General features: G+C 71.6%; 106 protein-coding genes, 1 pseudogene and 1 riboswitch (1 of these 108 only partly in view). Of the genes and pseudogenes, 57 read left to right on the top strand and 50 right to left on the bottom strand.

Annotated elements, in window-relative coordinates; translation table 11 throughout:
- Together ASF45_RS07615 and ASF45_RS07610 are read right to left on the bottom strand one after the other, a co-directional pair.
- A protein-coding gene (locus tag ASF45_RS07615) for an ABC transporter permease subunit (RefSeq protein ID WP_056659519.1) crosses the window boundary here: on the bottom strand, positions 1-644 show its start. It extends 1,378 nt beyond the left edge of the window; only the first 644 of its 2,022 coding nucleotides appear in the window; its start codon is at positions 642-644; the stop codon falls past the left edge of the window.
- A gap of 19 nt (positions 645-663) precedes the next feature.
- Positions 664-1,695 carry an amino acid ABC transporter substrate-binding protein gene (locus ASF45_RS07610; protein WP_056659517.1) on the bottom strand — a complete coding sequence of 344 codons (1,032 nt, stop codon included), beginning with the start codon at positions 1,693-1,695 and terminating at the stop codon, positions 664-666.
- 116 nt (positions 1,696-1,811) lie between these two features.
- Between ASF45_RS07610 and ASF45_RS07605 the strand changes: the two genes are divergently transcribed.
- Positions 1,812-3,011, top strand: coding sequence for an aminotransferase class V-fold PLP-dependent enzyme (locus ASF45_RS07605; protein WP_056659515.1), 1,200 nt, complete (start codon positions 1,812-1,814; stop codon positions 3,009-3,011).
- A 9-nt stretch (positions 3,012-3,020) separates the two neighbouring features.
- On the opposite strand, the gene ASF45_RS07600 is transcribed toward ASF45_RS07605, so the two are convergent.
- The 6 genes from ASF45_RS07600 to ASF45_RS07575 all read right to left on the bottom strand — a co-directional run bounded on the left by ASF45_RS07600 (position 3,021) and on the right by ASF45_RS07575 (position 10,194).
- Positions 3,021-4,274, bottom strand: a complete 1,254-nt coding sequence (locus tag ASF45_RS07600) for an acyl-CoA dehydrogenase family protein (RefSeq protein ID WP_082550865.1) — start codon at positions 4,272-4,274, stop codon at positions 3,021-3,023.
- Positions 4,275-4,301: 27 nt separating this feature from the next.
- Positions 4,302-5,525: an acyl-CoA dehydrogenase family protein gene (locus tag ASF45_RS07595; protein ID WP_056659514.1), complete on the bottom strand. Its 1,224-nt coding sequence runs from the start codon at positions 5,523-5,525 to the stop codon at positions 4,302-4,304.
- Positions 5,526-5,628: 103 nt separating this feature from the next.
- Positions 5,629-6,849: an acyl-CoA dehydrogenase family protein gene (locus tag ASF45_RS07590; protein WP_056659512.1), complete on the bottom strand. Its 1,221-nt coding sequence runs from the start codon at positions 6,847-6,849 to the stop codon at positions 5,629-5,631.
- A complete protein-coding gene (locus tag ASF45_RS07585) occupies positions 6,846-7,703 on the bottom strand; it encodes an NADPH-dependent oxidoreductase (protein ID WP_056659506.1) in 858 nt (285 codons plus the stop codon). Before ASF45_RS07585 ends, ASF45_RS07590 begins: the two co-directional genes overlap by 4 nt.
- Before the next feature lie 191 nt (positions 7,704-7,894).
- Entirely contained in the window at positions 7,895-8,974 is a 1,080-nt protein-coding gene (locus tag ASF45_RS07580) for a sigma-54-dependent Fis family transcriptional regulator (RefSeq protein WP_056659502.1), read from the bottom strand.
- The gene (locus tag ASF45_RS07575) at positions 8,971-10,194 is read right to left on the bottom strand and encodes an acyl-CoA dehydrogenase family protein (RefSeq protein WP_082550864.1); all 1,224 of its coding nucleotides are present in this window, start codon (positions 10,192-10,194) and stop codon (positions 8,971-8,973) included. Before ASF45_RS07575 ends, ASF45_RS07580 begins: the two co-directional genes overlap by 4 nt.
- 288 nt (positions 10,195-10,482) lie before the next feature.
- Here ASF45_RS07575 and ASF45_RS07570 point away from each other — a divergent pair, with 288 nt between their 5' ends.
- The 9 genes from ASF45_RS07570 to ssuD all read left to right on the top strand — a co-directional run bounded on the left by ASF45_RS07570 (position 10,483) and on the right by ssuD (position 21,767).
- The gene (locus ASF45_RS07570) at positions 10,483-12,243 is read left to right on the top strand and encodes an ABC transporter ATP-binding protein (RefSeq protein WP_082550863.1); all 1,761 of its coding nucleotides are present in this window, start codon (positions 10,483-10,485) and stop codon (positions 12,241-12,243) included.
- 10 nt (positions 12,244-12,253) lie between these two features.
- Positions 12,254-13,909 (top strand): ABC transporter substrate-binding protein, encoded by a 1,656-nt coding sequence (locus tag ASF45_RS07565; RefSeq protein ID WP_056659500.1) that lies wholly within the window; start codon positions 12,254-12,256, stop codon positions 13,907-13,909.
- Positions 13,910-14,225: 316 nt separating this feature from the next.
- Positions 14,226-15,212, top strand: a complete 987-nt coding sequence (locus tag ASF45_RS07560) for an ABC transporter permease (protein ID WP_056659495.1) — start codon at positions 14,226-14,228, stop codon at positions 15,210-15,212.
- Positions 15,209-16,045, top strand: a complete 837-nt coding sequence (locus tag ASF45_RS07555) for an ABC transporter permease (RefSeq protein ID WP_056659493.1) — start codon at positions 15,209-15,211, stop codon at positions 16,043-16,045. The genes ASF45_RS07560 and ASF45_RS07555 overlap by 4 nt, the downstream gene beginning before the upstream one ends.
- A gap of 13 nt (positions 16,046-16,058) precedes the next feature.
- Positions 16,059-17,186 carry an acyl-CoA dehydrogenase family protein gene (locus tag ASF45_RS07550; protein WP_056659491.1) on the top strand — a complete coding sequence of 376 codons (1,128 nt, stop codon included), beginning with the start codon at positions 16,059-16,061 and terminating at the stop codon, positions 17,184-17,186.
- A complete protein-coding gene (locus tag ASF45_RS07545) occupies positions 17,183-18,394 on the top strand; it encodes an SfnB family sulfur acquisition oxidoreductase (RefSeq protein ID WP_056659489.1) in 1,212 nt (403 codons plus the stop codon). The genes ASF45_RS07550 and ASF45_RS07545 overlap by 4 nt, the downstream gene beginning before the upstream one ends.
- Positions 18,395-18,427: 33 nt before the next feature.
- Positions 18,428-19,273 carry a MetQ/NlpA family ABC transporter substrate-binding protein gene (locus tag ASF45_RS07540; protein ID WP_056659487.1) on the top strand — a complete coding sequence of 282 codons (846 nt, stop codon included), beginning with the start codon at positions 18,428-18,430 and terminating at the stop codon, positions 19,271-19,273.
- A 2-nt stretch (positions 19,274-19,275) separates the two neighbouring features.
- Positions 19,276-20,643, top strand: coding sequence for an LLM class flavin-dependent oxidoreductase (locus ASF45_RS07535; protein ID WP_056659485.1), 1,368 nt, complete (start codon positions 19,276-19,278; stop codon positions 20,641-20,643).
- Positions 20,640-21,767, top strand: a complete 1,128-nt coding sequence (ssuD, locus tag ASF45_RS07530) for an FMNH2-dependent alkanesulfonate monooxygenase (protein ID WP_056659483.1) — start codon at positions 20,640-20,642, stop codon at positions 21,765-21,767. Before ASF45_RS07535 ends, ssuD begins: the two co-directional genes overlap by 4 nt.
- A gap of 13 nt (positions 21,768-21,780) precedes the next feature.
- On the opposite strand, the gene ASF45_RS07525 is transcribed toward ssuD, so the two are convergent.
- The 5 genes from ASF45_RS07525 to ASF45_RS07505 form a co-directional block, all read right to left on the bottom strand.
- The gene (locus tag ASF45_RS07525; protein ID WP_156472888.1) at positions 21,781-22,026 is read right to left on the bottom strand and encodes a hypothetical protein; all 246 of its coding nucleotides are present in this window, start codon (positions 22,024-22,026) and stop codon (positions 21,781-21,783) included.
- Between the two features lie 5 nt (positions 22,027-22,031).
- On the bottom strand, positions 22,032-22,775 hold the full coding sequence (locus ASF45_RS07520) for a Crp/Fnr family transcriptional regulator (RefSeq protein ID WP_056659623.1): 744 nt from the start codon (positions 22,773-22,775) through the stop codon (positions 22,032-22,034).
- A gap of 92 nt (positions 22,776-22,867) precedes the next feature.
- Positions 22,868-23,281 (bottom strand): hypothetical protein, encoded by a 414-nt coding sequence (locus tag ASF45_RS07515; protein WP_156472887.1) that lies wholly within the window; start codon positions 23,279-23,281, stop codon positions 22,868-22,870.
- A complete protein-coding gene (locus tag ASF45_RS07510) occupies positions 23,278-23,484 on the bottom strand; it encodes a hypothetical protein (RefSeq protein WP_056659621.1) in 207 nt (68 codons plus the stop codon). Before ASF45_RS07510 ends, ASF45_RS07515 begins: the two co-directional genes overlap by 4 nt.
- The gene (locus ASF45_RS07505; RefSeq protein WP_063887597.1) at positions 23,450-24,229 is read right to left on the bottom strand and encodes a Crp/Fnr family transcriptional regulator; all 780 of its coding nucleotides are present in this window, start codon (positions 24,227-24,229) and stop codon (positions 23,450-23,452) included. Before ASF45_RS07505 ends, ASF45_RS07510 begins: the two co-directional genes overlap by 35 nt.
- Positions 24,230-24,501: 272 nt before the next feature.
- Between ASF45_RS07505 and ASF45_RS36810 the strand changes: the two genes are divergently transcribed.
- On the top strand, positions 24,502-24,627 hold the full coding sequence (locus tag ASF45_RS36810) for a hypothetical protein (protein WP_255357771.1): 126 nt from the start codon (positions 24,502-24,504) through the stop codon (positions 24,625-24,627).
- 6 nt (positions 24,628-24,633) lie between these two features.
- Here ASF45_RS36810 and ASF45_RS07500 read toward each other — a convergent pair whose 3' ends face one another.
- The 3 genes from ASF45_RS07500 to ASF45_RS07490 form a co-directional block, all read right to left on the bottom strand.
- Positions 24,634-25,050 (bottom strand): thiamine-binding protein, encoded by a 417-nt coding sequence (locus ASF45_RS07500; RefSeq protein WP_200932131.1) that lies wholly within the window; start codon positions 25,048-25,050, stop codon positions 24,634-24,636.
- A gap of 72 nt (positions 25,051-25,122) precedes the next feature.
- Positions 25,123-25,228, bottom strand: a riboswitch (TPP riboswitch).
- Positions 25,229-25,289: 61 nt separating this feature from the next.
- The gene (locus ASF45_RS07495) at positions 25,290-26,309 is read right to left on the bottom strand and encodes a cytochrome-c peroxidase (RefSeq protein WP_200932130.1); all 1,020 of its coding nucleotides are present in this window, start codon (positions 26,307-26,309) and stop codon (positions 25,290-25,292) included.
- Positions 26,310-26,356: 47 nt separating this feature from the next.
- Complete coding sequence (locus ASF45_RS07490; protein ID WP_162243968.1) at positions 26,357-27,187, bottom strand: transporter substrate-binding domain-containing protein; 831 nt, start codon at positions 27,185-27,187, stop codon at positions 26,357-26,359.
- A 157-nt stretch (positions 27,188-27,344) separates the two neighbouring features.
- Between ASF45_RS07490 and ASF45_RS07485 the strand changes: the two genes are divergently transcribed.
- The 5 genes from ASF45_RS07485 (at position 27,345) to yccS (ending at position 32,854) form a co-directional block, all read left to right on the top strand.
- Positions 27,345-28,445: an ABC transporter substrate-binding protein gene (locus ASF45_RS07485; protein ID WP_056659473.1), complete on the top strand. Its 1,101-nt coding sequence runs from the start codon at positions 27,345-27,347 to the stop codon at positions 28,443-28,445.
- Between the two features lie 73 nt (positions 28,446-28,518).
- On the top strand, positions 28,519-29,367 hold the full coding sequence (locus tag ASF45_RS07480) for an ABC transporter permease (RefSeq protein ID WP_056659471.1): 849 nt from the start codon (positions 28,519-28,521) through the stop codon (positions 29,365-29,367).
- Positions 29,364-30,146, top strand: coding sequence for an ABC transporter ATP-binding protein (locus ASF45_RS07475; protein WP_056659468.1), 783 nt, complete (start codon positions 29,364-29,366; stop codon positions 30,144-30,146). The genes ASF45_RS07480 and ASF45_RS07475 overlap by 4 nt, the downstream gene beginning before the upstream one ends.
- Positions 30,143-30,589, top strand: coding sequence for a hypothetical protein (locus ASF45_RS07470; RefSeq protein ID WP_056659466.1), 447 nt, complete (start codon positions 30,143-30,145; stop codon positions 30,587-30,589). The genes ASF45_RS07475 and ASF45_RS07470 overlap by 4 nt, the downstream gene beginning before the upstream one ends.
- Before the next feature lie 144 nt (positions 30,590-30,733).
- A complete protein-coding gene (gene yccS, locus ASF45_RS07465) occupies positions 30,734-32,854 on the top strand; it encodes a YccS family putative transporter (protein ID WP_063887596.1) in 2,121 nt (706 codons plus the stop codon).
- Between the two features lie 36 nt (positions 32,855-32,890).
- Here the strand turns inward: yccS and ASF45_RS07460 are convergent, their stop codons facing one another.
- Both ASF45_RS07460 and ASF45_RS07455 read right to left on the bottom strand, forming a co-directional pair.
- Positions 32,891-33,097 carry a dodecin gene (locus tag ASF45_RS07460; RefSeq protein ID WP_056659464.1) on the bottom strand — a complete coding sequence of 69 codons (207 nt, stop codon included), beginning with the start codon at positions 33,095-33,097 and terminating at the stop codon, positions 32,891-32,893.
- A 208-nt stretch (positions 33,098-33,305) separates the two neighbouring features.
- Positions 33,306-34,247: a LysR family transcriptional regulator gene (locus tag ASF45_RS07455; protein WP_056659462.1), complete on the bottom strand. Its 942-nt coding sequence runs from the start codon at positions 34,245-34,247 to the stop codon at positions 33,306-33,308.
- Positions 34,248-34,374: 127 nt separating this feature from the next.
- Here ASF45_RS07455 and ASF45_RS07450 point away from each other — a divergent pair, with 127 nt between their 5' ends.
- Positions 34,375-34,764 carry a RidA family protein gene (locus tag ASF45_RS07450; RefSeq protein WP_056659460.1) on the top strand — a complete coding sequence of 130 codons (390 nt, stop codon included), beginning with the start codon at positions 34,375-34,377 and terminating at the stop codon, positions 34,762-34,764.
- Here ASF45_RS07450 and ASF45_RS07445 read toward each other — a convergent pair.
- On the bottom strand, positions 34,739-35,662 hold the full coding sequence (locus ASF45_RS07445; RefSeq protein WP_056659457.1) for a LysR family transcriptional regulator: 924 nt from the start codon (positions 35,660-35,662) through the stop codon (positions 34,739-34,741). The two genes, ASF45_RS07450 and ASF45_RS07445, sit on opposite strands and share 26 nt — an antisense overlap.
- A 101-nt stretch (positions 35,663-35,763) precedes the next feature.
- Between ASF45_RS07445 and ASF45_RS07440 the strand changes: the two genes are divergently transcribed.
- Positions 35,764-36,552, top strand: coding sequence for an SDR family NAD(P)-dependent oxidoreductase (locus tag ASF45_RS07440; RefSeq protein WP_056659455.1), 789 nt, complete (start codon positions 35,764-35,766; stop codon positions 36,550-36,552).
- 95 nt (positions 36,553-36,647) lie between these two features.
- Positions 36,648-37,274: a nitroreductase family protein gene (locus ASF45_RS07435; protein WP_056659453.1), complete on the top strand. Its 627-nt coding sequence runs from the start codon at positions 36,648-36,650 to the stop codon at positions 37,272-37,274.
- A 74-nt stretch (positions 37,275-37,348) separates the two neighbouring features.
- On the opposite strand, the gene ASF45_RS07430 is transcribed toward ASF45_RS07435, so the two are convergent.
- From ASF45_RS07430 to mgrA, 7 genes are all read right to left on the bottom strand, one after another.
- On the bottom strand, positions 37,349-38,323 hold the full coding sequence (locus tag ASF45_RS07430; protein ID WP_056659451.1) for an ABC transporter ATP-binding protein: 975 nt from the start codon (positions 38,321-38,323) through the stop codon (positions 37,349-37,351).
- Entirely contained in the window at positions 38,320-39,312 is a 993-nt protein-coding gene (locus tag ASF45_RS07425) for an ABC transporter ATP-binding protein (RefSeq protein ID WP_056659449.1), read from the bottom strand. Before ASF45_RS07425 ends, ASF45_RS07430 begins: the two co-directional genes overlap by 4 nt.
- Positions 39,309-40,190 (bottom strand): ABC transporter permease, encoded by an 882-nt coding sequence (locus ASF45_RS07420; protein WP_082550861.1) that lies wholly within the window; start codon positions 40,188-40,190, stop codon positions 39,309-39,311. Before ASF45_RS07420 ends, ASF45_RS07425 begins: the two co-directional genes overlap by 4 nt.
- Complete coding sequence (locus ASF45_RS07415; protein WP_056659447.1) at positions 40,187-41,197, bottom strand: ABC transporter permease; 1,011 nt, start codon at positions 41,195-41,197, stop codon at positions 40,187-40,189. Before ASF45_RS07415 ends, ASF45_RS07420 begins: the two co-directional genes overlap by 4 nt.
- A 186-nt stretch (positions 41,198-41,383) precedes the next feature.
- Positions 41,384-43,021: an ABC transporter substrate-binding protein gene (locus ASF45_RS07410; protein ID WP_162243967.1), complete on the bottom strand. Its 1,638-nt coding sequence runs from the start codon at positions 43,019-43,021 to the stop codon at positions 41,384-41,386.
- A gap of 17 nt (positions 43,022-43,038) precedes the next feature.
- Entirely contained in the window at positions 43,039-44,652 is a 1,614-nt protein-coding gene (locus tag ASF45_RS07405; RefSeq protein WP_056659442.1) for an ABC transporter substrate-binding protein, read from the bottom strand.
- A gap of 8 nt (positions 44,653-44,660) precedes the next feature.
- Entirely contained in the window at positions 44,661-45,701 is a 1,041-nt protein-coding gene (mgrA, locus tag ASF45_RS07400; protein ID WP_056659613.1) for an L-glyceraldehyde 3-phosphate reductase, read from the bottom strand.
- Between the two features lie 222 nt (positions 45,702-45,923).
- On the opposite strand from mgrA, the gene ASF45_RS07395 reads away from it, so the two are divergent.
- From ASF45_RS07395 to ASF45_RS07375, 5 genes are all read left to right on the top strand, one after another.
- Positions 45,924-47,537 carry an ABC transporter substrate-binding protein gene (locus ASF45_RS07395; RefSeq protein WP_056659440.1) on the top strand — a complete coding sequence of 538 codons (1,614 nt, stop codon included), beginning with the start codon at positions 45,924-45,926 and terminating at the stop codon, positions 47,535-47,537.
- A 177-nt stretch (positions 47,538-47,714) separates the two neighbouring features.
- Positions 47,715-48,665 (top strand): ABC transporter permease, encoded by a 951-nt coding sequence (locus ASF45_RS07390; RefSeq protein ID WP_056659437.1) that lies wholly within the window; start codon positions 47,715-47,717, stop codon positions 48,663-48,665.
- Positions 48,662-49,519, top strand: coding sequence for an ABC transporter permease (locus ASF45_RS07385; protein WP_056659434.1), 858 nt, complete (start codon positions 48,662-48,664; stop codon positions 49,517-49,519). The genes ASF45_RS07390 and ASF45_RS07385 overlap by 4 nt, the downstream gene beginning before the upstream one ends.
- Entirely contained in the window at positions 49,516-51,138 is a 1,623-nt protein-coding gene (locus ASF45_RS07380; protein ID WP_056659431.1) for an ABC transporter ATP-binding protein, read from the top strand. Before ASF45_RS07385 ends, ASF45_RS07380 begins: the two co-directional genes overlap by 4 nt.
- Positions 51,139-51,290: 152 nt before the next feature.
- Positions 51,291-51,749 (top strand): hypothetical protein, encoded by a 459-nt coding sequence (locus ASF45_RS07375; RefSeq protein WP_056659428.1) that lies wholly within the window; start codon positions 51,291-51,293, stop codon positions 51,747-51,749.
- Between the two features lie 68 nt (positions 51,750-51,817).
- Here ASF45_RS07375 and ASF45_RS07370 read toward each other — a convergent pair whose 3' ends face one another.
- Genes ASF45_RS07370 through ASF45_RS07355 form a run of 4 tightly spaced genes read right to left on the bottom strand, consistent with a single transcriptional unit; the run spans position 51,818 to position 55,179 of the window.
- On the bottom strand, positions 51,818-52,474 hold the full coding sequence (locus ASF45_RS07370) for a methionine ABC transporter permease (RefSeq protein ID WP_056659425.1): 657 nt from the start codon (positions 52,472-52,474) through the stop codon (positions 51,818-51,820).
- Entirely contained in the window at positions 52,455-53,522 is a 1,068-nt protein-coding gene (locus ASF45_RS07365) for a methionine ABC transporter ATP-binding protein (RefSeq protein WP_056659422.1), read from the bottom strand. The genes ASF45_RS07370 and ASF45_RS07365 overlap by 20 nt, the downstream gene beginning before the upstream one ends.
- Positions 53,523-53,526: 4 nt before the next feature.
- Positions 53,527-54,351, bottom strand: coding sequence for a MetQ/NlpA family ABC transporter substrate-binding protein (locus ASF45_RS07360; protein ID WP_082550859.1), 825 nt, complete (start codon positions 54,349-54,351; stop codon positions 53,527-53,529).
- A gap of 9 nt (positions 54,352-54,360) precedes the next feature.
- Entirely contained in the window at positions 54,361-55,179 is an 819-nt protein-coding gene (locus ASF45_RS07355; RefSeq protein ID WP_056659419.1) for a MetQ/NlpA family ABC transporter substrate-binding protein, read from the bottom strand.
- A gap of 157 nt (positions 55,180-55,336) precedes the next feature.
- Here ASF45_RS07355 and ASF45_RS07350 point away from each other — a divergent pair, with 157 nt between their 5' ends.
- Together ASF45_RS07350 and ASF45_RS07345 are read left to right on the top strand one after the other, a co-directional pair.
- The gene (locus tag ASF45_RS07350) at positions 55,337-56,617 is read left to right on the top strand and encodes a sigma-70 family RNA polymerase sigma factor (protein ID WP_056659609.1); all 1,281 of its coding nucleotides are present in this window, start codon (positions 55,337-55,339) and stop codon (positions 56,615-56,617) included.
- Positions 56,618-56,701: 84 nt separating this feature from the next.
- Positions 56,702-59,116 carry a TonB-dependent siderophore receptor gene (locus tag ASF45_RS07345; protein WP_056659416.1) on the top strand — a complete coding sequence of 805 codons (2,415 nt, stop codon included), beginning with the start codon at positions 56,702-56,704 and terminating at the stop codon, positions 59,114-59,116.
- Between the two features lie 99 nt (positions 59,117-59,215).
- On the opposite strand, the gene msuE is transcribed toward ASF45_RS07345, so the two are convergent.
- Entirely contained in the window at positions 59,216-59,782 is a 567-nt protein-coding gene (msuE, locus tag ASF45_RS07340; protein ID WP_056659414.1) for an FMN reductase, read from the bottom strand.
- 215 nt (positions 59,783-59,997) lie between these two features.
- Here msuE and ASF45_RS07335 point away from each other — a divergent pair, with 215 nt between their 5' ends.
- The 9 genes from ASF45_RS07335 to ASF45_RS07295 all read left to right on the top strand — a co-directional run bounded on the left by ASF45_RS07335 (position 59,998) and on the right by ASF45_RS07295 (position 69,598).
- Entirely contained in the window at positions 59,998-60,843 is an 846-nt protein-coding gene (locus ASF45_RS07335; protein ID WP_056659411.1) for a methionine ABC transporter ATP-binding protein, read from the top strand.
- Positions 60,836-61,498: a methionine ABC transporter permease gene (locus ASF45_RS07330; protein WP_056659408.1), complete on the top strand. Its 663-nt coding sequence runs from the start codon at positions 60,836-60,838 to the stop codon at positions 61,496-61,498. The genes ASF45_RS07335 and ASF45_RS07330 overlap by 8 nt, the downstream gene beginning before the upstream one ends.
- A gap of 23 nt (positions 61,499-61,521) precedes the next feature.
- Positions 61,522-62,337 carry a MetQ/NlpA family ABC transporter substrate-binding protein gene (locus ASF45_RS07325; RefSeq protein ID WP_056659405.1) on the top strand — a complete coding sequence of 272 codons (816 nt, stop codon included), beginning with the start codon at positions 61,522-61,524 and terminating at the stop codon, positions 62,335-62,337.
- A gap of 16 nt (positions 62,338-62,353) precedes the next feature.
- Complete coding sequence (locus tag ASF45_RS07320) at positions 62,354-62,932, top strand: hypothetical protein (protein ID WP_056659402.1); 579 nt, start codon at positions 62,354-62,356, stop codon at positions 62,930-62,932.
- A gap of 340 nt (positions 62,933-63,272) precedes the next feature.
- Positions 63,273-63,566: a co-chaperone GroES gene (gene groES, locus ASF45_RS07315; RefSeq protein WP_056659399.1), complete on the top strand. Its 294-nt coding sequence runs from the start codon at positions 63,273-63,275 to the stop codon at positions 63,564-63,566.
- Positions 63,567-63,588: 22 nt separating this feature from the next.
- On the top strand, positions 63,589-65,238 hold the full coding sequence (gene groL / locus ASF45_RS07310) for a chaperonin GroEL (protein WP_056659396.1): 1,650 nt from the start codon (positions 63,589-63,591) through the stop codon (positions 65,236-65,238).
- Positions 65,239-65,519: 281 nt separating this feature from the next.
- Positions 65,520-66,503 (top strand): sulfonate ABC transporter substrate-binding protein, encoded by a 984-nt coding sequence (locus ASF45_RS07305; RefSeq protein ID WP_056659393.1) that lies wholly within the window; start codon positions 65,520-65,522, stop codon positions 66,501-66,503.
- Between the two features lies 1 nt (position 66,504).
- A complete protein-coding gene (locus tag ASF45_RS07300) occupies positions 66,505-67,833 on the top strand; it encodes an LLM class flavin-dependent oxidoreductase (RefSeq protein WP_056659390.1) in 1,329 nt (442 codons plus the stop codon).
- A gap of 229 nt (positions 67,834-68,062) precedes the next feature.
- A complete protein-coding gene (locus ASF45_RS07295; RefSeq protein ID WP_056659387.1) occupies positions 68,063-69,598 on the top strand; it encodes an FAD/NAD(P)-binding protein in 1,536 nt (511 codons plus the stop codon).
- Between the two features lie 13 nt (positions 69,599-69,611).
- Here ASF45_RS07295 and ASF45_RS07290 read toward each other — a convergent pair whose 3' ends face one another.
- Positions 69,612-70,805 (bottom strand): L-dopachrome tautomerase-related protein, encoded by a 1,194-nt coding sequence (locus ASF45_RS07290; protein ID WP_056659384.1) that lies wholly within the window; start codon positions 70,803-70,805, stop codon positions 69,612-69,614.
- A 98-nt stretch (positions 70,806-70,903) separates the two neighbouring features.
- Between ASF45_RS07290 and ASF45_RS07285 the strand changes: the two genes are divergently transcribed.
- Complete coding sequence (locus ASF45_RS07285) at positions 70,904-71,893, top strand: LysR family transcriptional regulator (protein WP_082550858.1); 990 nt, start codon at positions 70,904-70,906, stop codon at positions 71,891-71,893.
- Here the strand turns inward: ASF45_RS07285 and ASF45_RS07280 are convergent.
- From ASF45_RS07280 to ASF45_RS07270, 3 genes are read right to left on the bottom strand one after another with little or no spacing between them, the layout of a single operon-like run.
- Positions 71,853-72,500, bottom strand: coding sequence for a response regulator transcription factor (locus ASF45_RS07280; protein ID WP_056659381.1), 648 nt, complete (start codon positions 72,498-72,500; stop codon positions 71,853-71,855). The genes ASF45_RS07285 and ASF45_RS07280 overlap by 41 nt on opposite strands.
- Positions 72,497-73,870 carry a histidine kinase gene (locus ASF45_RS07275; RefSeq protein WP_056659378.1) on the bottom strand — a complete coding sequence of 458 codons (1,374 nt, stop codon included), beginning with the start codon at positions 73,868-73,870 and terminating at the stop codon, positions 72,497-72,499. The genes ASF45_RS07280 and ASF45_RS07275 overlap by 4 nt, the downstream gene beginning before the upstream one ends.
- Complete coding sequence (locus ASF45_RS07270) at positions 73,867-74,835, bottom strand: alpha/beta fold hydrolase (RefSeq protein ID WP_056659375.1); 969 nt, start codon at positions 74,833-74,835, stop codon at positions 73,867-73,869. Before ASF45_RS07270 ends, ASF45_RS07275 begins: the two co-directional genes overlap by 4 nt.
- Before the next feature lie 179 nt (positions 74,836-75,014).
- Between ASF45_RS07270 and pqqA the strand changes: the two genes are divergently transcribed.
- From pqqA to ASF45_RS07245, 6 genes are all read left to right on the top strand, one after another.
- Positions 75,015-75,089: a pyrroloquinoline quinone precursor peptide PqqA gene (gene pqqA / locus ASF45_RS35990; protein ID WP_189686872.1), complete on the top strand. Its 75-nt coding sequence runs from the start codon at positions 75,015-75,017 to the stop codon at positions 75,087-75,089.
- A gap of 61 nt (positions 75,090-75,150) precedes the next feature.
- Positions 75,151-76,074 (top strand): pyrroloquinoline quinone biosynthesis protein PqqB, encoded by a 924-nt coding sequence (pqqB, locus tag ASF45_RS07265; RefSeq protein WP_056659372.1) that lies wholly within the window; start codon positions 75,151-75,153, stop codon positions 76,072-76,074.
- Between the two features lie 6 nt (positions 76,075-76,080).
- Entirely contained in the window at positions 76,081-76,836 is a 756-nt protein-coding gene (gene pqqC / locus ASF45_RS07260) for a pyrroloquinoline-quinone synthase PqqC (RefSeq protein WP_056659369.1), read from the top strand.
- Positions 76,833-77,114: a pyrroloquinoline quinone biosynthesis peptide chaperone PqqD gene (pqqD, locus tag ASF45_RS07255; protein ID WP_056659366.1), complete on the top strand. Its 282-nt coding sequence runs from the start codon at positions 76,833-76,835 to the stop codon at positions 77,112-77,114. The genes pqqC and pqqD overlap by 4 nt, the downstream gene beginning before the upstream one ends.
- Entirely contained in the window at positions 77,111-78,238 is a 1,128-nt protein-coding gene (gene pqqE / locus ASF45_RS07250) for a pyrroloquinoline quinone biosynthesis protein PqqE (protein ID WP_056659363.1), read from the top strand. The genes pqqD and pqqE overlap by 4 nt, the downstream gene beginning before the upstream one ends.
- Positions 78,239-78,295: 57 nt before the next feature.
- The gene (locus ASF45_RS07245; protein ID WP_056659360.1) at positions 78,296-79,999 is read left to right on the top strand and encodes a tetratricopeptide repeat protein; all 1,704 of its coding nucleotides are present in this window, start codon (positions 78,296-78,298) and stop codon (positions 79,997-79,999) included.
- A gap of 63 nt (positions 80,000-80,062) precedes the next feature.
- Here ASF45_RS07245 and ASF45_RS07240 read toward each other — a convergent pair whose 3' ends face one another.
- On the bottom strand, positions 80,063-81,037 hold the full coding sequence (locus ASF45_RS07240) for a LysR family transcriptional regulator (RefSeq protein WP_056659357.1): 975 nt from the start codon (positions 81,035-81,037) through the stop codon (positions 80,063-80,065).
- Between the two features lie 123 nt (positions 81,038-81,160).
- Here ASF45_RS07240 and ASF45_RS07235 point away from each other — a divergent pair, with 123 nt between their 5' ends.
- Together ASF45_RS07235 and ASF45_RS07230 are read left to right on the top strand one after the other, a co-directional pair.
- Entirely contained in the window at positions 81,161-82,360 is a 1,200-nt protein-coding gene (locus tag ASF45_RS07235; RefSeq protein WP_056659354.1) for a serine hydrolase, read from the top strand.
- A complete protein-coding gene (locus ASF45_RS07230) occupies positions 82,357-83,553 on the top strand; it encodes an MFS transporter (protein WP_063887595.1) in 1,197 nt (398 codons plus the stop codon). Before ASF45_RS07235 ends, ASF45_RS07230 begins: the two co-directional genes overlap by 4 nt.
- Before the next feature lie 131 nt (positions 83,554-83,684).
- Here the strand turns inward: ASF45_RS07230 and ASF45_RS34290 are convergent, their stop codons facing one another.
- Complete coding sequence (locus tag ASF45_RS34290) at positions 83,685-84,911, bottom strand: FAD-binding oxidoreductase (protein WP_235580845.1); 1,227 nt, start codon at positions 84,909-84,911, stop codon at positions 83,685-83,687.
- Between the two features lie 199 nt (positions 84,912-85,110).
- Here ASF45_RS34290 and ASF45_RS07220 point away from each other — a divergent pair, with 199 nt between their 5' ends.
- From ASF45_RS07220 to ASF45_RS07195, 6 genes are all read left to right on the top strand, one after another.
- Positions 85,111-85,434 carry a hypothetical protein gene (locus ASF45_RS07220; RefSeq protein ID WP_056659349.1) on the top strand — a complete coding sequence of 108 codons (324 nt, stop codon included), beginning with the start codon at positions 85,111-85,113 and terminating at the stop codon, positions 85,432-85,434.
- Between the two features lie 10 nt (positions 85,435-85,444).
- Positions 85,445-86,449, top strand: coding sequence for an acyl-CoA dehydrogenase (locus ASF45_RS07215; RefSeq protein ID WP_156472883.1), 1,005 nt, complete (start codon positions 85,445-85,447; stop codon positions 86,447-86,449).
- Positions 86,437-87,198, top strand: coding sequence for a PIG-L deacetylase family protein (locus ASF45_RS07210; protein WP_056659346.1), 762 nt, complete (start codon positions 86,437-86,439; stop codon positions 87,196-87,198). Before ASF45_RS07215 ends, ASF45_RS07210 begins: the two co-directional genes overlap by 13 nt.
- A 122-nt stretch (positions 87,199-87,320) precedes the next feature.
- On the top strand, positions 87,321-87,911 hold the full coding sequence (locus ASF45_RS07205; RefSeq protein WP_056659343.1) for a class I SAM-dependent methyltransferase: 591 nt from the start codon (positions 87,321-87,323) through the stop codon (positions 87,909-87,911).
- A 5-nt stretch (positions 87,912-87,916) separates the two neighbouring features.
- Positions 87,917-88,612, top strand: coding sequence for a glycosyltransferase family 2 protein (locus ASF45_RS07200; RefSeq protein WP_369802105.1), 696 nt, complete (start codon positions 87,917-87,919; stop codon positions 88,610-88,612).
- A 102-nt stretch (positions 88,613-88,714) separates the two neighbouring features.
- Complete coding sequence (locus ASF45_RS07195) at positions 88,715-89,020, top strand: hypothetical protein (protein WP_056659337.1); 306 nt, start codon at positions 88,715-88,717, stop codon at positions 89,018-89,020.
- A 36-nt stretch (positions 89,021-89,056) separates the two neighbouring features.
- Here the strand turns inward: ASF45_RS07195 and ASF45_RS07190 are convergent, their stop codons facing one another.
- The 7 genes from ASF45_RS07190 to ASF45_RS07160 all read right to left on the bottom strand — a co-directional run bounded on the left by ASF45_RS07190 (position 89,057) and on the right by ASF45_RS07160 (position 96,563).
- Positions 89,057-90,523: a M81 family metallopeptidase gene (locus ASF45_RS07190; RefSeq protein ID WP_056659334.1), complete on the bottom strand. Its 1,467-nt coding sequence runs from the start codon at positions 90,521-90,523 to the stop codon at positions 89,057-89,059.
- A complete protein-coding gene (locus ASF45_RS07185; RefSeq protein ID WP_056659331.1) occupies positions 90,520-91,791 on the bottom strand; it encodes a Zn-dependent hydrolase in 1,272 nt (423 codons plus the stop codon). The genes ASF45_RS07190 and ASF45_RS07185 overlap by 4 nt, the downstream gene beginning before the upstream one ends.
- Positions 91,792-91,877: 86 nt before the next feature.
- Positions 91,878-92,615 (bottom strand): ABC transporter ATP-binding protein, encoded by a 738-nt coding sequence (locus ASF45_RS07180; protein ID WP_056659328.1) that lies wholly within the window; start codon positions 92,613-92,615, stop codon positions 91,878-91,880.
- Positions 92,612-93,391: an ABC transporter ATP-binding protein gene (locus ASF45_RS07175; protein ID WP_056659325.1), complete on the bottom strand. Its 780-nt coding sequence runs from the start codon at positions 93,389-93,391 to the stop codon at positions 92,612-92,614. Before ASF45_RS07175 ends, ASF45_RS07180 begins: the two co-directional genes overlap by 4 nt.
- Positions 93,388-94,386: a branched-chain amino acid ABC transporter permease gene (locus ASF45_RS07170; protein ID WP_056659322.1), complete on the bottom strand. Its 999-nt coding sequence runs from the start codon at positions 94,384-94,386 to the stop codon at positions 93,388-93,390. Before ASF45_RS07170 ends, ASF45_RS07175 begins: the two co-directional genes overlap by 4 nt.
- A gap of 5 nt (positions 94,387-94,391) precedes the next feature.
- Positions 94,392-95,252, bottom strand: a complete 861-nt coding sequence (locus ASF45_RS07165; RefSeq protein ID WP_056659319.1) for a branched-chain amino acid ABC transporter permease — start codon at positions 95,250-95,252, stop codon at positions 94,392-94,394.
- A gap of 105 nt (positions 95,253-95,357) precedes the next feature.
- The gene (locus ASF45_RS07160; RefSeq protein WP_056659316.1) at positions 95,358-96,563 is read right to left on the bottom strand and encodes an ABC transporter substrate-binding protein; all 1,206 of its coding nucleotides are present in this window, start codon (positions 96,561-96,563) and stop codon (positions 95,358-95,360) included.
- 221 nt (positions 96,564-96,784) lie between these two features.
- Between ASF45_RS07160 and ASF45_RS07155 the strand changes: the two genes are divergently transcribed.
- The 3 genes and pseudogenes from ASF45_RS07155 to ASF45_RS37060 form a co-directional block, all read left to right on the top strand.
- Positions 96,785-97,627 carry a FadR/GntR family transcriptional regulator gene (locus ASF45_RS07155; RefSeq protein WP_056659605.1) on the top strand — a complete coding sequence of 281 codons (843 nt, stop codon included), beginning with the start codon at positions 96,785-96,787 and terminating at the stop codon, positions 97,625-97,627.
- 145 nt (positions 97,628-97,772) lie between these two features.
- A complete protein-coding gene (locus ASF45_RS07150; protein WP_056659313.1) occupies positions 97,773-99,413 on the top strand; it encodes an ATP-dependent DNA helicase RecQ in 1,641 nt (546 codons plus the stop codon).
- Positions 99,414-99,600: 187 nt separating this feature from the next.
- Positions 99,601-99,882, top strand: a pseudogene (locus tag ASF45_RS37060) (acyl-CoA dehydrogenase family protein); the annotation flags it as partial.
- Between the two features lie 102 nt (positions 99,883-99,984).
- Here the strand turns inward: ASF45_RS37060 and ASF45_RS07145 are convergent.
- The gene (locus ASF45_RS07145) at positions 99,985-100,254 is read right to left on the bottom strand and encodes a hypothetical protein (protein ID WP_056659310.1); all 270 of its coding nucleotides are present in this window, start codon (positions 100,252-100,254) and stop codon (positions 99,985-99,987) included.
- Here ASF45_RS07145 and ASF45_RS07140 point away from each other — a divergent pair.
- Positions 100,253-100,486: a hypothetical protein gene (locus tag ASF45_RS07140; RefSeq protein ID WP_056659307.1), complete on the top strand. Its 234-nt coding sequence runs from the start codon at positions 100,253-100,255 to the stop codon at positions 100,484-100,486. The genes ASF45_RS07145 and ASF45_RS07140 overlap by 2 nt on opposite strands.
- Before the next feature lie 411 nt (positions 100,487-100,897).
- Here the strand turns inward: ASF45_RS07140 and ASF45_RS35985 are convergent, their stop codons facing one another.
- The 3 genes from ASF45_RS35985 to ASF45_RS07125 all read right to left on the bottom strand — a co-directional run bounded on the left by ASF45_RS35985 (position 100,898) and on the right by ASF45_RS07125 (position 102,722).
- On the bottom strand, positions 100,898-101,416 hold the full coding sequence (locus ASF45_RS35985; protein WP_235580844.1) for a CsbD family protein: 519 nt from the start codon (positions 101,414-101,416) through the stop codon (positions 100,898-100,900).
- A 200-nt stretch (positions 101,417-101,616) separates the two neighbouring features.
- Positions 101,617-102,153, bottom strand: a complete 537-nt coding sequence (locus ASF45_RS07130) for a PEP-CTERM sorting domain-containing protein (RefSeq protein ID WP_056659304.1) — start codon at positions 102,151-102,153, stop codon at positions 101,617-101,619.
- A gap of 95 nt (positions 102,154-102,248) precedes the next feature.
- The gene (locus tag ASF45_RS07125) at positions 102,249-102,722 is read right to left on the bottom strand and encodes an SPOR domain-containing protein (RefSeq protein ID WP_056659301.1); all 474 of its coding nucleotides are present in this window, start codon (positions 102,720-102,722) and stop codon (positions 102,249-102,251) included.
- Between the two features lie 75 nt (positions 102,723-102,797).
- Here ASF45_RS07125 and ASF45_RS07120 point away from each other — a divergent pair, with 75 nt between their 5' ends.
- Together ASF45_RS07120 and ASF45_RS07115 are read left to right on the top strand one after the other, a co-directional pair.
- Positions 102,798-103,250, top strand: coding sequence for a hypothetical protein (locus ASF45_RS07120; protein WP_056659297.1), 453 nt, complete (start codon positions 102,798-102,800; stop codon positions 103,248-103,250).
- 159 nt (positions 103,251-103,409) lie between these two features.
- Positions 103,410-106,853 (top strand): EAL domain-containing protein, encoded by a 3,444-nt coding sequence (locus ASF45_RS07115; protein WP_156472882.1) that lies wholly within the window; start codon positions 103,410-103,412, stop codon positions 106,851-106,853.
- Here ASF45_RS07115 and ASF45_RS07110 read toward each other — a convergent pair.
- Both ASF45_RS07110 and argE read right to left on the bottom strand, forming a co-directional pair.
- Positions 106,802-108,886: a molybdopterin-dependent oxidoreductase gene (locus ASF45_RS07110; protein ID WP_056659291.1), complete on the bottom strand. Its 2,085-nt coding sequence runs from the start codon at positions 108,884-108,886 to the stop codon at positions 106,802-106,804. The two genes, ASF45_RS07115 and ASF45_RS07110, sit on opposite strands and share 52 nt — an antisense overlap.
- 23 nt (positions 108,887-108,909) lie before the next feature.
- Positions 108,910-110,067 (bottom strand): acetylornithine deacetylase, encoded by a 1,158-nt coding sequence (argE, locus tag ASF45_RS07105; RefSeq protein WP_056659288.1) that lies wholly within the window; start codon positions 110,065-110,067, stop codon positions 108,910-108,912.
- A 425-nt stretch (positions 110,068-110,492) separates the two neighbouring features.
- Here argE and ASF45_RS07100 point away from each other — a divergent pair, with 425 nt between their 5' ends.
- A complete protein-coding gene (locus tag ASF45_RS07100) occupies positions 110,493-110,846 on the top strand; it encodes a hypothetical protein (protein ID WP_056659285.1) in 354 nt (117 codons plus the stop codon).
- Positions 110,847-111,033: the final 187 nt, after the last annotated feature.

The raw sequence follows: 111,033 nt of genomic DNA, 5'->3' as shown, positions 1-111,033 counted from the left end.
GCCAGCACCGCACCGCGCACGATGTCCGCGATGTACGCGCAGTGGAACAGCGTGAGGCCCAGCACCAGCGCTGCGAATTCCGGGCTCAGCGTCCAGCCCCCGCGCAGGCCGAAGCCCGCCGCCTGCGGCAGTTCCAGCTGCAGGGGCTGCATGGCCACCGCGGACACACAGGCGGCCAGCCCGAGGCCCACGACCAGCAGCCGGCGCCGCCACAGCCGCCAGGCCAGTGCCGTCGCGGCCAGGGCCAGCAGCAGCGGGCCGGCGCCATGCAGCGCCGGCAGCGCCAGGCCGCGGTTGGACAGGAACACGCCCGGCAGCGGCTGCCAGGCTTCGCGCACATGGGGCAGGGCCAGCAGCAGCGCGTACCAGACGAACAGCTGCAGCAGCACCGGCGTGTTGCGCACGGGCGCCACGAGCAGCGCGAGCAGCCGGTGCACGAGCGGCTGTCGCGTGAGCCGTGCGAGCCCCAGCGCGGTGCCGGCCAGCGTGGCCAGCGGCAGCGCGAGCGCGGCCACCGCCAGCGTGTCGACGGCGCCGGCCAGCAGCAGCCAGCCGTAGCTGTCGTCCGGCGTGGCGTCCAGGAGGCTCTCGGCCAGCTGGAAGCCGGCGCGCTGCGTGAGGAAGCCGAAGTCCAGGCCCGTCATCGGGCCCGTGACCAAAGCATCACTGGAACGGCGGCGCGTACAGCAGGCCGCCCTGGTTCCACAGCGCGTTCAGGCCGCGGTCCAGCTTGAGGGGGGTCTTGGGGCCCACGTTGCGGTCCCAGATCTCGCCGTAGTTGCCCACGGCCTTGATCACGCGGTAGACCCAGCGCTCGTCGAGCTGGAAGCTCTTGCCGATGCCGGGGTCCACGCCCAGCAGGCGGCGCACCTGCGGGTCCTTGCTGGCGAGGAAGGTGTCGACGTTGGCCGAGGTGATGCCGAGTTCCTCGGCCGCGACCACGGCGTGCACGGTCCAGCGCACGATGCTGGCCCAGTTGGCATCGGCCTCGCGCACCCAAGGCGACAGCGGCGACTTGTTGATGCGCTCGGGCAGGATCACGAAGTCGTCAGGGTTGCCCGCGCGCGCCGAGCGGCTGGCCGCCAGCGTGGAGGCGTCGGACAGGTAGACGTCGCAGCGGCCGGCGTAGAAGGCCTTCTCCAGTTCGACGAGGTTCTCGATCACGACCGGGCGGTACTTGAGCTTGTGCGTGGTGAACCAGTCCACCAGGTTCTGCTCGTTGTTGGTGCCGGGCTGCACGCAGACCTGGGCGCCATCCAGCTCCCTGGCGCTGCGCACGCCGAGCTTCCTGGGCACCAGGAAGCCCTGGCCGTCGTAGAACACGATGGCCGTGGCGCTGATGCCCAGGCCCGCGTCGCGGCCGGAGGTCACGGTGGTGTTGCGGTTCAGCACGTCGATCTCGCCCGAGACCAGGGCCGGGAAGCGCTGCTGCGAACTCAGCGGCACGTAGCGCACCTTGTCGGGCGCACCCAAGGTCGCGGCGGCCAGCGCCTTGCAGAAGTCCACATCCAGCCCGCTCCAGCGGCCCTGGCTGTCGGGCAGCGACAGGCCGGCCGAACCCTGGCTCACGCCGCAGACCAGCTGGCCGCGTGCCTTGATCGCGTCGACCGTGGGGCCGGCCTGTGCGCCAAGCGCTGCGCACAGGCCGAACAGCGCGGCCAGAGCGCGCAGTGTGGGGAAGGGGGTCTTGGTCATGGGGGGGAAATTCTAGGAACGCGCGGCGGCGGCGATGGAAGCAATCCGCGCATGCTCATGCGGCCAACAGATAAGCAGCCTTCCTAGAATTTCGGCCTTTGCGCCAGGAGGCCCGCATGGATTGGCAACAGCGTTTCCGTGACCACTTCCCGATCACGCGCCAGAAGATCTACGCCTGCCAAGCCTACAGCAGCCCGATGGCGCCGGCGGTCAGCGAGGCCGTCAAGCGCTTCTTCGACAACATCACGCATGCGCGCGCCGACAAGCCTGAATGGCTGGCCGCGGCCGAGAGCGTGCGCGGCCAGATCGGCCGGCTCGTCAACGCGCCGGCGCGCAGCATCGCGTTCACCAAGAACACCACCGAGGGCCTGAACATCGTGGCCCAGGGCTTCCCCTGGCGGCCCGGCGACAACCTCGTCATCGACGACCAGGAGCACCCCGTCAACGCCGTGCCCTGGCTGCACCTGCGGCGGCGCGGCGTCGAGGTGCGCGTGGCCGCCGCGCCGGGCGGCAGCGTGACGCTGGACGCGCTGTGGCAGCGCGTGGACGCGCACACGCGGCTCATCGCGGTCTCCTACGTGCAGTACAGCACCGGCGTGCGCGCCGACATCCCCGCGCTGGCCGCGCGCTGCCGCGCCCAGGGCATCCGGCTCGTGGTCGACGGCATCCAGGGCGTGGGCCTGCTGCCGTTCGATGTGCAGGGCTGGGGCGTGGATGCGCTGGCCTGCGGCGGCTACAAGGCGCTGCACGGGCCACTGGGCATCGGCTTCCTGGCCATCGCGCCCGCGCTGCTGGCCGAGCTCGAACCCGGCCACCTCGGGCCGTCGGTCGCCAACCGCATCGACCGCACGGTGCCCGATTGGGAACTGCTGCCGCCGCCAGCGGGCGACGCGCGGCAGCTGGAGGGCGGCAACATCAACTACCCCGGCGTCTACGGCCTGGCGCAGGCGCTGCTGCTGATCGAGGAGGCCGGCGTGGAGCGGCTCGCGCCCTGGGTGCTCGCGCTCGGCGCGCAGCTGGACGCCGGCCTGCGTGCGCAGGGCTACCGGCTGCTGTCGTCCGACCGGCCCGGCGAGAACAGCTTCACGGTCTGCATCCAGCACCCCGAAGGCTTCGCGCTGCGCAAGTACCTCTACGCGCAGGGCGTGGTCAGCAACCTGCTGGACACGGGCGCCGTGCGGCTGTCACTGGGCGCCTACAACACGCCCGAGGAGGTGGCGCGCGTGCTGGAGATCACGGGCCGCTTCGCCAGCGACCCGCGGCTGCGCGCGCAGCTGCTGCGGCCGACCGGCATCCAGGGCTACGCCAGGGCGTAGCCGCCGGCATCAGAACGCGCCGGTCGTCGGCGGCGGCTCGCCCTTGAGGTGCCAGGCGCCGGCCGCGGCGGCCTTCCACTGACGCGGGTTGTGGTTGGCCACGGTGCGCGCGTTGCGCCAGTGGCGGTCCAGGTTGTGGCGCCGGTCGGTGGCCGAGGCGCCGCCCACGTCGAAGGCCAGTTCCGCGGCCTTGAGCGCCGCGGCCACCGCGAAGTGCTGGGCCTGGGCGATCTCCACCGAGGCGCGCGTCAGTGCCTCTTCGCTGAGCTGCTCGGCCCAGGCCGCGTCCAGCGCGCTCGCGGCGCGCAGCACCGTGGCCTCGGCCGCATAGGCCTGGGCCGCGATCTGGCCCACGGCCTCGCGCACGTAGGGGTCGTCCACCGAGACCTGGGCGCTGCTGTGGCGGATCGGTCGCGCATGTTTCTGCGCGAAGTGCACGGCGTCGGTCAGTGCGTTGCGCGCGATGCCGGCCTCCACGGCCGCCAGGATCAGCTGGTACAGCGGCGTGACCGGGTTGCGCTTCTCGCGCGAGAAGTGGCCCGAGCGGACCTCGTCGGCCTGCACCAGCGTGTCGACGAAGCGCGTGGTGCCGCTGGCCGTCAGGCGCTGGCCCGCGGTGTCGAAGTCGTCCACGAGTTCCACGCCGGCGCGGCCGCGCGGCACGAAGAAGGCGGTCTCCTTGCCGTCCGCGTCCAGCGCGAGCGAGGTGATCCAGTCGGCGTAGAGCGCGCCGGTGCTGTAGTACTTGGTGCCGTTGACGCGGTAGTGGTCGCCATCGCGCAGGATGCGTGCGGCCGTGGAACCGTGCGCGCCGCCGCGCTCGAGCCCGCCGTTGCCCAGGATCTGGCCTTTCAAGAGCCGGCCGAACCAGAGCTGGCGCGCCGCCTCGTCCTGGCCGGCCAGCAGGCTCTCGATGAAGCCGTAGTTGGGCCGCAGCGCCTGCGCGGTGTTGGAATCCACCGCCGCGAGGTCGACCAGGAAGCGGATCACGTCGTGGATGGAGCCGCCCGGGCCGCCATAGGCCTTGGGGATGCGGAAGGTCAAGAGGCCGGCTTCGGCAATCTGGCGCACCAGCGCGTAGGGCAGTTCGCGTGCGCTCTCGCGCGCGGCCGCGCCCTCGGCCACCTGCGGCAGCAGGGCCTGGGCGCGCGCGAACAGCAGGGCCACGTCGCCGGCCGCAGGCAAGGCCTGGCGCAGCGGCGCGGGGTGGGGATTGGCGGTGTCGGCCAGCCGGGGGCTGGCGGGTTCTGCGAGGGAGCTCATGCGGGGGACGAGGAAGAGGGAAGGGAATCAGGCCGTGCCGACCCGGTAGTAGGTCGGCGGCGGCGTGCGGTTGACGGCGTAGTCGCCGGCCTGGCGCTCGCGGTACACGCGCGGGTTGTGCGAGGAGATCGTGCGCGCATTTCGCCAGTAGCGGTCCAGCCCGGCCGGGCGCAGCGCGGCCGAGGCGCCCAGCGCGTCGAACAGCTGGGTGCTGGCGTCCAGCACCAGCTGCGTGACCACGGGCACGGCCTGGTCGACCTCCACATGGGCCAGCACGTTGGCCTGCTCGCGCTGGGCCGCGTCCAGCGTGCGCGACTGCCAGGCCAGCTCCAGCGCGCGGGCGGTCTGCTGCACGATGGCGTTGGCCGCATAGGCCGCGCCGTGCACGCGGCCGACGACCTGCAGCACCTGCGGATCCTGCGCGCTGCGCTCGGCGTTGGCGTGGCTGTAGGTGCGCGTGCGTTCGCGCACGCGCTGGGCCAGGTCTTCGGACAGCGCGCGCGCGATCCCGGCCAGCGAGGCCAGGTGCACGAGCTGGTAGTAGGGCGAGGAGTACGGGAAGCGCGCCCTGGCCGGGTTGACCCAGGCCGGCTCGATGGCGACCTGGTCAAAGTGCGCCGTGCCACTGGCCGTGAGCGCCTGGCCGAAGCCGTCCCAGTCGTCGTCGACCTGCACGCCGGAGGCCTTGCGCGGCACCAGCACCAGCGTGGGCTGGCCGTCCTCGTCGTCGGCTGCGGTGTTGATCCAGTCCGCGAACAGCGAGCCCGTGGTGTAGAACTTGCGGCCCGACAGGCGCAGCCGGCCTTGCGCGTCGCGCGTGAGCTTGGTGGAAAAGCTGCCGACCTTGGCTTCGCCCGCTTCGGAGAAGCCCGAGCCGATGGTCTGCCCCTCGGCGATCTTCGCCAGCCAGTGCGTGCGGAAGTCGGCGAACCCGGAGTTCAGCACGTCCTCGGTGAAGCCGAAGTGCGCACGCAGCGCGTTGACCACGTTGGTGTCGGCCGCGCCGAGCTCGACCAGCAGGCCGAAGAACTCGGTCAGCGTGGCACCGGCGCCGCCCTGCTCGACCGGCAGGCGCAGCTTGGCGAAGCCTTCGGCGCGCAGCCAGTGCAGCTCCTCGTGCGGCAGCTTGTGCTGGAGATCGCGCTCCACCGCGGTGCCGCGGATGCGGTCGAACACGGGGCGAAAGCGTTGGGCCAGGGCCTCGTAGCGGGGGCTCGGGGCGGCGCCCCAGGCGAGGTGGTGTTGGGTCATGGTGTAGCTGCGCGATGGGCCGTGGACCGGGCAGTGTGCCGGCGACCGCCGCGTGTCGGTAGAAGCGTTTCGCGCTTGCTAAGACGCGGTGCGCATATGGTTCTCAGGCGGCTTCGCGCGTGCCCACGGCCCAGTAGAAGGTCGGCCGCGTGCCGTTGAGCGCGTGGTCGCCTAGCACGCGGGCCTTGTAGATCACGGGGTTGTGCGAGGCCAGTGCGCGCGCATTGCGCCAGTGGCGGTCCAGCCGGCGGTCTTCCTGCAGCGCCGAAGCGCCGCCCACGTCGAACAGCCGCGTGGCCGCGCCGAGCACGGCGTCGGTCACATGGACCTGGGCGCGCGAGGCGCGCAGCTCCACGTCGATGAGCAGTTCGTCCGGGACGGGCGCGCCGGCCAGGCGCAGGCGGTCCACCGCATCCAGGCCGGCGGCCACGTCGCGCACCGCGAGCTGCGCCGCATAGGCCGTGGCGCCGAGCTGGCCGATGACCTGCTGGATCAGCGGGTCCTCGCGCGGCACGGTGCCGCTGCCATGGCTGAACACGCGCCGGCGCGGCTGCACGAAGCGCACGGCGTCGCGCTCCACGGCGCGCGCGATGCCGGCCAGCGTGGCGATGTGGAACAGCTGGAACAGGGCCGTGAGCGGCGTGGCGATGTTGCGTGCCACATCGACCACGGCGTCGGCTGCCACCTGCACGCCGCGCAGCCGCGTGGTGCCCGAGGCCGTCAGGCGCTGGCCGAAGCCGCGCCAGTCGTCCACGCACTCCACGCCGGGCGCATCGGTGCGCACCAGGGCCAGACTGCGCTGGATGTTGGGGTCGGCGCCATCGCGCTGGGCCGTCACCTGCACCCAGTCGGCGTAGAGCGTGCCGGTGCTGTAGTACTTGTCGCCGTCGAGCACGTAGCCCGTGCCCTGGGCCGTGAGCGTGGTCTGCAGCGCGCCCACCGCACCCTCGCCCAGTTCGGTGGTCGCATTGCCGAAGATCGCGCCCTCGGCCACGCGGCGCAGCCAGGGCGCGCGGCGTTCGGCCGGGAACTCGATCAGCACACGCTCGACGAAGCCGAAGTGCGCGCGCAGCGCCTGCGGCAGGTTGGAGTCGGCCTCGGCCAGCTCCACGAGCAGCGCGAACAGCTGCGAAGGTGTGGCGCCCAGGCCGCCGTGTTCGACGGGCACGCGCAGCGCGCCGAAACCGGCCTCGCGCAGCCAGCCGATGGCGTCGTGGGCGAGTTCGCGGCCGTGCTCGCGTTCGGCGGCACGCTCGGCGATGCGCGCGAAGATGGGTCGGAAACGTGCCGTGAAGGAGGCGTCCTGCTCGGTGGCGAAAGTCATGCGGTGGTGTTGTGGTTTGGGGAAGCGGTGATGTCGTCGAAGCGCAGGCCGGCGCCGAGCAGCGCCTCGAACAGCCGGTGCCGGCCCTTGAGCGCGGCCGGGTCGCGCAGGCGGTCGATGACCTGCTGGCTCCAGTCGATGGCGGGCATGCCCTCGGCCGCCTGGAAACGGCGCAGCTCGGCGTCGTAGCCGCCGGTCTCGGCCTGGGCATCGGCCGGCGCGCGGTAGCGCTCCAGGTGCAGCACCGAGGACTGCGGCAGGCGTGGCTTGACCGCGGCAGGGCGGGCCGGATCGGGCCAGCCGACCACCAGGCCGAACACCGGGAACACATGGGAAGGCGTGCCCAGCAGCGCGGCCACGGGCTCGGGCTGGTTGCGCAGCGCGCCCAGGTAGACCGTTCCGAGGCCCAGCGACTGCGCGGCCAGCACCGCGTTCTGCGCGGCCAGCGCGGCGTCGATCACGGCCATCAGAAAGGTGTCCAGGTAGTCCAGGCCTGCGGCCTCGCGGCCGCTGCGTTCGGCGATGCGCTGGATGCGCGACAGGTCGGCCAGGAAGGCCAGTACCAGCGGTGCGGTGCGCAGGTGGTTCTGCGGCCCGGTCAGCTCGGCCAGGCGGTCGCGGCCGGCCTGCGACTGCACGGCGACCACGCTCCAGGTCTGCAGATTGGAGGAGCTCGGCGCCGACTGGGCGGCCGCGACGAGCCGCTCCAGCGCATGCGGCGGCAGCGCATCGGGCACGAAGTGGCGCACCGAGCGCTGGGTGAGCAGCGCGTCGAGCACGGGGTTGAGTTCCAGCGGGATCGCGGGAGCGGCGGCGCCGTAGCGCGCTTTCAGGGTGTGGTGGATTTCGGGCATGCAGTCCTTTGGCTGTCAGGCGTGATCAGGCCGCTCGCAGCGAACGACGCCGTGCGCAAGCCGCTGTACAGAGGGCCGCGGGGCAGGCCATTCCAGCAGACGCCGCGGAACTGGCTCTGCCAGGCCGCTGGCGGCGCCCCTGGAGGGGGATGGGATGTCTACACGCAGTGAGACATCCAAACGGGGTGGTTTCATTTCAATGCGTCGATGGCGCCGATGCGGATCAGGCGGGCGCGCATCACGTTGCGGCTGATGCCGAGCAGGCGCGCCGCCTGCACCTGGTTGTGGTGGCAAAACTGGAAGGCGGTGCGCACGATGGCTTCTTCGATGGCCTCCATGCGCGCGCCGCCGGGCTGCTGCAGCAGCGCGTGCACGGCCTGCTCGAGCGCGTGCATGGGGGCCGAGCCCGCATCGGCCGGCCGCGGGGCAGGGTCGTCGCGCAACGCCAGGTGCAGGTCGTCGGCCACGATGCGGCCGGCGCGGTGCACGAGCAGCGCGTGGTGGATCACGTTCTCGAGCTCGCGGATGTTGCCGGGCCAGGCGTGGGCCACGAGCTTGTCCTCGGCCGCATCGTCGAGCTGCACTGGCGCATAGCCCAGGCGCTGGCAGTACAGCGCGATGAAATGCCGCGCCAGCGGCAGGATGTCGCCCGGGCGCTCGCGCAGCGTGGGCACCGCCAGGTGCACCACGTTGAGCCGGTAGAACAGGTCTTCGCGGAATTGCCCGGCCGCCACGGCCTGCTGCAGCCGCACGTTGGTGGCGGCCACCACGCGCACGTCGATGGGGATGCTGCGGCGCGCGCCCAGGCGCACCACCTCGCGCTCCTGCAGCACGCGCAGCAGCTTGACCTGGCTGGCCAACGGCAAATCGCCGATCTCGTCCAGGAACAGCGTGCCGCCGTTGGCCGCCTCGAACCAGCCGGCCTTGGCCGAGAAGGCGCCCGTGAACGCGCCCTTTTCGTGACCGAAGAGTTCGCTTTCGACCAGCTGCTCGGAGAAGGCGCCGCAGTTGACGGCCACGAACGGCGCCTGCTTGCGTGCGCTGAGCGCATGCACGTGGCGCGCGATGAGCTCCTTGCCGGTGCCGGTCTCGCCGACGATGAGCACGTTGGCCTCGCTGGGCGCGATCAGGCGGATGCGCTCGCGCAGGGCCAGCGAGCGCGGGTCGACGAAGACCTGCGGCACGGCGCGCGCCGCCAGCGCCTGCGCGCGGGCCGGCGGCTGCCAGGGCGGGGCGGGTGCCTCGGCTTCGACATCTGCGGAGAAGTTCATGTGTAGAAGCTCGCGTGGGGGTGTTGGCGCTTGAGGGCCCATTCGCCGAGTTCGCGCAGCTTGTAGTCGGCCGGATCGTGCAGCGACTGGGTGCGCAGGTTGCGCCAGTGCCGGTCCAGCCGCAGCCCGCCATGGGTGGCGCGCGCGCCGGCCACGTCGAACATGCGCGTGCACAGGTCCAGGCCCACGCGCGTGGCCGCCACCTTGGCCGCGGCGATCGCCACAGCCGCCTCGCCGCGTGTGGCGGCGTCCAGCTGCTCGCCACGGCGCCAGGCCTCATCGAGCCGCCCGGCGGCACGGTCAGCCAGCGCGCGCACGCCCTCCAGGCCGACCCAGAACTCGCCGTAGTGGGCCAGCACATAGGGGTCGTCGCCGGCCTGCGCGGCAGGCGAGGCCGGCCAGGGCCGGGCCTCGTGCAGGGTGTAGCGGCGTGCGTCCTCGAAGGCGTTCTCGGCGATGCCCAGATAGACATTGGCCAGCACGAGCTGGGCCACCAGCGGGCGCAGGCAGGCGAAGGGCGTGGACAGCGGGCCGGGGTCGGTCAGCAGTTCGGCGTCTTCCACGCGCACCTTCTCGAAGGTCACGCTGCCGCTGTCGGTCTGGCGCTGGCCCATGTTGTCCCAGTCGGGCGCGGCCTGGATGCCGCTGCGCGCCGTGGGCACGGCGGCCACCAGCAGCTGGCGCGTCCGCGCGTGCAGGGCCGACGCCACCAGCATCTGCGAATCCAGCGCGCCCGAGCAGAAGCTCTTCTGGCCCGTGAAGGCGTGCCAGCCGTCCTGCGGCGTGGCGACGGTGCGCGCGTCCAGCGGGTTCAGCGCATTGCCCCAGAACCAGGCGTGGCGCGCGGTCTGCGCGAACCAGGGCTCCCATTGCGCGCGCTGGCCGAACAGCCGCACGGTCGCCAGCATCAGGTGGTGGAAGCCGAACACATGGGCCAGCGAACTGTCGGCGGCAGCCAGGATGCGCACCACACGCAGCGTGAGCTGCCAGTCGCCGCCATGGCCGCCGTAGGCACGCGGGATGGACAGCGCGAGCAGGCCGCTGTCGCGCAGCGCATCGCGCTCGGCCTTGGGTGTGCCGCCGCGGCGGTCGCGTTCGGCCGCCGTGGCCGCGAAGCGCGTGGCCAGCGCCTGCGCGCGCTGCAGCGCCGCGGCCGGGTCGCGCGCATGCGCGGGCGCGGCGGCAGGCGCGGGGGCGCTGGCGAAGGCGGTGCTGCTCATCCAGCAGATTGTGGGAAGAGGCCGGCCCGTGCGGGCGAAGCTTTCCGCATATCGATGGTCGAAATGCTTCTGAGGCAGCAGGCCGTCGCGGCTGCGACATGCGCAGACCGAATATCGATCCTCGCCGCGAAGGCGCGCTGCTGCTGCAGCAGCAGCGGGGCAGCAGGCCTGCTGTACGCCGTGCAGCACGGGGCCGAAAACCCCCCGAAAACCGCATGAAACCAGGCTTTTGCGCATGGCATGCCGCCTGCAATGCAGAGCGCCTCGACCACTCGATTGCCGCCCTGCATGTCCGCATCCCTGAGCCTTCGCACCGCGCTGCCGCTGCAGCCGGGCCCCGCCGCGGCGCTGCGGGATAGAGCCGCGCAGGCCGCCGCCGCGACGCTGCTGGACATCCGCGGCCTGGACGTGCGCTTCGGCGGCCACCATGCCGTGCGTGGCCTGGACCTGCAGGTGCAGGCCGGCCAGGCCGTCGCGCTGGTCGGCGAGTCGGGCTGCGGCAAGTCGACCACCGCGCTGGCGCTGATGCGGCTGCTGCCCGCGCATGCGCGGCTGGCCGGCAGCGTGCGCTTCGCCGGCCGCGATCTGCTGGCCCTGCGCGAGCGCGAGATGGCGGCCCTGCGCGGCAGCGCCCTGTCCATGGTGTTCCAGGAGCCCATGAGTTCGCTGAACCCGGTGCTGAGCATCGGCGCACAGGTGGCCGAGGCCCTGCGCCTGCACGAGCCGCTGTCGTCGGCCGCGGCCCGCGCGCGCGCCACCGAGCTGCTGGACCTGGTGCGCCTGCCCGAGCCCGCGCGCCGCTACGGCGACCACCCGCACCAGCTCTCGGGTGGCCAGCGCCAGCGCGTGATGATCGCCATGGCCGTGGCCTGCAAGCCGCGCCTGCTGATCGCCGACGAGCCGACCACGGCCCTGGATGCGACCATCCAAGCCCAGATCCTCGCGCTGCTCGACGAGCTGCGCCGTGCGCTGGGCATGGCCGTTCTGCTGATCACGCACGACCTGGGCGTGGTGGCGCAATGGGCCGACCGCGTGGCCGTCATGCATGGCGGGCGCAAGCTCGAGGAGGGGCCGGTGCCGCGTGTGTTCGGCGCGCCGCAGCACGCCTACACCCAGGGCCTGCTGGGCGCCTCGCTGCACCTGGCGCCCGGCGACCTGCACTACCGCCATGCACGCCTGCCCGAGGTGCGCCACGAAGGCGGTGAGCGCTTCACGCTGCGCCGGCCGGAACCGGTGGCGGCTGCACCCATCGCCGCCGGTGCGCCGCTGCTGCAGGTGCAGGACCTGCGCGTGCGCTATGCCGGCGCGCCGGCCGGGCGCTTCGCCGTCGATGGTGTGTCGCTGCAGATCGCGCGCGGCGAGACCGTGGGCCTGGTCGGCGAATCGGGCTGCGGCAAGTCCAGCCTGTCGCGCGCCATCGTGCAGCTGGTGCCGGCCACGGGCCGGGTGCTGCTGGACGGCGAGGACCTGCTGCCGTTGGCCCCGCGCGCGCTGTTGGCCCGGCGCCGGCGCGTGCAGATGGTGTTCCAGGATCCCTACGGCTCGCTGAACCCGCGCCACCGCGTGGACGACATCCTGGGCCATGCGCTGGCCATCCACGGCGTGCGCGAGCGGGCCGAGCGCGGCCGCCGCATCGCCCAAGTGCTGGACGACGTGGGCCTGGGCCAGGCCGCGGGCCGGCGCTATCCGCACGAGTTCTCGGGCGGCCAGCGCCAGCGCATCGCGATCGCGCGCGCGCTCGTGCTGCGGCCCGATCTCGTGGTCTGCGACGAGCCCGTCTCGGCGCTGGACGTGTCGATCCAGGCGCAGATCCTGAACCTGCTGGCCGACCTGCGCGCGGCCTACGGGCTGTCCTACCTGTTCATCTCGCACGACCTCTCGGTGGTGCGCTACATCGCCGACCGCGTCCTGGTCATGCACGGCGGCCGCATCGTCGAAGAGGGGCCGCGCGCGCAGGTGCTGGCCCATCCCCGCCACGACTACACGCGTGCGCTGCTGGCCGCCGTGCCGCAGCCACGTCCCCATCCAGAACACACACCCATCCACTGAGGAGGATTCCATGCAAGAGCACGACACCACCACGCCGGCCGAGCTGCAGCGCCGCCACCTGCTGGGCCTGACCGGCGCATTGCTGTTCGGCGGCCTGGCTACGCGCGACGCGCTGGCGCTCACGCAGGCCCTGCCGGACACCGAACAGGGCGCGCAGCGCGGCGGTGCCATCAGCGCGCTGGTGCACCCCGAGCCGCCCACGCTGGCCTTCTTCGTCAACACCGCCACGCCCACGCGGCTGGTGGCCTCCAAGATCTTCGACGGGCTGCTCGACTACGGCCCCGACCTCAAGCCGCGCGCGCAGCTGGCCGAGCGCTGGGAGTTGTCAACCGACGGCCTGCAGCTGCGCCTGTGGCTGCGCAAGAACGCCTTCTGGCACGACGGCAAGCCGCTCACCTCGGCCGACGTGAAGTTCTCGGCCGAGGAGGTCTGGAAGAAGCACGCGCCCACGGGCCGCCGCGTGTTCCAGAACCTCACCCGCGTGGAAACGCCCGACGCGACGACCGTGGTGCTGCACCTGTCCAAGCCCGCGCCCGTGGTGCTCAACGCGCTCGACGTGGTGTCCGCGCCCGTGCTGCCGCGCCACCTCTACGAGGGCACGGACATTCCGAACAACCCGTACAACAACAAGCCCGTGGGCTCGGGCCCCTTCGTGTTCAAGGAGTGGTCGCGCGGCAGCCACATCGCGCTGGAACGTTTCGACAAGTACTGGGCGAGCGGCCTGCCCTACCTGGACAAGCTGACCTTCCGCGTGATCCCCGACGTGGCCGGCCGCGCCGCCGCGCTAGAGACCGGCGCCGTGCAGTACGGCGAGCGCAACCCGGTCACCTTCGCCGATGCCGACCGCCTGGCCAAGAGCGACAAGCTGGTGGTCAGCACGGCGGGCTACAACGGCTTCGCGGCCACGCTGTGGCTGATCCCGAACCTGCGCGACCCCATCCTGGGCAAGCTCGAGGTGCGCCAGGCCCTGCTGCACGCGATCAACCGCGACGCGCTGGTCAAGACCGTCTGGGGCGGCTATGCGGCGCCGGCCACGGGCCCGGTGTCCTCGCAGCTCAAGAGCTTCTACACGCCCGACACGCAGCAGTACCCGTTCGACCGCGCCAAGGCCGAGAGGCTGCTCGACGCCGCGGGCTTCCCGAAGAAGGCCGACGGCTTGCGCTTCAAGCTCACGCACGCCTTCATCCCGTTCGGCGACGACTACCGGCGTACGGGCGAGTTCGTGCGCCAATCGCTGCGCGCGGTCGGCATCGACCTGGAACTCAAGGCGCAGGACCTGGCCAGCTGGACCCGCGACGTGTTCGCCGACTACAACTACCAGCTGGTCAGCTCCTGGGGCGTGAACTGGGCCGACCCGCAGCTGGGCCTGGAGCAGCACTACTGGTCCAAGGCCGAAAGCAAGGGCACGCCCTGGCAGAACGCCTCGGGCTATGCCAGCGCCGAGACCGACCGCGTGCTCGAGGCCGCCCAGGTCGAGCGCGATCCGGCACGCCGCGTGCAGCTCTACAACGAGCTGCAAAAGCTCGTGCAGAAAGACCTGCCGCTGCTGCACCTGTTCGAGTACCGCTGGTTCGGCGTCTGGGACAAGCGCCTGCGCAATGTGACGGACACCTACAACAACAGCCAGAACAATTTCGCGAAGGTCTGGCTGGACGGCGCTGCATGACGCAGCCCCCCAGCACAGTGGGCCGAGCGAAGCGATGGCCCGAACCCCAGGCCGAGCGCAGCGATGGCCCGTGTGGGACTTCCCCCTGTGCCCCTGCCGAGGAGCGCAGTGCCATGGGCTGCGCGGGGAACCTCGCGCTTCAACATCTGACTCATTGCGCTTGTCCGAACGCAGTGAACGAAGCGAGTTGCGCAATGCAGCCCATGGCGCGAGCACCGCAGGTTGCCCGGAGCGCCAGCGGAGGGACAGGGGCCCCGGGGAGCGGGGTCATAGACGGGCCATCGCTGCGCTCGGCCAATGGCTTGGGAGTGCTGAGATGACCAAGGCCTTGTTCCGCCGCCTGCTGCAACTGGTGGGCGTGGTGCTCGCCACCGCCGTGCTGAACTTCGCGCTGCTCAAGGCCTTGCCCGGCGACCTCGTCGACGTGATCGCCGGCGAGAGCGGCAGCGTCACGGCCGAGTATGTGGCCGAGCTGCGCCAGGCCTACGGCCTGGACCGCGGCACGGGCGAGCAGCTGATGGCCTACCTGGGCCGCATCGCGCGCGGCGACCTGGGCTTCTCGTTCCGCTTCAACGAGCCCGTGCTGGGCCTGGTGCTGGACCGGCTCGGCCCCACGCTGGCGCTGGTCGGCGCGGCGCTCGCGCTGTCGGTGGTGGTGGGCCTGCTGGTCGGCGTGGCCGCCGCGCGCCGGCCGCACGGCCTCGTCGACACCGTGCTGTCGGCGCTCGCGACGCTGGGCTATTCCGCGCCCATGTTCTGGACGGCGCTGATGCTGATCGTGCTGTTCGGCGTGCAGCTGCAATGGTTGCCGATCGGCGGGCTGCGCAACATCGAGGCCGGCCACCAGGGCCTGCGGCTGTGGGCCGACTACCTGCACCACCTGGTGCTGCCCGTGCTCACGCTGGCCATCTACTACGTGGCTGTCTATGTGCGGCTGGCGCGCGCGTCCATGGTCGAGACGCTGGCCGAGGACTACATCCGCACGGCCCGGGCCAAGGGCGCACGCGAAGGCCGCGTGCTGTTCGGCCATGCGCTGCGCAACGCCGTGCTGCCCGTGCTGACCATGCTGGGCCTGCAGAGCAGCGCGCTGCTGGGCGGCTCCATCGTCGTGGAGACCGTGTTCGCCTGGCCCGGCCTGGGCCAGCTTTCGTTCGAGGCCATCAAGAGCCGCGACATCCCGGTGCTGCTGGCCGTGCTGCTGTTCAGCGGCGTGCTCGTGGTGTCGGGCAACGGCGTGGTGGACCTGCTGCAGGCGCGGCTGGACCCGCGCCTTCGCGCGGCCCCGCGGGGGGCGCCCGCATGAAGCGCTGGTACCTGCAACCGTCCATCCTGCTCGGCGGCGGCCTCGTGCTGGCGGTGCTGGCCGGCGCGCTCGCGGCCGGCTGGCTCTACCCGGGCGACCCACTGGACATGGTGGGCGCGCCCTTCACCTGGCCGGGCCAGGACGCCACGCTGCCGCTGGGCACCGACCTCATGGGCCGCGATCTCGCGGCCGGCCTGCTGCACGGCGCGCGCGTCTCCTTGCTGGTCGGCTTGTCGGCCGCAGCCATCTCGCTCGTGATCGGCATCGCCGTGGGCGCGGCCGCGGGCTTCTACCGCGGCGGGGTCGACGCGGTGCTCACGCGCGCGACCGAGTTCTTCCAGACCATCCCGGCCTTCCTGCTGGCCATCATCCTGGTGGCCGTGCTCAAGCCCACGGTGGGCACCATCGTGTTCGCGCTGGGCGTGACCTCGTGGACCAGCGTGGCGCGGCTGGTGCGCGCCGAGTTCATCAGCCTGCGCGAGCGCGAGTTCGTGCGCGCCAGCGTGGCGCTGGGCGCCAGCGATGCGCACCTGATCCTGCGCGAGATCCTGCCCAACGCCTGGACGCCCGTGGTCGTGTCCACCGGCCTGCTCGTGGCCAACGCCATCCTGTCCGAGGCCGGGCTGTCCTTCCTGGGCCTGGGCGACCCCAACCGCGTGAGCTGGGGCTCGATGGTGGGCCTGGGCCGCGACGCGCTGCGCACGGCCTGGTACATGACCGCCATCCCGGGCCTGGCCATCGTGCTCACGGTGCTGGGCCTGAACCTGCTCAGCGACGCGCTGCACGCTGCGTTGAACCCGCGCCTGCGCCGCCAGCGGCGCGATACCGCCTGAAGGAAACCACCGCATGACCGACCCCTTGTGGCCGCGCGCACCGCGCCTGGCCGACGAACGACAGGCGCTGGAGGCTGCGCGCCGCCTCGCCGATGCCGCCCGCCCGGGCGCTGCCGAACGCGACTGGAGCCGTGCCGCGCCCCAGGCCGAGCGCCGCCTGTGGGCGCAGAGCGGCCTGGCCGGCCTCAGCGTGCCCACCGCGCAGGGTGGCGCCGACCTGCCGCTGTCCGTGCTGGCCGAGGTGTTCGTGCTGCTGGGCGCGGCCGATCCCGCACTGGCCACGCTGCTGCGCGGCCATTACGCGCTGGTGGCCGAACTGCGCGCCGCCGGCGCGCACGCGGCCGCCACGCGCCAGCTGGCCCTGGCGGCCGATGGTGTGCTGCTGGCCGGCGCCGAGGAGAGCGCGGAGCTCACGCAGCCCCCGCCCGTGCACCGCCTGGTCGGACGCCTGCGCGCCGAGCCCGGCGCGCTGCTGGCCGACCGCCTGCGCGTGCCGGCCCGCGATGGCCAGGGCCGGCCGCTGCACGCCTGGATCGCGCATGGCGCAGCCGGCCTGCGCGTGGACGACGCGGCCGCGCTGTTCGGCCTGCGCGCCGCGCCGGCCGGCCAGCTCGTGCTCGACCAGGTGGCCGTGGCCGAGACCGACCTCTACCCCGCACCCGAGCTCGCGTCGGCGGCTCGCGTGGCGCGCCTGCTCGACGCCGCCATCGACGTGGGCCTGGCGCTGGCCGCCACCGAGGACGCCGCCGGCTTCGTGCGTGAACGCGCGCGGCCCTGGATGGATGCGGGGGTGGCGCGCGCGGCCGACGACCCGCTGCTCGTGCACGATTTTGGCCAGCTGCGCATCGCACTGCACGCGGCCCAGGCCCTGCTGCACGAAGCCGCGCAGGCGGAGACGGAGGTGGCCGATGCCGCCGTGGACGCCGCTGCCGCCCAGGCCGCACGCACGGCCCTGCAGGCCGGCGAGAAGCTGCTGGAACTGGCCGGCTCCTCGGCCACGCGCGCTGCGCACCGTTTCGACCGCCACTGGCGCAACGCGCGTGTGCACCAGCTGCGCGCAGCCCCCGCCCACGCGCTGGAACGCCTGGGCCGGCGCCTGCTGGGCCCGGCGCCGGCGATCTCCTTCGGAGCCGGACGATGAGCCTGCTGATCTCCCCCGTACTCCCCGTGGACGCCACGCCGCGTGCCGCGCCGCCGGCCCGCGCACCCGAACGCCTGGCCGACGCCGCCGCGGCCCTGGCCGCCGCACGCCGCCTGGCTGCCCAGTTCGCGCCCGAGGCCGCGCTGCGCGACCGCACGCGCCGCCTGCCCTGGGCCGAACTCGAGGCCTTCACCGCGAGCGGCCTGTGGGCGATCTCGGTGCCGCAGGCCTTCGGCGGCACGGGCGTCTCCAGCGCCACGCTGGCCGAGGTCGTCGCCACCGTCTCGGCGGCCGACGGCTCGCTGGGCCAGATCCCGCAGAACCACTTCTTCGCGCTTGAGGTGCTGCGCCGCCATGGCAGCCCCGCGCAGCAGCGCCTGCTGTTCGGCCGCGTGCTGGCCGGCGAGCGCCTGGGCAACGCGTTGGCCGAGATCGGCCACAAGGACTTCCAGCGCCGCACGCAGCTCGTGCGCGCAGGCGATGGCTGGCAATTGGACGGCCGCAAGTTCTATTGCACGGGCGCGCTCTACGCACACTGGATTCCCACGCTGGCGCTGCGCAGCGAGCAGGGCCAGACGCGCCAGGTGCTGGCCTTCGTGCCGCGCGATGCCCAAGGCGTGACCATCACCGACGACTGGGATGGCTTCGGCCAGCGCGTGACGGGCAGCGGCTCGGTGGCCTTCGAGGGCGTGCAGGTGCGCGAGGAATGGATCGTGCCCTATGCGCCCAGCGCCGAGGAGCCGACCACGGCCGGCCCGCTGGCCCAGCTGCTGCACGCGGCCATCGACCTGGGCCTCGGTCAGGGCGCGCTGGCGGCGGCGCTGGAACTGCCGCGCGACCCGCTGTCACCGGGGCTGGCGCGCCAGGTCGGCGAACTCGACCTGCAGCTGCGCGCGGCACAGGCTCTGGTGCGCCGCGCCGGGGCGTGCGTCGATGCCGCCCGTGCGGCACCCGATGGGGCCAGCGTGGCCGCCGCCTCCACGGCCGTCGCCGAGGCCCGCGCACTGACCACCACGGCCGCGTTGGCCGCTGCCAGCCAGCTGTTCGAACTGGCCGGCCCCGGCAGCGCGCTCGAACACCTGGGCCTGGACCGCTTCTGGCGCAACGTGCGCACGCACACGCTGCACGACCCGCTGCGCTGGCGCGTGCACGCGGTCGGCGACTACCACCTCAACGGCAAGCCGCCACCGCGGCACGGCGCCATCTGAACGCTCTCCCTCTTCTTCAACGGAATCCAAGCCATGCACAACAAGCACTTCCCATCGCGCCGCCAGGTCCTGCAGCTCGCCGGTGCCACCGGTCTGCTCACGGGCCTGCCGGCCCTGGCCGCCCTCAAGGAGCAGCCCGGCACCACCAAGGTCCTCAAGGTCGGCGTGACCACGGGCCCGCACGAACAGGTGTTCGAACAGGTGCGCAAGGTGGCCGAGCGCGACTATGGCCTGAAGATCCAGCTCGTGCCCTTCACCGACTACAGCCGGCCCAATGCCGCGCTGGACGCGGGCGACCTGGACGCTAACAGCTTCCAGCACCGGCCCTTCCTGGCGGCCCAGGTGCGCGCGCGCGGCTACAAGATCGTCGGTTTCGGCCGCACCTGGATCGGCCCCATCGCGATCTACTCCAAGAAGTTCAAGGGCTTCGCCGACCTGCCCGAGGGCGCGCGCATCGCGATCCCGAACGACCCGGCCAACGAGAGCCGCGTGCTGCTGCTGTTGCAGAAGGCCGGCGCGATCACGCTCAAGACCGGCATCGACCCCGTGGCCGGTGTGAACGCCACGCCGCGCGACATCGTCGAGAACCCGAAGAAGTTCCGCTTCGTCGAGATCGAGGCGGCCCAGCTGCCGCGCACGCTGGACGACACCGACGCCTCGGCCATCAACGCCGACTACGCCAACAAGGCCGGCCTGAACCCAGCCAAGGACTCTATCCTGCTGGAGGACAAGGACGGTCCCTACGCCTGCCTGGTCGCCGTGCGCGAGCAGGACAAGGACCAGCCCTGGGTGCAGCAGCTCGTCAAGGCCTACCAGACCGACGAGGTGCGCGAGTACATCGTCAAGACCTTCGCCGGCGGCGTCATCCCAGCGTTCTGAGCATGGCCAAGCAGATCCTGCTCAACGCGTTCAACATGAACTGCGTGGGCCACATCAACCACGGCCTGTGGACGCACCCGCGCGACCGCTCGACCGACTACAACACCCTGGAGCACTGGACCGGCATCGCGCGCACGCTGGAGCGCGGCCTGTTCGACGGCCTGTTCATCGCCGACATCGTGGGCGTGTACGACGTCTACCAGGGTGGCGTGGACCTCACGCTGCGCGAGTCCATCCAGCTTCCCGTCAACGACCCGCTGCTGCTGGTGCCGGCCATGGCCGCGGCCACCAGGCACCTGGGCTTCGGCGTCACGGTCAACCTGGGCTACGAGGAACCCTACCTGCTGGCGCGGCGCTTCTCCACGCTGGACCATCTCACGCGCGGGCGCATCGGCTGGAACATCGTGACGGGCTACCTGGACAGCGCGGCGCGGGCCATGGGCAGGAGCACGCAGCTCGCGCACGACGAGCGCTATGACCGCGCCGACGAGTACCTGGACGTTCTCTACCAGCTCTGGGAAGGCAGCTGGGAGGAGGGGGCCGTGCTGCGTGACAAGGCCGGCCGGCGCTTCGCGGATCCGGCCAAGGTGCACCCGGTGCGCCACAAGGGCAAGTACTACCAGGTCGAGGGCTACCACCTGGCCGAGCCCTCGCCGCAGCGCACGCCCGTGCTCTACCAGGCCGGCAGCTCGGGCCGCGGCCAGCGCTTCGCGGCGCGCCATGCCGAGTGCGTGTTCATCGCGCCGCCGAACCAGGAGGTCGCGCGCAGCGGCGTGCGCGCGCTGCGTGAGCAGCTCGTGCAGGCCGGCCGCCGGGCCGACGACATCAAGGTCTTCGCCGGCATCAACGTGGTCGTGGGCCGCACCGAACGCGAGGCCCGCGAGAAGCACGCCGAATACCTGCGCTACGCGAGCCCCGAGTCGGGCCTGGCGCACTTCGCGGCCGGCACCGGCATCGACTTCGCGCGCTACGGGTTGGACGAGCCCATCCCCTACGGCAACACCAACGGCATCGAGTCGGCCGCGCGCACGGCAGAACAGCAGGGCTGGACGCGGCGCCGCATGCTGGAGCTGTTCGCGCTCGGCGGCAGATTCCCGACCATCGTGGGCGATCCGGGCCAGGTGGCCGACGCGCTGCAGGGCTGGGTCGAGACCACGGGCATCGACGGCTTCAACCTCGCGCGCACCGTGGTCCCCGAGAGCTACGAGGCCTTCGTCGACCTGGTCGTGCCGGAACTGCAGAGCCGCGGGCTCTACAAGACCGCTTACGAAGAAGGCACGCTGCGCTCGCGCTTGTTCGGCGAAGGCCACCACCTGCCGGCGCGGCATGCGGCGCAGGCCTTCCGCCGCGCCGTGGAGGAGATCGCATGAGCCTGGACATCTTCTGGTTCCTGCCCACCTCGGGCGACACACGCTATCTCGGCAAGTCCGACTTCGGCAGGCCCGCCACCAACGCCTACATGCGCCAGATCGCCGAGACGGCCGAGCGGCTGGGCTACGACGGTCTCTTGATCCCGACCGGCGCCTCCTGCCTGGACCCCTGGGTCACGGCCGCGAGCCTGGTGCCGGTCACACAGCGCATCAAGCTGCTCGTGGCGCTGCGCACCTCGCTGGGCAACCCCACGGCCTCGGCGCGCCAGGCGGCATCGCTGGACCAGGCGCTGGGGCCGGGCAGGCTGCTGATGAACGTGGTGGTGGGCGGCGACGCGACCGAACTCGCGGCCGACGGTGTGTTCTACGACCACGACGCGCGCTATGCCGCGGGTGACGAGTTCCTGCAGATCTGGCGCCGCCTGTTGCAGGGCGAGAAGCTGGATTTCGAAGGCGAGCACCTGCAGGTGCGCGGCGCGCAGAATTTCCATGCGCCGGCGACGCGGCCGTACCCGCCGCTGTACTTCGGCGGCTCCTCGGCGGCCGCGCACGACCTGGCGGCCAAACATGTGGACGCCTACCTGAGCTGGGGCGAGCCGCCGGCCGCCGTGGCGCAGAAGATCGCCGACGTGCGCGCGCGTGCCGCGCGGCAGGGCCGCACGGTGCGCTTCGGCGTGCGCCTGCACGTGGTCGTGCGCGAGACCAGTGCCGAGGCCTGGGCCGCGGCCGACCGGCTCATCAGCCACCTGAGCGACGAGGACATCGCCGCCGCGCAGCGCAACCACGCCGGCATGGACTCCGTGGGCCAGGCCCGCATGGCCGCGCTGCACGGTGGCCGGCGCGACCGGCTCGTGGTCGGTCCCAACCTCTGGGCCGGCGTGGGCCTGGTGCGCGGCGGCGCCGGCACGGCGCTGGTGGGCAACCCCGAGGAGGTGGCGGCGCGCCTGCGGGAGTACGTCGACCTGGGCGTCGACAGCTTCGTGCTGTCGGGCTATCCGCACCTGGAGGAGGCGATCACCTTTGCCGAACTCGTGTTCCCGCTGCTGCCGGGCAAGCAGCCCGTCACGCTGCGCGCGCAGTCGATGACGGGCGGGGCCTTCGATGTGCGGGCCGGGCAGCGCTGAGCGGCGGGCGGCGTCAGGCCCCGACCTCGCGCAGGACCGCTGCTCGCAGCGCCTGGACCGAGGCTTCCAGCCCAGGCACCATTTCCAGCGAATCGAGCGCCAGCAGGAAGACCGGCCCGTTGAGCCGCCGCGCATCGTGCATGCCCATGAGCCGGTCCAGCAGCTCGTCGGCCAGTTGGCGCAGTTCTTCGGGCACCTCGGCCTCCGCCAGCGCCTGCCGGCAGCGCACCAACTCCATGCGGGTACGCGGGCTGTGCATGCCGGTCAGGACGCGCCGCTACCGACCGCCCGCGACGCCGTGGGCGGGTTCAGGTACAGGTAGTCGGGCTTGAACTGCCCGGCCTGGGCCAGGCCCTGCGGGTCGAGGATGTGCACCTGTGCGAAGCGGATGCTGCAGAGTTCGCGCTCGCGCAGCTGGCGCACCACGCGGTTCACGTGTACGTTGGTGAGCCCGCAGACATCGCCGATGTCGGCCTGCGTCATGGCCAGTTCGAAGCGCTGGCCGTCGGACCGGCCGATGGCCAGCAGGCGTGCGTTCATCTCGCACAGGAAGTTGGCCACCCGCTGCAGCGCGTTGAGGCTGGCCAGCCGCACCACCCATTGGCGGTGCGTGGCCGCATCGAGCAGGGTGGAGAACCACAGCCGGCGCGTGAGGCGCGGGTGCTGCTTCTCGATGCGGCGCAACGCCTCGTGCGGGAACACGGCCACCGTGCTGTCGGTCAGCGCGCCGACGGCGTGGTCCAGCTGCTTGAGCGCGTAGGCATGCAGGTCGACGAAGTCGCCCGGCACATGGATGGAGACGAGGTGGCGCCGGCCGTCGCTGGCGCCCACATGCCGCGTCATCAGGCCTTCCACCAGCAGGGTGCTGGTGCCCACAGTGGCATCCTGGCGCACGACGATCTGACCGGCCGCGTAGTGGCGGGTGTGCGAAATGGCATTCTCGAGAACGGCACGTTCTGACTCGGTGACATCGGCACTGCGGTTGCGTAAAACGTTCTGGGTCAGCATGGCAAGTCTGGGCGGCGCGATGGTCGGCCAGGAGCCTGCGATGCGCATTAACGTGGGTTAATTTGCACCGGATTTGTTGCGAGTCCGCGCTCTCAGGGGCTGCACGCCGCCTGCACGACCCGGTCGCGCGGGTTGGGCTCGAAGCCACGGAACTCCACGGAGCGCCAGGCCGATTCGGGATAGTCCAGCCGGGCGCCCGGGTCGCGCCACAGCGGCGCGTTGTAGAACTGGCTGCTGAGGAAGCGCGCGACGCGTGCCTCGCAGTCGAACGCGACCAGGCCGTGGAACGCGCGGAAGCGGATGCCGTCCGTGCTGGTGCGCTCCTGGCTGCGGCTGACGCGCACCTCCATCACGCGCCGCGGGCCGTCCTTGCGCACGAACAAGGGGTTCACCTGGATCGTGTCGGCCAGCGGGTCTGCAGGGTCGCCGACCACGGTCAGCCACGGCGTGGTGGCGGCCTCGGCCACGCAAAGACAGGCGCACACCGCCCAGGCGTGCAGCTTCAATCGCGCAGGCCGTCCCGCTGTCGGGAGGCTTCCGCGCGGGCCTGCCTGGCGGCGGCGCGCAGGCTGTCGGCGGTCTGCTCGGCCGCGTCGGCGGTCATCGTGATGGCCACCCCGTCGGGACCGTCGAGGATCACCACGCCGTCTTCGGCACTGGCCTGCCCGGCGGCATCACAGGGTTTGAGGAAGCGGGGTTCGTCGGACATGCGCATCTCCCATGTGGCCGGCCACGCGCAGCGCCATGGCCGGCTTCAGATACAGATAGTCCGGCGCGAACAGGCCTGTGGCGGCCAGCCGCACCGGATCGTGGACCACCACCTGCGCCGTGCGCCAGCTGCACAGGTCCATCTCGCGCAGCTGGCGCAGCACCCGGCTGACATGCACGTTCGTGAGGCCGCAGACCTCGCCGATGTCGGCCTGCGTCATGGGCAGCGGGAAGCGCTGGCCATCCGATTGCCCGATGGCCAGCAGCTTGGCGTTCATTTCGCACAGGAAATGCGCCACGCGCTGCAGGGCGTTGAGGCTCGCCAGGCGCATCACCCACTGCCGGTGCATGGCCGCGTCGAGCAGCGTCAGGAACCACAGGCGCCTGGCCAGCTGCGGATGGCGTGTCTGGATGTCATCGAGCGCGCGGTGCGGGACCACCGCCACCGTCACATCGGTCAACGCGCCCACATCGTGGTCCAGCTGCTTGAGCACGTAGGCGTGCAGGTCGACGAAGTCGCCCGGCAGGTGCACGGCCACCAGGTGCCGCCGCCCGTCGGCCGCATGCACATGGCGTGTCATGAGACCCTGCACCAGCAGGGTGCTGGTGTCCAGGGTACGGCGCTGTTGGACCACGGTCTGGCCCGCGGCATAGGTCTGCGTGCGCTCGATGGCGTTCTCCAGCACCGAACGTTCCTCGTCCGTGAAGTCTTCGGTGCGGTTGCGCAGCACATTTCGGGTCAGCATGGCGGTACCTCCAGATCTTTGGACAGAACGGCGCGCGCCGCATTAACCTGGGTTAATCGCGCCCGGTGCGGACCAGTCTCGCGTGCGCGCGGCGCGGTGTCTGTCGGCGAGGAACCACGCGCACCGTCGCGCGCTGGCCTGCAGGGCATCCGTTGGATGTCGATTCCGCTGGGTGGCGGCCTACGCCGGCTCCGAAGGCCCGGGCGCAAGGTCGCAGGACGGCACCGGTCCTGCCCGCCAGCACCGCAGGCCACCCAAAGGAAGGAGATGCCATGAAAGACCTCGAGACCCTCGCCATGCAGATGCGCCAGGCCTTTGCGTCCGGCGCTTCGGTCCGGATGCCGCTGCTGCGCTTTCGCGACCTGGACATCCTGCTCGAGCTGCTGGCCGACGACTGATCCGGTTCAGGGGCGGAACTTGCGGACCAGGTCTTCGACGCGCGGCCCGCCGGCCTGGGCGCCGCTGGAGACCTTGATGATGCTCAGTGTGCGCTCGGCACCGGCTTCCAGCGTGGCCTGGTGCACGGCCTGCAGCAGCGGCCAGACCTTGTCGGGCGGGCCTTCGACCACCGTGCCCAGGCCGTGCACCTCGTAGCGCAGGCCCGAGGCCTGGATCACGGCGATGGCCGCGTCCACGTGCTTGTAGCGGTCGTTGGCCGTGCCGACCGGCCGCGGGATGACCTGGATCTCGGCCAGCATGTGGCCGGGCGGCGTGACGGCGGCCGGTGCCGGAGCCTGCTGGGCCCAGGCTGCGCCGCAGGCGAGCAGGGAGAGCAGGGCCAGCCGGCCATGGGGCCGGCGCAAAAGCGGTGGATGTGCCATGTGCAACGCATGCAGAAGCAGGTCGGCGCGCATGCGGGGCCGCGCTGCCGGCGCGAGAAGAGACAAGCCGGCGGACCCCTGAACGTGCTTCCCTGCGCGAGGATGACCTCAATCAGGTTCGAAGGGACTCTCTCAGCCGGCCTGCCTTGCGGCGCTGCCGACACCCCCAGCATTTGCGCACGCGGGCGGACCGGCGTGGCGGGCGCCATTGTAGGGAGGACCGTAGGCAGGCCCGCGGCTCAGAGCGTGCGCAGGAAGGCCACGAGCGCGGCCTGCTCCCCGGCGCTGAGTTCGAGAGGCCGGATCAGCGGCGACAGCTGTGCTGCATGCGGGTAGAGCGGCTGCGCGGCCTGGGCCGCGTTGCGGGCCCAGACCTCGCCGCCGCCGCGCAGGTACAGGCGCAGCACGCCTTCGAGGTGCGGGAAGAGGCCGTTGTGCATGTAGGGCGCGGACTCTGAAACACGGCGCAGGCTGGGCGTGCGGAAAGCGCCCGTGTCCTGGGGCCGGCCGGACGCCTGTTGGCGGCCGCGGTCCTCGGCCGGCTCGCCGAAGGACGACAGGCGCAGGTTGTGGAACAGGCCGTCGCTGAGCCAGGGGCCGTGGTGGCAGTTCACGCAGCGCGCGGTGGTGCGGAACAGGTGCAGGCCCTGCAGTTCCTGCGGCGTGAGCAGGCCGCGTTCGCCGCGCAGGAAGCGCTCGTAGCGCGTGCGTGGGGCATCGGCGCCGGCTTGCCGCACATGGGCGGCCAGCGCCTCGCCCAGTGTCTCGGGCGTGAGCGCAGCCGCCGGCCCGGGCAGGGCCTGCAGGCGCGCCAGCACGGCCTGCACCGAGGCGTTGCCCATCTCGTCGGGGTCGAGCAGCGGCGCGAGCGACTGCGCGGCCAGCGTGCGGTCATGGCCCTCCCAGCCCCATTGCCGGTGGGCACCCGCCTGGCGCAGGTCGGGCGGGTTGCGCCGGCCGCGGCGGCCGTCGACCCCCGCAGCCACGGGCGCATCGACGCTCCAGCCGCGCGCCGGATCGTGGCAGCTGGCGCAGGCGATGCGGCCCGAGGCCGACAGCCGCGGGTCGGCGAACAGCGCGCGGCCCAGCGCGGCCTGGGCGCGTTGCCGCGGCGTGAGAGGCGGTGCGTCCGGCAGCGGGCCCAGTTCGACGAAGGCGACACCGGGGTCGACCTGCGCGGCGGGCCAGCCCGCGGGCGGGCCGCGGTAGGCGGTCAGCGTCGCATCGTCGGCGGCGTGCAGGCCGGGGCCGGCCAGCACCAGCACAAGCAGGGCCGCCCGTGCCCGGGAAGGCCAGGACCAGGCCCTCAATGGCAATCGGGCCCGATCTGGTCGAAGTAGGCCTCGTAGGCCACGTTCGCGGCCCAGCGGGTGTTGCGCTCCTGCCAGGCCGGCGCGCGGCCTTCGGCGGCCACGGCCTGCTGCAGGGCCTGCAGCGCCTGCGGCCGCGCCGTGGGAGCCAGCAGCAGCAATTCGGCCGGCGCGGCCGCCGGCAGCGTGGCCGAGAACTTGCGCCATTCCCTGCGCAGGAACAGGGCCTGCAGCTGGGCCTCGTCGTGCAGTGCCGCGTCGCAGGCGCCCGTGCGCACCTGCACGAGGGCCTGCGCGGGCGCATCGACCAGCTGCAGCCGCGCGCCCGCACGGCGGGCCAGCGTCTGTGCGCCCTGGTGCGCACGCGAGACGCAGACGGTCTTGCCGCGCAGGTCTTCCCAGCGGCGCAGCGGCTGGTCCGCGCGCATCGCGGCAGCCGTGCCGGAGCGGTAGCCCGTGCGCAGCGCCTCGGTGCCGGCGCGGGCCGCGCCAGCCAGCGGCTCGCGCACGAGCACGGCGTCGACCTGGCCCGTGGCCAGCGCGCCGGCAAAGGCCTCGGGCGCCAGCGGGACGAACTGCGGCGCCGCGCCCAGGCGCTCGCCGAGCGCGCGGGCCAGCACGATTTCGTGGCCTTCCTCGGTGTAGGCGCGCGTGGAACTCTGCAGGGGCATGGCGCTGGCGAGCACGCCGATGCGCAGCTGGGGCCAGCGGGCCGGCGGCGGTTCGGGCAGCACCAGCGCCCAGGCGGCCGCGGTGGTCACGGCAGCACAGACGAGCGCGAGCAGCCACACGGGCGCGCGCTGGACGGAACGGCGAATGGCTTGCACGGCGGCGATTGCAGCACCGGCCGCGACGCGGACCAACTGCGCAATGCGCAGATGCATATGCGCATTGCGCAGTTCACAAGTTGCCCCGCGCTTCCAAGAATGCGGGCCGCACGCCGGACCGCCGGTCCGCGGCGCTTCACCCGACCACGGACTCCGCATGAACGACGCTTCCTCCACCTCCCCGCGCCGCGGCCTGCGGCGTCCGCTGCACGCCCTGGCCATCGCTTCCGTCACGGCACTCGGCCTGGCCCTGGGCGCCGGTGCCGCCACCGCCGACGTGCTGCCCGAGATCAACCTGCAGCTCTCGCCCTGGACCGTGGTGGCGCGCGAGAAGGGCTTCTTCAAGCAGGAGTTCGACAAGATCGGCACGAAGAAGATCAACCTGATCGCCACCAGCACGGCCGAGCTGATCGGCGCCGAGAGCGCGGCCGTGGGCGGCGGCAAGCTGGCCATCGCACAGCGCATGATCTACCCGGCCACGGTGCACCGCGCCAACGGTCTGGACGGCGTGGTGGTCTGGGTGTCCGAGCCCTCCAACCGCTACCGCGCGCCCATCCTCGCGCGCGCCGACAACGACAAGATCCAGACCGTGGCCGACCTGGACGGCAAGAAGTTCGGCAGCAGCCGCGTCAGCTGCTACTGGTCCTCGCCGTTCGAGCAACTGACCAAGGCCGGCCTGCCGCTGGACGCGCGCGAGAAGAAGGGCCGCGTGCGCTACGAGTCCATCGACAACGGCTCGGTCGTGGTCTCGGGCATCCTGTCCGGCGCCATCGACGCGACCTCGGCCCACCTGGCCGCCGGTGCCTTCACGGGCGCCTGGCTGGCCGGCAAGCTCAAGGTCGTGGGCCGCTCGCCCGACGACGGCGTCTACGTGCAGAACGGCGGCCGCGTGACCTATTTCGCGCGGCGCGAATTCGCCGAAAAGCATCCCGACGTGGTCAAGGCCTTCCTGGCCGCGCGCGAGCGCACGTCCGAGTGGGCCACCGACAACGTCGACGAGGCGGCCAAGATCATCGCCAGGGAGACGCGCGTGCCAGTCGAGGTCGCCAAGTTCCAGATCACCCACCTGGGCCAGTGGGACTTCATGGCCGGCGAGCCCAACGCCGACAAGGCGCGCCAGGCCATCAAGACCTTCCGCGACTGGTACATCGCCAACGGCGACGACATCCTGTCCGAGCGCAAGCTGACCGACGCGCAGGTCGATGCCTTCATCGACGGCCGCTTCTTCGTGGGCGGCTCGCACACGATCTACCGATGAGCGCCGTGATGGACCGCTCCGAACAAGCTCGCTCCCCCTCGGGGGGACAGGCCGCAGGCCGAAGGGCGCATCGATGAGCGCGGCTGCGGACGTGATCGGTGCCGTGCAGGCGCCGCCCGAGACGCCGGCCGGCCCCGGCCGCCTGCGCCGCGCGCTCGGCAACGGCGGCTGGATCGGCTTCATGCTGCCGCTGCTGGTGCTGGCCTGGTGGCAGACCGCCGTCTCCCTGCAATGGGTCGACAAGGTCTTCCTGCCCGAGCCCGTGGCCGTGGTGCGGGCCTTCTGGACGATGCTGACCGGCCAGAACCTGCTGCTGGACTTCCTGGTCAGTCTCAACATCGTGGGCCAGGCCTTCCTGTACGGCAGCCTGCTGGGCGTGGGTCTGGGCATCGCGGCCGGGCTGTCGCAGAAGGTCGAGTGCTTCTTCGGCCCGACCTTCGACACCATCCGCCACATTCCGGGCATCGCCTGGTTCCCGCTGATCGTGCTGTGGCTGGGCCTGGGCGCGCCGGCCAAGATCCTCGTGATCGCCAAGTCGGTGTTCTTTCCGGTGTTCCTGAACACGCTGCAGGGCATCCGCAGCGTGGACAAGAGCTACGTGGAACTGGCAGAGGTCCTCACGCTCACGCGCGGCCAACTGGTGCGCAAGGTGATCCTGCCGGCCGCCACGCCCAGCATCATGGTCGCGCTGCGCTACGCCGCGGGCCTGGCCTGGGCGCTGGTGGTGGTGGCCGAAGGCCTGAGCGGGCTGGAGGGCCTGGGCTTTCTGATCTTCCGCGCGCAAAGCCTGCTCATGACGGACCAGCTGCTGGTGTGCATGGCGGTGATCGGGCTGATCGGCTTTGCGATCGACCGCAGCATGTACGCGCTGCAACGGCGCGTGCTGCGCTGGAAGCAAGGGTTCGAAGGAGCGGGGCGATGAGCAAGGGACAACTGCAGATCCGCGATGTGTCCAAGAGCTACCAGGTCGAGGGCCGGCCGCGGCTGGACGTGCTGCAGCACGCGGGCTTCGACGTGGCGCCGGGCGCCTTCGTGTCCATCGTCGGCCCCAGCGGCTGCGGCAAGTCCACGCTGCTGCGGCTGATCGCAGGGCTCGACCGTGATTACACGGGCGACATCCTCGTGCATGGCGAGCGCATCGCGGGCGCCAGCCTGTCGCGCGGCATCGTGTTCCAGGACCACCGCCTGCTGCCCTGGCTCACGCTGGAGCAGAACGTCGGCCTGAGCCTGCTGAACTCGCCCTGGCCCGAGGCCCGCAAGCAGCAGTCGGTGCGCGAGCACATTGCGCTGGTCGGCCTGTCGGGCTTCGAGAAGGCCTACCCGCACCAGCTTTCGGGCGGCATGGCGCAGCGCGCGGCGATCGCGCGGGCGCTCGTCAACAAGCCCGAGATCCTGCTGCTGGACGAGCCGCTCGGCGCGCTGGACGCCCTCACGCGCATCCGGCTGCAGGAGGAGATCCAGCGCATCTGGCGCGTCGAGGGCGTGACCATGATCCTGGTCACGCACGATGTGGACGAGGCGCTGTTCCTGTCCGACCAGGTGATCGTCATGAACGCCGGCCCCGGCCGCATCGTGCGCGAGGTGGACGTGGACCTGCCGCGCCCGCGCGACCGTGCCGGCGCGCGCTTCGCCGGCTACAAGCGCGAGATCCTGTCCGCCATGGGCGAGTACCAGCGCGTGCCGGAGAGCCTGGCGGCATGAGGCGGCTCGCGGCCCTGGCGCTGCTGGCCGCGCTGGCACAGGCCGCACCCGCCCACGCGGTGGCGGCCGCGCCCAGCGGCGACCTGCCGGACCTCGCGGCCGAAAAGGCGCTGATCTACTCGGGCGAGTACGCGCAGGCCATCGCCCGGCTCGAGGCGCGCGCCCGCGAGGTGCAGCACGCCGAGATCTACAACCTGCTGGGCTACAGCCAGCGCCAGCTGCGCCGCTACGGCGAGGCTGCGCGCAGCTACCAGGAGGCGCTGTTCTTCGACGGCAGCTACCGGCCCGCGCTGCAGTACCAGGGCGAGCTGTTCATCGCCACCGGCGACATCGCCGGCGCACGGCGCAACCTGGGTTACCTGCGCATCGTCTGCGGGCCGCCCGGCTGCGAGGAGATCGACAAGCTGGCGCAGGCGCTGGAAAAGGCCGGGCACCAGCCCTGAGCCACACGGCCCCGGCCAGGGCAGAAGGCTGCAGCGCTTCGCGATAAGCTCTGTCGCTTTTCTGCGCTCCGTCCGCATGCCGTCGTTTCACCGCCAGGCCGATGCCTTCACCCCCGTCACGGTCCGCGTGTGGAGGAAGCCGCGATGAGCGCGCCGGGCCTGGACTGGCGCGTCACCTGGAGCCGCACGCGCAACCACGAGGGCGTGGCCCGGGGCGTGCGTGCCTTCGTGGCGCTGCTCTGCGTGCTGCTGGTGGGCTGGTGGGCTGGCTGGGAGAGCAGCTTCATGCCGGCCATGCTGGGGGTGATCGCCAGCGCCCTGGCCGAAACCGACGACGGTTGGCGCGGCCGGCTGCGTGCGCAGCTGCTGACGCTGGTGGCGTTCGCGGTGGTCGGCCTGGCGGTGCAGGCCAGCCAGCCGCTGCCGCTGCTGCAGGCCTTGGTGCTGGCGGCCGCGGCGCTCGCGCTGACGCTGGTCGGCGCGCTGGGCGAGCGCTACCGCGCGGTGGCATTGGGCGTGCTGGTGTTCGCCATCTACATCGCGATGCTGGGGCACCAGGGCCGCACCGACAAGGCCCTGGTGCTGTTGTTGCTGGGCGCGGCCTGGTACGGCGTGGTCTCGGTGCTGTGGGCGGCGCTGCTGCCGCGCGCCACGCTGCGCCACCGCATGTCGCGCCTGTATGCGCTGCTCGGCGAGCAGTTGCGCCTGAAGGCCCAGCTGCTGGAGCCCGTGCGCGACGCCGACCTGGCCGGGCGCCGCATGGCGCTGGCCCTGCACAACGGCCGCGTGGTGCTGGCCCTGACCGCCACCAAGGAGAGCCTGTTCAGCCGCCTGCCGCAGGGCGACGGGCCGCGGCCGGTCTGGCTGCAGCTGGCGATGCGCCAGTACCTCGCGGCGCAGGACATCCACGAGCGCGTGAACTCCTCGCACGAGGACTACGGCCTGCTGGCCGAATCGCTGTTCCATTCCGACGCGCTGTACCGCTGCCAGCGCGTGCTGACCCAGCTGGGCGCCCAACTGCTCAAGTTCGCCGAGGCGATCGCGGCGCGTGGCAGCCCGGTCCACACCGGCAGCACCGCACGGGCCATCGAGGACATGCAGGCCGCCATCGCGCACCTGTTGGCCGGCCCGCTGCCGCAACAGCCCGAGGCCGCGCGGGCACTCGGCGCGGTGCAGCAGCTGGGCCGTAACCTGACCGCGATGGCCGGCGTGCTGCCCGCGCTCGAACAGCCGCTGCAGGGCGGGGCTGGCGAGGCGCTGCACGACCGCGGGCCGCGCGACTGGCGTGCCGCCTGGCAGCGCGTGCGCGCGCAGTTGCACGGGCAGTCGCCGCTGCTGCGGCACGGGCTGCGGCTGGCACTGACGCTGCTGCTGGGCAGTGCCATCGTGGCGACGACGCGCGACCCGCATGCCTACTGGGTGCTGCTGACCATCGTCTTCGTGAGCCAGCCGCGCTATGCCGACACGCGCCACCGCATGGTCCAGCGGGCCACCGGCACGGCGCTGGGCCTGTGCCTGGGCTGGGCGGCGATCCGCCTGTTCCCCGCCACGGTGCTGCAGTCGGCCTTGCTGGTGGTGGCCGGCGGCCTGTTCCTCGGCAGCCGGCACACCCATTACACGCGGGCCTCGGCCTCGGTCACCGTGCTGCTGCTGCTCAGCTTCCACCAGGCCGGCATGGGCGACGGCGTGATCCCCACGCGCATGCTGGACACCGTGGTCGGCGGCGTGCTGGCCTGGCTGGCCGCGTGGCTGGTGCTGCCGAACTGGCAGTCGCGCCAGTGGCCGCAGCTGGCCGAGCAGGCCCTGCGCAGCCAGGCCGAGTACCTGCAGGAAATCGTCGCGCAGGCGGGCACCGGCAAGCAGGACCACCTGGCCTACCGGCTTGCGCGGCGCAACGCCCACAACGCCGACGCGGCGCTGTCCAACGCCTACGCGGCCATGCTCAAGGAGCCGGCCCATGCGCGGCGCCTGTTCGAGGCCTGTGGCCGCTTCCTGGTGCTGTCGCACACGCTGCTCAACTACCTCTCGGCCCTGGGCGCGCACCGCGGCGCGCTGGCGGACGCCGGGCAGGACGGGGTGCTGCGCCGGGATGCGGCGGCGCTGGGTGCGCAGCTGACCGCGCTGGCCGCGCGCATGCGCGCGCCGCAGGGGGAGGTGGCCACCGCGCCCGTGCCGGGCGCCGCGACCCAGCCGCAGCTGGCGCTGGCCATGCAGCTGCTGCCGCAGCTGCAGCGCGAAGCGCAGGGGATGTTGCCGGTGGCGTGACGGGCGTGGCACGCGGAAGGCCGCCGCCCCCGGGGCTCACTCCAGCGTGAAGCCGACCTTCAGGCCCACCTGCCAGTGGGCCACCTTGCCGCCGACCACGTGGCCGCGCGTCTCGGTGACCTGGAACCACTGGATGTTGCGCACGCTCTCGTGCGCCTTGGCAATGGCCGTCTGCACGGCGTCTTCGATGCCCGTGGGCGACGAGCCCGTGAGCTCCAGCGTCTTGTAGACATGGTTGGACATGGTGGGTCTCCTGGTGGTGGTTGAGGGGGTTCAGTGTGCGGCAACGGCGTGCGCGGTGAAAGCAGAGGCTTTCACCGCGTCGGTGAGCAGGGCGGCCGGGGACGCGCGGATCGTCCACCCTGGAGCCGGGCCTGCGCGCGGTGGCCCGCCGGACCGGGGGCGGGAAGGCGCGCGTCGGGGGCCAGCACCACGGTCGCCGCCGCCGCACTCACGGTCCTGGCTGGCGGGGGAGCGGGCGCCCACCCACCGGCGCGTGCACGGCCAGCAGCGCCACGGTCCAGTCGATGAAGGCCCGCAACTTGGCGCTGACATGCCGGTTCGGCGCGTAGGCCAGGTACAGCGGCATGGGCTCCAGCCGCCAGTCCTCGAACAGCGGCACGAGTTCGCCGCTGGCGCGGTGCGGCTTGGCCATGTACTCGGGCAGCCACAGCACGCCCAGGCCCGCCAGGCCAGCCGCGAGGTAGGCGTTGCCGTCGTCGACCGCGAAGGCGTGGCGGCCCTGGACGCGAACCTGCTCGTCGCCCCGCTGCATCGCGTAGGGGAAGGTCTTGCCACCGCGCGCCCACAGGAAGCCGACGATGCGGTGGTGCGTGTCCTCCAGCATGCGCGGGTGGTCGGGGCGCCCGGCCAGCGCCAGGTAGCCGGGGGCGGCGTACACGCCCAGCTGCAGATCGGCCACATGGCGGGCCACGAGCGAGGGGTTGGCGATGCGGCCGCCGCGCAGCACGCAGTCCACGTTCTCGCCGATCAGGTCGACCACGCGGTCGCTGACGCCCATGTCGAGCTGGATCTCGGGGTAGCGCGCATGGAAGTCGGGCAGCGCAGGCACCAGCAGCGTGCGCGCGAGCGGGCTCGGCACGTCCACGCGCAGCCGGCCGCGCGGTGCGATGGCGGCGCTGGACAGGCTGGTCTCGGCGTCGTCCACATCGGCCAGCAGGCGCACCACGCGCTCGTAGTAGGCCGCGCCATCGGCCGTGAGGTGCACGCGCCGCGTGGTGCGGTTCAGCAGCTTCACGCGCAGCCGCGCCTCCAGCTGCTGCACGAGCTGGGTGACGCTGGTCTTGCCCATGTGCAGCGTGTCGGCTGCCTTGGTGAAACTGCCGGCTTCCACGACGCGGGCGAAGGCCTGCATTGCATCGAAACGGTCCATGCGTGCTCCAGTGGAGTCGGGGATTGTTCGGAGTTTACGAACAGTGGTGGGTGGACTGGCGCGTTGATCGCGCGGCCGCGGCTTCCTACAGTTCTTCCATCCTGAACCCATCCACCAAGGCATTCCCATGGCACAACGTGACGTCGTCTTTCCCGCCGGCCGCCAGGCGCTGTACGAGCGCAACCGCTATTCGCCCGCCGTGCGCTCCAACGGTTTCCTGTTCGTCTCGGGCCAGGTCGGCAGCCGCGAGGACGGCTCGCCCGAACCGGGCCTGGAAGCCCAGGTGCGCCGCGCCTTCGAGAACCTCAATGCGGTGCTGGCGGCGGCCGGCTGCAGCTTCGACGACGTGGTCGACGTGACGGTGTTCATCGTCGACCCTGCCGAGAAGTTCGAGCGCATCTGGGCCGTCGTGCCCGAGTACTGGGGCGAGGCACCGTTCCCCAACATCACCTGCGTGGGCGTGACCTGGCTCTACGGCTTCGACTTCGAGATCAAGGTGGTGGCGAAGCTGCCGTGACCGCTGCGGGGGGCTGCGGGCCTCCCAATGCCTGCGCGAGGAAATCCACCAGCGCCGCGACGCGGCGGCTCGGCGGGCCGCCCGGGTGCACCGCGTACAGGTCGACCGGCCCGGCGACGAACGCGTCCAGCGCCGTCTCCAGCGCGCCGCTGGCCAGGTCCTGGGCGATGTCCCAGTGGTTCTTGAGGGCCACGCCCAGGCCCAGCACGGCCCACTCGCGCACCACCTCGCCATCGCTGGCCTGGCGGTCGCCCGACACCTTGACGTGGAACAGCCGGTCGTCCGCCCGGAACGGCCAGGCCGCGATGGGCGCGCCCGGCCGCGCGAGCACCAGGCAGTTGTGCCCGGCCAGCGTGTCCGGATGGGCCGGGCGGCCGTGCCGCGCCCAGTAGCCGGGCGCCGCGCAGACCAGCCGCGCGCCGCGCACCAGCAGCCGTGCGTGCAGCGAGGAGTCGGGCAGGGGGCCGCTGCGCAAGGCCAGGTCGATGTGCTCCTCGATCAGGTCGACCGTGTTGTCGCTCAGCAGCAGGCTGATGCGCAGCTCCGGGTGCCGCGCCTGGAAGGCATCGAGCAGCGGGCGCAGGCGCGTGCGCCCGAAGTCGTTGGTGGCGGTGATGCGGATCGGGCCGTTCAGCGCGCCGTCCTGCCGCAGGCTGCAGAAGGCCGCATCCCATTCCGACACGATGCGGCGCGCATCGGCCAGCAGGCGCTGGCCCTCGTGCGTGAACGACAGCCGCCGCGTGGACCGCGCCAGCAGCCGGGCGCCGAGCTCCTGCTCGAGCTGGCCCACGGCCAGCGTGACCGTGGAGGTGGCGATGGCGCGCTGGCGCGCCACGCTGGAAAAGCTGCCCAGTTCGGCCACGTCGATGAGCAGGCGCAGGGCGTCGATGCGGTCCATCTTTCGAGTTTTTCGAACAGTGATTTGGAAAACCGACGGATTATCAAGCTGGCGACTGCTGCCTACCATGCCATCCCATCGCAACCAGACGGGAGCTTCCCATGCACATCCAATTCAACGGCCGGCGCGTGCTGGTCACCGGATCGACCGGCGGCATCGGCTTCGCCACCGCCCGGGGCTTTCTCGCCGCCGGCGCGCAGGTCGTCGTCAACGGCCGCAGCGAGGCCGGCGTGGCCGCTGCGCTGGCGCAGCTGCAGGACGCCGGCGGGCGCGCCACCGGCTTCGTCGGCGACCTCGCCACCGCGGCCGACAGCGCCCGGCTGTTCGCCGCACATCCGGACTTCGACATCGTCGTCAACAACCTGGGCATCTTCGGCCCGCAGGACTTCTTCGACACACCCGACAGCGAGTGGGAGCGCTTCTTCCAGACCAACGTGATGTCGGGCGTGCGCATGGCGCGGCACTACGCGCCGGGCATGGTGGCGCGCGGCTGGGGCCGCATCGTGTTCATCTCGTCCGAATCGGCCCTCAACATCCCGGCCGACATGGTGCACTACGGCTTTTCCAAGACGGCCCAGCTGGCCGTCTCGCGCGGACTGGCCAAGCGGCTGGCCGGAACCGGCGTGACCGTCAACGCCGTGCTGCCGGGGCCCACGCTGTCCGAAGGCGTGGCCGAGATGCTGAAAGGCGAGGTCGAACGCAGCGGCCAGAGCCTGGAGCAGGTCGCCGCCGACTTCGTCGTGGCGCACCGCGGCTCGTCCATCATCCGCCGCGCCGCCAGCGTGGACGAGGTGGCCAACATGGTCGTCTACGTGAGTTCCGAGCAGGCCTCGGCCACCACCGGCGCCGCGCTGCGCGTGGACGGCGGTGTGGTCGACAGCATCGTCTAGCCGCCAGGGCCCCGAAGCCCTTCCATCCTGTGCAGTGAACCGAACCGCCGCGGCGCGGGAGGGGGCCTGCACGCCCTTTTTTTGAAAGACCAGCCATGACCGACACCACCATCGGCGCGATCGACGCCATCGAAGCGCGCCGCACCACCAACCTGTTCGACCCCACGCGCGGCATCGACGACGCACAGATCCAGGAGCTCGTGCGCCTGGCCACCACGGCGCCGACCTCGTTCAACCTGCAGAACTGGCGCTTCATCGCGGTCCGCACGCCCGAGGCCAAGGCGCGGCTGCGCCAACTCGCCTGGGACCAGGCCAAGGTGACCGACGCCGCCGTCACCTTCATCGTCGTCGGCCAGCTCGCCGACCACCGCGTGCTGCCCGAGCGGCTGGCGCCCGCGGTCGCGGCCGGCTTCATGCCCGCGGCCATGGTGCCGGGCTGGGAGGGCGCGGCCAAGAGCCTGTACCACGGGCAGCCGCAGCGCCAGCGCGACGAGGCGGTGCGCACCGCCACCTTCGGCGCCGGCACCCTGGTCCACGCCGCGCAGGCCATGGGCCTGGGCACGGCGCCCATGATCGGCTTCGACGCCCCGGCCGTGGCCGAAGCCTTCGGGCTGGCGGCCGACGAGCTGCCGGTGCTGCTGCTGGCCGTGGGCCATGCCGCGCCCGAGAACTGGCCGCGCAAGCCGCGCCGGCCGCTGGCGCAGGTGCTGTCGCTGGTCTGAGCCTGCACGGCTGAACTGCACACGCCCGATGGACGCACGGGGCCCACGGGCCGAGCGCGGCCGGCCTCAGGACCTCAGGCCAGGTGGCAGGCCGCCCAGTGCCGCTCGCCCACGGGGCGCGCCACGGGTGCCTCTTCGCGGCAGCGCGCCACGGCCTGCGGGCAGCGCGTGTGGAAGCGGCAGCCCGTCGGAGGATTCGATGGGCTGGGCGGGTCGCCCTGCAGCACGATGCGTTGCGTGCGCGCCGCACCGGGCCGGGCCTTGGGTGCGGCCGACACCAGGGCCTGGGTGTAGGGGTGGCGCGGCGTCTTCCAGACCGCGTCGCGCGCGCCGTGCTCCACCACCTGGCCCAGGTACATCACGGCGATGCGGTCCGACATGTGCCGCACGACCGACAGGTCGTGCGAGATGAACAGGTAGGACACGCCGAACTCTTCGCGCAGCTCCAGCAGCAGGTTCAGCACCTGGGCGCGCACCGACACGTCGAGCGCCGAGACGGCCTCGTCGCAGACGATGAGCTCGGGCTGCAGCATGAGGGCGCGCGCGATGCCGATGCGCTGGCGCTGGCCGCCCGAGAACTCGTGCGGATAGCGGCTCGCCATCTCGGGCCGCAGGCCCACGCGCGCGAGCGCCCAGGCCACGCGCTCGCGCTGCTCGGCCTCGCTGCCGCGCTGCTGCACGACGAGTGGCTCGCGCAGCGCGCGCTCCACGGTCTGGCGCGGGTTCAACGAGGCATAGGGGTCCTGGAACACCATCTGCAGCCGCGCGCGCAGGCTGCGCAGCGCATCGCCCTCCAGCGCGGCCAGGTCCTGGCCGTCGAACCAGAGCCGGCCGGCGGTCAACGGCGTGAGCCGCATGGCCACGCGCGCCACGGTGGACTTGCCGCAGCCCGATTCGCCGACCAGGCCCAGCGTCTCGCCGCGTTCCACGTGCAGGTCCACGCCATCCAGCGCCTGCACGGTGCCGCCGGCGCTGGGGTAGTGCTTGACGGCGTGCTGCAGCCGCAACAGCGAGGTCGCGGTCTTCGGTAGTTCTGCGACGGCGTTCATGCGGCGATCTCTTCCAGTTGCCGGCGTTCCAGCGGGTGGTGGCAAGCCACCGGGTGGCCGTCGAGCCTGACCAGATCCGGCCGCACCTCGCGGCACAACGCCGTGGCCTGGCCGCAGCGCGGCGCGAACGCACAGCCCGCCGGCATCTCCAGCAGCGAGGGCACGGTGCCCGCGATCTCGGGCAGGCGCGTGCCGGGCGGCAGGTCGTCGATGGCCAGCGAGGCCAGCAAACCGCGCGTGTAGGGGTGGGCCGGCGCGTCGAACAGCGCTCGCACTGTGGCCTGCTCGACCACGCGGCCCGCGTACATCACGGCGGCGCGGTCGGCCACCTCGGCCACCACGCCCAGGTCGTGCGTGATGAGCAACAGGCCCATGCCGCGTTCGGCCTGCAGGCGTTGCAGCAGCTCCAGGATCTGCGCCTGCGTGGTCACGTCCAGGGCGGTGGTGGGTTCGTCGGCGATCAGCAGGTCGGGCTCGCAGGCCAGCGCGATGGCGATCACGGCGCGCTGGCGCATGCCGCCAGACAGCTGGTGCGGATGGTCGTGCGCACGCTGCGCGGGCGAGGGGATGCCCACGTGCGCGAGCAGTTCCACGGCCTGTTCCCAGGCCTCGTGCCGGCCCACGCGGCGGTGCAGCCGGATCGCCTCGACGATCTGCCAGCCGACGGACAGCACAGGGTTCAGCGCCGACAGCGGCTCCTGGAAGATCATGGAGATGCGGTTGCCGCGCAGCGCGCGCAGGCCAGCCTCGGGCAGCGTGGTCAGCTCGGTGCCGTCGAAGCGGATGCTGCCGCCCGTGATGCGGCCCTGGCCGCGCGGCAGCAGCCGCAGGATGGAGTAGGCGGTGACGGACTTGCCGCTGCCGCTCTCACCGACCAGCGCCACGGTCTCGCCGCGCTCCACGCGCAGGTCCACGCCGTCGATGGCGCGCACCGTGCCGGCGCGCGTGTCGAACGAGGTCTGCAGGCCTTGGATGTCGAGCAGGCTCATCGTTTGCGCAAATGGGGGTTGAGGGCGTCGTTGAGCCCTTCGCCGAGCAGGCTGAAGCCCAGCACGGTGACGACGATGGCCAGCCCCGGCAGGCCGCAGATGTACCAGGCGTCAACCACCTGTTCGCGGCCGATGCCGATGATGGTGCCCCAGCTCATCACGTTGGGGTCGCCCAGGCCCAGGAAGGCCAGCGCGGCCTCGGTCTGGATCGCATGCGCGATCGACAGCGTGGACACCACCACCACGGGCGGCAGCGCATTGGGCAGGATCTGCGTGAGGATCAGCCGCGCATGGCCCGTGCCCAGCGTGCGGCTGGCCAGCACGAACTCGCGCTCGCGCAGCTGCAAAAACTCCGAGCGCACCAGCCGCGCCGTGGGCGGCCAGGACACGATGCCGATGGCGAACACGGCCGTGGCCACCGAGGGCTTGAAGATCGCCACCAGCACCACGGCCAGCACGAAGTTGGGCACGGTCTGGAACAGCTCGATCACGCGCATGAGCATGCTGTCCACCCAGCCGCGGAAGTAGCCCGCCAGCGCGCCCACGGTGATGCCCACGCAGGCCGAGATCAGCGTGCTGACCAGGCCGATCATGAGCGACACGCCGGCGCCCGAGACCAGGCCGGTCGCGAGGTCCCGGCCCATGAAGTCGGTGCCCAAGGGGTTCTGCGCGTCGTCGAAGGGCCAGAGCATGGGGGCGCCGCTCATCTCCCAGGGGTCGCCTGGGAACCAGATGCGGCCCAGCGTGGCGACGGCCACCACGCCGAGCAGCAGCACGAGGCCCAGCACGGCGGAGCGGCTGGCCAGCACGCGCCTGGCGAACTCCAGGCTGCGGTGCCAGGCGGTGGCCGGCCTTGTCGTGTTCCAGACAGCGCTCATGCGTGCGCTCCGCCGGTCAGCTGCACGCGCGGATCGAGCCAGGCGTACAGCAGGTCGACCACCACGTTGATCAAGGTCACCAGGATGGAGCTCAGCAACAGGATGCCCAGCAGCAGGTTGAAGTCGCGCGACATGATGGCCTCGAACGCGAGCCGGCCGATGCCGGGCCAGTTGAACACCGACTCGACCAGCACCGCACCGCTCAGCAGCGAGGCCACCTGGTAGCCGACCATGGTCAGCAGCGGCAGCAGCGCGTTGCGCAGCGCGTGGCGCACGGTGATGCGCAGCTCGCCCGCGCCCTTGGCACGCGCCGTGCGGATGAAGTCCGCGCCGTAGAGTTCCAGCATCGAGGTGCGCACGAGCTTGGTGTAGACCGCGAGGTAGAAGGTCGACAGCGTGAGCGCGGGCAGCAGCGCGTGGCGCGCCACGTCCAGCACCCAGGCCAGACCGCTGTGGCTGGCGCCCAGGTCGACCATGCCGCCCGAGGGCAGCCAGCCCAACCGCGCGGAGAACAGCACCATGGCCATGAGCCCGAGCCAGAAGGTCGGGAGCGCATAGGTCAGCAGCACGAAGACCGAGACCACGTCGTCCACCCAGCCATGCACGCGCACGGCCGAGACCACGCCCAGCAGCACGCCCAGCGCCAGCGCGAAGCCGATCGCCGAGCCCATCAGCAGCAGCGTGGCCGGCATGCGCTCGAGGATCAGGTCCAGCACCGGCATGTTCTGGCGGAACGACCAGCCCAGGTCCAGCGTGGCCACGCTGGTCATGTAGTGCCAGAACTGCACGCCCAGCGGCTGGTCCAGCCCGAAGCTGGCGCGCAACTGCGCCATGTACTCGGGCGTGGCGGCACCGGCCTCGCCGGCCAACACGTCGACCACGTCGCCGGGGGCCAGCTGCAGGATCAGGAAGTTCAGCAGCGCGATGCCGAACACCACCGGCAGCACCTGCAGCAGTCGCCGGCGCAAAAAGCCGAGCAGGGGCGACTTGGATCGGAAGAGGGCCATAGCGACGGCTTTCAGCCTTTGCCCGCACCGCACAGCTTCGGGCCGCAAGCCGCGGCTCCGAAGGCCGCGGAGCAGGCCATGCCAGCAGACGCCGCGGAACTGGCTCTGCCAGGCCGCTGGCGGCGCCCCCTGGAGGGGGTATCGGTGGCCACACGAAGTGGAGCCACCAAACGGGGGTGGGTCATGTCAGTGGCCGGCTTCGAGCCAGGTGTCGGCGTACGACGCGAACAGCCCGTCGCCCTGCAGGTTCTGCTTCTTGAGCCGCGCGTTCGACACCGTGACCCAGGTCTGCTCGATGAGCTCGATCAGCGGCACGTCTTCCTGCACGATCTGCTGCCACTGCGTGATGAGGGCCTTGCGCTTGGCCTCGTCCGGCTCGGCCGCGGCGGCTTCCATGACCTTGTCGAGCTCGGGATTGGAGTAGCCCGAGCCGTTGGTCCAGGGCGCGCCCTTGACGATGTTCTTGGTCCAGTACAGCCGCTGCACGCCCAGCGTGGGGTCGGGCAGCCGGTGCAGGCTGGAGGTCATGAGGTCATAGTCCTGGTCCGTGAAGATGCGGCGCAGGTAGTTGGCCGTGTCCGAGGTGCGCAGTTCCAGCTCGACGTTGATGCGCGCCAGCGACTGCTTGAGGAACTCGGCCGAGCGCGCACCGATGGGGCCGCCGAAGCCGTCGAAGTCCAGCGCGATCTTCAGGCGCTTGCCGTCCTTGCCCTTCTTGAAGCCGGCCTCGTCCAGCAGCGCCTCGGCGCGCTTGGGGTCGAAGGCGTAGTGCTTCACGTCTCGGCTGTAGTAGTTGATGACGGAGGAGGGCACCGGCCCCGTGGCCACCTTGCCGTAGTTCAGGAACACCACCTTGAGCAGCGCGTTCTTGTCAATCGCATGGGCGAAGGCCTGGCGCACGCGCTTGTCCTGGAAATAGGGCCGGCGCACGTTGAACTGCAGCAGGAAGATGGTCGAGAGGTAGCGGCCGTCGTCCAGGTTGATCGTGAACTTCTTCTTGTCGGCGAAGCGGTTCAGGTTGGTCAACGGAATGATGGAGCCCAGGGCCACGTCGACCTCGCCGGCCTCCAGCGCCACGGTGCGCGCGGCCGCGTCGGGGATGAACTTGACCAGCAGGCCATCCAGGTAGGGCTGCTGCTCGCCCTGCGGGCCACGGCCCCAGTAGCTGGCGTTGCGCTCCAGCCGCACATGGCTGCCGCGCACCCATTCCTTGAACACGAAGGGGCCCGTGCCGATGGGCGCGTTGTTGGCGGGGTTCTTGAGCACGTCCGTGCCCTCGTACACGTGCTTGGGCAGGATCTGCGCGCCGTAGGTGTTGATGTAGTTGAGGATGTAGGGGGCGGGCGAGGACAGGCGGATCACCACCGTCAGCGCGTCCGGTGTCTCCACCTTCTCGACGTTGGCGAAGGCGGCGCGGCCGAAGGGGTGCAGCTTCTTCCAGACCTCCTCCAGCGTCCAGGCCACATCGGCCGAGGTGAAGGGCTTGCCGTCGTGCCACAGCACCTTGGGCCGCAGCTTGAAGGTCAGCGTGCGGCCGTCGGCCGTCTGCTGCCAGGACTCGGCCAGCGCCGGCACGGGCTTCAAGTCGAGGTCGTAGCTGACCAGGCCTTCGAGGATCTTGCTGGAGACCATGCCCACGTTCATGGTGGTCAGGTTGGCGGAGGTCAGCTGCGTGGGCTCGGGCGCCACGGCCACGGTCAGCACGCCGCCGCGCACGGGCGTCTTGCCCACGGTCTGGGCGTAGGCCGCGGGGACCAGCGGGAAGCCGAGCGAGAACAGCGCGCCCAGCGCGGAGGTGGTGGTCAGCAGGTCACGGCGTTGCATGGAGAACAGGTCCTTCGTCATTTCGGGGAAAGCCAGGCGTCGGCGAGGGAGGCGTAGAGGCCGTCGCCCTGGGCGGTGGTCTTGTGCACGCGGGTGCTGGACACGGTGATCCAGTCGAGTTCGACCAGGTCGAGGATGGGCACCTCTTCTTGCAGGAAGGCCTGCCACTGGTCGATCAGCGCGCGGCGCCTGGCCGGGTCGGCCTCGACGGCGGCGGCCTCCATGAGCTGGTCGAGTTCGGGGTTGGCGTAGCCCGAGCCGTTGCTCCAGGGCACGCCCTTCACGATGTTCTTGCTCCAGTACCAGCGCTGCACGCCCAGCGTAGGATCGGGCAGGTTGTGCAGGCTGGTCAGGAACAGGTCGAAGTCGGCATCGCCGAACACGCGCTTCAGGTACACGCCCGCATCGGACACGCGCAGCTCCACCTCGATGCCCACGCGCGCCAAGTTCTGTTTGATGAACTCGGCCGTGCGCGTGGCCTCCAGCGAGCCCGTGCCGTAGTCCAGCGTGAGCTTGAAGCGCGGGGCGTTGCCCTGGCGCTTGAAGCCGGCGGCATCCAGCAAGGCCTCGGCCTGCTTGGGGTCGTGCCTGTACTGTTTGCCCTTGTTGCTGAAGAAGGCCGGCACGGTGGACGGGATCGCGCTCTGCGCCACGCGGCCGTAGCCGCGGAACACCACACGCAGCAGCGCCTCGCGGTCCAGCGCGTACATGAGGGCCTGGCGCACGCGCTTGTCGGCCAGCTGGGGCTTGCGCGTGTTCACCTGCACCAGCTGGATCGAGGCGAGGTAGTTGCCGTCCGTGGTATTGATGCGGTACCTGGCCTTGTCGGCGAACTGCGTGAGGTTGGAGATCGGGATGTTGGAGGCCAGCGCCACCTGCACCTCGTCGCCCGCCAGCGCCACGGCGCGCGCCGCGGCCTCGGGGATGAACTTGAAGACCACGCCGTCCAGGTAGGGCAGGCCGTTGCGCCAGTAGTTCGGGTTGCGCTCCAGCGCGATGTGGCTGCCGCGCACCCACTCCCTGAAGCGGAACGGGCCGGTGCCGATGGGCGCGTTGTTGGCCGGGTTCTTGAGCAGGTCCGTGCCCTCGTACAGGTGCTTGGGCACGACCTGCGCGCCGTAGACGTTCAGGAAGGCCAGCAGGTAGGGCGTGGGCCGCGAGAAGCGCAGCACGGCCGTGTGCGCGTCCGGCGTGTCCACGGCGGTGACCGAGGCGTAGGCCAGCCGGCCGCCGGGGTGGAACTTCTGCCAGATGTTGAGCAGCGAGAAGGCCACGTCGGCGGACGTGAAGTCGCGCCCGTCGTGCCACTTCACGTTGCGGCGCAGGTTCAGTGTGAGCGACAGGCCGTCCGGCGCGAAGGCCCAGGACTCGGCCAGCTCGGGCTGGGGCTGCAGCTTCTCGTCGAACCAGACCAGGCCTTCGCTGATCTTGCCCGCGATCATGGTGGTCTGCATGGTCGTGAGGAAGGCGGCCGAGATGGTCTGTGGCTCGGGCGCGAGCGAGATCACGAGCGTGCCGCCGCGTTGCGGGGTGCCCGTGGCCTGTGCGAAGGCGGCCGTGCCGAAGAAGGGCGAGGCGGCGAGGGCCAGGCTGCCTTGCAGCAGGTGGCGGCGGGTGGAGGGCAGGCGCATGGTGGTCCTCAAGCCCAGTCGGTGGCGGGCTTGCGCCACAGGTCGATGCCACCGTCCACGGCGTGGCGGTCGATCTCGGCCAGTTCCTCGGCGCTGAACTGGCTGTTCTGCAGGGCGGCGACGTTCTCCACCAACTGCTCGGGCCGGCTCGCGCCGATCAGGGCCGAACTCACGCGCGCATCGCGCAGCGTCCAGGCCAGCGCCAGCTGGGCCAGGCTCTGGCCTCTTCGGCGTGCGATCTCGCGCAGTGCACGGGCACGTGCCAGGTTCTCGGGCGCCAGGTGGTCGGTCTTGAGCGAGCCACCGCCGGCGCGGTGGATGCGTGCATCGGCCGGCGCTTCGTCCAGGTACTTGTCGGTCAACAGGCCCTGGGCCAGCGGCGTGAACGCGATCACGCCAGCGCCGACTTCCTCGGTCGCGTCCAGCAGCTCGGGCTCGATCCAGCGGTTGAACAGGTTGTAGGCCGGCTGGTGGATCAAGAGCGGCAGCTTCCAGTCGGCCAGCAGCGCGGCGATCTCGCGCGTCTTGCGCGCCGAGTACGAGGAGATGCCCACGTACAGCGCCTTGCCCTGGCGCACGGCCTGGGCCAGCGCGGCGGCGGTTTCCTCCAGCGGCGTGTCGGCGTCGAAGCGGTGCGCGTAGAAGATGTCCACGTAGTCCAGGCCCAGGCGCGAAAGGCTCTGGTCCAGGCTGGCCAGCACATGCTTGCGCGAGCCGCCGCCCCGGCCGTAGGGGCCGGGCCACATGTCCCAGCCGGCCTTGCTGGAGATGACGAGCTCGTCGCGGTAGGGCTTGAAGTCCTCGCGCAGCAGGCGGCCGAAGTTGATTTCCGCGCTGCCGTAGGGCGGGCCGTAGTTGTTGGCCAGGTCGAAGTGGTTGATGCCGAGGTCGAAGGCCGTGCGCAGCAGCGCGCGCTGGGTGGCGATGGGCGTGCTGTCGCCGAAGTTGTGCCACAGGCCCAGCGAGAGGGCCGGCAGCACCAGGCCGCTGCGGCCCACGCGGCGGTAGGGCAGGCGCTCGTAGCGGTCGGCGGAAGGCAGATAAGACATGGGCGCAGCGTGCAAAAGGGCGCCACTGTCGTTGCGCGCGGCGGCCATCGGAAAGAAGCTTTGCGCATGTCGATATGCACCGTGGCGTGGCGCGCACACCGAGTTTGCTTATGCGAAACCATGCTTTGGCCTGTGCGGCGCGGCGCCTACATTGCGAGCCCTTCCGGCCCGTGCCCTGCCTGCACGCGGACCCCTGTCGCACCCATTCGCAAGGATCTCCCCATGAACAAGCTCGTGTCGCGCCGCACCGCCGGCGCGCTGGCGCTGTCGTTGCTGGCCGCCACCACCGCGGCCTTGGCCGCCCCCGCCGGCGAGGCCGGCCCACCCCAGCGCGGCGGCCAGCTCATCGTGGCGCTGCGCGCCGAGCCCGTGCTGCTCAACCCGCTGGTGGACCAGGGCTCGGGCGCGCACTCGGTGCGCCCCGTGCTCGACTCGCTGGTCTGGGACAACGGCGACGGCAGCTACGACCCCTGGCTGGCCGAGCGCTGGGAGATCTCCGCCGACGCCAAGGTCTACACCTTCCACCTGCGCCGCGACGTGAAGTTCCACGACGGCACGCCGTTCAACGCCGAGGCCGTCAAGGCCAACTTCGACTTCATCGCCAACCCGGCCAACAAGTCCACCGGCTCCACGGCCAAGCTCAAGCCCGTGGCGCGCGTCGTCGACGCCTACACGCTGGAGGTGACATTGGGCACGCCCGAGTCGAGCTTCCTCACGCTGATCGCGGCACCGTACTTCGGCATCATCTCCCGGCAGCAGCTGGAGCAGGACCCCAAGTCGTTGTCGAGCAAGCTGATCGGCACCGGCCCCTTCAAGTTCGACCGCTGGGTCAAGGGCCAGAGCCTGTCCTACGTGCGCAACGACGCGTACAACTGGGCGCCGCCCAAGTTCCACCGCGGCACCGCCTACGTGGACAGCGTGCGCTACGTGTTCCTGCCCGAGGACCAGACCCGCTACAACGCGCTGCTGACGGGCGAGGCCCATGTGGTGGACTACATCCCGCCCGAGCACGCCAAGACCGTCAAGGCCGGCAAGTACCAGACCTCGGAGTTCCTGCTGCCCGGCGTTGGCTACAGCCTGCACCTGAACACGCGCAAGCCGCCCTTCGACCAGAAGGAAGTGCGCCTGGCCCTGCTGGCGGGCCTGGACCGCGCCGGCATTGCGAGCGCCGCGAGTTTCGGCGCCTACCCGGCGCAGGAGTACCTGGCGACCACCACGCCGGACTTTGCCAAGAACCTCAAGAACAGGATCCGCCACGACCCCAAGCGCGCCGGTGAACTGCTGGACGCCGCCGGCTGGACCCAGCGCGACGCGCAGGGCTACCGTACCAAGGACGGCAAGCGCCTGTCGACCGCATCGCCCTATGCCGACAACGACCAGCTCGCGCAGCGCACGCTGGAGCAGGTGCAGGTCGACGCCCGCAAGCTCGGCATCGAGATCCAGCTGCAGCCCGTGACCGCGACCGACCTGGCGCAGCGCCTGTACAACGGCAACTACGGCATCCTGGGCTCGTTCCAGTCCGAGGCCACGGGCATGCAGCTGTGGCGGTTGTACGGCAGCGACAACATCAGCGACGGCAGCACCGTGGGCTCGAACGCCTCGTTCCTGAGCATCCCCGAACTCGACGCCGTGCTGGCCAAGGCCCGTTCGTCCGGCAAGGCCGCCGACCGCGCGCGCTACTACGCCGAAGCGCAGGAGATCCTGCCGAACTTCGCGCCCTCGGTCCCGCTGTACACGCGTGGCCGCCTGGTGGCGGCGCAGTCCAACGTGCACGGTGTGTCCTGGGACAAGGCCTGGCCGCAGCCCTATCTCTTCGATGCCTGGATTGCAAAGTGAGCCATCCCCCCAGGCCGCTTCGCGGCTCCCCCCTTCCGCTGCGCGAAGGGGGGCACATCCAGCGGCCTGGCAGAGCCAGTTCCGCGGATGTCGCTGGCATGGCCTGCTCCGCGGCCCTCGGCACCGTTGCCCGCCGGCCATTGCTGACGCTGCGACGCCCCCTGCGTGGAGAAGGCGGTGAGTAAGGCACGCGGCACCCTCCTGCTGCGCCGCTTCGGCCTGGCGCTGCTCACGCTCTGGGGCGCGGCCACGTTCGCGTTCCTCGCGCTGCGCTTGGTGCCCACAGACCCGGCCCTGGTCATCGCCGGGGCAGGGCAGGACGCCGTCGCCATCACCAAGGAGGTGCTGGACGCGATCCGCGCCGAGTACCACCTGGACCAGCCGCTCGTCGTGCAGTACCTGCTGTACCTCGGGCGGCTGCTGCGTGGCGACCTCGGCATCTCCTACGCGCAGGACCAGCCCGTGCTGGCGCTGATCGCCGAGCAGGCCGGGCCCACGCTGGCGCTGGCCGGCCTGGCCAGCCTGTTCGCGGTCGTGCTGTCGGCCGGCGTCGCCTTGTTGACGGCTGGGCACCGCACGGCCAGCGCACTGGCCAGCGCGGTGGAACTCGTGCTCGCCTCCACGCCCGTGTTCTGGGTCGGCTTCCTGCTGATGCTGGGGTTGGCCGTGCAGTGGCGCGTGTTCCCGCTGCTCGACACCGGCGACCTGCGCACGCTGGTGCTGCCCGCACTGACCATCGCGCTGCCCACGGCCGCGCCGCTGGCCCAGGTGCTGCGCCGTGCGCTCGACGAGGTGCTGGAGCAGCCCTTCATCCTGACGGCCCGCGCGCGCGGCCTGTCGCGCCTGGGCGTGAAGCTGCGGCACGCGCTGCGCCACGCCGTGATCCCCTACCTCACGATGCTGGGCTTCTCGTTCGGCGCGCTGCTGGGCGGCGCCGCCATCACCGAGACCCTGTTCGGCCGTCCGGGCCTGGGCCGGCTGCTCGTCAACGCCGTCACGCGGCAGGACATGCCGCTGGTGCTGGGCCTGGTCATCGTCGGCACGCTGGCCTTCATCGCCATCAACACGCTCATCGACATGGCCTACATCCTGATCGACCACCGCATCGACGCGGCGCCTGCCACATGAGTGCGGCCGCGGTTCCTTCCGGCCTGGCGCTGCCGGCCACGCGCTGGCCCGGCATCGGCGAGCTGTTCGCCGCGCTGAGCCTGGCCGTGGTGCTGCTGTTCGCCGTGGCCGCGCTGTGGCCCGAATTGCTGGCGCCCGGCGACCCGCTGGCAGCCGACCGCAGCGCGCTGCTGGCGCCGCCCTCTAGCGCCCATCCCTTCGGCACCGACCAGATCGGCCGCGACGTCTACACGCGCGTGGTGCACGGCTCGCGCTCCTCGCTCGCGCTGGGCTTCGGCGCCGTCGCACTGGCCGTCATCGTGGGCTCGGCGCTGGGCCTGGTCGCAGGACTCACGCGCCGCTACGCGCCGACCATCGTGATGCGGCTGACCGACATCGGCGCGGCCTTTCCCGAGCTGCTGCTGGCCATCTTCATCGTCGCGCTGTTCGGCAGCGGCGTGCTGCATGCCGCGCTGGCCATCGGCGTGGCCGGCATTCCCTACTACACGCGCGTGGTGCGGGCCCAGGCCCTGCGCACGCGCGCCGAGCCCTTCGTCGAAGCCGCACGTGCGCTCGGCCTGTCGCCGGCCGAAGTGCTGTGGCGCCACACCGTCCCCAACGCGCTGCGGCCCGTGGGCACGATCGCCACGCTGGGCCTGGGTGGCGCCACGCTGGCCGGCGCGGCGCTGAGCTTCCTGGGCCTGGGCAGCCCGCCACCCGCACCCGAATGGGGTTCCATGCTGACCAATGCGCGCAGCTTTCTGACCATGGGCTGGTGGGCCGCGGTGTTTCCGGGCGCGGCGCTGACCGTGTTCGTGGCCAGCACCACGGTGCTGGGGCAGTGGCTGCAGCGGCGTTCGGAGGGCCGGTCATGAGGCTGCTGCCAGAGCATGCGGCGCAAGGTGCCGCGCCCGCCACGACCCAGCCGCTCGTGCGCGTGCGCAATCTCGCGGTGGACTTCCGCCAGGGCTGGCACTGGCGCCAGGCCGTCGGCGGCGTGAGCTTCGACATTCCGCGCGGCGGCTGCGTGGCCCTGGTGGGCGAGTCCGGCTCGGGCAAGAGCGTCACAGCGCGCAGCCTGCTGGGGCTGCACGGTGCCGGCGCGCGCGTGCGTGCCGACGCGCTGGAACTGGGCGGCCGCAACCTGCTGGGCCTGCGCGAGCGCCAATGGCGCGCCGTGCGCGGCCGCGAGGTCGGCTACGTCCTGCAGGACGCGCTGGTCTCGCTCGACCCGCTGCGCAGCATCGGCCAGGAGCTGGCCGAGGCCGTGCGCGCCACGGGCGGCCCGCGCGGCGCGGCCACCGAGGCGCGCGTGCTGGAACTGCTGGCACGCGCCCGGCTCGACGGTGCGGCCGAGCGCCTGCACGCCTACCCAGGCCAGCTGTCGGGCGGGCAGCGCCAGCGTGCGCTGATTGCGAGCGCACTGGCCGGCACGCCGCCGCTCTTGGTCGCCGACGAGCCGACCACGGCGCTGGATGCGTCGGTGCAGCAGCAGATCCTCGCGCTGTTCCGCGAACTGCGCGAGGCCGGCACGGCGCTGTTGCTGATCAGCCACGACCTCGGCGTGGTGGCCCAGCTCGCCGACCATGTGCTGGTGCTGCGCGGCGGCGAGGTGGTGGAGTCCGGCCCGACCGCGCAGGTGCTGCGCCGCCCCCGCCACGCCTACACGCGCGCGCTGCTCGACGCCGTGCCGCGCTTCGGTGCCTCGGCCCGCGACACGGGGCCGGCCGCACCCGCGCAGCCCAGCGCGGAACCGCTGCTGCGCGTGCAAGGCATCCGCCAGCGCTTCGGCGATCGCGAGGTCGTGCGCGGCGTGGACCTGGTCCTGCACCCGGGCCGCACGCTGGGCCTGGTCGGCGAGTCGGGCTCGGGCAAGACGACGCTGGCGCGCATCGTCGCGGGCCTGCAGACGCCCAGCGCGGGCGAGCTCGTCGCCGGCCCGCTGCTGCAGCGCCCGGCCGCGGGCCTTGCGCGCGCCATCCAGTTCGTCTACCAGGACCCCCTGTCGTCCTTCGACCCGCGCCACACGGTCGGCACCATCCTGGCCCAGGCGCTGGCGCTGCGCTTCGGCCGCGAGCCCAAGGTGCGGGTGCGCGAGCGCGTGGCCGCGTGGCTCGCGCGCGTGGAACTGCCTGCGGCCCTGGCCGCGCGCCGGCCGCTCACCTTGTCGGGCGGCCAGCGCCAGCGCGTGGCGATCGCCCGTGCACTGGCCGTGGAGCCGCGGCTGGTGGTCATGGACGAGCCCGTGTCGGCCCTGGACGTCTCGGTGCAGCAGCAGGTGCTGCGGCTCGTCGCCGCCCTGCAGCGCGACACCGGCGCGGCCTTCCTGTTCATCTCGCACGACCTGGGCGTGATCCGCCAGGTCAGCCACGACGTGGCGGTGCTGCAGGGCGGGGTGCTGCGCGAGTTCGGCCCGGCGCGCGAGGTGCTGGAGCATCCGCAGGATGCCTACACGCGCGCCTTGCTGGCGGCGGTGGCGCAGCTGCCGGCCTGAGGCGCACCGGCGCAGACCTCCCGCGGGGCAGGAAGGTTGCCACCAGGGGTGCCAGCCGCACGGGGATCGATGGACAATGCGCTCCTCACCCGACCGACGCGGCCAGCACGATGCTCTTTTCTCCCTCCACGTTCCGTTCTCTTCCCCCGGCGTTGCTGCGCGACCCGTCCTCGGCCCGGATCGGTGCGATCGTGCAGGCCTTCGGCGCAGGGGGCATCGACGCGGGCCTGCGCGCCATGAACGCCGGCGTGGCGCACCGCTACTCCGGCATCTTCGCGCTGGACGGCGAGCTGCTGCGCAACACGCACATGTTCGACAAGCTGGGCGAAGTGAAGCCCGAAGCGCTCGAGGTGGTCGTGCTCAAGGACAGCTTCTGCCAGATCGCCCTGCGCGAAGGCTACTTCCTGACCGACAACACGAAGGACGACCGCCGGCTGGACTACAGCCCCTTCCAGGGCGTCGTGATGTCCTACCACGGCGTGCCGCTGCTGAACGACCGCGGCGACCTGCACGGCACCCTGTGCCATTTCGACCTGGTCGAGCAGGCGATCTCGGACGAGGAGCTGGCCTGCCTGCAGTTCACGGCCAGGCTGTTGCCGTCGTATCTCTAGCGGCGCGGTTGCCAGGCGGGGGCGCGGCGGTCCGCGTCGCGCGGCGGCGGCGGCTCGACCGCAGCGGCTCAGCCCCGATGGTCCACGCGCCGTGCCAGCCGCTCGCCTGCGAACTGCAGCACCGAGACCAGCGCGACCAGGACCACGATGACCTCGAACATCACGCGCGTCTCGTAGCGCTCGTAGCCGTAGCGGATGGCCAGGTCGCCCAGGCCGCCGGCGCCGACCGCACCGGCCATGGCCGAGGCGTTGACCATGGCGATCACGCTGACCGTCATGCCGCCGATGATGCCGTGCAGGGCCTCGGGCAGCAGCACATGGCGCACGATGTGCCAGCGCTTGCAGCCCATGGCGCGCGCCGCCTCGATGAGCCCGCCGTCCACCTCGTTGAGGCTGACCTGCGCGATGCGCGCGTAGAACGGGATCAGGTTGGCTGCCAGTGGCACCACCGCCGCCCAGGTGCCCAGCGTGGTGCCGACGATGGCGCGCGTGACGGGCAGCAGCGCCACCAGCAGGATGATGAAGGGGATGGCGCGGCAGATGTTGACCGCGATGGACAGGCCCTTGTGCAGCCGTGGCCGCGCACAGACGCCGCGTGGCCCCGTCACGTTGAGCACGATGGCCAGCAGCAGGCCCGTGCCGATCGCGATGACGGCCGAGACGCCCACCATGGCCAGGGTTTCCAGCAGCGCCTGCAGGTAGCGTTCAAGCGGGGGCAGGGACATGGCCGAGCAGTGCGAGGTGGTCGGCGCCGAGGGTCTGGCGCAGCTGGTCTTCGGAGGGGGCGGTGGCGGCAGGCAGCGACAGCAGCAGCCGGCCGTGCGCGTGGCCGCGGATGCGGTCCAGCCCGCCGTGCAGCAGTTCGGCGCCGGGGCCCAGCGCGGCCAGCGCCGCCAGCGGCAAGCCCTGGGCCGGCGTGCGGCCCGTGAAGCCGGCGCTGTAGATGGCGCGGCCGGGCCGGCCGTCCAGCGTGGGCACCAGCGCCTGCGCGAGGTCGTCCGGCAGCCCGTGCTGCAGCGGGCGCAGCAGCGCGCGCGTGGCCTCGGACTGCGGATCGCCGAACACGCGCCAGACCTCCCCGAGCTCCTGGCGCCGGCCGGCGTCCAGCACCAGCACGCGGTCGCAGATGGCGCGGATCACGGCCATGTCGTGCGTGATCAGCACCACCGTGAGCCCCAGCTGCCGGTTGATGTCGCGCAGCAGCCCCAGGATGGACTGCGTGGTCTCGGGGTCCAGCGCCGAGGTGGCCTCGTCGCACAGCAGCACCTCGGGCCCGTGCACGAGCGCGCGCGCGATGCCCACGCGCTGCTTCTGGCCGCCCGAGAGCTTGGCCGGGTAGACATCGGCCTTGTCGGCCAGGCCGACCAGGGCCAGCAGTTCCTCCACGCGCGCATGGATGGCAGCCGGCCGCCAGCCGGCCACGCGCAGCGGCAGCGCCACGTTCTCGCGCACCGTCTTGGCGGCCAGCAGGTTGAAGTGCTGGAAGATCATGCCGATGCGCCGGCGCAGTGCCACGAGCGCGTCCTCGTCGAGGCCGCCGACGTCGATGCCGTCCACGGTCACGCGGCCGCCGCTGGGCGCTTCCAGCGCGTTGATGGCGCGCAGCAGCGTGGACTTGCCCGCGCCGCTGCGGCCGATGATGCCGAACACCTCGCCGCGCAGCACCGAGAAGCTCAGCGCCTCGAGCGCCTGCACCGCACCGAAGCGCTTGTGCACCTGCTCGAAGACGATGTGGGGCGTGGCCAGGTCCACGGCGGGCGGGGCGCCGCTCATGGTGTCAGAACGCCGGCACCACGGAGCCCTGGTACTTGCGCTCGATGAAGGCGCGAACTTCAGGCGACTGGTAGGACCTGACCAACGGTGCGACCCAGGCCGCGCCGCGGTCCTGCTCTCGCACGACGATGATGTTGACGTAGGGGTTGTTCTCGCGCTTTTCCACCGCAAGCCCGTCGCGCGTGGCGATCAGTCCGGCCTGGTAGGCGAAGGTGTTGACGATGGCCGAAGCGTCCAGGTCTTCGAGCGAGCGCGCCAGCACCACGGAGGCCGCCTCCACCAGCTGCACCTTCTTCCTGTAGCCCGTGATGTCGGCCAGCGTGGCCGTGCCCTTGGCCGGATCGAAGCCCTCGCGCAGCGTCAACACACCCTGGTCGCGCAGCACCACGAGCGCGCGCGTCTGGTTGCTGGGATCGTTCGGGATGCCCAGGCGCGCGTTCTCGGGCAGGTCGCCAAAGCGCTTGTGCTTCTTCGAATAGAAGGCGATCGGCGAGATGTAGGTGTCGCCCACCGACACGAGCCTGTAGCCGCGCTGCTGCACCTGGTCGCGCAGGAAGGGCACGTGCTGGAACGAGTTGGCCTCCAGGTCGCCGTTGTTGAGGGCCTCGTTGGGGCTGGCCGCGCCGGTGACGACGACGGGCTTGACGTTCAGGCCGTTCTTCTTCGCCACCTGGGTCACCACCTCCCAGATCTCCTCGTCCGTGCCGCCGCGCACGCCCACGCGCAGGGTCGGCGTCTGGGCCTGGGCGCTGCCGTAGCGCGCGGCGGTCAGGAACACGGCGAGGGTGCCGAGGCGGCGCAGGCTGGCGCGTCTGGATGGTTCTTGCATGGGGTGTCCTCAGAAGGCCGGCACCAGGGCGCCGTTGAATCGGGTGTCGATGAACTGTTTGACCTCGGGCGACTGGTAGGCCGCCACCAGGCGCTTGGCCCAGGGCTTGTCCTGGTCGGCACGGCGCACGGCGATCAGGTTGGCGTAGGGGCTCTTGGGCGACTCCTTGATCACGGCATCGCGTGCCAGCGACAGGCCGGCCTTCTCGGCGTAGTCGTTGTTGATCGAGGCGATGGCCAGGTCGTCGAGCGAGCGCGGCAGCTGCGCGGCGTCCAGCGGCACCAGCTTGAGCTTCTTCGGGTTGGCCACCACGTCCAGCGGCGTGGCCGTGTTGTTCTTCACGGCCTCGGGTTTGAGCGTGATCAGGCCGGCGCTCTGCTGCAGCAGCAGCGCGCGGTTGCCGTTGGAGGGGTCGTTCTGGATGCCGACCGAGGCGCCCTCGGGCAGCGCGTCGATCGACTTGATCTTGCGCGAGTAAAAGCCCAGCGGCGCGGTGACGGTCAGGCCCACGGGCACGATGTCGAAGCCGCGCGCCTTGTTCTGGTTGTCCAGGAAGGGCTGGTGCTGGAAGGCGTTGGCGTCCAGGTCGCCGGCGGCCAGTGCGGCGTTGGGCAGCTGGTAGTCGTTGAACACCACCACGTCCAACTGCAGGCCCTGCTGCGCGGCGACCTTCTTGACCACCTCGAAGATCTGCTCGGCATTGCCGACCGAGATGCCGACCTTCAGGCGTTGCTTGTCCTGGGCGATGGCGGAGCCGGCGGTCAGGGCGAGCAGGGTGGCGGCGGTGCCGGCCAGCAGGGACCGTCGGTGGCGAAGGAATGGCGTCATGGCGCGCGGTGCGAAGTGTTGGAGACGGCACTGTCGCCGCGGCGCGCGCGCAAGGGAACGAAGGAACGCGCATGTGCATATGCGCGGCGTGGTGCGCGGGCGCTGTAGTGGTTGACAATGAGAAATATTCTCATTGGAGGCTATGATCGTGGCCGCCATGAACCCGCCCGCCGCTTCCACGAGCGCCTTGCTCAGCGCCTTCGAGACCCATTACACCGAGCTGATCCGCTACATCGCCCGGCGCACCGGCAATCTGGAGGAGGCGCGCGGCCTGGCGCACGACACCTGGCTGCGCATCGCCGAGCGCCAGGGCGGCGCGCAGGACGCCACGCCGGCCGACCCGCGCGCCTACCTGTTCACCGTCTCGCACAACCTGGCCATGAACCACCTGCGGCGCGACCAGTGGATGGCGGGCTACCTGGCGGAGTGCGGGCAGGCCGATGCCGCATCCCCCGCGCAGGCCCCCGACGTGGCCGACACCGCGATGTACCGCCAGGCCCTGGCCGTGGTCGAGCAGGCGCTGGCCGGCCTCGCCCCCCGCGCGCGCGACGCCTACCTGGCCTGCGGTCTGCACGGGGAGAAGCAGGCGGACACCGCGGCCCGGCTGGGCGTGTCGCTCAACACGGTGGAGCGCGACATCGGCCAGGCCACGCGCTGCATCGAGGATGCGCTGCATGCCTGGCGCCACACGCCGCCGGCCCATGCCCGGCCCAAGGCCGCCGGCCGCCGCAGATCGCTGGCGGCCCTGCTCGGCGTGTTCGCCGTGGGTGCCACCGGCACCGCCCTGTGGCAGCACCTGCAGCGCGAAGCCCGGCGCTTCCAGACCGCGCTGTCCACGCTGCGCGGCCAGCGGCTGCAGCGCAGCCTGCCCGACGGCTCCGAACTCACGCTCGACGCGGCCAGCCGCATCGAGGTCGACTACGACGCCGCGCAGCGGCGCGTCCGGCTGCTGGACGGCGCGGCCTTCTTCGCGGTGCGCCGCGATGCGGACCGGCCCTTCATCGTCCAGGCGCGCGGCGTGCAGGTCACCGTGCTGGGCACCCGCTTCGGCGTGGAGATCGACGGCGGGCAGGGCGTGCTGGTGCAGGTGGAATCGGGCCGGGTGCGGGTGGACGCCTGGGGCCGCACGCAGGAACTGGGCGCCGGCCAGGGCCTGCGCGCCCACGGTGGCAGGACGCAGCTGAGCGACGTCGCCCGCCCGGCCGCCTGGCGCCAGGGCGAGATCGCTTTCGACGCCGTGCCACTGGCCGATGCGCTGGCGCGGGTGGAGCGCTATGCGCCCACCCCGCTGCGCGCCGCGCCCGGCGTGGCCGGGCTGCGCATCAGCGGCAAGCTGCGGGTGGCCGACGCCGGCGACTGGCTGGCCTCGCTGCCACGCGTGCTGCCGGTGCGGCTGAAGACGCTGCCCGATGGCGGCGTGGAGGTTGCGGCGCGGTAGCGGCCAAGAAAAGAGTTTCAGGGTTTTCGCGGCTCGTCGGTCTTACCGGTTGTGAACGCATTGCAACCAACCCAGACCGCCGTCATGCAGAACCAACTTCCCGCGCGCCGCCACCGCCTGGCCGGCGCCGTCGCTGCCCTGGGCTTTGCCCTCTCGCTGCAGTCCGCACTGGCGCAGAACCTCTCGTTCGACATCCCCGCGCAGCCGCTGCCGGCCGCGCTGGCCGCGTTCGCCGGGCAGGCCGGCCTGCAGCTGGCTTTTCCGCCCGAGCTGGTGCAGGGCAAGCAGGGCCAGCGTGTGGCCGGGCAGCGCGAACTGCGCACGGCCCTGAACGAGCTGCTGGCCGGCACCGGCCTGCAGGGGCATGTGCAGGGCAAGACGCTGGTGGTCCAGCGCCTGGCGGCGTCGTCGGCGTCCACGCTGCCGTCCGTCACCGTGTCCGCCGCCGCCGAACGCAGCGCGACCACCGAGGGTTCGGACAGCTTTGCGGTCCGCGCGGTCAGCATCGCCAAGGGCGACCAGGCCCTGAAGGACATCCCGCAGTCCATCAGCGTGATGACGCGCAAGCAGCTGGACGAGCAGGGCATCGTCGACATGCGCGTGGCCGCCAACAGCGTCACCGGCGTGGTGGCGGCCAATGGCAACGGCCAGGGCATGACACTCACCGCGCGCGGCTTCGGCATCGGCACCTGGCTGTACGATGGCGTGGCCATTCCGCGCGACATGTGGTCTCTGGGCAACTGGGGCACCGAAGACATGGTCTTCTTCGACCGCATGGAGGTGCTGCGCGGCGCCTCCGGCCTGCTGCAGGGCACCGGCAGCCCGGGTGGCTCCGTCAACCTGGTGCGCAAGCGCGGCCAGCCCGAGAAGACCGTGGCCATCACGGCCCGCGCCGGCTCCTGGGACCGCTACGGCCTGCAGCTGGACGCCGGCGGGCCGCTGAACCAGGACGGCTCCCTGCGCGGGCGCGTGGTGCTGGACGAAGCCCGCAGCCATTCCTTCGTCGACCAGGTGCACAACCGCACGCACAAGGCCTATGGCGCGCTGGACTACGACATCGGTGCCGACACCACCGTGGGCATCGCCGTCGGCCACTCGGACAGCGCAGGGCGGCCGATGATCTATGGCCTGCCCATCAACGCGGCGGGCAGCGACATGGGGCTGCCGCGTTCGACCTACACCGGCGCCCGGTGGAACCGGGCCGGCATCGCGCAGACCAGCGTGTACGCCGACCTGAGCCACCGCTTCAACGCGGATTGGACGCTCAAGGTCTCCGCGCTGCGCATGCGCGAGAAGGCCAGCTCCACGCACCAGCGCCTGCACGGCGTCACCGCGGCCAACGGCAGTGGGCTGACCTACGCCAACTGGATCACGGACTTCGACAGCGACACGGTGGGGCTCGATGCCTTCGTGAACGGTCGCTTCGAGGCGCTCGGCCTGCGCCACGAACTGACGCTGGGCAGCAGCTACGCGAAGTACAAGACCAACGACATGTTCGCCCGCAGCTTCACGGCCGGCGGCAATGTCTTCGCCATCGACCACGACCGCGCCGAGCCGACCGTGGCCAGCCTGCTGGCGGCGGGGGGACGGCAGTACCTGTCGGCCTACGACGTGGAGCAAAAGGGCGTCTACGCGCGGCTGCGCACCCGCCTGACCGAACCACTGACGGCCATCGTCGGCGTGCGCGCCAGCTGGTACGACAACCTCTACACCGACCGGGCGAGCGGCTCCGAGACCCCGCAGCGCGCTTCGGGCGAGATCACGCCCTATGCCGGCCTGGTCTACGCGCTGACGCCGCAATGGTCGCTCTACGGCAGCTACTCGGGCGTGTTCGAGCCGCAGTCCGAACGCACGGCGCAGGGCACGGTGCTGGAGCCGGTCACCGGGGTCAACCTGGAGGCCGGCATCAAGGGCGAGCTGCTCGACGGGCGCGTGAACGCCTCGCTGGCCGTGTTCCGCTACGACCACAAGAACCGCGCCGTCACCGACATGGCGTCGGGCATGCAGTGCGACGGCTGGTACTGCGCGCAAGCCACCGGCAAGGTGCGCAGCCAGGGGGTCGAAGCGGAAGTCAGCGGGGAAGTCCTGCCCCGTCTCCAGCTGACGGCCGGCTACACCTACAACACCACCGAATACCTGAGCGATCCGGAACTGCAGGGCCAGGTCTACAGCACCTGGACGCCAAGCCACATGCTGCGGACCTGGGCCTCCTACCGCCTGCCCGGCGACTGGAACAGCGTGACGGTGGGTGCCGGCTTCACCACGCAGAGCCACACCCAGAGCCATACCTTCAGCAGCAACAAGTTCCGGGTGCCCGGCTACACGGTGGCGAACCTGCGCCTGGGCTGGCAGGCCACGCGCGAAGTCCAGCTGGCGGTGAACGTGAACAACCTGTTCGACAAGCGCTACTGGCTGCCGGGCTTCGTCGGTTACTCCGGCTTCGACTTCGGTGATCCGCGCAACGTGATGTTCACGCTGAAGTACACGCCCCGGCTGTGAGGCGGGGCGGCACGCGCCGCGCCGGGTCGAGAAAAAACCCCGGGGCGCGGTGCGCACCGGGGCCGAACGGCCCCAGGAGGCCAGGAGACAAGGGTGAACTCAGGCGGCGCGCAGCAGCGGGCGGCGTTGGCTGGCGTCGAACAGCGGCACGGCGCGCTCGGCCGCCAGTTGCAGCCGGGCCTGCAGGGCCGGGCTCGTGACGCGGTAGTTGTCGAAGTCGGTGTTGGTGCCGTACACGCCGATCGGCAGCGTCAGCGACTGGAAGAAGCTGAACAGCGGGCGCAGCTGGTGGTCCAGCACCAGCGCGTGGCGGTCGCTGCCACCCGTGGCCGCCAGCAGCACCGGCTTGTCGACCAGCGACTCCTGGCCGACCAGGTCGAACAGGTGCTTGAAGTGGCCCGGGTAGGAGCCGCGGTAGACCGGCGCGGCCGCGATCAGCAGGTCGGCCGACTCGATGGACGCCAGATGGCCCTGGATCTCCTGCGGCAGTTCCTCGCGCGACAGCGCCTGGCCCAGCGGGCGGGCGAAGTCGCCGATCTGCAGGATGCGTGTGCGCGCCACCAGGCGCTGTTCCAGTTCGACGACGAGCGCGTCGACCAGCGCACGGGTGCGCGAAGGCTGGTAGGTGCTGCCGACGACGGCGACGATGTCCAGGGGCTTGGTCATGGGAAGGGGGACTGAAAAGGCAGAGAAGGCTGCCACTCTAGGGTTGGCCCGGGCGCCCACCAACGAACGAAAACCGATATGCATAGAAGCTTTTCGTGCCCAGGCCCCGCGGCCGCTTCTGCGCAAACCGCATAAGCAGCGTCCGATTGATTCGTTCACGCGGCGCCCGCGCCTGCCCACACTGCAGCTTCTTTCCGTCCCCACACGCTGCACCCATGTCCCATCCCACTGCCGCGCCGCCCGTGATCCGCCTCGAAGGCGTGCACAAGTCCTTCCGGCTGCCCAACGGCGACGCCTTCGACGCCGTGCGCCGCACCACGCTGGAAGTCCATGAAGGCGATGTGTTCGGCCTGGTCGGCCAGAGCGGCGCCGGCAAGTCCACGCTGCTGCGCCTGATCAACCTGCTGGAGCGGCCCGACGCCGGCCGCGTGTTCGTGGCCGGCCGCGAGCTGACCGCGCTGTCGCGCGCCGAACTGCGCGCCGCGCGCCAGCAGATCGGCATGATCTTCCAGCAGTTCAACCTGGTGCAGAACGCCACGGTGTTCGACAACGTGGCCTTCCCGCTGCGCATCCACGGCAAGCACGACCGCGCCGAGACCGAGGCGCGCGTGCGCGAATGCCTGGCCCTGGTGGGCCTGTCGGAGAAGGTCGACAGCTACCCGGCCCAGTTGTCGGGCGGGCAGAAGCAGCGCGTGGCCATCGCGCGGGCGCTGGCGCCGCGCCCGCAGGTGCTGCTGTGCGACGAGCCCACCTCGGCGCTGGACAGCGAGACCACGCGCGCGCTGCTGCAGCAGCTGCGCGAGATCAACCACCAGCTCGGTGTGACCATCGTGATCGTCACGCACGAGCTGCCCGTGGTGCAGGCGCTGTGCCGCCATGTCGCCATTTTGGAGAAGGGCCAGGTGGTCGAGCAGTTCGCCGTCGACGGCCCGGTGGCCGCGCGCAAGACCGGGCTGGGCCAGGAGATCGATGCGCTGGTGCGCCAGCGCACGCGCGAGACGAACGAACGGCAGCAGCAGGCCGCTGCCCCCGTGCCGCTGCGCGAGGTGGCCCATGCCTGACAACATCGCCGCCATCCTGCCCGAGCTGTGGCTGGCCACGGGCCAGACCTTCCTGATGCTGGCCATCGGCCTGTCGGCCGCGCTGCTGCTGGGCGGGCCGCTCGGCGTGCTGCTGTTCCTGCTCGGCCCCGGCCAGTCGCTGGAGAACCGGCCGCTGTTCCTGGTGCTGAACTGGGTCGTCAACACCGTGCGCTCCTTCCCCTTCATCATCCTCTTGGTGGCGCTGGTGCCGTTCACGCGCATCATCGCCGGCACCTCCATCGGCCCGCTGGCCGCGGCCGTGCCGCTGTCGTTCGCCGCCATCCCGTACTTCGCGCGGCTGGTCGACCAGTCGCTGCGCGAGGTGCCGCGCGGCGTGATCGAGGCGGCGCACGCCATGGGCGCATCGGAGCTGCAGATCGTGCTGCGCGTGCTGCTGGTCGAGGCCAGATCGGGCCTGGTGCTGGCGCTCACCGTGCTGGCCGTGAGCTTCCTGTCCTACTCCGCCGTGGCCGGCGTGGTGGGCGGCGGCGGCATCGGCGACCTGGCGATCCGCTACGGCTACTACCGCTTCCAGACCGACGTCATGGTGCTGACCGTGGCGCTGCTCGTGGTGCTCGTGCAGATTCTGCAGTTCGCCGGCAACGGCCTGGCCAGCAAGCTCGACAAGCGCTGAACCCCTTCGTCCTTCCACACACCATGTCCATGATCCGTCGCACCACGCTGGCCGCGCTGGCCACCATCGCCCTGGCCGCCGCGCCCGCCGCATTCGCCCAATCCGCCGCCAAGAAGGAGCTGGTGATCGGCGCCACCGCCGGCTCCAACGTCGACGTGCTCAAGCTCGGCATCCAGCCGCAGCTCGAGAAGAAGGGCTACAAGGTCAGGCTCGTCGAGTTCAACGACTACGTGCAGCCCAACCTCGCGCTGGCCCAGGGTTCGCTGGACGTCAACTACTTCCAGCACATCATCTACCTCCAAAAGTTCGCGCAGGACCAGAAGCTGGACCTGGCCGAAATCGTGCAGGGCCCGATCGCGCCGCTGGGCATCTATTCCAGCAAGCGCAAGGCCGTCGCCGAGGTGAAGGAGGGCGACCGTGTCTCGCTGCCCAACGACCCGAGCAACCTGGCGCGGGCGCTGGTGCTGCTGCAGAGCCAGGGCCTGTTGACCGTGCGCGCCGACGTGGATCCGCTGCGCGTCTCCGAGAAGGACATCACGGCCAACCCCAAGAAGCTCAAGCTCGTGCCGCTCGAGGCCGCGCAGCTGCCGCGCTCGCTGGGCGACGTGGAGTGGGCCATCGTCAACGGCAACTTCGCGATCTCCTCGGGCCTGAAACTGACCGAGGCCGTGGTGCTCGAGAAGACGCCCGACCACTACCTGCTGGTGGCCGCAGTCAAGAGCGCGGACAAGGCCCAGCCCTGGGCCCGGGACGTGGTCGAGGCCTTCAAGACGCCGGAGTTCAAGGCGGTGCTGGACAAGCACTTCGCCGGCTACGCGCGGCCGAGCTTCCTGCAGTAGACCGACGGAGGCCGCCATGGTCGCGCTCGCACGCTTCGACACCGAGGGCCGTTGGGAAGAGACCTGGGTCTGCGACGGCCTGGTCCGCCAGCACCTCGCGCCCACGGGCGTGCAGTTCGGCCGCTGGCCGCTGCGCCCGCTGCCGGCCCCCGGCGGCCTGGATGCGGTACAGGCGGCCTACGCCGAAGAACTCGCGGACCTGGGGCCCGACTTCAGGCTGCACAGCGCCGACCGCGTCGCACTGGCGCCGGGCGACGCGCGCTGGCCCGCGCTGCGCCAGCAGTTCCTGGCCGAGCACCGGCATGGCGATGCCGAGATCCGCTTCTTCCTGTCGGGCACCGGCCTGTTCTACCTGCGCAGCGGCGATGGCTTCCTGGGCCTGTTGTGCGAGGCCGGGGAATGGGTGGCGCTGCCCGCGGGCCTGGCGCATGGCTTCGACGCGGGCGAGGCACCGGCCTTCGAGGCCCTGCGCCTGTTCGGCCAGCCCGAGGGCTGGGTGGCCGAGCCCACGGGCGCGGCGCTGCCGGCGCTGCCGCTGTACGACGACTTCGTCGCGCAGCTGCTGGAGCAGGTGGGCGAGGAGCTCGAGGGTTGAGAACGTGTGAACGAACCGCTCGCACCCACGCGAGGCCCCGATAGGCATTCGTCTCCCTCATGATTGCCGTGCCCAGGGCCTCGCCCTTCGGGCCGGGGCGCGCCAGGCCACATGCGGGCGTTGCAGTCCTTGCCCGGGCACAAGCCCGGGCTGCGGCCTGCGCCTACGCCTGCGGCCCGCCGCACCCCGTCGTGGGCGCGATCGGTTCATTCACACGTTCTGCGCCGCATCCTCGTTTTCCGAGCAAGCAACTGACGATCCCTTCGTTCCCCCGGCCGGCAGGCGCTTGAAGAATGGGCTGCACCAACAACGCATTCTTCCTCCCAGGAACCCTCTTCACATGTCTTCCATCCGTCCCCTGCACGACCGCCTGATCGTCCAACGCAGCGACCCCGAAACCAAGACCGCCAGCGGCATCGTGATCCCCGATTCGGCCGGCGAGAAGCCCGAGCAGGGCGTGGTGCTGGCCGTGGGCCCGGGCAAGCGCGACGAGCAAGGCCAGCGCGTCACGCCCGACGTGAAGGCCGGCGACCGCGTGCTGTTCGGCAAGTACGGCGGCCAGACCGTCAAGCTGGACGGCAAGGAAGTGCTGGTGCTGCGCGAGGACGAAGTCCTCGGCGTCATCGAGAACTGATTCAAACAAGAAGGAAACCACCATGGCAGCCAAACACGTCCTGTTTGCCGACGACGCCCGCGCCAAGATCGTGCGCGGCGTGAACATCCTGGCCGACGCGGTCAAGGTCACGCTGGGCCCCAAGGGCCGCAACGTGGTGCTGGAGCGCAGCTTCGGCGCGCCCACCGTCACCAAGGACGGCGTCTCCGTCGCCAAGGAGATCGAGCTCAAGGACAAGTACGAGAACATCGGCGCCCAGCTGGTCAAGGAAGTGGCCTCGCGCACCAGCGACAACGCGGGCGACGGCACCACCACCGCCACCGTGCTGGCCCAGGCCATCGTGCGCGAGGGCTTCAAGTACGTGGCCGCCGGCCTGAACCCGGCCGACCTCAAGCGCGGCGTCGACAAGGCCGTCACGGCCCTGGTGGCCGAGGTCAAGACCCTGTCCAAGCCGACCACCACGAGCAAGGAGATCGCGCAGGTCGGCGCGATCTCGGCCAACTCCGACTGGGACGTGGGCCAGATCATTGCCGACGCCATCGACAAGGTCGGCAAGGAAGGCGTGATCACGGTCGAGGATGGCAAGAGCCTGCACAACGAACTCGACGTGGTCGAGGGCCTGCAGTTCGACCGCGGCTACCTTTCGCCCTACTTCATCAACAACGCCGACCGCCAGGTCGCGGCGCTGGACAACCCCTTCATCCTGCTGTTCGACAAGAAGATCAGCAACATCCGCGAGCTGCTGCCCACGCTGGAGGCCGTGGCCAAGGCCGGCCGCCCGCTGCTGATCATTGCCGAAGAGGTCGAGGGCGAGGCCCTGGCCACGCTGGTGGTCAACTCCATCCGCGGCATCCTCAAGGTCGTGGCCGTCAAGGCGCCGGGCTTCGGCGACCGCCGCAAGGCCATCCTCGAAGACATCGCCATCCTGACGGGCGGCAAGGTCATCGCCGAGGAGGTGGGCCTCACGCTGGAGAAGGTCACGCTGGCCGACCTGGGCCAGGCCAAGCGCGCCGAGATCGGCAAGGAAAACACCATCGTGATCGACGGCGCAGGCACGGCGGCCGACATCGAGGCGCGCGTCAAGCAGATCCGCGTGCAGATCGACGAGGCCACCAGCGACTACGACCGCGAGAAGCTGCAGGAACGCGTGGCCAAGCTGGCCGGCGGCGTGGCCGTGATCAAGGTCGGCGCGGCCACCGAGGTCGAGCTCAAGGAGAAGAAGGCGCGTGTCGAGGACGCGCTGCACGCCACGCGTGCGGCCGTCGAAGAGGGCGTGGTACCCGGTGGCGGCGTGGCCCTGCTGCGTGCCAAGCAGGCGGTCAAGAAGGCCGGTGTGCTCAAGGGCGACAACGCCGACCAGGACGCCGGCATCGCCTTGGTGCTGCGCGCCATCGAGGAGCCGCTGCGCCAGATCGTCGGCAACGCCGGCGAGGAGGCCAGCGTGGTCGTGGCCCGTGTGCTCGAACTCTCGGGCAACCACGGCTACAACGCCGCCAACGGCAGCTATGGCGACCTCGTCGAGCAGGGCGTGCTGGACCCGGCCAAGGTCACGCGCACGGCGCTGCAGAACGCGGCTTCCGTGGCCAGCCTGATCCTGACGACCGAGGCCATCGTGGCCGAGCTGCCCAAGGACGAGACGCCGCTGCCCGCCGCAGGCGGTGCGCCGGGCGGCTTTGGCGGCGCCGACTTCTGACGCCGGGCCCGCCGCAGTGGCGGGCCTCCACCGTGTTCAGGCTGTGGCCGGTGCTGCGGCGGGCGTGGGGCTCGCGGGGACCGCAGCACCGGCCACGGCCCTGGACCTGCGCCGTCGTGGACGGCGCTTTTTCGTTGCAGGCGCTGCGCGGCATCGCGCGAAAACCGCATAAGAAAGCGCGCAAAGCGTCGTCGACGCCCAGGCGGCACCGGCCTAAGCTGGCCACCACATCCACCGCACGCGTGCCCACGCCGCGTCCGCCCCGTTCCAGGAGTTCTGCCATGGGCCACATCCCTTCATCTCGACCGACCCGCCGCCAGTTCGGCACCGCCGCACTCGCCGCATCCGCCTGGGCGCTCGCGCCCGCCGGCGCGGCCTGGGGCCAGTCCGCGCTGCCCAAGGAGGTGCGCATCGGCTTCCAGAAGGGCTCGGCCATCCTGGTGCTGGCGCGCAAGCAGCAGGTGGTGGAGAAACGGCTGGCTGCGCTCGGCGTGCCCAGCGTGAAGTGGGTGGAGTTCCAGTTCGGCCCGCCCATGCTGGAGGCGTTGGGCGCTGGCGCCATCGACCTGGGTTCGGTGGGCGACACGCCGCCGATCTTCGCGCAGGCCGGCGGCTCCAACCTGGTGTATGCGGCGGCCACGCCCTCGGCCCAGCATGCCGTGCTGGTACCGAAGAATTCGCCGATCCGGACCGTGGCCGAGCTCAAGGGCAAGAAGCTGGCCTTCGGCAAGGGCTCCAGCGCGCAGAACGTGGCGGTCAAGGCACTGGCCCAGGCCGGCCTGAAGTTCGACGACGTCCAGCCCACCTACCTGTCGCCGGCCGACGCGACGGCGGCCTTCAACGGCGGCAACATCGACGCCTGGGTGGTCTGGGACCCCTACTACGCCATCGCCGAGGAGCGCTACGGCGCCCGCGTGATCGCCGACACCTCGGACAAGCGGCTGGCGAGCTCGTCGTACTACATGGCCGGCAAGGACTTCGCCGCGCGCCACCCTGGCGCGCTGGGTGCGGTGCTGGACGAGATCCGCAAGCTCACCGAATGGTCGGGAAGCCACCGCGACGAGCTCGCCGCGCTGGCGGCCGAGGCCACCGGCATCGACGTGAAGTCCTGGTCGGCCGCGTTCGCACGCGCGGAGTTCTCGCTCACCCCGGTGACCGACGCCCACGTCGCCCAGCAGCAGGAGCTGGCCGACACCTTCCAGGCCCTGGGCATCATCCCGCGCAAGATCGACGTCAAGCAGATCGTCTGGCGCGCGCCCGCGTGACATGCCATCGACCCGCCAACTGCACCTGGGCGCCTTCATGCGCCCGGTCAGCATCCACACCGGCGCCTGGCGCTATCCCGGCGCCTGGCGCGATGCCAACTTCAACTTCGAGCGCCTGAAGACCCTGGCCCAGGCGCTGGAGCGGGCCTGCTTCGACGCCTTCTTCATGGCCGACCACCTGGCCGTGCTGAACATGCCGATCGAGGCGCTGCAGCGCAGCCACACGGTCAGCTCCTTCGAGCCGTTCACGCTGCTGTCGGCGCTGGCCCAGCACACCACGCACCTGGGCCTGGTGGCCACGGCCTCGACCACCTTCGACGAGCCCTTCCACATCGCGCGGCGCTTCGCCTCGCTGGACCATTTGAGCGGCGGCCGCGCGGGCTGGAACATCGTCACCACCTCCAACCCCGACGCGGCGCTGAACTTCGGCCGCACGGACCACATGGAGCACGACGAGCGCTATGCGCGTGCCCGCGAGTTCCAGAGCGTGGTCACGGGCCTGTGGGACAGCTGGGCCGACGACGCCTTCGTGCGCGACGCCGAGAGTGGCCGCTTCTTCGATCCGGCGCGCCTGCACACGCTGAACCACCGCGGCACCTACCTGAACGTCAAGGGCCCGCTGCACATCGCGCGGCCGGTGCAGGGCTGGCCCGTGATCGTGCAGGCCGGGGCGTCCGAGCCCGGCCGCCAGCTCGCCGCCGAGACCGCCGAGGTGGTGTTCGCCGCGCCCGGCACACTGGAGAACGCGCAGCGCTTCTACGCCGACGTGAAGGGCCGCATGCGCGCCATCGGCCGCGATCCGGAGCACCTCAAGATCCTGCCCGGCGCCTTCGTGGTCGTGGGCGAGACGGTGGAGGAGGCGCGTGCGGTCCGCGCGCGGCTCGACAGCCTGGTGCACGCAGACAGCGCCATCGCCTCGCTGTCGATCGCGCTGGGCCACGACGTGTCCGGCTTCGACCTCGACGCCCCGCTGCCCGAGATTCCGCCCACCAACGCGAGCCAGACCAGCCGCGAGCGCGCCATCGAACTGGGCCGGCGCGAGAACCTCACGGTGCGCCAGCTCGCGCAGCGCCTGGGCGGCTACGCCGGCCTGGCCTTCGTGGGCACGCCGCAGACGATTGCCGACGAGATGCAGCACTGGCTGGAGAGCGGCGGCAGCGACGGCTTCAACATCATGTTCCCCTGGCTGCCCGGCGGCCTGCTGGACTTCGTCGACAAGGTCGTGCCCGAACTGCAGCGCCGCGGCATCTTCCGCCGCGCCTACAGCGGTCGCACGCTGCGCGAACACCTGGGCCTGCCACGGCCCGCCAACCGCTTCTTTCCCGCCTGAGAGCTTGTGAAGAAATCGCTTGAGCTCACGCAAGACCCCGACGCAGGCAGTTTCAACAACCAGCCATTGCTCGCGGGGTCTTGCCCTGCGGGCCGGGGCGCCCACAGGCGCCGGGCGGCGTTGCGCCGCTTGTCCGTATCCCGATACGGACTGCGCGACGCGCCTTGCCCGACACCTGCGGGCACCCCGTCGTGAGCCCAACCCATTCCTTCACAAGCTCTGAGCCACCATGCCCTCTTCCGACACACGCCCCCATGTCCTCATCGTCGGCGGCGGCCTGGCCGGCACCGCCGTCGCGCTGCGCCTGCTCAAGGACGTGGAGCAGCCGATCCGGCTGTCCATCGTCGAGTCGCGCGCCACGCTGGGCCTGGGCACGGCCTACGGCACCACGCACCCCGAGCATCTGGTCAACGGCCTGGCCAGGCTGTTCAGCCTCTACGACGATGAGCCCGACCACCTCGTGCGCTGGCTGCGCGCCGGCGCCGCCGCAGGCGGCTGGCAGCCGCCGGCCGGCGTGGCGATCGAAGACAGCATGCCGCCGCGCCAGGTCTACGGCGCCTACATCCTGGCCAGCCTGACGGCGGCCATCTCCAGCGCGGGCCGGCGCGTGGAATTTCGCCACCTGCAGGCGCGCGCGGTCGATGTGGTCGCGCAGTACGACACCGGCCGCCCGCGCTACCGCGTGGTGCTGGACGACGGCTGCGAGGAGCTGGCCGACGAACTCGTGCTGGCCACCGGTATCTTCGCCAGGCCGCTCGCCCGCCAGGCCTTCGCGGTCGGCGCGGGCGTGGCGGCGTCGCCGCGCTACGTGGGCGACATCTGGCATCCGCAGGCCTGGGACGGCGTGGCGCAGGACGCGCAGATCGTCTACCTGGGCGCGGGCCTCAGTGCGGTGGACAGCCTGATCATGGCCGAGAAGGCCGGCTTTCGCGGCCAGCACCTGGTGCTGAGCCGGCGCGGCCAGGGCGTGCGCGTGCGCGAGGACGTGCAGCCCTGGCCCGACTTCCTGCGCTACCAGCCCGATGCGGTGTCGCTGCGCGGCCTGCTCGCACAGATCCGGGCGCAGCGCCGGGCGGTCCGCGCACAGGGCGAATCCTGGCAGCGCCTGGTGCCGGCCATCCGTGCCCATGTGCCGCAGCTGTGGTCGCTGGCCAGCGCGCGCGACCGCCGCCGCTTCCTGGGCCGGCTGCGGGCCTACTGGGAGGCCTCGCTGCACCGCAGCGCCGCCGCACCGCTGGCCTGGCAGGACCGCGTGCACGAAGAGGGCCGGCATCGCCACGAGGCCGGCCGCGTGCAGTCCATCGCGGTGCAGGCCGATGGCCGCCTGGCCGTCACCTGGCAGCCGCGCGACGGCCGGCCCCTGCAGACCGTGGTGGCCGACCGCGTCGTCAATTGCCTGGGCTTCGATTTCGACTGGCGCCACATCGACGATCCGCTGGTGCGCCAGCTGGTCGCGCGCGGCCTGGCCCAGCCCGACCCGCTGGGCTTCGGCGTGCAGGCCACGCGCGAGACGCATGCGCTGCGCGATGCGGCCGGCCAGCCGCGCTCCGGGCTGTACGCCGTGGGCCATGCGCTGCGCGGACTGATCTGGGAGTCCAACGCCATCGGCGAGCAGGTGCCGCAGGCCGGCACCGTGGGCCGCGCCATCCTGCAACGGCTGGCGCCCGCGGCGGCGGCCGAGGCGCTGGCGCGCGCTGCCGCCGCAGCCGGTGCGACCGTGCGGGCACAGCGCGAGAGCCAGGCGAGCGGCGCCGCGCCGCGCTGAGCCGCCCCGTGCCTCAGGGGCGCAGGCGCCAGAGCTCGTAGCGCTCGTCGCCCGCCTTCACCGCACCCGCGAAATGCTGGTTCAGATGGCTGGCCGTGAACACGAGGAAGCCATCGGGGGTGAAGGCCGGCGTGTCGGGCCAGTGCACGCCCGCGTCGGTGGCCAGCACGGCCATGGCGCGCGTGGCCGGGTCGTAGCGCACGATGCCGTTGCGCGTGACGTCGGTGATGTAGAGCCGGCCATCGCGCCCGGTGGCGATCCCGTCGGTGTTGCCCCCGACATCGCCGATCGGCACCACCGCCGCGGCCACGCGCACCGCATCCGCCTTGGTGTCGCGCAGCACCGCGGTGGCGATCGCATGCGCCTGCGTGCCGGTGGTGACGGTCCAGTACAGCGTGCCCGCATCCGGCGACAGCGCGATGCCGTTGATGCCCAGCACCAGTGGCTGGGCGGGCCAGACCTCGGCGCCGTGCGAGAACACCCTGGCGCCCGGCTGCGGCATCACGGACGGGTGCTGGTGCAGCACGCGCCGGCTGCGGCCCGTGGCGAAGTCGGCCACGACCAGGCCGGCCTGGTTGTCGGGCGCACTGCGCAGCCCGCTGTCGGCGACGTAGGCGATGCGCCGCCGCTCGTCGACCGCGATGTCGTTGAGGAAGCTGCCCTTGCGGTCGGCCACGCCGTCGAGCGCGATGCGCCGGACCACGCGCCCGCTGCCCAGTTCGTAGACCACGATCTTCTGTCCGCCCGCGGGCGCCTCGGCCTCGCCCGCGACGAAGCCCATGTCCAGCGCCCAGAGCCAGCCGTTGCGCGTGTCCACGTGGAAGCCCAGCACGTTGCGCAGATGCGTGGCCGGCGCCGCGGCGATGGCGTTGCCGTCGTCCGACGGGAAGGCGGTCAGCCGCGCCGGGCCGCCGTCCGATGCCGTGTCCAGCAGGCTCAGCGTGGCCGGCGCATCGGCGGCGACCAGCCGCGGCGTGCTGACGAAGGCGCGGCCACGGGCATCGAAATGGATGCCGGCGATCGGCGCGTTGACGGAGTGGCGGAACGGCGTGGCCGCCGCGTCGCCGCGGCCCCAGCTCACGCCGTTGTAGCTGCGCCAGCGCTCCAGCGCGGGCGGGGCGCCCTCGGCGCTCCATGCCGTGTGTGCCAGTGCCAGCGTGGCCGTGGCGGCCAGCAGGGCATGTTGCAGGGTTCGAAGCTTCTTCATGGTGTGTCCGGTTCAACAAGGATGCGTCGGACTGTATTGATGCCTTTGAAGAAGATAAACGTGCTACAAGGAACTTCATTGGTTCTTATGGAGACCAAATGAGCCGGAATTTCGAGTACCTCGGCGATGTCGAGGTCTTCCTGGCCGTGGTCGAGCACGGTTCGTTCACCGCGGCAGCGGCGGCGCTGTCGACCACGGCCTCGGTGCTGAGCCGCGCGGTCGGCCGGCTGGAGGCGCGGCTGGGCCAGCAGCTGCTGCGCCGCACCACGCGCCGCATCGGGCTGACCGATGCGGGGCGCCGCTACATGGACCAGAGCCGCCAGGCCTTCGAACTGCTGAGGGAGGCGGAGAACGAGGCGCGTTCGGCCAGCGCCGCGCTGAGCGGCCGCGTGCGCATCAGCGCCCCCACGACCTACGGCCACTACCGCCTGCCGGCGCAGCTGCAGGCCTTCGCCGCGCGGCATCCCCAGGTGCGGCTGGAGCTCAACATCACCAACCGCAACGTCGACCTCATCGCCGAGGGCTTCGACATGGCGATCCGGCTCGGCGAACAGCCCGACAGCGGCCTTGTCGCGCGCCGACTCGAAGATGCGCGCCTGCGCCTCGTCGCCGCGCCCGGCTACCTGGCGCGTGCGGGCGTGCCGCAACGGCTGGACGACCTGCGCGCGCACGCCTGCCTGCCCTTCGTGATGCCGCGCACGGGGCGCCACGGTGCCTGGTCGTTCCGTGTCGACGGCGAGGACCGGGACTGGCAGCCCGATGGGCTGCTGGAGGTGTCCGACGACGTGCTGGCCACGGTGTCGCTGGCCGAGCAGGGCATGGGCATCTGCCAGACCTACGACTTCGTCGTGCACGAGCGGCTGGCCAGCGGCCGGCTGGTCGAAGTGCTGGCCGGCTTCGGCGGGCGCACCCGGCCGTTCTCGCTGATGTACGCGCCGCACCGGCATGCGTCGGCGGCGGTGCGGGCGCTCATCGATGCCTTGTGCGGCGCGGCGGCCATCGGCAGCGGTGGCGCTGCCGGGCCGCAGACACCGGGCCGGCCGGCCGCTACACCTGGATCAGCCCCCAGCGCAGCGCCACCAGCGTGAGTTCGGCCTGGTTGCTCGCGCCCAGCTTCTGCTTGACGCGGTACAGGTGCGAGCCCACGGTGCTGAGCGACAGGTTCAGCGTGGCGGCGATCTGCGCCACCGTCATGCCCTGGGCCAGTTGCAGGAACACCGAGAACTCGCGCGCGCTGAGCGCTTCGGCCGGGTTGGCCGTGCCGTCGAACTGCGCGGCGGCCAGGGCCTGGGCCGTGGCCGCGTCGATGTAGCGCTCGCCGCGTGCCACCGCGCGCACCGCGGCGATGAGTGCCTCGGGCGCGCTGCGCTTGGCCAGGTAGCCGAGCGCGCCGGCCTGCAGCATGCGGCGCGGGTGCACGCTGTCCTCGTGCGCCGACAGGCCCAGCACGCGGGCCTTGGGGTCGTGCGCGAGCAGGCGCCGCAGCGCCTCCAGGCCGCCCATGCCGGGCATGGACAGGTCCATGACCACCACGTCCGGCTGCACCTGCGGGTAGCGCTGGCAGGCCTGCTCTCCGGTGTCGGCCTCGGCCGCGACGTCGATCTGCGCGTCGGCCAGCAGCATGCGAAAGCCCATGCGCACGAGCGCGTGGTCGTCGACCAGCATCACGCGGATCGGCGGGCTCGGGGGGGTCATGCGTTCTCCTGGGCGGCCGGCAGCGCCAGCCGCACCGTCAGTTGGGCACCGCGCGGGGCGGCCGGTTCCAGGCGCAGCGTGCCGCCCAGGCTGTCGATGCGCTCGGCCAGCCAGCGCAGGCCGTAGTGGCCGGTGCCGCTGGGGTTGGCCGCGGCGTCAGGCGGGCCGCGGCCGTCGTCGCGCAGCGTGAGCGTGAGGTGCCGGGCGTCGCAGTGCAGGGCCAGCACCAGCTGGCGCGCTTCACCATGGCGCAGCGCATTGGTCATGCCCTCCTGCGCGGCGCGGTACAGCACGAGCGCGGTGGCGTTGTCCAGCCGCAGGCCCTCGGGCGGGGCGTCCAGCTGCCAGTCGACCTGCAGGCCGGCGTGGCTGGCGCGCGTGCGCTCGACCAGGTCCTGCAGCGCGGCCACCAGGCCGAATTCGTCCAGCACCAGCGGCGTGAGCCGCGGGATCATGCCGTGCATGGCGGTGTACAGCCGGGCCGACTCCTCGGCGATCAGCCGCGCGGCCTGCTCGGCCTCGCAATCCAGCGCCTGCACGCGCTGCGCGATCGACAAGGCCATGCTGCGCACGGCCGTGACCGACTGGCCCAGCTCGTCGTGCAGTTCGCGCGCGATGAGGCGGCGCTCCTGCTCGATCTTCTGGTCGACCCAGCGGCCCAGCGCGCGGCTTTCGGACAGGCGGTGCTCGGCCCGCACGGCGCGCCGCTCGGTCTCGATGTGCTGGTGCAGCATGCCGACCATGCGGTTGAAGGCCGCGCCGATGGCGCGGGCCTCGGTACCGGGCAGGGCCGGCAGCGAGACGTCGAAGCGGCCGTTCTCCAGTTGGTTGAGCGCGCCGACGATGTCGGCGAACGGCCGCGTCGCGCGGCCCACGGCCCAGAACACGCCGGCGTTGACGACGGCCAGCAGGCCCAGCGCGCTGAGCGCGAGGCGCACGGCATCGTCCCAGGCGTCCAGCACGGCGCGCGAGGCGTTGGCGTGCACGACCAGCTTGCCGTCCGGAAAGTCGATCGACATCTGCGAAGGCTCCGGCGCGACGATGCGTGCGAACCAGCCGGGCGCATCGCGGTCGGCCTTGTAGGGCGAGGCCGGTGAGCGGTACAGCACCTGGCCATCGGCATCGAGCAGCGTGATGTCGTTGGAGCGCACGCGGCCCACGCCCTGCAGGAAGGCCTGCATGACCTGCATGCCCTGGGCCTCCTGCAGCATGGCCGTGCGGTAGAGCAGCTGCGCCGCCACGCGGTTGGCGGCCACCACCTCCTCGTGCACGGACTCGCGCATGGCGCGCAGCGTGAGCGCCAGCATGGCGCCCACGAACAGCAGCGTGAGCAGGCTCACGATGGCGTTGATCTTGAGCCGCAGCGTCATGATGGGAAGTCGCCCGTGCGCGCATAGCCGTCGAGCGCGGCCACCATGGCCGCCGCCATGGCCGGCGCGGCCGGGTCGTGGCCGCCGGCATCGACCCAGTGCAGCTGGCTGTGCGCGATGCGCGCATGGACGGCCTGGGCGGCTGCGGGCGGGCAGATGCGGTCATCGCGTGCGTGCAGCAGCCGCGTGGGCACGCCGGGCAGGGCGGCCAGGCGCTCCAGCAGCGGCGGCCGGTCCAGCCAGCAGCCGTGCTGCAGGTAGTGGCTCTGCACGCGGTAGCGGTCGACCAGCGCGGCCAGTGCGTCGCCTCTGGGTTCGTCCGCCGCGCCGGCGGCGCCGCTCAGCGTGCGCTCCCACTGCCACCAGGCCAGGGCCAGGCGGCGCTGCAGGGCGCCGCCGTCCGTGGGCTCGGCCTGCAGGCCGCGGGCCAGGAAACCCAGCATGTCGTGGCGCTCGCTCTCGGGCGCCAGCGCCGCGAAGCGGGCCCAGGCGGCGGGCGCATGGCCGGCGCTGTCCTGGAAGAAGGCCGCGATGTCCTGCGCGCGCGGCAGGAACACCGCGCGCAGCAGCAGCCCTGCCACCGCCTGCGGCGCGTGCAGCGCATGGGCCAGCGCCAGCGTGGCGCCCCAGGAGCCGCCCACGACCAGCCAGCGTGCGATGCCCAGGTGCGTGCGCACGCGGTGCAGGTCGTCCAGCAGATCGGTCGTGCGGTTGTGCGCCGTGGCGCCGCGCGGCCGGCTGCGGCCGGCGCCGCGCTGGTCGATGGCGATCACGCGGTAGCGCGCGGGATCGAAGAAGCGCCGCAGCAGCGGCGAACCCCCTGAGCCGGGGCCGCCGTGCAGCACCACGGCGCAGATGCCATCGGCCGCGCCGCAGTCGTCCACCTGCAGCACATGGCCGTGCGTGGCCTCCAGCGCGAAGCTGTGGCGCGGGGCGGTGGCGGGGTACAGGGGGCTGGCGGGCACGCGGCATGGTAATGGGCGTCCGCGGCCGTCCGGCCTGCAGGCGGCTCATGAAAATCATGAACTGCGAATCAAGATTTCAAGCCTGGGCGCGGGCCGGCCGGCCCGGCACCATGCCCCTCGGAACACACCGGTTCCCGCAGCCGCCGCCCGGCGCTGCGCATTGTTCGAGGAGACACGACATGCAATGGCAACCCCCGACGGCCACGGATCTGCGCTTCGGCTTCGAGATCACGATGTACGTCACGGCACGCTGAGTCTGGCACCCGCCCCGGCGTGCCGGGGCGGGCCGTCTTCCTCTCCTGCATCGTTCCCACCATGCGCATCACCGTCCTCGGTTCGGCGGCAGGCGGCGGCTTCCCGCAATGGAACTGCAACTGCCGCAACTGCGCCGGTGTGCGCGCCGGCACGCTGCGCGCCAGGCCGCGCACGCAGTCGTCGATCTTCGTGCAGCCCGAGGCGGGCAGCGACGGCGTGCTGTTCAACGCCTCGCCCGACATCCTGGAGCAGATCCGCAGCCACCCTGCGCTGCAGCCGGCGCGCGCGCTGCGCGACAGCGCCATCGCCGGCGTGGTGCTGATCGACGGCCAGGTCGACCATGCCACCGGCCTGTTCATGCTGCGCGAGCGTGGCCAGCCGCTGCCGCTGTGGTGCACCGAGCCGGTGGCCGAGGACCTGAGCCAGGGCAATCCCGTGCTGCGCGTGCTGTCGCACTACTGCGGCGTCGCGCGCCACACCATCGCGCTCGATGGCCAGGACTTCGACGTGCCCGGCGTGCCGCACCTGCGCATGCGCGCGCTGGCGCTGGACGGCAAGGCCGCGCCGTACTCTCCGCACCGCGAGCATCCGGTCGCGGGCGACAACATCGGCGTGACGGTCGTCGACAGCCGCAGCGGCCGGCGCCTGTTCTATGCGCCGGGGCTGGGCGCGATCACGCCGCCCGTGTTCGATGCCATGGCCTGCGCCGACGTGGTGATGGTGGACGGCACCTTCTGGCGCGACGACGAGATGCTGCGCCTGGGCGTGGGCACCAAGCGCGCGCGCGAGATCGGCCACCTGCCGCAGTCGGGCGAGGGCGGCATGCTGGAGTGGCTGGCGCGGCTGCCTGCCACCACCCGGCGGCGCCTGCTGATCCACATCAACAACACCAACCCCATCCTCGACGAGGACTCGGCCGAACACGCGGCGCTGCGCCGTGCCGGCGTAGAGGTCTGCGAGGACGGCATGACCATCGACCTCTGAAGCACCATGCACGCCGACCGCATCCAGGACGCGCCGCCGTCCGCCCCGCACGATGCGCCCGCCTGGGACCGCGCGGGCTTCGAGGCCCAGCTGCGCGCGCGGGGCCGCAGCTACCACATCCACCACCCGTTCAATGTGATGCTGAACAGCGGCCAGGCCCAGCCGGCGCAGATCCGCGGCTGGGTGGCGAACCGCTTCTACTACCAGATCGCGATCCCGATCAAGGACGCGGCCGTGCTCTCCAACTGCCCCGACCCGGCGGTGCGGCGCGGCTGGGTGCAGCGCATCCTGGACCACGACGGCTTCGAACTCGGTGGCCTGCGCGACGCGGGCGGCCTGGAGGCCTGGCTGCGTCTGGCCGAGGCCGTGGGCCTCGCGCGCGCCGAGGTGCTGGACCTGCGCCATGTGGTGCCGGCCGTGCGCTTCGCCGTCGACGCCTACGTGAACTTCGCGCGGCGCGCGCCCTGGCAGGAGGCCGTGTGCTCCTCGCTGACCGAGCTGTTCGCGCCCGAGATCCACCGGCAGCGCCTGGCCACCTGGCCCGCGCACTACGGCTGGATCGAGCCGGCGGGGCTGGACTACTTCCGCAACCGTGTGGGCCAGGCGCGGCGCGACGTCGAGCAGGGCCTGGCTATCACGCTGGACCACTTCACCACGCGCGCGCAGCAGGAGCGCGCGCTCGAGGTGCTGCAGTTCAAGCTCGACATCCTGTGGGCCATGAACGACGCCATGGCCACACGCTACGGAGTGACGACGCCATGACCGACTTGCGTTCGGAGATCCAACCCCGCATCGGCCCCGGCTTCCGCCTGCAATGGGAGCCGGCCCAGGACTGCCATGTGCTGCTGTACCCCGAGGGCATGGTGCGCCTGAATGGCAGTGCCGGCGAGATCATGAAGCGCTGCGACGGCCAGCGCAGCCTGGCCGCCATCGTGGCCGAACTCGAAGAGGTGTTCGCCACCGAGGGGCTCGCGCCGCAGGTGCAGGAGTTCGTCGCGATCGCAGGCCGGCAGCACTGGCTGCGCTGGGACGCCGCATGACGGCAGAGCGCCCCGGCCCGCCGCTCTGGCTGCTGGCCGAGCTCACCTACCGCTGCCCGCTGCACTGCGTGTTCTGCTACAACCCGGTGGACTTCGCGCAGCAGCAGGACGAACTCGGCACCGACGACTGGCTGCGCGTGCTGCGCGAAGGCCGCGCACTCGGTGCCGTGCAGTGCGGCCTGTCGGGCGGCGAACCGCTGCTGCGCGACGACCTGGAAGTCATCGTGGCCGAGGCCGCGCGGCTGGGCTACTACACCAACCTCCTGACCTCGGGCGTGGGTCTGACGGCCGCGCGTGCCGCGGCGCTCAAGGCGGCCGGGCTGGACCACGTGCAGCTGTCGTTCCAGGACTCCACGCGCGAGATGAACGACTTCCTCTCGCACACCAAGACCTTCGGGCTCAAGAGCCAGGTGGCCAGGACCATCAAGGAGCAGGGCTGGCCCATGGTGCTCAACGTGGTGGTGCACCGCCTGAACATCGACCATATCGACCGCATCATCGCCATGGCCCACGCCATGGGCGCCGAATACCTGGAGCTGGCCAACACGCAGTACTACTCGTGGGCGCTGCTCAACCGCGACCAACTGCTGCCCACGGCCGCCCAGCTGCGCGAGGCCGAGGCCGTGACCGCCGCCTGGCGCCAGCGCCTGGGCGATGCCATGCGCATCTTCTTCGTGGCGCCCGACTACCACGAGGGCCGGGCCAAGAAGTGCGTGAACGGCTGGGGCAGCATGTTCCTGACGGTCGCGCCCGACGGCACGGCGCTGCCCTGCCACACCGCGAAGATGCTGCCGGGCCTGTCTTTTCCGAACGTGCGGGAGCAGGGCCTGCGCGAGATCTGGTTCGACTCCGAAGGCTTCAACCGCTACCGCGGCACGGGCTGGATGCAGGAGCCCTGCGCCAGTTGCGACCAGCGCGAGCAGGACCTGGGCGGCTGCCGCTGTCAGGCCTTCCTGCTGGCGCAGGACCCGGCCGCGACCGATCCGGTCTGCAGCAAGAGCCCGCAGCACCAGCGCGTGGCCGAGGCGGTGGCGCGCGCCGGTGCGCCGGTGGCGCAGCCGCTGGTGTTCCGCGCGCCGGAGAACTCGCGGCGGCTGGCGGCGCAGGGGACGACACCGGCCTGAAGCACGGCGCCGGCTGGACTACGATGCCGGCTCCCATGACCTGTTCCACCGCCCCGCATGGCGATTGATGCGCTGGACCGCGTGCTCGACGCGCTCGACAGCGGCGACGCCGAGCTGGCCTACCGCCTGGGCACGCAGGCCCTGCAGGCCGCACCCGGCGACGCCCCCTTGTGGAGTGCCTGCGGCATCGCCGCCCGGCTCGGCGAGCGCCCGGCCGACGCCGAACGCTGCTGGCGCCGCGCGCTGGCCTTGCAGCCCGATGCGTTGGCCACCCACCACCTGGCCAGCCTGTTGCGTGCGCAGGGCCGCGACGACGAGGCCCTGGCCTGCTACCAGGCCGCCGCCGACCACGGCAGTGCCGACGCGCGCTGCTGGGTCGGCCTGGGGGTGCTGTGCGCGGCCCGCAGGCGCCTGGCCGACGCCGAGGCCGCCTACCGCAGCGCGCTGGCGCTGCAGCCCGACGACGTGGCCGCGCTGACCAACCTGGGCCTGGTGCTGGAGCAGCTGCGTCGGCTCGACGAAGCCGAGGCCTGCCAGCGGCGCGCGCTGGCGCTGGCGCCCGGCCTGGCCGACCTGCACAACCACCTGGCCGGTGTGCTGGCGCGCTGGCCGGACGCGCAGCACGAGGCCGAGGCCGAATGGCACTACCGCGAGGCCCTGCGCCTGGCGCCGCAGGACGCGCGCCACGGGTCCAACCTTGGGGCCCTGTTGTACGACCTGGGCCGCGTGCAGGAGGCCGAGCAGGTGCTGCGCGCCGCCGTGGCGCAGGCGCCCGGCCTGGCCTCCGCGCAGATCAACCTGGGCCACCTGCTGCTGTCGGTGGGTCGGCTGGCCGAGGGTTTCGCCCATGCCGCGCGGAGCTACGCGCTGCTGCCGCCCACGGCTGTGGTGCCCGGCTTTCCCGAACCGCCACCGCCCGGCGCGGCGCAGCCCTGGACCGGCCAGCCGCTGCAGGGCCGGCGCCTGCTGGTCTGGCCCGAGCAGGGCCATGGCGACCAGCTGCAGTTCTGCCGCTACCTGCCGCTGGTGCGCGCGCAGCACCGGCCCGCGCAGATCACGTACGCAAGCACGGCCTCGCTGCTGGGCCTCATGCGCAGCGTCGCCGGTGCCGACAGGCACATCGCGTTGCAGGAGGCGCCGGCCGCCCTGGCCACGCACGACTACTGGGTGCCGCTGCAGAACCTGCCGCTGTTCTGCGGCACGCACCTGGAGACCATCCCCGCCGAGACACCCTACCTGTGGCCTGCGTCCGCCGGCGTGCTGCGCTGGGCGCCGCGCATCCCGCAGGCGCCGCGCAAGGTCGGCCTGGTCTGGCGCGGCAACCCGCGGCACGACAACGACGCCGAACGTTCCCTGCCCGGCCTGGCCACACTGGCGCCGCTCTGGCAGGTGCCGGGCGTGGTCTTCGTGAGCCTGCAGAAATGGGCCGGCGAGGAGGAGGGCCGCCGGCCGCCGGCCGGCCAGCCGCTCGTGCACCTGGGCAGCGCCACCGCGGACTTCTCCGACGTGGCCGCCATCCTGGCCCAGCTCGACCTGCTGATTTCGGTGGACACGGCAGCCTGCCACCTGGCCGGGGCGCTGGGCCGTCCCTGCTGGGTGCTGCTGCCCGCCTACCGTGTCGACTGGCGCTGGCTGCGCGGGCGTGCCGACACGCCCTGGTACCCACGCACGCGGCTGTTCCGCCAGGCCCGGCGCGGCGATTGGGCGGGCGTGGTGGACCAGGTGCGGCAGGCGCTGGTGGACTGGCGGCAGGGCCGGTAGGTCGCCGCGCGGGTGCCAGGCGCTCGCGGTCACGCACTGCGCGCTGTCGGGACATGCCGTCCCTCACCGAGATCGAAGGGCAGGGCCAGCTGCTGCTGCCCTTGTTGCGGGGCCGAGGCCAGCGTTCGACGCGCGCTGCGCGGGCGGCGCCTGCCGCGCGAACACCTGGTCGACCAGGAAGTCGACCAGCGCGCGCAGCTTGGGCGTCATGTGCCTGCCGGCAGGCCAGAGCACGTGGAACACGCCCCGGCTGTGCACCTGCGCCGGCAGCACGGGCACCAGCCGCCCGTCCGCCAGTGCTTCGCGCACCGCGAAGTCGGGCAGCCAGGCGATGCCGCGCCCCTGCAGGGCGAAGCACAGGCGCGTCTCGATGTTGTTGCAGATCATCGAGGTCGGCAGCACGGTCTCGCGGCCGTCGGGCGCGGCCGGCAGCGGCCAGACTTCCAGCTTGCCGCTGTGGGCGTAGCGGTAGTGCAGGCAGCGGTGCTGCGCCAGGTCCTGCGGCGTGGCGGGCGTGCCGTGCCGGGCCAGGTAGTCGGGCGACGCCACCAGCATGCGGCTGAACGCGCCGAGCAGCCGCGCGCTGAGCCGCGAGTCGGCGGGCTGGCCGGTGCGCACCACGGCGTCGAAACCTTCTTCGACGATGTCCACCAGGCGGTCGGAGAAATCCAGGTCGAGCTCGATCTCCGGGTACTGGCGCATGAAGTCCGCCAGCACGGGCAGGACCAGCGAACTGACCAGCGGCAAGCCCACGCGCAGCCGGCCGCGCGGCGCGGCCGTCGCCTGCGACAACTCGCCTTCGGCGGCCTCGATCTCGTCGAGGATGCGGCGGCTGCGTTCGAGGAACAGCTGGCCCTCGGCGGTCAGCGCGATGCTGCGCGTGCTGCGGTGGAACAGGCGCACGCCCAGGCGCTGCTCCAGCCGTGCCACGCTCTTGCCGACCGCCGAGGCCGACACGCCCAGCACCCTGGCGGCCCCCGCGAAGCTGCGCGCCTGCGCCACCTGCACGAACACCACGAAGCCGTTGAGGCTGTCCATCGCCATTCTTCCATTGCGCCATTGCGGACACCCCCGTCCTGGCAGCGCGGAACTCTACCCGGCTTTTTCTTTGATCGCCGGGCTTCTAAGGTCCTGGGGTCATGTCAAGAAAGGACCGATTCCATGGCTCTTCCCGTTGCCGCACAGCCCGCAGAGGCCCTGGCGCAAACCTTTGCACCCTCCCTCGCATCCGGCATCGACGCGGTGCTCGCCAGCGCCTTGCAGGAAGAGCGCCTGGTCGGCGCGGTGGTGCGCGTGCACCAGCACGGGCAGCCACGCTATGGCCGTGCCATCGGCTGGGCCGACCGTGAGACGCGGCGCCCCATGGCGCTGGACACCGTGTTCCGGCTGGCCTCGGCCAGCAAGCCCATCGTGAGCGCCGCGGCGCTGGTGCTGTGGGCCCAGGGCCGCCTGGCATTGGACGATGCGGTGACGCGCTGGCTGCCCGCGTTCCAGCCACGCCTGCCGGATGGCACGGCGCCCACGCTGACGCTGCGCCAACTGCTCAGCCACACGGCCGGCCTGGGCTACCGCTTCTTCGAGCCCGACGGCAACGGCCCCCATGCGCAGGCCGGCGTGTCCGACGGCATGGACGCCAGCGGCATCGACCTCGCGGAGAACCTGCGCCGCATCGCCGGGGTGCCGCTGCTGTACCCGCCCGGGACGGGTTGGGCCTACTCGCTGGCCACCGACGTGCTGGGCGCGGTGATCGAGCGCGTGACGGGGCAGGCGCTGCCCGATGCCGTACATGCGCTGGTGACGGGGCCGCTGCGCATGGTGGACAGCGGCTTCTTCTGCGACGCGCCCGAGCGCATGGCGACGGCCTATGTCAACGGCACGGCCGGCCCGCACCGGCTGCGGGAGGCGGAGCTCGCAGCGCCCTTCGATGGCACGGTGGGCATCGCCTTCAGTCCCGGCCGGATCTTCGACCGCCGAGCCTACCCCTCCGGCGGCGCCGGCATGGCGGGCACGGCCGGCGACCTGCTGCGCCTGCTGGAGGCGCTGCGCACCGGCGCCGACGGCTGGCTGCCCGAGGCCGTGCTTGCGGAGATGGCCCGCGACCAGACCCAGGGCGCGGAACTGGCCGCCGGCCCGGGCCTGGGCTTCGGCCTGGGCTTTTCCGTGTTGCGCGATCCCGCCGCCGCCGCGTCGCCCGAGTCGCCCGGCACCTGGCGCTGGGGCGGCGCCTACGGCCATTCCTGGTTCGTGGACCGGCCCAGGGCGCTGACGGTGGTGGCCCTGACCAACACCTTGTACGAAGGCATGCACGGCCGCTTCGTCAACGACCTGCGCGACGCCGTCTACCAGGGGCTGCGCGCATGAAGGCCGCCTCCGATGCCGACCGCCTGCCCTGGTCGCCGCTGCTGGCCTTCGCGACGGCCGCGTTCGTCACCATCCTGACCGAGGCGCTGCCGGCCGCGCTGCTGCCGCAGATGGCGGCCGATCTGCGCGTGTCGCAGGCCTGGGTGGGCCAGACCGTCACCGCCTACGCGCTGGGTTCCCTGCTCGCCGCGGTACCGCTCGTGGCCGTCACGCGCGGTGTGCGCCGCCGCCCGTTGCTGATGGCGGCCGTGGCGGGCTTCGTGCTCGCCAACAGCGTCACGGCCTGGTCGGGCAGCTTCTTCTGGACCATGGCGGCACGGCTGGTGGCCGGCATGTCGGCCGGCCTGCTCTGGGCCCTGCTTGCCGGCTATGCCGCACGCCTGGTGGGCCCCGGCCTGCGCGGCCGTGCCATCGCAGTCGCGATGGCGGGCACGCCGCTGGCCTTGTCGTTGGGCGTGCCCGCGGGCAGCTGGTTCGGACAGTGGGCCGGCTGGCGCGCCTGCTTCTGGGCCGCCAGCATCCTGGCGCTGGGCCTGCTCGCGTGGATCCGGTTCAGCGTGCCGGACTTCGGGGGCCAGCAGACCGGGCAGCGCAGCACGCTGGCCAGCGTGCTGCGCAGGCGCGGTGTCCGGCCGGTCCTGCTCGTGGTGCTGGCCTATGTGCTGGCGCACAACATCCTGTACACCTACATCGCGCCCTACCTCGCCGCGCGCGGCCTGGGTGGGCAGGTGGACCGGGCCTTGCTGGTGTTCGGCCTGGCGGCGCTGCCCGGCATCGGGCTGACCGGTCTGCTGGTCGACCGGCACCTGCAGCGCCTGTCGCTCGCCAGCACCGCGGTGTTCGGCGTGGCCGTGGCGGTGCTGGCGCTGGCGACGGAATCCGCGCCATGGATGTTCGCCGCGCTGGCGGCCTGGGGCCTTGCGTTCGGCGGTGCCGCCACCTTGTTCCAGACCGCGCTGGCCGACGCCGCGGCCGAGGAGGCCGACGTCGCGCAGTCCATGCTCGTCACCACCTGGAACGCCGCGATCGCCGGTGGCGGCATCGCCGGCGGGGTGCTGCTGCAGGTCGTCGGCGTCGTGGCCTTCGCGCCGGTGCTGCTGGCGCTGCTGGGCAGCGCGTTCGCACTGCAGGTCCGCCCTTCGGGAGACGGTGGACGGCGGCCTGCGGAAGGGCTGCCGACCGGCTGCCCGTGAGGGCCGGCACGCTGGCCAGTGCGCTCAGGCCCTCGGCGCGCCGCCCTGCGCCGGGCCATCGGCGGGCTTGGCCGGTTCCGCCGCATGCCGATGCTTGCTCCAGCGTTCTGTCCCCAAAGCGGCTGCCCAGATCAAGAACGAAGAATGGATTCGGCGCAACGTCGACCAAGGACAGGGGCCAGAATCACGCCCGGGTGCGCGACCAGAGCGTACAAGCCCTCGATCTCCCCTACACCGCCACAAAGCGGTCTGCCGTCGGCCGTCATCGGACGCTGCGCAACGCGGATGGAAAGAAGATCCGGCGCCGCCCACATGCCAAACAGATGCGCAATTGCGTCGCCGGTCCGCGCTGCAAGGATGGGAAGACCACTCTCACCATCTTCTGGATAGTCGGCCGCAGCCACCAGTCCACCGCCCAAGGCGGGTCGCAGCTCCATTTCCTGCGCACAAATCAGGTGACGAAGTCCATCGGCTTCAGTCGCAAATCGAAGCAGCACTGCTGGCGACTCGTGGATCGGAAGGTCTGCGCCAACTGTCAAGGCAAGCTTGCGCGAGCCATGGCCATTGGCGAGCACCACCGTGTCGGCGGCCAACTTCTGCCCTTCCACGACCACACCCGCGATCCGGTTCCCTGCGATTTCGACCGTGTCAACGGTTCCCTGGCGGACACATGTTCCGGCAACCTTCGCACCCGCCAGCAGTTGGCGTGCGAATGCAGCGGGTTCCAACGCGAAATCGTCGGGCGCCCAGGCTGCCAGTGAGGGCGGGTCGGCAAGCATCGGCTCCTTCTCGGCGATCTGGGGGCGAGCAAGGCGCTGCATTCGCGTGCCGGCGGCGCGATGCTCGGCAACCAGTGCTGCCGTTTCGTTTTCCGTTGGCAGCCAAAGAAGCGCGCCCCGCGCCGCGATCGGCAACGGGCCAAGGTCGCGCTCGATGGATCCGAACTCCTCCAGCGCCGTCAACCTCTCGGTGAATGCTGACAGGTCGTCAGAAGGAGTACTCGCGCCCGCACCGACCCAGCCGAAAGACGAGGCTGTCGCAGTGATGAGGGCGTCGGGGGCGCGTTCGATGACAGTGACTGCTGCGCCTGCTTTGGACAGATGCCAGGCCGCCGACGCGCCCATGACGCCGCTACCTACCACGATGACCTTGGGTCGATGTTTGACAGTTCGGCTGTGCTGGCGCGATGGGGGCATGTTTTGTGGAGGAAAAGCAAGGGGATTCTGCGCGTCAATCCGTTGTGCCGATCGACCGGAAGAAGCGTGAACACCGGCGTGCGTTGCACATTGGCGGACGCCTTTTTGAGCGGCGTGCCTGCGTGCCATGGACAAGCCGTTCCAGACAGTTCGTTCGGTCAAGGACTGTAGGGCACAGGGCTGCGCGGCCGACGTGCGCGCCAGCCCGCGCCGCCGCCGTTCGGCAGCACGGGCTGGCGGACGCGGCACCGGGGCGGCGTCAGCCATTGCCTGACACGCGCAAGGGCCCGCGTCGCGCACGGCGGGTACCGGGCCCGTGGGATCGTCCTTCTTCCTGAAATCAACCCACAAGGACTCCACCATGGACGCACAAGCACTTCAGCAAGCCATCGACGGCATCGAATCCGCAGCCGACAAGGCCATCGCCGCGCTCAAGAACGGGCAGGCCGACGCCAAGCTGCAGCAGGCCGTGCAGGATCTGCACCAGCAGGCCCGCACCAAACGTTCGCTGACCGACAAGGCCGAACTCACGCAGGCCGTCCAGGACATCGAGCAGACGGCCGACCGCGCCATGGCCGCCTGCCGCAATGCGGGCCAGGTCGACCCGGCCCTGCAGCAGGCCGTGCAGGATGCGCACCAGAAGGCCTCGCAGCTCAAGCACAGCGTGGAAAACGAGACCGCCTGAGCGCGCGGCGATGAGCGCCCGGATCGGCCTCGGCATGGACGATGCGCTGGCCGGCACCGGGCCTGGCGCCGTGGCCGGCGCGCTGCAGGCCCTGGTCGCGCCCGGTGCCGACCGCCTGCCGCTGCCCGGGGGCGGCCGGACGCTGGAGCGCTGGCGCCGCCTCGCGGCCGTGGCCCAGCGCGATCTCGCGCTCGCCAAGCTCTACGAGGGCCACACCGATGCGCTGGCCATCCAGGAGGAACTGGGCTGCGGCTCGGACCATGCCGGTGCCTGGGGCACCTGGTGCGCCGAGCCGCCGCAGGCCCGGCTGAGCATGTGGCCCCAGCGCGATGGCCGGCTGCGCCTGCGCGGCCGCAAGGCCTGGTGTTCGGGCGCCGCTCTGCTCGACCATGCGCTGGTCAGCGGCTGGAATCCCGCTGGCGAACCCTGTCTCGCGGCGGTGGCCTTGCGCCAGCCCGGCGTGGAGGTCGGCAACGCGGGTTGGGCCGCCGTCGGCATGGCCGACACCGGCAGCGTCGACGTGCTGTTCGACGACGCGCTCGCCACCCCGGTCGGGCCACCCCATGCCTATGTGCGCCGGCCCGGGTTCTGGCATGGCGGTGCCGGCATCGCCGCCTGCTGGTGGGGCGGTGCCGTGGGCATCGCCCAGGCCGTGCAGGCGGCGCTGGCGCAACGCGAACCCGATGCCCACCAGCGTGCGCACCTGGGCGCCATCGACGTGGCGCTCGGCGCCTGCGCGGCCCTGCTGCGCGAGGCCGCCGCCTGGATCGATCGCCACCCCTCGCAGGACGCGCAGGTCTGGGCCCTGCGCGTGCGGCTGGCCGTCGAGCAGGGCGCCGACGACGTGCTGCGCCACGCCGGCCGCGCCCTGGGTGCCGGCCCGCTGTGCAAGCAACCGGCGCTGGCGCGGGCGATGGCCGATCTGCCCATCTTCATGCGCCAGAGCCATGCGGAACGCGACCTCGCGGCGCTGGGCCGCGCGCTCGAACGCGAGGCCGACCCTTGGACGCTGTAGACAGCCGCCGCATCGAGGCCGGCGACGGCACGCCCGAGCTGCACTGGCAGCACTGGCTGCAGGCGCGCGCGCTGCCGCGCGTGGCGCCGCAGGAGCTGCTGCCGCCGGGCGCGCGTGCGGTCGTCGTGGCGCCGCATCCGGACGACGAGGTGCTTGCGGTGGGCGGCCTGCTGGCGCACGCCGCAGCCCTGGGCCGCCGCGCGCTGCTCGTGGCCGTGACCGATGGCGAAGCCAGCCACACCGGCTCCGCGCGCTGGTCGCCAGGGCGTCTCGCGGCGCGGCGCCGCGCCGAAACCCGCCTGGCGCTGGCCCGGCTGGGCAGCGGTGCGGCCGTGCTGCGCGCCGGCCTGGCCGATGGCCGCGTGGCCGCGCAGGCCGATGCGCTGCACGCGCTGCTGCTGCGCACGCTGCAGCCGTCGGACCGGGTCTTCACCACCTGGACGCTGGACGGCCATCCCGACCACGAAGCCACGGGCCGCACCACGCGTGCCGCCGCCGCACAGGTGGGTGCGCGCGTGTACGAGGTGCCGGTCTGGGGCTGGCACTGGGCGCAGTGCGGCGATGCACGCATGCCCTGGACGCAGGCCCACCTGGTCACGCTGTCGCCACAGGCGGTGGCGCGCAAGAGCGCGGCGCTGCAGGCCTTCGCCTCGCAATGGGAGCACGACCCCGGCTGCGCGCACACGCCGATCCTGCGGGCCTCGATGCAGGTGCGCGCACGGCGCCCCTTCGAGCTGGTGTTTGCATGAGCACCGCCGGGCCGCCCCAAGGTGCTCGCTCCGCAGGCGAAGCCGAAGGATTCCCAATGAGCACCGCCGGGCCGCCCCAAGGTGCTCGCTCCGCAGGCGAAGCCGAAGGATCCCCAGCGCGCATGCGCGGCTACTTCGACGGCCTGTACGCTGGCGCGAGCGACCCCTACGGCACGCGCGAGCGCTGGTACGAGCGGCGCAAGCGCGCGCTGCTGCTGGCCAGCCTGCCGCGCGAGCGGTTCCGGCGCTGCTACGAGCCCGGCTGCGGCAGCGCCGAGCTCACGCGCGAACTGGCCATGCGCTGCGACAGCGTGCTGGCCACCGATTTCTCGGCGCAGGCGCTGCGCACGGCGCGCGCGCGCACCGCCGGGCTGGCGCAGGTGCAACTGGCGCAGCACCGCTTGCCGCGTGATTGGCCCTGCGGCGAACGCTTCGACCTTGTGGTGTTGTCCGAAATCGGCTATTTCCTGTCGGCCACTGCGATGCAGGAGGTGGCGCAGCACTGCGCCGCCAGCCTGGACGCCGACGGCGTGCTCGTCGCCTGCGACTGGCGCGCGCCGTTCGCGCAGCGCGCCTGCCCCACGCAGGAAGTGCACGCCCTGCTGGGCGCCACCGGCCTGGCGCCGCTGGTGGTCCACACCGAAGACGACTTCTGCCTGCGCGTGTGGGCGCGCGACGCACGCTCGGTGGCGCAACGCGAGGGCATCCGGTGATCGGCGTGGCGATTCCCGCGCACGAGGAACGCGCGCACATCGCCGCGGCCGTGGCCGCCGTGCAGGTGGCGGCGCGCCATCCGGCCCTGCAGGGCGAAGCCGTGGAGATCGTCGTCGTCGCAGATGCCTGCAGCGATGGCACGGCCGCCTGCGCGGCCGCCCTGGGCGCGCACACGCTGTCGCTGGCGCACCGCAATGTCGGCCAGGCGCGCCAGGCCGGTGCCGAGTTGCTGCTGGCCCGCGGTGCGCGCTGGCTGGCCTTCACGGACGCCGACTCGCTCGTCGCCGACGACTGGATCGCCGCCCAGCTGGGCGTGGGCGCGCAGGCGGTCTGCGGCTGCGTCTGGGTGCGCGACTGGAGCGCCCATGGCGCGCTGGCCGGGCGGCTGGCGCGGGCCTTCGACCACCACTACCGGCCGGTCGACGGGCACCGCCACATCCATGGCGCGAACCTCGGCATGACGGCCGAGGCCTACCGGCTGGCAGGCGGCTTCGCGCCGCTGCGCAGCAGCGAGGATGTGGCCCTGGTCCAGGCGCTGGAGGACGCGGGCGTGCCCGTCGTGTTCAGCGCCCGGCCCCGCGTGTGGACCAGCGCGCGCACGGATCCGCGCGCACCGGGTGGCTTCGGCGTGGCCCTGCGCAGCATGTCGCAAGCCCTGGTGCTGCCTCCGGCTGCGCCGGTCGGTCCGCGCGCCGTCTGACGCGCCCGTATGCCGCCGTCGGACACGCGGCACGCCGACGCATGGCGCAGACTGGCGTGCAGCGTGGGCGCGGTGCCCGCGCATCCATCCGGGGAGTGCAGCATGCCCAGAGGCGACAAGTCGTCTTACACGGACAAGCAGAAGCGGCTGGCCGCGCACATCGAGAAGGGCTACGAACAGCGTGGCGTGGCCGAAGGCGAGGCCGAGCGGCGCGCCTGGGCCACCGTCAACAAGGAGGACGGCGGCGGCAAGAAGAGCGGCTCGGGGCGCGGCCAGGCGGTGGACAAGTCGCCCTCCAAGAAGGGCGGCAAGCTGGGCGGGCAGGCCTCCGCTTCGCGCACGTCCGAGGAGCGCTCCGCCTCGGCCAGGAAGGCGGCGGCCACCCGCAAGCGCAACGCCGGGCGTTGATGGCCGTACGCCGTCCAGGGCCGTGGCCCGGGCGGCTCAGAGCCGGTCGAACGGAAAGACCGGCCGCTCGATGTTGGCGTACGGAAAGCGCCCGAAGTCCGCCGTGGTGACGCCTGCGCTGTCGCACTCCACCAGTCCGCCGGACAGCGGAACGAACACCGGCCGGCAGTACATCCGGGACTTGAGCAGCACGTAGGTGGCCTGCGTGGGATCGATGCCGACGCAGGTGAACACCGCCAGGTCCCACGGTTCCTGCGTCTGCTCGGTCACCACGATCCGGGCCGCGCCGGTGTCCAGGCACACCGTGCGGCCCATGTGGAAGCGCTGGCCGCGGTAGATCGGCCCGGTCACGGTGTACCAGCCGTCGCTCACGGCGCGCACGGTGCCGCGCAGCTGCAGCGGCCGGGCCTGGCGGTCGATGTGCTCCAGCGGCACCTTGTTGCCCAACGCGATCTCGACCTCGGCGCCCACACCGGCGGCGACCAGTTCGGCCACCGCCTGCGGGTCGCAGACCGGCCCGACCGCGATGCCGGTCAGGCCCTGGGCAAGCGCCTCCTGCAGCACGTCCATCGTGTCGCAGGTGCCACCGGACATGCAGTTGTCGCCGTGGTCGAGCAGCAGGATGGGCTTGTCCTGCCCTGCGGCCATGGCCTTGGCGCGCGCCAGCGAGTCGGTCAGCGGCTCGCTGTCGTAACGGTAGCCCTCGCGCCGCTGCCAGATGCCATCGGCCAGGGCCTCCACGGCGGTCTGGCCGGCGGCGGCGTCTTCCTGGCGCACGGTGGCCACCACCGACATGCACGGGGCCGCGATGTCGGCCAGCGCGAAACCGCTGAACACCGTCACCGCCGGCATGCCGGCGCGCTCCAGCTCCCTGGCCGCGTTCACCGCGCGCTGCATCTCGCCGCCCAGCGTGGTGCTGCGCAGCGTGTGGCTCATCAGCGGCAGCAGCTTCCACACCACTTCGTAGCGCGCCTGGCCCTGCAGCATCTCCAGCAGCAGCCGGCCGGCGTGCTCGCCCGTCTCGTACATGTCGATGTGGGGATAGGTCTTGAAGCCCACCATCACGTCCGCATGGCGCACCATGCGCGCGGTGAGGTTGCCATGCAGGTCCAGCGCCACCCCGATGGGAACCCCGGGCGCGGCCGCGCGCACGCGCTCCAGCAGCGTGCCCTCGCCGTCGGGCGTGTTCTCAGCCACCATGGCTCCGTGCAGGTCCAGCAGGATGGCGTCGCAACCGGGCACCGCGTCCAGGATCCGCCGGGTCACCTCGTCGTAGGCGGCCGCGTGCACGGGCCCGCTGGGGTTGGCCGTGGCCGAGACCGGCGTGACCGGTGTGGCGCCGATCGCCTCGACCGCGTCGATGAAGGCGGCCATGGCCGTGCGCATGCCCTTGTTGGCCGTGTAGGCGTCCTGCCCGAAGGTGGGCGCGAACGCGGCCAGCGGCGTCGGCACCGGCGAGAAGGTGTTGGTCTCGTGGTTGAAACGCGCGATGAGGATCTTCATGCCTGGACTTCCGCCGCCGCGAGCATGGCGCGCAGCAGCACATTGCAGCCGGCCTCGAGGTGTTCGGGCTCGGCGGCCTCGATCTCGTTGTGGCTGATGCCGTCGGCGCAGGGCACGAAGATCATGGCCGTGGGCGCCACGCGCGCCAGGTACACGGCGTCGTGGCCGGCGCCGCTGACCACGTCCATGGCGCTGTAGCCCAGGTCGTTCGCGTGCGCGCGGATGGATTCCACCAAGGGTGGTGCGAAGGGCTGCGGCGGGAAGCTGACCACCTGCTCGACCGCGATGGCGATGCCGGCCTCGTGCGCGAAGCGCTCGCAGGCCGCGCGCAGGTCCTGGTCCATCGCCAGCAGCTGCGCGTCGTCCGGCGCGCGCAGGTCCACGCTCATCGTCACCTGGCCCGGGATCACGTTGCGCGAGTTCGGGAACACCTGCAGCGAGCCCACCGTGCCGCGGGCGTGCGGCGCCCGCGTGGTGGCGATCCGGTTCACCTCGGCGATCAGCCGGCCGGCGACCAGCAGGGCGTCCTTGCGCAGCTCCATGGGCGTGGGGCCCGCGTGCGCCTCCATGCCGGTCAGCCGGACGTTGTACCAGCGCTGGCCCAGGGCGGCGGTCACGACGCCCACGACCTTGCCGTGGTTCTCCAGCACCGGTCCCTGTTCGATGTGCGCCTCGAAGTACGCCCCCGCCGCATTGGCCGGTCCCGCGGGCGCCAGGCCGGCGTAGCCGATGGCCTGCAGCGCCTGCTGGACGGACACGCCCTCGGCATCGGTCTGCGCCAGTGCATGCGCCAGCGTGAACGCGCCCACGTGCACGCCGGACCCCATCATCACGGGCGTGAACCGGGAGCCCTCCTCGTTGGTCCAGACCACCACCTCGATCGGCGCGCGCGTCTGGATGCCCGCGGCGTCGAGCGTGCGGATGACCTCCAGGCCGGCCAGGACGCCGTAGTTGCCGTCGAACTTGCCACCGGTCGGCTGCGTGTCGATGTGGCTGCCCGTCATCACGGCCGGGCGGCCCGGGTCGGTCCCGGCACGGCGCGCGAAGATGTTGCCGATGCCGTCGACCCGCACGGTGCATCCCGCCTGCTCGGCCCAGCGCACGAACAGGTCGCGCCCCTGGCGGTCCAGCTCCGTGAGCGCCAGGCGGCAGACGCCACCCTTGGCCGTGGCGCCGATCGCGGCCAGGTCCATCAGGGACGCCCACAGGCGCCCTCCGTCCACACGCATCTCCAGGGCGCGGCCCTCGACGCTGGTTGTCACCTGCATGGCTGTCTTCTCTCCTTGGGCCGCTTGTTCGCCCGGACTGCGTTCGTGCAGGCCGGCCGCGGCATGGTTGCTTGCGTGTTGCACGGTCAGAGGATCCCCACGCCGAGGTAGCGGTCCTTGACCTCGTCGTCGGCGAGGAATGCGGCGTTCGTGGCTTCGTGCACGATCGCGCCCTGCTCGATGATGTAGTGGCGGTCGGCCAGCTGCGTGCAGACCTCCAGGTTCTGCTCGACCAGCAGGATCGCCACGCCGGCGGTTCGGATGACCTTCAGCTGCGCCACGATCTCCTCCACGATGACCGGGGCCAGGCCCTCCACGGGCTCGTCCAGCATCAGCAACCGCGGTGCGTTCATGAGCGCACGGCCGATGGCCAGCATCTGCTGCTCGCCGCCGGACAGCTGCCCCCCGCCGTTGGTGCGGCGTTCCTTGAGCCGCGGAAAGATCCGGTAGATGTCGGCCAGCTGCCATGGGGAGTTCTTGCGCTGGCCGAGCAGCAGGTTCTCCTCCACCGTCAGCAGCTTGAACACCCCGCGGTGCTCGGGCACCAGGCAGATGCCCTGCTGGGCGACCTGGTGGGTCGCCAGCCGGCTCACCTCTTCGCCGCCGAAGCGCACCGTGCCCTGGCTGGGCGGCATCACGCCCGCGATGGTCTTGAGCGTCGTCGTCTTGCCGGCGCCGTTGCGGCCCAGCAGCGTGACCAGCTCGCCATCGGCCACCTGCAGGGACACGCCCTGCAGCACGTGGCTCTTGCCGTAGTGGGCGTGGACGCTGTCGACTTCGAGCAGCGGCTTGAGGTTGCGCTGCGAACCGATGCGCGCGCTCATGCCTTGCCCCCGGTGATCATGTTGCCCAGGTAGGCCGTGCGCACCAGCGCGTTGCTGCGGATCTCGTCCGGCTTGCCTTCGGCGATCACGCGGCCTTGCTGCATGACCGTGATCGTGTCGGAGATGTTCATGACGATGTTCATGTTGTGCTCGATCAGGACCACCGTGTGCTCCTCCTTGAGACCCTGGATCAGGTCCTTCATCTCGTCCAGGTCGTCGATGCCCATGCCCGAGGTCGGCTCGTCCAGGAAGATCGCCTTGGGCCTGGCCGCCAGCGCCATGCCCACTTCCAGGCGGCGCTGCTGGCCGTGCGACAGGTTGCTGGATGGCGTGTCGCTCAGGCGCTCCAGGCCGAGCCGCTTCAGCACACCCTGCACGACATCGGCGCGGGCGCGGCGCCCGAACGGCGGGTGCCACAGGTTGTGCGCGCCCGCGGGCGCGACGCCCTGCGCGGCCAGGCGCAGGTTCTCGCGCACGGTCAGCGTGGGGAACAGGCTGGTGACCTGGAACGAGCGCGCCATGCCGCGCCGCACGCGCCGGTGGTCCGGCTCGTGGGTCACGTCGTGGCCGTCGAAGACGATCTTGCCGCCGCTCACCGTCTTGTTGCCGGTGAGCATGTGGAACAGCGTGGTCTTGCCCGCGCCGTTCGGGCCGATCACCGAATGCACGGTGTTGGCGCGGATGTTCAGGTCCACGCCGCCCAGGGCGACGAACTTGCCGTAGTGCTTCTGGACGCCCCGGGCTTCCAGCAGGACGGCTGTTGCGGCGGCGGTCATGCGCGGCCCTCCTGTGCGGACGGTGCGGCCGCCGGACTGGTGGCCGCGTCTGCCTTCTTCGGGCGAACGAGCCCCCAGACGTCTTCCAGCAGGCCCCACAGGCCACGCTGCATGCCCAGGCTCACGACGATCAGCACGATGCCCAGCAGCAGCAGCCAGCGCGGCCACAGCGTGGACAGCCAGTCGCCAAGCAGCACGTAGAAGGCCGCGCCGAGCACCGAGGCCAGCAGGTTGCCCTTGCCGCCGATGACGGCCATGACGAGGATCATCTCGCTGGTGTGGAACTCCGCGTTCGACAGCGGCGCAATGCCGGTCATCATGGCCTGCAGCGCGCCGGCCAGGCCGGTGACCGCACCGGAGATCACGAAGGCCTGCAGCTTGAGCAGGCGCAGGTTGTAGCCCACCGCACCGGCGCGCTCCTCGTTGTCGCGCACGGCCAGCAGGGTGCGGCCGAACACCGAGTCGCAGATGCGGCGCAGCAGCCAGAACGACAGCAGGAACAGCACCGCGACGAAGGCGTAGTAGTGCCAGGGCGTGGCCAGCGACCACAGCACCGTGTCGCCCACCCGCAGCGGCGGACGCGGGATGTCGAGCAGACCGTTGTCGCCCCCGGTCAGGTCCGTCGCCGAGTAGGCGACGAAATAGAACATCTGCGAGAACGCCAGCGTCAGCATGACGAAGTAGGTGCCGCGCTGGCGGATCGAGACCCAACCGACGAGGGCCGCGCCGGCTGCGCCGATGGCGACGGCGGCCAGCAGGGCCAGCGGCATGGGCAGTTGCCAGCGCGTCAGCAGGATGCCGATGCAGTAGCTGCCCAGGCCGAAGAAGATGCCCTGGCCGAAGGAAAGCAGCCCGGTGTAGCCGAGCAGCAAATTGCAGCCCATGGCGGCCAGCGCGAAGATCAGCACTTCGCTGGCCAGCAGGCCGGACTGCATGGTCAGTGGCATGGCCAGCACGATGGCCAGCGCCAGGAGGGTGTGGGAATGCTTGGTCATGGTGTTCAGGCAGGACGGCCCAGCAGGCCGTGGGGACGGAGCAGAAGAACCGCGGCCATGGCCACGTAGATCATGAGCCGGGCGCCCTCGGGCCAGATCGTGCTCATGAGGCTCTGGATGATCCCGATGAGCAGGCCGCCCACCAGCGCACCCGAGAAGCTGCCCATGCCGCCGACCACTACGATGACGAAGGCCACGCCGAGCGCCTCGATGCCCATGAACGGCTCGGCGCCGCGGATCGGCGCCGCCAGCACGCCGGCCAGCGCCGCCGTGGCGGCGCCCAGGGCGAACACCAGGCTGAAGATGCGGTAGACGTTCAGGCCGAGCAGCGACACCATCTCCGTGGACTCGCTGCCCGCGCGCACGGCGCTGCCCAGCCGCGTGCCCTCCAGCACCCACCACAGCAGCACCGCCAGCGCGGCAGTGAAGCCGATCACGAACAGGCGGTACTTGGGATAGATGAAGCTGCCCCACATCACCACACCGTCGAGCAGTTCGGGCACGGCCACGCTGTCGCCCAGCGGCCCCCACTGCAGGATCACGAGCTCCTGCACCGCCAGCGCGATGCCGACCGTGACCAGGATGTGGAACTCGTGGGCCTTGGCGTAGACGTGGCGCAGCACCAGCTTCTCGGTGAACCAGCCCAGGGCGCCCACGGCCAGCGGAGCCAGGACCAGGGACGCCCAGAAGCTGACGCCCCAGCGCGTCAGCTGGAAGCAGAAGTAGGCGCCCAGCAGGTAGAAGGCACCGTGCGCGAAGTTCACGAAGCGCAGCAGGCCGAAGACGATGGACAGACCGACGGCCAGCAGGAAATACAGCATGCCGATGCCGATTCCGTTGATCGTCTGCAGGAGATAGATGCTCATACGGGTGGGTTCACGAAGGTGCGCGTGGGCGACGGGCGCAGGCCGCCAGGCCGCGCCGACAGATCGGCGCGGCGGCAGCCGCCTGCGCGGCGGGAGGGGAGACGGTCAGCCCAGCGTGCAGCCGGTCTGGTTCACCGGCAGGAAGGACTTGCCGGAACTCAGGACGTCCGCGAAGTCGTCCTTGTTGGCCATCTTGGCCTTGGCCTTGCCCTTGAGCAGGTAGTAGTCCTTGATGACCTGGTGGTCGCCCTTGCGGACCTCCTCGTCGCCGGTCAGGCCCTGGTACTTCATGCCTTCGAGCGCGGCAATCACCGCCTTCTGCTCCACCGAGCCCGCCTTGTTGATCGCCTCGATCAGCAGGCGGGTGCAGATGTAGGAGCCGGCCAGCGAGTAGTTCGGGCTGGACTTGAACTTGTCGGCCGTGCGCTTGACCAGTTCGCGGTTGAGCGGGGAGTCGACCGTGTGCCAGTACTGGGCGCCGAAGTAGATGCCGTCACAGGTGTCGGCGCCCAGCGCCTCGAACTGCTCCAGGCCCGATGCCCAGGCCACCAGGATCGCCATCCGCTTGTTCATGCCGAAGCTGATGGCCTGGCGCAGCGCATCCGACGACTGGGCGCCGAAGTTCAGCAGCAGCAGCACGTCGGGCTTGGCCGCGATGGCGTTCGTCAGGTAGCCGCTGAACTCCTTCTCGTTCAGCGAGTGGTAGCTGTTGCCGACATGCTCGACGCCCTTTTCCTTGAAGATGTCCTTGGCCGCCGACAGCAGACCGTCGCCGAACACGTACTGCGGCGTGATCGTGTACCAGCGCTTGGCCTTGGGCAGCAGGTCGATCAGGGGGCGCACGGTCTGGCCGATGGCGCCGAAGGTCGGCACCGACCAGCGGAAGGTCGCGCTGTTGCAGTCCTTGCCGGTGATCTCGTCCGCACCGGCCGTCGTGATCAGGACGCCGCCAGCCTTCTCGGCCTCCTTGCCCATGGCCAGGGTCTCGGACGACAGGATGCCGCCGGCGAAGAAGCGGATGCCCTGCTGCTGGGCCGACTCCTGCACCTTGCGCACCGCCGTGGCGGGCTTGCCTTCGGTGTCCAGCACCGTGTAGCCGAGCGGCCGGCCGAGCACCTTGCCGTACTGCTCCACGGCCAGGCGCATGCCCAGGTCGGCGAACTTGCCGTTGGCGGCGAACGCGCCGGACATCGGCACCGGGCAACCGAGCTGGACCGTGTCCTTGGCCTGCGCCCAGGCGGCAGACGAGAGGCCGAAGGTCGCGGGAACGGCGCCCAGGGCGGGAAGGGAAAGAAGACGTCGGCGTTGCATGGGGGTTCCATTCATGGGGCTCAAGGGACCTCGACTCTTTTGCACGAGGCATGCCAGCGGTTTGGACCGCTACAGTCCTATTTATAGGTATAAATAGAACAAATATGATGCGTGCAAACCCTAGGCCCTCTGCGTGCGCACGACTGCGGTGCACGCCCGCACCACCTTGAACGCCTTCGAGGCCCGGCACCGCGGCCTCTTACATGTCGGACAATCCATCCATGGCATCACGGCAACCGTCCACCCAGGCGATCAAGCAGCTCAAGCGATCCGATCTGGTCGCGGAAGAGATCAAGCGCCTGATCACCGACCGCAACCTCGCGCCGGGGGACCGCATCCCGCGCGAGAGCGAGCTGCAGGTCCAGTTCGAGGTCAGCAAGGGGACCATCCGGGAGGCCCTCAAGTCGCTCGAGGTGCAGGGCTTGATCACCATCTCCACTGGGCCTTCCGGCGGCGGCACGATCGCGGAGGTTCCGCTGACCCGCACGCTGCAGTTCATGCAGAACTACCTCTTCTTCAAGGAGGTCTCGATCGACGACATCTACAAGGTGCGCATGAGTCTGGAGCCGGACCTGGCCGCCGGCGCGGTGCCGCACCTGACCGAGGCGGACTTCGACGCGCTCGAGCACAGCATCGCGTGCTGCGACCCGAACCATGGCCACGCGGACCAGTTGAGCCAGCGGCGCGACGACATGAACTTCCACGACCTGCTGGCCGCCGCCAACCCCAATCCGTTCCTGCGCTTCACGTGCGAACTGATCAACGAGATGCTGCGCGAGTTGACGGTGTTCGGCAACCGCACTCCCCAGGCGGAATCGCGAAAGTTCGGCGAGCGCAACACCGAGTTCCACCGCGACATCCTGAAAGCCGCGCGTGCGCGGGACGCCGACCGCGTGCGCCAGCTGATGGTCGAGCACATGGCAGACGCGTCCATCAGCGTCAAGCGCCTGAAGGGGCGGCTGCAAGGCCGGCTGATCCTCGACGCCGAAACGACGCGCCGCCGCTCGGCGGTCTCCACGGCCCGCCCCGCGGGCAAAGCCGCCGCGCGATCCAGCGCGAAGTGAAGGCACGCCGCCTGCCGATGCGGTGGGCGAACGCTGCGACGTGGATCTGAACACCTGGACCGGCCACAGCTCGGGCAACCTTCCTACGAGGCAAGGCCGCCGGCCACGCCAAGCTCTGCACCACCGTCATCTTTGAAGGATGTGCATGCTGCAGACCGCCTCCGTTCCGGACACCGCGCTGGTGCCGCCTGCGTTGCTGGCGCCGACCCCCGAGCCGCGCCGCCGCCGGCCGCGCACGCAGCGCGCCAAGGCAGCGCAGGCGCCCACCTTGCCCGCCCGCAGCGCCCGCCAGCTCGCGCAACTGCTGCACGGCGTGTTCGGCCTGCAGGCCTTGCGTGCCGGACAGCAGGAGGTGATCGCACGCGTGCTGGCCGGCGAATCCACGCTGGCCATCATGCCCACGGGCGCTGGCAAGTCGCTGTGCTACCAGCTGCCGGCGCTGATGCTCCCGGGTTGCACGCTGGTGGTCTCGCCGCTGATCGCGTTGATGAAGGACCAGTGCGAAAAGCTGCGCGCGCACGGCCTGGCTGCGGTGGAGTTCAACAGCAGCCTGGACGCCGAAGCCCTGGCCGCGGCCGAGGCCGCGCTGGCCGCAGGCAGCGCGCGCATCGTGCTGGTCACGCCCGAGCGCCTGGCCGAGCCGGCTTTCCTTGCACTGGTGCGCCGATGCCGCATCGCGCTCGTCGTGGTCGACGAGGCCCATTGCATCGTCGAATGGGGCCATGACTTCCGGCCCGCGTTCCTGGAGATCGGCCCGGCGTTGCGCGCGCTCGGCCAGCCGCCCCTGCTGGCGCTGACCGCGACCGCGCCGCCCGACACGGCGGCCGAGATCGCCCGGCTGCTGGGCATCGGGCGCGGCGGCACCGTCGATGCCGGCATCTGGCGCGGCAACCTGCACTACGCCGTGGTGCCGCTGACGGAGGCCGACGACAAGTTGCAGGTTCTGCAGGACACCCTGCAGGGCTGCGAGGAACCCGGCATCGTCTACACCGCCACCGTGCGTGCGGCCGAGGAGGTGCATGCCGCGCTCGCCGCCCGGGGCCTGTCCGTGGGCCTGTACCACGGCAAGCTGCGCGCGGCCGAGCGCCATGCTGCGCAGGAGGCGTTCATGCAAGGCCGCACGCGCGTGATGGTGGCCACCAACGCCTTCGGCATGGGCATCGACAAGGCCGACCTGCGCTGCGTCGTGCACTACCAGATGCCGGCCAGCCTGGACGCCTACTACCAGGAATCGGGCCGCGCGGGCCGCGATGGCCTGCCCGCGCGCTGCGTGCTGCTGTACCAGCGGCGCGACCGCTCGGTCCAGCACTTCTTCCTGGGCGGCCGGGCGATCACGCAGGCCGAGCTGGCGCGCGTGCTGGCCGCGCTGTCGCCCGACGCGCCGGCCGAGCTCGCGCAGCTGGCGCAGGGCACCGGCCTGCCGCGCGCCCGCACCGCGGCCCTGCTGGCGCTGCTGCTGCAGGCCGGCCATTGCCGCAAGGCGCATGCAACTAAGGGCCATGCGGGCTGGCTGGCAGCGAAGGCACCGCGCGGCGCGCCCGCGCTCGATGCGCTGGTGCAGGCAGAGCAGGCGCGCCGCCAGGAGAAGCAGCGCAAGCTGCAGGCCATGGTGGACTACGCCGAAAGCGGCGCCTGCCGCTGGCAGGTGCTGCAGGACGCGCTGGAAGGCGAGCGCCGGCCCGAGGGCTGCGGCCAGTGCGACAACTGCGCACGCATGCTGCGGCTGGCCGCGCCCGACGTGCTGGTGCCGGCCATGGCGGGTGGCGCCCCACCGCTGTGGCACTGAGGGGCCGGGCCGCACGTCCATCTGATCCGTCTTTTTTCCGTAGAACTGCGTCTGGTACCCCATCCGGTGTTCGGGCAAAGTCCACGCCAGACAGAAACAGCGCGCCACCGCCGCATCTCGCGTGGACCGACGCCCCGAAACCGGGGGCACGGCGTGCTGAAAGTTCAACGCTCCTGTCTTCAGAGCCATGCACGACGCCCAACACCTCCACCCCTCGAACCTCCCGACGGCGGCACCCCAGTCGCTTGCCAGCATGCGCGAGGCACTCGCGGCGCGCGGGCTCTTCGGGATCGGGGTTCCCCCACGCATGGGCGGGGGTGGGGGGCAGCTTCGCGATGCCATTCACGCGGTCGCCGAGACCGCGCGGTGCTGCGTCGCACAGGCCCTGGTGCTCGCGTCGCAGCGCCTGTTGGTCCAGGCCCTCGTGCGAAGCGAGAACATCGGCGCCGCCGAGTACCAGCTGCCCCGTCTGCTGGACGGCGACATCGGCGGCAATTGCGCCGCGTCCTGGCCGCAGGGCGCCGAACTGGCACCCGCACTGGCCCGCGACACAGGCCGTGGCTGGCTGATGTCAGGCGGCTTCCCGGTCCTGCCCAATCTGCAACACGATTGGTTCGTGGTGTCCGTTCCTGTTCTGTTCCAGGGGGCGCGGCAGTTTTCCCTCGTGCTGCTCCGGGCCGAGGAGACCGGCATCGCCCAACGCCACGCGGCCGTGGAAGACCACCCGGCCGAGGCCGGCAGTGCGCTCGCGCTGAACAACGTGTTTCTGCGGGAAGACGAAATCATCGCCGAGGACGGGGCCGGCGGCCGTGGCCGAGCTGCTGCCGTTGGCTCGAAGCATGCAGGCGGCCGTCTATGCGGGCCGGTGCCACCGGGCAGTCGCGGGGCGCCCGGACCGCGTCGGCGCGCAGGCGGCCATCGAGGGCCTTCTGGCCAGCGCTGTCCAGGCGGTCACGAACGCAAGCGATGCTGCCGCTCCGCTGGCCGCCCTGCGCAGGATGTGGGCGTCGCTGTCGGTTGCGACGAACCCGGTTGCGCGCGAAGCCCATCCCAGCGTGCTGGTGGCTCCATAGCGCAGTGCGGCTGGCAGGACAACCGATGCCTGTCGCCGCCCCGGTGCAGGCGCGCAGTCCGTTCGCGCTCACCCTCTCTTTTCACCTGTTTCCAACAACCGCCAGGAAGTGCTCCGCATCATGGATTGGGTTCCTATCGTCTTCATCGTGTTCAAGCTTCTCGTGTTCGGCACGTGCATGTTCTTCGCCATCAAGTGGCACTACGACCAAGGGAAGAAGAAGTAGCGAAGTGCGCGGGCCGCCCGGCCGCAACCTCGACCGCGCCGCAACCTGCGCCGGGCAGCGCGCGCTGGCGCTACCGGCCACGCAACCGGCCGCATCGTCTTCGCTCCACCGGGCGAAGAGGTCAGGTGGAAGCTTGGCGACGGCACCCTGGCCGCGTGAGGGCGGGGCGCAGGGCCCCGCGGACGTTCAGCGCCGGTTGCAGAGCAGGCCGACCACCAGGCCGACGCCGGCGGCGAGCGCGATGGTGCCCAGCGGATTCTTGACGGCCGATTCGCGCACATGGTCGAGCGCCTCGCCGTACACCTGCTGGGCCTTGCCCAGGGTCTCGCGCGCCTGGCCTTCCAGGTGGGTGGCGGTGTCGTCGGTGGCGCGCCCGAATGCGCCTTGCACCTTGCCTGCGATTTCGTTGACGGTGCCTTGTGCCTGTTCCAGCATGTTCTGTCCTTTGAAGTGGGGCCACCGCGACCGCAGGGTGCGGCGCGCCAGCAGCCGTCCGGAAGCGAACGACCTGGCACCATCATCGGCAATGGCGGCGCGCCGTCTGTCAGGCAGCGCCGCGACCGCACGCCAGCCGAACACAGCCCAGGGCGCGCGCTGCGCCCGCCGGGTCGGTGGCGCCTTGGGAGCCAGGGGGCGCCGCAGCGCCACGGCCCCTGTCTGTGTCAGCACGGCCGCCACCGCCGCCGCCAGGGTGGCGGCCAGCACCGGCCGTTCGGCGATGGCGCGGCGCAGCCGGCGGTCGAAGGCCTGCAGCCGTTGTTGCAGCGTCGCAGGGGCGCGGGCCGCGGGGGCTGCAGGGCGGTCCGGTAGGGGGGCGGGATGTTGCATCGTTCGGCAGCATAGGCAGGGCCGCGCCCACGCGGCGTCGGACGCGGCCGCATCGTGGGGCGGCCGCGCGGCCTGCCTCAGGCGGGTGTGTGCTCGCCGCGGCGGCGGCCGGCACCGGCCCAGCCGGCCGCGCCCAGCGCTGCCAGCAACAGCAGGATGCTGGCCGGCTCGGGCACCACCGAGGCCGTGAACGTGATGGGCAGTTCTTCGTAGCTCGCGGCGGTGGTGAACACCTCCATGTAGATCGCGGGATTGAAGAAGTCCGCATAGAAGGGATTGGCGTAGCCGCCCGCAGCGGTGGTGAAGCCGAAGCCGTGCACCGTGATCTGCCCCTGCGGCCCGAAGCGGATCAGGTTGTCGAGTGCGAAGGGCTCGTTGCCGGGGATGGCCGAACCCGTGGGGTACAGGCCGGTGATCTGGTCGCCGTTGCGGGCGCCGCTGATGGCCGTGATCAGGTGGAAGCCGTCGGCATCGGCGTCCTCGGTCGTGAGCGTGCCGCTGGCCTGGATGCCGGTGCCGCTGTAGCTCCAGTTCCAGACGATGTCGGCCCAGGCCTGGGATGTGGCGCATGCGCCGGCCAGGGCGATGGCGGCGAACGCCTGCTTTGCTTTCATGTGTTCTCCGGAGGGGTGGACGGCCGGACAGCATACAGAGCGCGACGGCGCCGGGCGCGCGCACGGTCCTCCACACGGAGGAAAAAGCGCTGGCGTCAGGGCTCGGCTGCGGCCGGCAGTTGCACCAGCACGGCGGGCAGCCCCAGTGCCTGGATGCGCTCGCGCGCGCGTTGGGCCTGCTCCCGCGTGGCGAAGGGCCCGGACCGCACGCGTTGCCGGCCCTGCGGCCCCACCACATCGCCGCGGGCCGGCAGGCCGGCCGCCCGCAGCCGGTCCAGCGCGGCCTGGGCGTTGGCGGGATCGGCGAACACACCGATCTGCACGGCATGGCGGCCGGCGACGGCGGCCGGCGCGGTTGGCGCGGATGGCGCCGCCGCGCGCCGGGAGCGGGCTGCGGAAGAAGCCGCGCTGGCCGCCGGTGCGGGCGGCGCAGGCGCCGCGGTGCCGGCCACGGATGCCGGTTCCGCCGGTGCAGGCGGGCTGGCAGCCGGTGCCGGGGTGGGCGCGGCCTGGCCCTCGGCGCCGGGGCTTGGCACCGGCAGCAGGGCCGCGGCCGGCGCGCTGGCCATGGCGCGGGGGCGGCAGGGGCGGCCTGCGGGCCCGGTGCCACCCGCTCCGACGGCGGTGGTGGCTGCAGCGGCCGCATGGCCAGCACCAGCCCCGCGAGTGCCAGCAGCACCGTGCCCTGCAGGGCCAGCAGCGCGGCCCAGCGCGCCGCCCGGCCGGGCCGCTGGCGCTGCAGCGCGGCGCAGGCCGCGCCGATGCTGGCGTGCGCCGCCACCGCGGCCAGGATGCGCCGGTTGCACAGGCGGTGGTACAGGCGTTCGGCGCCCAGGCCCCAGGCCAGCGAGGCCGCCAGCGTGAGCACCGCCAGCAGCCAGGCCAGCTGCGCGGCACCGGCCCCGAACACGAGGCGCGCCAGGCCCAGCGCCAGCACGCTGCCCAGCAGCGCGGCGCCGGCCCACAGCGCAGCCGCACCGATCAGCCCGCGCCAGGCCAGCCAGCACAGCGCCGAGACGAAGCCGCCCCAATGCCAGTGGAGCCGGCGCGGCGCGGACGCACCGCCGGCATCGCGGGCCTGGAAACGCCGCAGGTAGTGGTCGCCGCGGTCCGGGCCGATGGCCGCGCGGTACAGCGTGGCGGAGATGTCCGTGGCAGGGGACGGCTCGGGGGAGGGGTGCACGGCGCGACTGTCGCACAACTACACTGTGTTCCCCCCGCCGTGACCGCGGCGCCGCTGGAGAACCACCGCTTCCATGAGCCCCGCCCCACCCCGAGTCGTGCCTGCGGATGCGCGCATCGTGCTCGATGCCGGCGGTGCGGTCCGCGAGGCGAACGGCAAGGCGGTGCGGCTGCTGCGGCGCTCGCTGGCGGCCTTGCGCGGCCAGACCCTGGCGGCCTTGTTCCACGCGCCGGGCGAGGCGGCCTTCGCGGCCGAATGTGCCTGGGCCCTGCGCGAGTCCTGCGCGGTGGAGTTCGAGTCGTATTCGACCAGCCTCAACCGTTGGCTCGAAGTGCGGGCGCAGCCGCTGTCCGAGGGCCGGCTGCAGGTGCTGCTGCGCGACGTGTCCAAGCGCAAGCAGGCCTCCGATGTGCTGCGCGAGGGCGAGGAGCGCTTTCGCCACCTGCTGCGCGCCATGGCCGATGCGGTCTGGGATTGGGACCTGCAGGCCAGCACGGTCTGGTGGAGCGAGGGCGCGCAGCGCCTCATGGGAGCGCAGGCGGCCCGCTGGACGGAGGCCGGCCGCAGCTGGCTGGCCGACCTGCATCCGGAAGACGCCGGGCGCATCCATGCGGCGCTGGACGCCGCGCTGGCCGGGGCCGAGGACACCTGGACCGACAGCTTCCGCCTGCAGCGCGACGACGGCGTGGTGGTGCCAATCAGCAGCCGCGCCTACCTGGTCCGCAACGCCGCCGGGCGCGTGCGCCGCGTGGTCGGCGGGCTGGCGGACGTGACGCTGCGCCTGCAGGCCGACCGCGAACTGGCGCGGCTGAGCCGGGCCCAGCACATGCTGAGCGCCTGCAACGAGACGCTGATCCGTGCCGAGTCCGAGCCCGGCCTGTTGCGCGGCGTGTGCCGCATCTCGGTGGACATCGGCGGCTATGCCATGGCCTGGGTCGGTTACGCGCACGACGATGCCGGCAAGACCATCGAGGTGATGGCCCATGCCGGCGACGACGCCGATTTCATGAAGGGCATCCCGATGTCCTGGGCCGAGGACGGGCCCAACGGCCACGGCCCGGCCGCGCGCGCCGTGCGCAGCGGCGAGGTGGTGATCGTGGAGGACATCGCCGAGGACCCGAGCTTCGCGCCCTGGCTGGCCGAAGCGCTGGCCAGCGGCTTTCGCGGCGTGGCCTGCCTGCCGCTGCGCGACCGGCAGCGCAGCTTCGGCCTCTTCTACCTCTATGCGCCCGACGTGGTGCAGATCGGCCGCGACGAGATCGCGCTGCTGCAGGAGCTGGCCAACAACCTGGCCTTCGGCATCCGCAACCTGCAGACCGAGCAGCGCCAGCGCCGGCAGCATGCCGCCGTGCTGCAGGTGGCGGCGGCGGTGTCGACCTCCACGGGCGATGCCTTCTTCCGCACCATGGCCCAGCACATGGCACAGGCCGTCGCCGCGCGGGCGGCCTTCATCGGCCGCCTGCACCAGCCCGAACGCCAGACGGTGCGCAGCATCGCGGCCGTGGTCGATGGCGCGTTCCGCGAGAACGCCGAGTTCGCGCTGGTCGGCACACCCGCCGAGCCGCTGCTGCACCAGCCCAGTTGCTACACCGAGACGCTGCCGCAGCCCTCGCCGGCCATGGCGCGGGCGCTGGGCAGCTGGCGCCCCGCGGCCTATGCCGGCGTGCGGCTGGAGGACTCGGCCGGCGGCCTGCTGGGCATGCTGGTGACGCTGTTCGATGCGCGCCCGCCGGATGTGGAACTGGTGCTGTCCACCATGCAGATCTTCGCGGCGCGCGTGGGCGCCGAGCTCGAACGCCAGGAGCAGGACCGCCGGCTGCGCCGCCAGGCCTCGCTGCTGGACCTGGCGCAGGACGCCATCGTGGTCTACGGCATGGAGCACCAGGTGCTGTTCTGGAGCCAGGGTGCCGAGCGCCTGTACGGCTGGCGCGGCAGCGAGGTTGGCACCGACTTCCGCGTGACGCAGCTGCAGCACGACAGCGGCGCCTTCGAGCAGGCGCTGCGCGACGTGCACGCGCGCGGCGAGTGGGCCGGCGAACTGGTGCAGACGCGGCGCGACGGCAGCACCGTGACCGTGGGCGCGCGCTGGACCCTGGTGCGCGACGAAGAGGGCGCGCCCGAGTCGGTGCTGGCCATCCACACCGACATCACGGCGCGCAAGGCGGCCGAGCGCGAGATCCAGCAGCTGGCCTTCTACGACCCCCTCACGCAGCTGCCCAACCGCCTGCTGCTGATGGACCGGCTGCAGCACGCGCTGGCCACCGAGCACCGCAGCGGCCGCGGCGGCGCGCTGATGTTCATCGACCTGGACAACTTCAAGACCCTGAACGACACGCTGGGCCACGGCATGGGCGACCTCCTGCTGCAGCAGGTGGCCAGCCGGCTGCGGGACAGCGTGCGCGAGAGCGACACCGTGGCGCGCCTGGGCGGCGACGAGTTCGTCGTGATGCTGGAAGACCTGGGCCACGACGACCAGGCCGTGGCCCAGCACGCGCGCCAGATCGGCGAGAAGATCCTGGCCGCGCTGAACACGCCGTTCGCGCTGGCCGGCAACGAGCACCTGTCGACCTGCAGCATCGGCATTGCGCCGTTCCACGGCCACAGCGGCGGCGTGCTGGAGCTGCTCAAGCAGGCCGACATCGCCATGTACCAGGCCAAGGGCGCGGGCCGCAACACGCTGCGCTTCTTCGACCCCTGGCTGCAGGCCGCCGTGTCGTCGCGTGCGGCGCTGGAGGCCGACCTGCGCGTGGCCCTGGCGCAGAACGCGCTGACGCTGCACTACCAGCCCCAGGTGGATGCCGACGGCGATGTGACCGGCGTGGAGGCCCTGGTGCGCTGGCAGCATGCCGAGCGCGGCGCCATCGCGCCGGCCGAGTTCATCCCGCTGGCCGAGGACACGGGCCTGATCATGCAGCTGGGCCGCTGGGTGCTGCGCCAGGCCTGCTTCCAGCTGGCGCGCTGGGCGCAGCACCCCGCCACCGCGGGGCTGGACATGGCGGTGAACGTGAGCCCGCGCCAGTTCCGCCATCCGGACTTCGTCGCGCAGTGCGCGAGCGTGCTGGCGCGCACGCGGGCCGATGGGCGCCGGCTCAAGTTCGAGCTGACCGAGGGCCTGCTGGTCGAGGACATGGAGGGCACGGCGGCCAAGATGGCAGCGCTCAAGGCCCACGGCGTGGGCTTCGCGCTGGACGACTTCGGCACTGGCTACTCGTCGCTGGCCTACCTGCGCAGGCTGCCGCTGGACCAGATCAAGATCGACCAGTCCTTCGTGTCCGCGCTGGGCGGCGACGCCCACAACGACGCCATCGTGCGCACCATCATCGGCCTGGCGCGCAGCCTGGGTCTGCAGGTCATGGCCGAAGGCGTGGAAACCGCGGCGCAGCGCGACTTCCTGCTGCGCGAGGGCTGCCGCGACTACCAGGGCTACCTGTTCAGCCAGCCGCTGCCGGCGGCCGCCTTGCCGGACTACTTCGCGGCGGCGCGGCTGTCGGCCGCCACCTCGACCAGGCAGTCGTAGAAGGTCGGCGCGCGGCCCAGGTCGGTCAGGCGCTGGCTGGTCAGCTCGTTGACGTTGCGCCCGTCCAGGCCCAGCTTGCGCCACCAGATCCCCAGGCCGTTGACCACGCCCTCGCGCGCCCGCGTGCTGACGGCGGCCCGGCAGCGGTAGCTGCCGCGGCCGTTGAACACGCGCACCGTGCTGCCGTCTTCGATGCCGCGCGCGGCCGCGTCGACGGGGTGGATCTCCAGCAGCTGCTCGCCCTCGATGGCGCGCAGGCTGGTGACGTTGACGAAGCTGGAATTGAGGAAGTTGCGCGCCGGCGGCGAGATCATGGCCAGCGGGTAGTCGGCCGAGCTGCCGATGGCCTCATGGTTGGGCAGGTGGTCGGGCAGGCCGTCCAGGCCCTGGGCCACGAGCCGGCTGCTGAAGAACTCGCAGCGGCCCGAGGGCGAAGGGAAGTTGCCCTGCGCGAACGGCGCATCGGGCAGGGCCAGCGTGGCGAAGCCGTCGCGCAGCAGCGCATCGAAGTCCACCGCATCGCCGAAGGCCTGGCGGCTGAGCGTCTCGTCGTCGTCCTGCAGACAGGGATCGGTGAGGCCCATGCGCGCGGCCAGCGCGCGGAAGATGGCGGTGTTGGGCCGGGCCTCTCCAAGCGGTGCGATGGCCGGGCGGTTCAGCAGCACGTCGGTGTGGCCGTAGGCCGCGTGGATGTCCCAGTGCTCCAGCTGCGTGGTGGCCGGCAGCACGTAGTCGGCATGGTCGGCCGTGTCGGTCTGGAACTGCTCCAGCACCACGGTGAACAGGTCCTCGCGCGCGAAGCCGCGCACCACCTTGGCCGATTCGGGCGCCACGGCCACGGGGTTGCTGTTGTAGACCACCACGGCCTCGATGCGCGGGCCGAAGGCGGCGTCGCCCGGGTGCAACAGCGCGTCGCCGATGGTGCTCATGTTGATGGTGCGCGGCCGGCGGCCGGCCAGCAGATCGGGGCGCTGCAGCGCCGCGCGTTGCACCGGGAACTGGCCCGAGCTGCTCAGCAGCATGCCGCCGGCCCGGTGGCGCCAGGCGCCGATCAGCGCGGGCAGGCTGGCCACGGCGCGCACGGCGTTGCCGCCGCCGCGGGCGCGCTGCATGCCGTAGTTCAGGCGGATGGCGGCGGGGCCCCCTTCGCCGCGGCAGGCGCCGTAGTCGCGCGCCAGGCGTTCGATCTGCTCCTGGGGGATGCCGCAGACCTCTGCGGCGCGCGCGGGCGGCCACTGCAGCGCGCGTGCGCGCAGTTGCTCCCAGCCCAGGGTGTGGTCGCGCAGGTAGTCGTGGTCCAGCCAGTCGTGCACGATGAGTTCATGCATGAGCGCCAGCGCCAGCGCGGCATCGGTGCCGGGCCGCAGCGCGATGTGCTCATGGCACTTGTCGGCGGTCTCGGTGCGCCGCGGGTCGATGCACACCAGCCTTGCGCCGCGGCGCTTGGCCTCCTGCGCGTAGCGCCAGAAGTGCAGGCTGCTGGCGATCGCGTTGCCGCCCCAGACCAGGATCAGCTTGGCCTCGGCGAAGAACTCCACCTTCATGCCGACCTTGCCGCCCAGGGTCTGCGTGAGGCCCTCGGCGCCGGCCGAGGCGCAGATCGTGCGGTCCAGCAGCGAGGCGCCCAGCGTGTGGAAGAAGCGCGCCGCGATGCTCTCGCCCTGCACGAGGCCCATGGTGCCGGCGTAGCTGTAGGGCACGACGGCCTCGGGCGCACGCGCCGCGATGGCCGAGAGGCGCGCGGCGATGTCGTCCAGCGCCTCGTCCCAGCCCACGGGTTCGAAGCGGCCCGATCCCTTGGGCCCGACGCGCCTGAGCGGCTGCAGCAGCCGCTCGGCGTGGTAGCTGCGCTCCACATAGCGCGAGACCTTGGTGCACAGCACGCCGCCCGTGTGGGCATGGTCGGCATTGCCCTGCACGCGCGTGGCCACGCCATCGGCCACGGTGGTGACGAGGGCGCAGGTGTCGGGGCAGTCGTGCGGGCACGCGCCGCGCACCTGGCCGTTGCGGGGGAGATCGAGGGCGAGGGACATCGGTGGGGCTCCGTCGTTCTTGTTCAGGCGAGTGTTGGTGTGCTGGCCAGGCCGCGCACGAAAGACTCGGCGCGCGCCAACTGCTCCAGGCTCACGTATTCGTCGGGCTGGTGGGCCTGCGTGATGCTGCCGGGGCCGCAGACCACGGTGGGGATGCCGGCGTTCTTGAACAGGCCGGCCTCGGTGCCGAATGCCACGAGCGTGGTCTGGCGCTCGCCGGCCAGCTGCAGCGCCAGCCGCGTGACGGCGTCGTCGGCCGAGCCCAGGAAGCTGGGGATCTCGCAGATGGTCTCGAAGCGAAAGCCCGCCTCGGGCGCCACCTTCTGCATGGCCGGCTCCAGCGCGCGCGCGTGGGCCAGCACCTGGGCCTGCATGGCGGCGGCATCGGCCGTGGGCAGGTCGCGGAACTCGTAGCGGAACTCGGCATCGCGCGGGACCACGTTGTCGGCGATGCCGCCGTGGAACTGGCCCACGCTGGCGGTGGAGAAGGGCACGTCGAAGCCTTCGTAGCGCGGCTCCTCGCGCTCGAAGCCTTCGGCCATGTCACGGACCTTGCCGACCAGCCGCGCCGCCATCTCGATCGCATTGACCGACAGCGGCGTGAGCGAGGAATGCGCCTCCTTGCCGCGCACGCAGCACTTGTAGCGGTACACGCCCTTGTGGGCGATGGCCGGCACCATGCTGGTGGGTTCGCCCACGATGCAGGCCAGGGGCCGGATGCCGGCTTCGCGCAGGTCGGCGATGAGCTCGCGCACGCCGAAGCAGCCGACCTCCTCGTCGTAGGACAGCGCCAGGTGCACGGCGAACGGCGCGCTGCCTTCGGCCAGCCGGCGCGCGTTGGCCAACGCCACGGCGATGAAACCCTTCATGTCGGCGCTGCCGCGGCCGTAGAGGCGACCGTCCTGCACGGTGGCCGAGAGCGGATCGACGGTCCAGTCCTGCCCGTCCCAGGGCACGGTGTCGGTGTGGCCCGAGAGGATCACGCCGGCCGGCCGGTGTTCGCCCAGCGTGGCGAACAGGTTGGCCTTGGTCCTGTCGGCGTTGTAGGTCAGCCGGCTCGCGATGCCCTGCGCGGCCAGGTGGTCGCGCACGAAGTGGATCAGTGGCAGGTTGCTGACATGGCTGCGGGTGTCGAGCTGCACCAGGGTCTGGGCCAACTGCAGGGATTCGGGGGAGAGCATCGGCGCATTGTGCGCGTTGGTGGGGTGGGGCACGGGGGGCGGGCCGCGTTCGGCCGGCGCGCCGTCAACGCCAGTGCCGCCGTCCGAGCGCGGGGCGCATTTCCTTCTGCATGGCGCGCCACACGCGCTCCAGCCCCGCGCACATCCACGGCGCGCCATCGCGGAATACCCGCCTCTTGGCGAACGTCCCTGGGGTTGGGCTCGAAATGCAATGACCAGGAGACGCCGCCGCAGGAAAAAGTCCAGTCGAACGGTTGGCGCCGGTCGTCGCCGTCGGTCGGTGGGCGCAGCGGATCCGCGGCGCTGGCGTTGTTCCGCGCGTGCATCGCGTTCGGAAGCGGTTGCCGTGCGATAGGGGCGCATGCTCAAATGTTAGGCGGAAATTCTTAACGATCGTGATACATCAAAGTTAGGAAGCGGAAGTGATGACTTTGGATTTCCACGGTCCCATCAGTCCCGAACGATACGCGGGTCGGCCATTTCTTCGTCTATTGGACTGCTATGTGCTTGACGCTATTTCTCAGTTGGATATCGAACAACAAGACATACTGAAGAATGTGGAGGCCAAACTCCAAAAGACCTTTAATTCGAATGGCACGTGGCGGCAGATCGTGGAAGAACAAATGGACTTTATGCCGACGGTTTCCGAAAAGATTCGGATTTTCTGGGAGGGGTACTTGGAGCATGAGAAGCAGCTAGGAAATTCGGCATGCCCGAACGAGTTCGTGGTTTCGTTCGTATCGCAAAATTTCCCTAGCCTAGCGGAGCCGTTGCAGTGATTGCGCGCCGCTGTCCTAACATTTCTACAGGGACTTCCCACTTCGTCAAGAGCGGCTCATAAGCGTTCTTCCTGAAAAACGGTATTCGCATTCATTGATCGAAGACGCACGATGGATTCAGAAGCCACCGCAAGAGGACAGACTGGGCTTCGTGCCGGAAGACCGGCGCGTGTTCACCGACCTCACG

It is taken from the genome of Pseudorhodoferax sp. Leaf265, from assembly GCF_001422365.1.
GTDB lineage: Bacteria > Pseudomonadota > Gammaproteobacteria > Burkholderiales > Burkholderiaceae_C > Pseudorhodoferax.
This window is presented reverse-complemented; position numbering and strand designations above follow the sequence as displayed.

Coding starts and splice junctions, on each gene's coding strand:
- ASF45_RS07610 (WP_056659517.1), bottom strand. CDS start 1,695: ATGACCAAGACCCCCTTCCCCACACTGCGCGCTCTGGCCGCGCTGTTC.
- ASF45_RS07605 (WP_056659515.1), top strand. CDS start 1,812: ATGGATTGGCAACAGCGTTTCCGTGACCACTTCCCGATCACGCGCCAG.
- ASF45_RS07600 (WP_082550865.1), bottom strand. CDS start 4,274: ATGAGCTCCCTCGCAGAACCCGCCAGCCCCCGGCTGGCCGACACCGCC.
- ASF45_RS07595 (WP_056659514.1), bottom strand. CDS start 5,525: ATGACCCAACACCACCTCGCCTGGGGCGCCGCCCCGAGCCCCCGCTAC.
- ASF45_RS07590 (WP_056659512.1), bottom strand. CDS start 6,849: ATGACTTTCGCCACCGAGCAGGACGCCTCCTTCACGGCACGTTTCCGA.
- ASF45_RS07585 (WP_056659506.1), bottom strand. CDS start 7,703: ATGCCCGAAATCCACCACACCCTGAAAGCGCGCTACGGCGCCGCCGCT.
- ASF45_RS07580 (WP_056659502.1), bottom strand. CDS start 8,974: ATGAACTTCTCCGCAGATGTCGAAGCCGAGGCACCCGCCCCGCCCTGG.
- ASF45_RS07575 (WP_082550864.1), bottom strand. CDS start 10,194: ATGAGCAGCACCGCCTTCGCCAGCGCCCCCGCGCCTGCCGCCGCGCCC.
- ASF45_RS07570 (WP_082550863.1), top strand. CDS start 10,483: ATGTCCGCATCCCTGAGCCTTCGCACCGCGCTGCCGCTGCAGCCGGGC.
- ASF45_RS07565 (WP_056659500.1), top strand. CDS start 12,254: ATGCAAGAGCACGACACCACCACGCCGGCCGAGCTGCAGCGCCGCCAC.
- ASF45_RS07560 (WP_056659495.1), top strand. CDS start 14,226: ATGACCAAGGCCTTGTTCCGCCGCCTGCTGCAACTGGTGGGCGTGGTG.
- ASF45_RS07555 (WP_056659493.1), top strand. CDS start 15,209: ATGAAGCGCTGGTACCTGCAACCGTCCATCCTGCTCGGCGGCGGCCTC.
- ASF45_RS07550 (WP_056659491.1), top strand. CDS start 16,059: ATGACCGACCCCTTGTGGCCGCGCGCACCGCGCCTGGCCGACGAACGA.
- ASF45_RS07545 (WP_056659489.1), top strand. CDS start 17,183: ATGAGCCTGCTGATCTCCCCCGTACTCCCCGTGGACGCCACGCCGCGT.
- ASF45_RS07540 (WP_056659487.1), top strand. CDS start 18,428: ATGCACAACAAGCACTTCCCATCGCGCCGCCAGGTCCTGCAGCTCGCC.
- ASF45_RS07535 (WP_056659485.1), top strand. CDS start 19,276: ATGGCCAAGCAGATCCTGCTCAACGCGTTCAACATGAACTGCGTGGGC.
- ssuD (WP_056659483.1), top strand. CDS start 20,640: ATGAGCCTGGACATCTTCTGGTTCCTGCCCACCTCGGGCGACACACGC.
- ASF45_RS07525 (WP_156472888.1), bottom strand. CDS start 22,026: ATGCACAGCCCGCGTACCCGCATGGAGTTGGTGCGCTGCCGGCAGGCG.
- ASF45_RS07520 (WP_056659623.1), bottom strand. CDS start 22,775: ATGCTGACCCAGAACGTTTTACGCAACCGCAGTGCCGATGTCACCGAG.
- ASF45_RS07510 (WP_056659621.1), bottom strand. CDS start 23,484: ATGTCCGACGAACCCCGCTTCCTCAAACCCTGTGATGCCGCCGGGCAG.
- ASF45_RS07505 (WP_063887597.1), bottom strand. CDS start 24,229: ATGCTGACCCGAAATGTGCTGCGCAACCGCACCGAAGACTTCACGGAC.
- ASF45_RS36810 (WP_255357771.1), top strand. CDS start 24,502: ATGAAAGACCTCGAGACCCTCGCCATGCAGATGCGCCAGGCCTTTGCG.
- ASF45_RS07500 (WP_200932131.1), bottom strand. CDS start 25,050: ATGGCACATCCACCGCTTTTGCGCCGGCCCCATGGCCGGCTGGCCCTG.
- ASF45_RS07485 (WP_056659473.1), top strand. CDS start 27,345: ATGAACGACGCTTCCTCCACCTCCCCGCGCCGCGGCCTGCGGCGTCCG.
- ASF45_RS07480 (WP_056659471.1), top strand. CDS start 28,519: ATGAGCGCGGCTGCGGACGTGATCGGTGCCGTGCAGGCGCCGCCCGAG.
- ASF45_RS07475 (WP_056659468.1), top strand. CDS start 29,364: ATGAGCAAGGGACAACTGCAGATCCGCGATGTGTCCAAGAGCTACCAG.
- ASF45_RS07470 (WP_056659466.1), top strand. CDS start 30,143: ATGAGGCGGCTCGCGGCCCTGGCGCTGCTGGCCGCGCTGGCACAGGCC.
- yccS (WP_063887596.1), top strand. CDS start 30,734: ATGAGCGCGCCGGGCCTGGACTGGCGCGTCACCTGGAGCCGCACGCGC.
- ASF45_RS07460 (WP_056659464.1), bottom strand. CDS start 33,097: ATGTCCAACCATGTCTACAAGACGCTGGAGCTCACGGGCTCGTCGCCC.
- ASF45_RS07455 (WP_056659462.1), bottom strand. CDS start 34,247: ATGGACCGTTTCGATGCAATGCAGGCCTTCGCCCGCGTCGTGGAAGCC.
- ASF45_RS07450 (WP_056659460.1), top strand. CDS start 34,375: ATGGCACAACGTGACGTCGTCTTTCCCGCCGGCCGCCAGGCGCTGTAC.
- ASF45_RS07445 (WP_056659457.1), bottom strand. CDS start 35,662: ATGGACCGCATCGACGCCCTGCGCCTGCTCATCGACGTGGCCGAACTG.
- ASF45_RS07440 (WP_056659455.1), top strand. CDS start 35,764: ATGCACATCCAATTCAACGGCCGGCGCGTGCTGGTCACCGGATCGACC.
- ASF45_RS07435 (WP_056659453.1), top strand. CDS start 36,648: ATGACCGACACCACCATCGGCGCGATCGACGCCATCGAAGCGCGCCGC.
- ASF45_RS07430 (WP_056659451.1), bottom strand. CDS start 38,323: ATGAACGCCGTCGCAGAACTACCGAAGACCGCGACCTCGCTGTTGCGG.
- ASF45_RS07425 (WP_056659449.1), bottom strand. CDS start 39,312: ATGAGCCTGCTCGACATCCAAGGCCTGCAGACCTCGTTCGACACGCGC.
- ASF45_RS07420 (WP_082550861.1), bottom strand. CDS start 40,190: ATGAGCGCTGTCTGGAACACGACAAGGCCGGCCACCGCCTGGCACCGC.
- ASF45_RS07415 (WP_056659447.1), bottom strand. CDS start 41,197: ATGGCCCTCTTCCGATCCAAGTCGCCCCTGCTCGGCTTTTTGCGCCGG.
- ASF45_RS07410 (WP_162243967.1), bottom strand. CDS start 43,021: ATGCAACGCCGTGACCTGCTGACCACCACCTCCGCGCTGGGCGCGCTG.
- ASF45_RS07405 (WP_056659442.1), bottom strand. CDS start 44,652: ATGCGCCTGCCCTCCACCCGCCGCCACCTGCTGCAAGGCAGCCTGGCC.
- mgrA (WP_056659613.1), bottom strand. CDS start 45,701: ATGTCTTATCTGCCTTCCGCCGACCGCTACGAGCGCCTGCCCTACCGC.
- ASF45_RS07395 (WP_056659440.1), top strand. CDS start 45,924: ATGAACAAGCTCGTGTCGCGCCGCACCGCCGGCGCGCTGGCGCTGTCG.
- ASF45_RS07385 (WP_056659434.1), top strand. CDS start 48,662: ATGAGTGCGGCCGCGGTTCCTTCCGGCCTGGCGCTGCCGGCCACGCGC.
- ASF45_RS07380 (WP_056659431.1), top strand. CDS start 49,516: ATGAGGCTGCTGCCAGAGCATGCGGCGCAAGGTGCCGCGCCCGCCACG.
- ASF45_RS07370 (WP_056659425.1), bottom strand. CDS start 52,474: ATGTCCCTGCCCCCGCTTGAACGCTACCTGCAGGCGCTGCTGGAAACC.
- ASF45_RS07365 (WP_056659422.1), bottom strand. CDS start 53,522: ATGAGCGGCGCCCCGCCCGCCGTGGACCTGGCCACGCCCCACATCGTC.
- ASF45_RS07360 (WP_082550859.1), bottom strand. CDS start 54,351: ATGCAAGAACCATCCAGACGCGCCAGCCTGCGCCGCCTCGGCACCCTC.
- ASF45_RS07355 (WP_056659419.1), bottom strand. CDS start 55,179: ATGACGCCATTCCTTCGCCACCGACGGTCCCTGCTGGCCGGCACCGCC.
- ASF45_RS07350 (WP_056659609.1), top strand. CDS start 55,337: ATGAACCCGCCCGCCGCTTCCACGAGCGCCTTGCTCAGCGCCTTCGAG.
- ASF45_RS07345 (WP_056659416.1), top strand. CDS start 56,702: ATGCAGAACCAACTTCCCGCGCGCCGCCACCGCCTGGCCGGCGCCGTC.
- msuE (WP_056659414.1), bottom strand. CDS start 59,782: ATGACCAAGCCCCTGGACATCGTCGCCGTCGTCGGCAGCACCTACCAG.
- ASF45_RS07335 (WP_056659411.1), top strand. CDS start 59,998: ATGTCCCATCCCACTGCCGCGCCGCCCGTGATCCGCCTCGAAGGCGTG.
- ASF45_RS07330 (WP_056659408.1), top strand. CDS start 60,836: ATGCCTGACAACATCGCCGCCATCCTGCCCGAGCTGTGGCTGGCCACG.
- ASF45_RS07325 (WP_056659405.1), top strand. CDS start 61,522: ATGTCCATGATCCGTCGCACCACGCTGGCCGCGCTGGCCACCATCGCC.
- ASF45_RS07320 (WP_056659402.1), top strand. CDS start 62,354: ATGGTCGCGCTCGCACGCTTCGACACCGAGGGCCGTTGGGAAGAGACC.
- groES (WP_056659399.1), top strand. CDS start 63,273: ATGTCTTCCATCCGTCCCCTGCACGACCGCCTGATCGTCCAACGCAGC.
- groL (WP_056659396.1), top strand. CDS start 63,589: ATGGCAGCCAAACACGTCCTGTTTGCCGACGACGCCCGCGCCAAGATC.
- ASF45_RS07305 (WP_056659393.1), top strand. CDS start 65,520: ATGGGCCACATCCCTTCATCTCGACCGACCCGCCGCCAGTTCGGCACC.
- ASF45_RS07300 (WP_056659390.1), top strand. CDS start 66,505: ATGCCATCGACCCGCCAACTGCACCTGGGCGCCTTCATGCGCCCGGTC.
- ASF45_RS07295 (WP_056659387.1), top strand. CDS start 68,063: ATGCCCTCTTCCGACACACGCCCCCATGTCCTCATCGTCGGCGGCGGC.
- ASF45_RS07290 (WP_056659384.1), bottom strand. CDS start 70,805: ATGAAGAAGCTTCGAACCCTGCAACATGCCCTGCTGGCCGCCACGGCC.
- ASF45_RS07285 (WP_082550858.1), top strand. CDS start 70,904: ATGAGCCGGAATTTCGAGTACCTCGGCGATGTCGAGGTCTTCCTGGCC.
- ASF45_RS07280 (WP_056659381.1), bottom strand. CDS start 72,500: ATGACCCCCCCGAGCCCGCCGATCCGCGTGATGCTGGTCGACGACCAC.
- ASF45_RS07275 (WP_056659378.1), bottom strand. CDS start 73,870: ATGACGCTGCGGCTCAAGATCAACGCCATCGTGAGCCTGCTCACGCTG.
- pqqB (WP_056659372.1), top strand. CDS start 75,151: ATGCGCATCACCGTCCTCGGTTCGGCGGCAGGCGGCGGCTTCCCGCAA.
- pqqC (WP_056659369.1), top strand. CDS start 76,081: ATGCACGCCGACCGCATCCAGGACGCGCCGCCGTCCGCCCCGCACGAT.
- pqqD (WP_056659366.1), top strand. CDS start 76,833: ATGACCGACTTGCGTTCGGAGATCCAACCCCGCATCGGCCCCGGCTTC.
- pqqE (WP_056659363.1), top strand. CDS start 77,111: ATGACGGCAGAGCGCCCCGGCCCGCCGCTCTGGCTGCTGGCCGAGCTC.
- ASF45_RS07245 (WP_056659360.1), top strand. CDS start 78,296: ATGGCGATTGATGCGCTGGACCGCGTGCTCGACGCGCTCGACAGCGGC.
- ASF45_RS07240 (WP_056659357.1), bottom strand. CDS start 81,037: ATGGACAGCCTCAACGGCTTCGTGGTGTTCGTGCAGGTGGCGCAGGCG.
- ASF45_RS07235 (WP_056659354.1), top strand. CDS start 81,161: ATGGCTCTTCCCGTTGCCGCACAGCCCGCAGAGGCCCTGGCGCAAACC.
- ASF45_RS07230 (WP_063887595.1), top strand. CDS start 82,357: ATGAAGGCCGCCTCCGATGCCGACCGCCTGCCCTGGTCGCCGCTGCTG.
- ASF45_RS07220 (WP_056659349.1), top strand. CDS start 85,111: ATGGACGCACAAGCACTTCAGCAAGCCATCGACGGCATCGAATCCGCA.
- ASF45_RS07215 (WP_156472883.1), top strand. CDS start 85,445: ATGAGCGCCCGGATCGGCCTCGGCATGGACGATGCGCTGGCCGGCACC.
- ASF45_RS07205 (WP_056659343.1), top strand. CDS start 87,321: ATGCGCGGCTACTTCGACGGCCTGTACGCTGGCGCGAGCGACCCCTAC.
- ASF45_RS07195 (WP_056659337.1), top strand. CDS start 88,715: ATGCCCAGAGGCGACAAGTCGTCTTACACGGACAAGCAGAAGCGGCTG.
- ASF45_RS07190 (WP_056659334.1), bottom strand. CDS start 90,523: ATGAAGATCCTCATCGCGCGTTTCAACCACGAGACCAACACCTTCTCG.
- ASF45_RS07185 (WP_056659331.1), bottom strand. CDS start 91,791: ATGCAGGTGACAACCAGCGTCGAGGGCCGCGCCCTGGAGATGCGTGTG.
- ASF45_RS07180 (WP_056659328.1), bottom strand. CDS start 92,615: ATGAGCGCGCGCATCGGTTCGCAGCGCAACCTCAAGCCGCTGCTCGAA.
- ASF45_RS07175 (WP_056659325.1), bottom strand. CDS start 93,391: ATGACCGCCGCCGCAACAGCCGTCCTGCTGGAAGCCCGGGGCGTCCAG.
- ASF45_RS07170 (WP_056659322.1), bottom strand. CDS start 94,386: ATGACCAAGCATTCCCACACCCTCCTGGCGCTGGCCATCGTGCTGGCC.
- ASF45_RS07165 (WP_056659319.1), bottom strand. CDS start 95,252: ATGAGCATCTATCTCCTGCAGACGATCAACGGAATCGGCATCGGCATG.
- ASF45_RS07160 (WP_056659316.1), bottom strand. CDS start 96,563: ATGCAACGCCGACGTCTTCTTTCCCTTCCCGCCCTGGGCGCCGTTCCC.
- ASF45_RS07155 (WP_056659605.1), top strand. CDS start 96,785: ATGGCATCACGGCAACCGTCCACCCAGGCGATCAAGCAGCTCAAGCGA.
- ASF45_RS07150 (WP_056659313.1), top strand. CDS start 97,773: ATGCTGCAGACCGCCTCCGTTCCGGACACCGCGCTGGTGCCGCCTGCG.
- ASF45_RS07140 (WP_056659307.1), top strand. CDS start 100,253: ATGCAGGCGGCCGTCTATGCGGGCCGGTGCCACCGGGCAGTCGCGGGG.
- ASF45_RS07145 (WP_056659310.1), bottom strand. CDS start 100,254: ATGCTTCGAGCCAACGGCAGCAGCTCGGCCACGGCCGCCGGCCCCGTC.
- ASF45_RS07130 (WP_056659304.1), bottom strand. CDS start 102,153: ATGAAAGCAAAGCAGGCGTTCGCCGCCATCGCCCTGGCCGGCGCATGC.
- ASF45_RS07125 (WP_056659301.1), bottom strand. CDS start 102,722: ATGGCCAGCGCGCCGGCCGCGGCCCTGCTGCCGGTGCCAAGCCCCGGC.
- ASF45_RS07120 (WP_056659297.1), top strand. CDS start 102,798: ATGGCCAGCACCAGCCCCGCGAGTGCCAGCAGCACCGTGCCCTGCAGG.
- ASF45_RS07115 (WP_156472882.1), top strand. CDS start 103,410: ATGAGCCCCGCCCCACCCCGAGTCGTGCCTGCGGATGCGCGCATCGTG.
- ASF45_RS07110 (WP_056659291.1), bottom strand. CDS start 108,886: ATGTCCCTCGCCCTCGATCTCCCCCGCAACGGCCAGGTGCGCGGCGCG.
- argE (WP_056659288.1), bottom strand. CDS start 110,067: ATGCTCTCCCCCGAATCCCTGCAGTTGGCCCAGACCCTGGTGCAGCTC.
- ASF45_RS07100 (WP_056659285.1), top strand. CDS start 110,493: ATGACTTTGGATTTCCACGGTCCCATCAGTCCCGAACGATACGCGGGT.